This is a genomic window from Mesorhizobium sp. P2_D5 (assembly GCF_056404355.1).
The window spans coordinates 111,416-219,086 of the sequence record NZ_JBFUEE010000004.1 but is presented as its reverse complement, the minus strand read 5'-3'; the positions used below and the strand labels follow the sequence as shown (position 1 = coordinate 219,086).

Sequence of the window (107,671 nt, the reverse complement as noted above, 5' to 3'; positions counted from 1 at the left end):
AAAAAGTAGACATAGCAATAGGCGAGGCTGGATAGGATTCGGTTCTTAGACATGCGGCCGTAGGCGACAGGGAGCGACAGTATGGCACCAAGCACCATCGCTATGGCGACCAGCGACAGGGTGACCCCAAGCCCGCTCAGATAGGCCGGCGCATACTTGGCAAAGAAGGCCGGATTCCAGGCAAGGACGAGATAGGCAACAATGCCCAGGCCGAATGCTATCCACAGGCCGACGAGCGCATAGCCGGCGATGCGGGGACGCGGCCAGCCCCGCGCCCGTGGCGGTGGCCGTTCGACCATGGTGGCTGTAGCGCTCATCGTTGTGCCTCCCGCCGGCCGAGCGAGCGCAGGATGGCGCTGGTGGCGAAGGACGACACGATGGCCAGGCCGAGAAAGACCAGGGCCGCCACGCTGTAAAACAGGAACGAGTGCTTGGTAACGCGAGCCGCCACACCGGCATTGCGCAGCGTCTCGGCGAGACCGACGACCGACACCAGCGAAGTATCCTTGAGCAGACTAAGCCAGCAGTTTTCCAAGCCGGGAAACGCGATACGAAGCAGCTGCGGCAAGATAACCTTGCGCATGGTCAACCAGTTGGAAAGGCCAATGGCATAGCCGCCCTCATACTGGCCCTTCGGTATGGCGCGGAATGCCGACAGGAAAACTTCGCTGGCATAGGACGAGAAGATCAGGGAAAGCACGATCATGCCGGCGACGAAGCCGTTGACGTCGATGGTCGCGTCGGGCCGGAAATACCGGATGAGATGCTGCAGCAGAATTGGCACGCCGAAGAAAAACAGGAAAAGCGTCACCAGTTCCGGCAGGCCGCGGAAGACCGTGGTGTAGATGTTGGCGGCGAGGCGCAGCGAGGGTTCTTCGGACTGTTTGGCGTATGCAATGAAAAAGCCGATTGTCAGCCCGATCGGCAGCGTGGCGAGTGCGAGCGCGACGGTAACCAGGGCGCCATAAGCGATATCATCAAGCCAGCCATCGGGTCCCCAACTGAGAAGTGTCCATAAGCTCTGGGCTGGCATTGACTGGTCTTGTCTCCACGGCGATCACAGAAGACCTAAAGGCGGCGGGGGACCCCCGCCGCCTTTGTCATATTATCAGGATTCGGCGCCGAAGACGTCGAACTTGAAGTACTTGTCGTTGATTTCCTTGTACTTTCCGTTGGCGCGAATGGCTTCGATGGCCGCATTGAACTTGTTGACGAGATCGGTCTCGCCCTTGCGTACGGCAATGCCGGCGCCCGGTCCGAAGATGTCGACCGGTTGCGGCGACGGCTGGCCGAGAATCTTGCAGCATGCGCCATCAGGCGAATCCAGCCACTGCTGAAGCACAACAATATCGTCCTCGATGGCGTCGAGGCGACCATTGGCAAGATCTGCCTGCTCCTCGGGGCTGCTCGGATAGCCCTTGACGGTGCTGTCAGTATAAGTCTTCGAGGCATAGTTGAAATGCGTGGTCGTGGTGGCGACACCAATGGTCTTGCCAGCGAGATCTGCCTTGGTCACGCCTTTCAGGGTGCTGTCTTTAGGCACGGCCAGGGCCGACGGCGTGTTGTAATATTTGTTGGTGAAGTCGACCTTCTCCTTGCGCTCCGGCGTGATCGACATCGAGGCGACGATGGCGTCGAACTTGCCGGCCTGGAGAGCGGGGATGATGCCGTCCCAATCCTGGGCGACGAAGGTGCACTTGACCTTCATCTGGTCACAAAGCGCCTTGGCGATGTCGATGTCGAAACCGACGAGCTGGCCATCGGCGGTGAGGTTGTTGAAGGGTGGGTAGGCGCCTTCGGTGCCGATCCTCAGGGTCTTTTCCTGGGCCTGGGCTACGCCGAGCGTCAGCAGCGCAGCCGATGCGGCAAGCGCGATACGCAGTGCAATACGCATGATAGTCCTCTCTTTATGGTCCCGGCCGTCGTTCCAAACGGCTCTGTGGGGCGGTGCTTTTGACCGCCCGCTGGCGCGATACTCCCACTCTTTCCAAGAAAAAAGCAACTGCAAAACCGCAAAAAGGGGCAAGGCTATTCTGCCGCTGCGTTAGCTCTCAAGCAACGAGCCCAGTGTCCCGCTCGATGAAGTCGGCTATTGATTTCACATCGTCGAGATCGAACACCGGCAAGAGCTCGCCTTCGGCCGCAAAGTCGGCGGCGACAGCGACGATGTTGGGATCCGTTGCCGATAGAGGCGTGCGGTCCTTCGCTTCCAGCCGTCGGGTTTCGATCTTGCGGTGGGCTTCGCGCTTGTAGCCTTCGACCAGCACCAGATCGCACGGTGCGAGCCGTGACAGAATCGCCTCCAATGTCGGCTCACTCTCACCGCGCAGTTCGTGCATCAGCGCCCAGCGGTTTCCTGACACGATCGCGACTTCGGTGGCGCCGGCCTGCCGGTGGCGGAAGCTGTCGGCGCCCGGCTTGTCGATGTCGAAGTCATGATGGGCGTGTTTCACAGTCGACACCTTCCAGCCGCGCCGGACAAGTTCGGTGACCAGCCTTTCGGTCAATGTCGTCTTACCGGAATTCTTCCAGCCGGTGATGCCGAAAACGTGTCTGTTCATGATTTCATGCTCCGCAACAAACGATCGGCCTGAACAAGATCATCGGGCACATTGATGTTGAAGAAAGGGTCGACCAGTTGGCCTGCGGATTGCGGAACCGGGAATTCCACCTCGACAAATCCATGCCGGTCGATGAAGGCCGAAACCCGCCTGATATCCTCATCGACCAGAAAGTGCCGCAAGGCGTCCCGGCAGTCCGTCGGCCACAGCGCGAAGGTCGGATGCCGCTTGCCGGCCGAGCAAGCAACGGCAATCGAACCGGGACGCTGATCGGTTTCTGTCGCCAGTCGTTCGACAAGATCCAGCGGCAGGAAGGGCGTGTCGCCGGCAACGGTGACGACAGTCTTGCAAGCCGTGTTGGCTGCGACCCATTCGAGGCCGGTCAGGATTCCGGCAAGCGGGCCGGCAAAACCGGTCACAGTGTCGGCAAGCACTGGCAGCTCGTAGCGTGAGAAGCGTGTGGCGTCGCCGTTGGCGCTGAGCGCGAGGGGGGCGACCTGCGGGCCAAGGCGGGACACGACCTGGTCAAGCACGCGACCACCGCCAAGCGGCAACAGGCTCTTGTCGCCACCGCCCATTCGTCTTGACTGGCCGCCGGCCAGAATGATCCCCGCAACATCTCGCTTCATGCCACCGAGCCTGTACGCCAGCCGTCGGAAATCACAAGAGCCGGCTAGATTCCATCCGGGACCATGCTTGGCCCGGTGCTCTCGGCAACGATCTTACGCCGGCCGACCACTCGCTCGCGGTAAAGCGCATAGAGGCCGGAGCCGATGATGATCGTTGCGCCGACGATCATCGGCAGGTCAGGAATGTCGGCGAAGACGAACAGGCCAAGCAGGATCGACCAGATCAGGGCCGTGTAGCGGAACGGCGCGATGAAGGAGATGTCGCCCGCCCGCATCGCCATGATGATGAACTGGTAGCCGATGAGCACCAGCACCGCGGCGAGCGCCAACAAGGCGGTGGTGTTTCCCGTCATCGGCGTCCAGCCCCCCATCGGCGAAAGCAACGCGGCTCCCAGGATTGTCATGGCAAACGCGGTGGCGGTCGACACCAGCAGCGTCGGAATGGCCTTGGGAATCCGCTTGGTGGCAAGATCGCGTACCGCACAACAGGCAACGCAGGCCAGCGCCACCAGCGAGTAGACGCTGAACCCCTCGAAACCTGGCCGCACGATGACCAGCACACCGGCAAATCCGATGGCGATGGCCAGCCAGCGCCGCCAACCGACGCCCTCGTTGAAGACCAGTGCCGCGCCCATCGTCACCGCCAGCGGCAACGCCTGGAGGACAGCCGAGACACTGGCGATAGGCAAATGGGCGAGCGCGATCAGGAACGTCACCGTGCCGCCGGCTTCGCCGAGGACGCGCAGCGCCACCATTGGCTCGAGCATCGAGCGTAGCCGAACGAGGGCACCGCGCTGCCAGGCAAGCGAGCCGACGAACAGGGTGGCAAACGCTCCCCTGATCAGCATGACTTGCGCCATGTTCATCGATTGCGACGAGTATTTGGTGATGGCGTCGTTGAGGGTGAAGCCGGCCATCGCCACCACCATGAACAACGCGCCGCGAAGGTTTGGAGAAAGGGGCAAGATGACTACCGGCTCTGCTTTGCTTAAAGCCTGTAGCAGTCGGGCATGAAACAGCAACAGCAAAGGGCTGGGCCACAGGATTGTCCGGTGCCCAGAATATCGGCTGCCATGGCGGCAGACCTTATTTCTTCGGCGTCAGAATTTCGGTGCCGTTGCCTTCCTTGCCGGCGATCGTCCACAGGCCGTGCAGCGACCCGTCATCCTCGACCTTGTAGACGACAAGCCCGATGTCCTTGCCCATCACATAGCCGGCCGAGAAGGCGTCGTCGTTGCGCATGCAGATACCGTCCGAGGACGAGCCGCCCGTCTCCCAATGGATCGCGCAGGTTGTCCCGCTGGTCAGCGTGATGGTGGCTTCGCCACCATAGGCAGAGCCGTCGAAATTGGTGCCGGCGACCGTATACGTGCCGCCGATCGACTGGGCCGCAGCGGGCAAGGTGGCGAGGCCAAGCAATGCGAACGAAAGAAGAAGTTTGCGCATGGTGTATTCCCCCGGAGCGAAAGACCGCTACGAGACGGAGGCTAAGCGGGAAAACGCCACCGGTAAATCAGGCGAACATTCGCGTGCGGAGATTTGTCCACGGTGTGGCCGAAAATGCTCATGGTCCCTTGAGGCTGCCGGCGATGGCGCCGACCAGCGGATCGTATTTCGATTTCAGGGCCGGCGGGTAATCGATCCAGACCGTTCGGATGACGCCATCCCGGCCGAACAGGCGTCGCTCGTAAAAGATCTTTCCATCCTTCAAGCCCGACAGCACCGCCCAGTCCTTGCCGGCCTTGCTGTAGGTGACCTTGTAGCCGGGTTCATCGCTGGCGTTCTCAGCCGCGACGAACCCTTTGGGCGTGTCGTCGTCGACGTTGAGGATGCCCGAGCAGATCAGGCTGGCGCCGTCGGCACTCAGCCATGCCTGTCCGTCGCCATTGTCAGGCTCGGGCTGGCGGTCGGTGAAGATGTCGTCGGGAAAGGTGCAGACGGTGCCGAAGCGCTCATTGGTGTAAGTGAATGGCGCGGCAATGGCGTTTGTCGCTGCAATTGTTGCGATAACCGCCAGAAATGACGAACGACTCAGCATATCCCGCCTCGAAGCCAATGACCCGGAGGCGATCCTGCATGAATTTCGCGCAAAGATCAGCCGCCGGTGACGCTCATGTGCCGCGAAACGGAGGGCCGGCTGGTGCGGCGGTCGATGATGAAGTCATGGCCCTTCGGCTTGCGGCCGATCGCTTCGTCGATGGCCTCGGCAACCAGCTCGTTGCCTTCGGACGCACGCAAGGGCGCGCGCAGGTCGGCGGCATCCTCCTGGCCGAGGCACATATAGAGCGTGCCGGTGCAGGTCAGCCGGACGCGGTTGCAGCTTTCGCAGAAATTATGCGTCATCGGCGTGATGAAGCCGAGCCGTCCGCCGGTCTCGGCGACATGCACGTAGCGGGCCGGGCCGCCGGTCTTGAAGGGAATGTCGGCCAGCGAGAACTGGCGTTCCAGCGACGCACGCAGCAGCGACAGCGGCAGGTACTGGTCGGTGCGGTCGGCATCGATCTCGCCCATCGGCATGGTTTCGATGACCGTCAGGTCCATGCCGCGGCCATGCGCCCAGCGCATCATGTCGGGCAGTTCGGCGTCGTTGAAATCGCGCAGCGCCACCGCGTTGAGCTTGACCTTCAGCCCGGCCGCAAGTGCTGCATCAATGCCTTGCATGACCTTGTCGAGATGGCCCCAGCGGGTGATCTTGTGGAACTTGTCGGCATCGAGCGTGTCGAGCGAGACGTTGATGCGCTTGACGCCGCAATCGGCGAGCTCGGCGGCGAAGCGCGACAGCTGCGAGCCGTTGGTGGTCAGCGTCAATTCTTCCAGCGCGCCGCTTTTGAGATGCCGCGACAGCTGGCGCACGAGGTGCATGATGTTCTTGCGAACCAGCGGCTCGCCGCCGGTGAGGCGCAGTTTCCTGACGCCTTTTTCGATGAAGACGGTGCACAGCCGGTCGAGTTCTTCCAGCGACAGCAGGTCCTTCTTCGGCAGGAAGGCCATGTCCTCGGCCATGCAATAGGTGCAGCGGAAGTCGCAGCGGTCGGTGACCGACACCCTGAGATAGCTGATGGTGCGCCCAAAAGGATCGATCATGTCCATGCTTCAAGCAATTCCCGTGGCCGTGAGCGGCATCGTTATATACCGCTATGTGATACGATCCGGCCTGCCATTCAAGATACCGCTTCTCGATCTTTGGTAACATTCCCTGGCCGACATCGCATGTCGGCTCACCTCAACGGCCTTTTCCCTTCCGGCGAAGCAGCGTAGGGAAGGGTGGATTGCCACGGGATCGAACATCATGACCGCACCCAGGGAACTCCGGGTCTCGAAGGACCGCAAACTGCTGTCGGTCACCTTTCCCGATCATCGGCCGTTCGAACTGCCGGCGGAGCTGTTGCGTGTCGCTTCGCCATCGGCCGAAGTGCAGGGCCATTCGCCGGACCAACGGGTGACGGTCCCCGGCAAGCGCAATGTGGCGATCCTGAAGATCGAGCCGGTCGGCAACTACGCGGTGCGCATCACCTTCGATGATTTCCACGACACCGGCATCTTCACCTGGAATTACCTGCACACGCTCGGCCACGAAAAGGACGAGCGCTGGAATGCCTATCTCGCCGAGCTTGCGGAAAAGGGCTTGAGCCGGGACCGCTAGGCCGTCGCTGTCGTCAAAACGTCATCGATGTGGGGTAGCGCCGGCAAAGGTTTGGAGACGAGGAAGATGTCGGTCATCACCACGGTCGAGCAGCTCGAGGCGCTCTATGGCGTTCCAGGCGAGGCTTCGTTGGTCAAGGAACTCGATCACGTCATTCCGGAATACGCAGCCTTCATCGAGGCCTCACCCTTCGTTGCGCTGGCAACCAGCGGACCGGAGGGCCTGGACTGTTCGCCGCGCGGCGATCTCGCCGGTTTCGTGCGCATCGTTGATCCCAAAACGCTGATGATGCCGGACCGTCGTGGCAACAACCGCGCCGATTCGCTGAAAAACATCATCCGCGACCCGCGCGTCGGTCTTTTGTTTCTCGTGCCGGGCTCCGGCACGACGCTGCGCATCAACGGTCGGGCCCATATCACGACGGATACAGCGCTGTGCGCGTCGTTCACCGTAGACGGCAAGGCGGCGCGCTCGGTCACTGTCGTCGATATCGATACGGTCTACTTCCAATGCGCCCGCGCCATTGTCCGCTCCGAGCTGTGGAACCCGGCGAGGCATGTCGACCCGAAGTCGCTGCCGACGCCCGGACAGATCCTGGAAATCACCAGCCGCAGGAACATCGACGGCGAGACCTACGACAAGGAATGGCCGGAGCGGGCGAAGAAGACGATGTGGTAGGTTTCGGGGCTGAAAGGGCTAGAGCATGATGCCGAAAAGTGTGAAGCGGTTTTCGGACGACATCATGCTCGATCTCTTTGATTTAGAGGCGGATTCAGATTTCAGGTCGATCCGACCTGAAATCATCCGGCTCTAGGCGTCTTTCAGCACATCATAGATCTTGCGCATCTGCTCGCCGATCATGTCGCATTGTTCCGGTGTCGACTGGCTCATCGCCTTCTCGATCAGCGCCATGTGCACTTTCAGCGCCTGCATCAGCAGCGCCTCGCCGGCTTCGGTCAGTGCAAGCCGCAGGATGCGCTTGTCCTTCTCGTCGCCTTCGCGGCGCAGCAGGCCACGCGCCTCCAGCTGCGGCAGGAGCATTGTGATGTTGGAGCGGCCGACGAGCAGCTTGCGGGCAAGGTCGTGCTGCGACATGCCGGGGTGGCGATAGAGGTTCATCAGCACGTCGAGCTGCGCCGGCTTCAGGTCGAGCGGCGCCAGTTTCGTCGCCAGCGTGCGTTCAAGCACATGGCAGGCGCGCGCCACCGCGACCCAGTTGCGAAAACGCGGGTTGTCCCAAGGTAACTCTTGTTTATTGTTCATCTTTGAACTATTATGTTCATGCTTGAACGTATGGATGGATTCTCACTATGGCATCAATCGGGCTGAAGGTCATCCGGCGGGTGTTTGGTGCGGCTGAGCGTATTGCGCCGCGCCTGACCGGACGCGCGGCTTTCGAACTGTTCTGCCGCACGCCGAATGTGAAGGCGCTCAGCGATGGCGAGCGCCGCGCCGTGGACCGTGCGGCTGCGTTCATGACCGAGGCACGCCATCACCGGCTGAAGACCGAGACCGGCTGCGTCATGGTGCACGAATTCCGGCCGGAGCCGGGCAGGGCGGCCGCCGGCACGGTGCTTGTCGTGCATGGCTGGCGTTCTCGCACCGAATATATGCGTGCGCTGATCGAAGGGTATCGCGCGGCCGGCTACAGGGTGGTTTCGCTTGACCTGCCTGGCCACGGCCAGTCGCAGGGCCGACGGCTGAACATGGTCAATGCCGTGGATGCGGTTCGGGTCGCCGGCGAATGGTTCGGCCCATTCGTGGCTGTTGTCGGCCATTCCTTCGGTGGCGCCGTCGCCGCCAATGCCCTCGCCGGTTCGGTCAAGAACATCCCGCCGCTGGTGGCCGGACGCCTGGTGCTGATCGCGGCGCCCAGTTCCTTGCCGGCGATCTTCGCCGACTTCAGCCGCATGCTCAATGTCGGACCTCGCTCGCAGGCCGCCATGGCGGACCGTGTCGAACATCTTTCCGGCCGGCCGCTGCACGAATTCACCGGCGACCGCCAGCTCGCCGATGCGCCGGTGCCGACCCTGGTCATCCACGCACCGGACGACCGTGAAGTTCCGGCCGACCATGCAACACGCTATGCCGGCGCCGGCGGCCATGTGCGGCTCTACTGGGCCGACGGGCTCGGCCACCGCCGCATCCTTGCCGACAAGGGCGTGGTCGGACGCGCGGTCGGTTTCGTCGGCGAGCATCGCGAGCCGTCGCTGCTGCACTGAACGGCCATCGAGGCTATTTCTTCTTCCCGCCGGGCTCGACCGGCAGTCCGGCCGCCTTCCAGGCGGTGTAGCCGCCAAGGATGTGCTTGACCGGCGATAGTCCCATGTCCTGCGCCGTCTTGGTGGCCAGCGCCGAGCGCCAGCCGCCGGCGCAGAAGAAGACGAAGCTCTTCCCCGAAGCGAAGAACGGCTTGTGATAGGGGCTTTCGGGGTCGATCCAGAATTCCAGCATGCCGCGGGTGACATGCTTGGCGCCGGGAATCCTGCCGTCGCGTTCGACCTCGCGCGGATCGCGCAGGTCGACGAAGATGGTGTCTTCATCGTCAAGCAGCCCGGCCGCTTCCTCCGGCGACACCACCTCGATCTCGGCATTCGCCTCATCCAGCAGTTCGCGATACCCTTTTTTCACAGGCTTGTCCTCCCGACCGGCTGGCTGTCTGGATTTGCAGCACAATGGCCGGCGTTTGTCACGCTCTGTCCGTGCCGGCCATCGTCTGCCACGCCGCCATCGCGCCGGCCACGGTTGCCAGAAGCGCCGAATGCGAGGCGCCGTCGCGGGCCTGGATCGACATGCCGTGCTGGACTGTAGCGTAGAAGGTGGCGGCAGCGCTGCAGTCGAAGCTCGCAGGCAGTTCGCCTTCGGCAACGCTGCGTTCGAGACGCGTGCGCAGGGCGGCATGATTTTCGGCGCGCCGACGGCGCAGATCGTCGCAGATGGCGCCGCGGCTGGAGTCCTGATGCAAAGCGCCGAGCGTTATCAGGCAGCCCTGCGGGCGATCGGTCTGCGCGTAGGCTTTCGCCGTGAGGCATAGAAATTGTTCGATCGCCTGACGCGCGGTCGGCGCTTCCTCAAGCGCCAGCCAGATGTCGGCACCCTCGGTGCGCGAATAGAAATCGGTCGCCTCGAGGAACAGCGCCTCCTTGCTGCCGAAGGCGGCGTAGAGGCTGGGCGAGTTGATGCCCATGGCGGCGGTCAGCTCGCTCATCGATGCGCCTTCGTAACCGCGAGCCCAAAAAACCTCCATCGCGCGGTGCAGGGCTGCGGTTCGATCGAAGGTGCGGGGGCGGCCTCGTTCCGACATGACGCTCTTTTCTGTGTTGATCGATACATAATTCAGTTGACGCGGCCGGGCAAGGCTGACAGTTATTTATGTATCGATCATTACAAAAAGGAGAACCAAATGTCATCCAACAGCTTGAACGGCAAGGCCGCGCTCGTCACCGGCGGCAGTCGCGGCATCGGTGCGGCGATTGCGCGACGGCTTGCCGCCGACGGCGCCAGTGTCGCGCTGACCTATGTGCATGGCGAGGAGCAGGCCCGCTCGGTCGTTGCCGAGATAGAGGCCAAGGGCGGCCACGCCATCGCCATCAAGGCCGACAACCGCGACGCAGCGGCCATAGACAAGGCCGTCGAAGACGCCGTGGCCGCGTTCGGCCGGCTCGACATCCTGGTCAACAGCGCCGGCATCTGGCGTGCCGCACCCATCGATACCTTGTCGCTCGCCGATTTCGACGAGACCATGTCGATCAATCTCAGGGCGCCGTTCATCGCCTCGAAGGCGGCGGCAGTGCATATGGGAGAGGGCGGCAGGATCATCTCGATCGGCAGCAATCTTGCCGAGCGGGTGACCGACACAAGTCTTGGCGCCTATTCGGCCAGCAAGGCCGCGCTCGTCGGCCTGACCAAGGCCTTGGCGCGCGACCTCGGCCCGCGCGGCATCACCGCCAATGTCGTCCACCCCGGTTCGACCGACACCGACATGAATCCGGCCGATGGCCCGCACGCCGAACACCAGCGCCAGAAGATGGCAACGCCGCGCTTTGGCAAAGCCGAAGACATTGCCGGCATGGTCGCCTGGCTCGCGGGGCCGGAGGGCCGATTCGTCACCGGCGCCGCGCTGACCATCGACGGCGGCGCCAACGCCTGATCCCCGGAGGATTTCCCCCGGCCGGAGCGGAGACACCCCGCTTCGGCCGTCACGATGTTGTGAAACCGTTCTGCAACAAGCCTTCCAAAATTTATGGAAGCTTAACGAAATCAGTATGAATCAGTATAGTCGCGCCTTACATCCGCCATGCGGTGAGCGAGATCGTCTTAACGGTGCGGAACGGGAACCGGGTACAACCGGGCGGGTGATTCATGAAATTCCTCCGAAACAAAGCAACCGTGATGCCGCTGGTGGCGATCTCGGCAACGCTGGCCTTCGGTGTGCCACAGGCAGGCGCGCAAGGGCTCTTCGACATGCTTTTCGGAGGTGGCGTCAGGCACGAGCCGCAAGGTGAGTTTCCACCCGCGCCGCCCAAGCACAAGCCGAAAGTGCCGGGTGGTGGCGGCGTAAAAATCAGCAGCCCGTCCTACTACACCTACAAGGCCGATCGGCTGGTGCGCATCGACTTTTCGGCGCTGGCCGCGGCGCCAATGCCGGCGGCCCCGCAGGATGCCGCTTTCGTGCCTTCAGCCACGGGGGCTGCGTTCCACGACGCGATTGCCGGCTTGAGCGACTACGAACTCTATGCCGAGCCCGATATCGCCAAGGCGCTGATCGCCTACTACTCGGCCAATCCGGATTTCATCTGGGTCACCGGCACGGGCCTCAACAGCCGCGCGCAGGATGCGGTGCGGGTGCTGGGCGAGGCAGCGAGCTACGGCCTCGAGCCGGCCGACTACACGGTCAACGTGCCTGCCGCCAGCGCCTCGCCGGCCGACGCCAATGCACAGCTGAAAGAGCTCGTCCGCTTCGAGATGGCGCTCTCGGCCCGCGTGCTGCGCTATGCCCATGATGCCCAGAGCGGCCGCGTCGAGCCCAACCGCATGACCGGCTACTATGATTTCCCGGCCAAGCCGCTCGACTTGCAAGGCGTATTGAAAACGCTGGCGCATACACAGGAGGTGCGCACCTACCTCGAATCGCGGCATCCGCAGAATGCGGAATACCAGGCGCTGCGCGTCGAGCTGGAAGCGCTGCAGGCCAGCGCCGAGAACGAGATCGTCGTCGACCCCAAGCTGTTGCTGAAGCCGGGCGAAACCAGTCCCGAACTGCCGAAGCTGCTGACCCTGATCGCCCGCAATCTCGATGACGAGATGGGTGGCGCCTATGGCGAGACCCTGGCGAGGCTGGCCACCAGCGACGTCTATGTCCCGGAACTGGTTCCGGTGATCGAAGCCGTGCAGAAGAAAGCCGGCATGAAGGGCGACGGCGTCATCGGACCGCGCACCGTCGCGACGCTGGCCGGAACGTCGAAGGCCGACAGGCTGCTGAAGGTTGAGGTGGCGCTGGAGGAACTGCGCTGGCTGCCTTCCGATCTCGGCAGCCCGCGTGTCTTCATCAACCAGCCGGCCTTCACCGCGAGCTACATCGACAATGGCGAGGAAAAGCTGAAGACGCGTGTCGTTGTCGGCCGGACCACCAACCAGACCGCCTTCTTCTACAACCAGATCAAGCAGGTCGACTTCCATCCCTATTGGGGCGTGCCGCAGTCGATCATCGTCAACGAGATGCTGCCCCGGCTGCGCAGCGATCCCGGCTATCTCGACCGGGCCGGCTATGAGGTCACCGATTCGCGCGGCAAGCGCATCCCTTCGTCTGCGGTCGACTGGGGCGCGTATGGCGCCAACATTCCCTACAGCGTGCGCCAGCAGCCGAGCGAAGCCAATGCGCTGGGCGAGCTGAAGATCCTGTTCCCCAACAAGCACGCGATCTACATGCACGACACGCCGCAGAAATCGTTCTTCAACCAGGATATGCGTGCGCTCAGCCATGGCTGCGTGCGGCTGCAGGATCCGCGCGGCATGGCCGCCGCCGTGCTCGGCACTTCGGTCGACGACATCGCCGAGAAGCTGAAGCACGGGCATTCGACCGAGGACGTGACGCGCAAGATCCCGGTCTACGTCGCCTATTTCACCGCCTGGCCGGATATGTCCGGCAAGGTCGAATATTTCGGCGACGTCTACGATCGCGACACGCGGCTCAAGCAGGCATTGGATGCCACCGAGGCGGTGCGCTCGCCGTCGAGTTGAGCAACGGCCGTTTTCGGTTTCTAGAGCGTGTCGGCTGAAACAGTTTCAGCCGAGCTCAAACAGCGGGCGGCGGAAACCGGCGTCGCGTCCGGCGATCAGCCAGTACACCAAACCGGCGACAAGGCCGGCCGCGGCGATGATGCCGATGTCGGCCCAGCGCTCGGGGTCCATGTCCTCCGCTGAACTTGGCCAGATCAGGAAGAACCCGCCGGCGGCGGCCGCGGCACCGAAAAACATGTGCAGCAGGAAATTGCGCAACGAGAAGAGTTCGGCGATCAGCGCGAAGATGAGCGTCTGCAGTGCGGTCACGACAATCGTCAGGAAATAGACGAACATGCCGAGCGGCGGAACCACAAGGACGGCGATCGGTGAGACGCCCATGACGTCGAAATAGGCGGGCGCGTTGGGTAGGGAACTGAGCGCGGCATAGATCGCCACGACAGCGATCAAGCCGACCAGCACCGATACGAGGTAGCCGGCCAACATCATCAAAATGCGCTTCAGCACGTGCTTCGCCGTCGCCATGCCCATCCCCCATGCGGCGCCTATGGGCCGCAGTCAGCCATCAAAGCGAGACTGACGCAAGGGGAGGGGCAGGATGGTGCAGGTGGTCGCTCCAGACCAATGACAAGCTCGACTTGCGGTGGAGACCACCAATTGCGGAGGTCGGCGCCGCCCCTCATCGCCCTGCCGGGCGTTCGTCGTTCGAAAAGCCAAGCAATTGGCTTTTCGTCCGCTACGCGGACCACTCCTCAACCCCCCGTGTAGTGACGGGGAGAAGAGGCTGACCGCAACGACGGCGCTCGTCTTGCAACGCTGGTGATGGGCGAAACCGGCGATGAGAACGCCCCTCTGGCTGGTGAGGGGCAGCGCCACGCGGAACAACGAAGCGGCAATTCAGGCGCCGCCGCACATATGCTCCGAGTCCGGCAGCGCCCATGACGCCTTGATGGCGAGATCGATGCCGTAGTAGACGCGGCCGCGCTCATCGTGCTTGGGGCAGTCCCTGGGAATCGAGATCAGACACATGACGGCCGCGTCGCCGACCTTCGAGGCGGCCAGGCCAGGGTCGCGATCGTAGGAGACGGCGCCGCCGTCATTGGTGAATGTCGCGGCGCTGCCGCCATCCGGGTTCGCCGTTTCCAGCGGATCGTCGCCAAGCCGCGTGGTCAGCGTCTTGATATGGGTGGAGGCGCATTGGCCGATTGCCGAGGGCAGCGGCTGATCGGTCTCTTTCGGGTTTCGCGCCGCGGCTTCCAGCGCCTTCTTGCCGATCAGCGCGATGTTGTAGTCCTGCACCCATGGCGGCGCGGCGCCATAGCAGCGCGTTGTTCAGCGCGCTGACGATGCAGGCGGTGTCGCTCTTGCAGGCATTGCGGTCGGCATTCAACCCGCGGGCGATCCTGCGCTTGTCGCCGCCGAATGCCGGCTCGAAATCCTTGAACGCCTTGGCGACCAACAGGTCGATGGCCGACAGCTGCGGATCGGCGCAGATCGCCTTTTCCGCCGGCAGGCTTGCCTTGGCGCAGTCGAAGGATGGCCCATCGGCCCGCGCCGGCGCGGCCCCAAGGATGCCGCCGGCCAGAATGATGGCCAGCACGGCCAGACGACGGGTTAGAACGGAAGATCGCATTATTGCCCCCAAGCCACGATTGCCCAAGGCGCGGCCCACGCCCTGGCATGCATGTCATACCTCAAGAATGGACAATTTTGGGCGAGGCCAGGCAATCGCTTCAGGCCAATGACAGTTCGACTTATGGCGGAGACCACCATCGCCGAAATCGGCGCCGCCCCTCATCGCCCTGCCGGGCACTTCTCCCCGTATAGTGACGGGGAGAAGGGGCTGGCCGCAACCTCAGCGCCATTCTGGCGACGCTGGTGATTGGCGAAATCGGCGATGAGAGCGCCCCTCTCCCCGTCACTATACGGGGAGAGGATGCCGGCAGGCAGGTGAGGGGCGGCGCCAGCGCTAGGAAAGACCAATAGAACTAAATTCAAGGCGCGTGCCGACGCACTCTATTCTGGCTCGGCGGTCACGGGATCGTAGGTGATTTCGACCTTGGCCTTGTCGGATGTGTAGTAGGTGACGACGTAGGCGCCGCTGTCCCAGTCGACTTCCTTGACATAGCGAAAGCCGTCGCGCTTCTCGACCTTGGCGAGGATCTCCGACAGTTTCTTGGCGTTGGGCGGCGGCAACAGGGGCTCGTCCGCGGCAAAGGCCGGCCCGCCGGCGAGAAGGACGGCGACGCTTGTCGCCAGCAGAAATCTGGACATGGCTTTCCCTCAAGGTTTCGTCGGACGGAAACTCGCTGCCATGCCGGTTTGTTCCGCAGCTGAAGTGCGTGGCGCTGGAACCTGAACGCTACACGGTCTATTGCGCCGACGACCGCATCGAGGTTTCGTTCTGGGATCTCGAACAGATGAAGGTGCGGAACGGCTCCGACGTCTGTCAGTTCCAGAGCTATACGAGCTACAGCAGCGCCCTGAATTTCGCCCAGAAGAATTTTGGCGGCGAAGGGGCGGACTGCAGCTGCTAGCTCTGTTGCATTGGATTGCGATGTTGAGGAAAGCAGGCCCGGGTGGCGGCCCTAGCCTTGGTCCTCATAGGCTGCGAGTGCCTTGGCGACGCCGGCAATGAGGTGTTCAGCATCACTCGCATGTTCGAAGGCGATTCCGGTTTGCGCAAACTCAAGTGGCGAGTAATCAGGCGCTATCCGCTTGACCTCTGCCATAATGCGCTGAGCTTCCTTCAGTTCGCCGAGTTGAGCGTGACACCCCGCCAGCCTTGCCAGTCGCCAGGGGGTCCTCGGGGGGACCTTGGACATGCTGACAAGCGCTGCCTTGTAATCTCCCGCCGAGTATTGGGCGATGGCGCGATCATAGTGGTACCAATCAGGATGGATCGGGTTGATCCGTATCGCACTGTCAATCGCCGCGAGTGCTTCAAGCGGCCTGCCTCTCATCGTGAGCAAGTACCCCATTTGCGCAATCGTATCGGCGTCATATGGATTGAGGTCGAACGCGCGTTGAAGGTGATGTTCGGCCGCTTCGAACCGACGGGCAGAGATCAAGGCCTGGGCAAGCACGCGATGGCAGCGTGGCTCTTCCGGCGCCAGGGTCACCGCACACTCCGCGCGGTCGATCAATGAAGCAAGCAACGCCGAGGATGCCTCGGCATAGCCACCGATAATGAGATCGGCGAGCGCGGTGTAGGAATGCGCCAAAGCATAGGTCGGGTCCTTGTCGACCGCAGCCTGAAAGAGATCGCGCGCGGCCTGATTGTCGTCATCGCCATAACCGCGCAGCCGGGCCAGTCCACGCAGGACAAGCTCATATGCGGCCAGGCTATCGGGAGGCTTCGGAGTTGCCTGCTTGATACCCGCGTCGTCAAGCCGAGCGACCAGCCGATTCACCACACGGCTGGCGATTTCTTCCTGCATGTCGAAGATCTGGCCGCCCGAAGCAGAAAACGTATCGCTCCAGAGGACTTCACCCGTCGAAGCGGTCATGAGACTGACGGTGACCCGCATGCCGTCTGCGCGGGTCGTCGCCCTGCCGCGGACCAGATAGGTTGCGCCGAGGCTGTCGCCAACGGCACGCCAATCGGAAGCGGAATCCGAGACAAATGCAAATCCGGAATTGCGCGCCAGCACAACGACCGTTCCGAAGCGAGCCAACGCATTGACAATGTCCTCGGCGAAACCGTCGACCAAAGGGGAGTCGTCCGGCGCACCTTCATTGCTGAAGCGCAGTACCGCAACGCTCGGCTGTCCAGAGCGTTCTTGTCTTGGCGTATCGGGAAGAGAGAGGACGTAGCCGCGTTTGGCAACCGTGCGGATAATGGTTTGGCTTTCGTCCTGCAGCGCCTTTCGCAACTCCCTGACCGCCTGCGTCAGTGAGTCCTCGGTCACGAACACATCGGGCCATACCGCTGACATCAGTTCAGACTTGGTCGCGACACGCCCGACATTCCTGCTGAGGTAAGTTAGCAGATCAAACGCCTTGCAGCGCAGAGCAACGGGTTTCCCATCGCGGACAAGCAGCCCGCGGGCAAGATCAAGCTCGCAACTGCCAAGTGCCAGTATGGGCCCATCGTTTTCTTGCGACATTGAATGCCGATCTGACCAGCTCGACCAAACGCAGCCTGATTGGGGTCTCAATCGGCGCGGACGTCAAGCGATCAGAGGAATTTGATCTGCCTTCACCTTGGCTGGAAGTCATCCGCCTCTCCACGGCGATGATCTCCAGCATTTCGAACATTGTTCCAGGCATGGGCGCACAAGGCGACCCAACCATGACGCTGGACGCAAATTCCAGCAGTTCCTGCCGGGCGGCTTGGCGCATGTTCTCATTCAGCGACATGTTCGACCTCATCCGGTTCGTTCTTCAGAACAATGCAGCCTAGGAACGGCCGCGTACCGGAAGATTTCTGAAATTCTGCTGAATTTCTCCCCTTGTCGCGCTTGCGGTCGCGGGAGGCCGCCCGCCTAACTTACGCGGCGCGTCGTTGAGCGGGGTGGAGACCTGAACGGGTTCGACGAGGGTCGACGGCGGTCACGATGCTGTGGTGGTGATCGCAATAGACGCGATCCGCCGAAGTTGGCCCAGCACAAAAACGGTAACCGCCGGGTACCGACGCGTCTTCGCTCACCGGGAAGCGGCACTGATAGACGCCTAGCTGAATGAGGGGGACGTCTCTCGAAGTTGATCTGATATTTTCAGGCATGATTTTCAGGTTCCTAGTTCATGGCCATCTCCGGCTGACGGCCGCAATGCGCCGCGTCAGGGCGAGCTTCTCTCGTTTTGGAGGGCTGTGGATCACCATATGGTGTTGGTTGCAGCGTCAATGAAGCCCGAGGCCCTGCTTTCGGAAGCCAGTTGTTGCGACTTAAGGCCACACTTACCGCTAGGGTGCGGTTGACAGCGCGAAGGCACCCGGCGGGCGATGTTGTCGCCCCCGGGTTGATCGGCAGGCGGAGTGAGGGGTGGCTTGTGGCCCCCAACGCGCGGCGCTTTCGGTTTTTCAGGGCCCTCAACCGGCCAGCCCCGGGAGGGCGATCTGCGGGAGCGAAAACATTTTGTCAGCAGACAGTATGGTCGCGTCCCAGAGCATCTCTCCGAACCGTTGCGCCGGTGCTATGGTGTGCCCGCATGATCAGACAGCAGGGATATGAGGCATGCCCGAAGTCACCCGCCGTACACTTCTCGCGTTCGCCGCCGTGGCCTCGGTCGTTGAACCGACGCTTGCTGAAGGGGAAGGCGCCTCGCCCGAATTGCGGTCGCTGATCGGAGCCCATGAAGCCACCTATGCCGGGCTTTACAGGGTTGTTCATCAAGCGGGCAGTAGCAGCCACGAATGCAAGAGGGCAGACCGTATTGAACAGGAAGCATTGCTGGCCATCTGCTCCTATCCTGCGATCAGCCGAGGCGACCGACGGGCTAAGGCCGAGTACCTGTTGACCGCTGAGGCTCGGGGCGAACTCGACCTGGAAGAGCACATGCAGGCCATCCTGCACTCGATGAAGCGCTGATCGCGGACTCCCCGGCTATCTCGCCACTTCCATTACTGCGACTACGCATCCGTGGCTAACGTACGAAGCAGTCTGCGACCTGTCGGGCAAATGGCAGGTGGTGCTCGATGAAGTCCCGTCCCGTGCAGAAAGGCAGGACGCTGGAGCCGGAACGCTACACGGTCTATTGCGCCGATGACCGCATCGAGGTTTCGTTCTGGGATCTCGAGCAGATGAAAGTGGCTCACAGGCGGCAGCTGACGTCTTTCACCTCGCCCAATGCCAACTCGCCTTCCCAAAGGCAATCCTTGCGATCCTTCCGCGTCACGACCACGCTAACGGTGCCCTCATTGACGACGTATTCGCTTAGCTCGGTAGAATCCACCGGGTGCCCATCGATGGTAATTTTGTAGTCGCGCGGTGGGATGGGCTTGACTCGGATTTTTATCCTAGGTCTCTTATAAATAATATTCACAACGTTTGAATACTTTGAGACAGCAACGAAAGATTCAAACTCATTTAGACTGCCGACGGCAAACTTACTTGTACCGTTACTCCAAAATCCATATTCGCCCCCAGGTACGACCGCAACGTATCCGGCATCGGCCATCAGCGCAGCTAAAGCCTGTGCCTTGCCGGCATCCAGCCCTGCATCCTTAGCTTGAGATTCAATACCTACAGATATTGCTTTCCAAACGACGTCTCTGGCTTGAGGCGTTACTATGATCCCTGTCGTATTTACCCATTCCGTTATGAAATCGTCGGCTGATACCCGATACTTAAGATCTTCTGCCTTCAGATCTGACGCTGCCATTGAAAGCAAAACAACCAGTATGAGAAATCTACCGAGCATTTTGGCCGTCCGTGAGGTTATTGGTACGTTCAAACGCAACGACAATCACCGTAGCGGCGAATAAAAGTATCCCCAACCCCATCGCCAGAAAATGCGCCTTGTAAGATGCCTGTTGCGGATCAGTAGCAATGCAACTGAGAGCGTCATTGTACCATAGGTTGGCAACTCCCAATCTCCAAATGATCGCATAGAGGACAGATTGAGCCAGCAGCAGAATAGAGATCGACAGGAGCGTGAGGGATACACTTCTCAATTTAACGTCTCCCTGAATACCAAGGAGGAGTGCAGCGGAGAGGCCGATAACTCCCGTGCATATTGTTATGTCGAGATCCAAGATGCTGTTCAGGAGGTCGACGACCTGTTTCAGCGAATCATTAACCTGATTCTGGGCAGGGCAGGGGGCGTCGGGCCACGCCACGACAAACGCCATGATCGAAAAGGAGACTATTGCAACTAATACAATTGCTAAAAGTGGCCACCCCTTCTTTGTCATCGTCCCACATGTCCGAAACGTATATTGCCGATCCATGTGTCTAGATAGCACCTCTCAACATCGCCTAGCAATAAACTGATTTAAGGTCGGCGGGCCTGCAAGCAGGGTATCGCGGACATGGGGTTGGAAACCTTGGGCTGGCAAGATCAACCGGCGAATCTGCGCGCGCATATCGGGCTGATATTCGGACCGTTCAAAAGCCATTTCGCTAAATAAATGCAATCCCCGGTGCGCCAAAGGGGAATCGAACACCAGTTACCCGCCCTGGAAGAGGCAAGGAAAGTAGCTCAGCGCGCGGCGCCAAGCTGAAAACGTTCGTCGATCGGTGACGACATATGGCGGCGACACAAGAAGAACGCCTACCGACAACGCGCTAGTAAAAGGTTGATTGTTCGAGAAAGTTTTTGGGGGGCGATGAAAGGATTGAACCTGCGACCCCACCCGTGTGAAGGGTGAGAAACTCGCATTTCTGCGGTTTACTGCAACATCTGCTATCCGTGCAGCCGCTCAGCGCACCGCACCGCTACTGACCAATATGCGACGCGACCGACATCATCGCCTCGGAGTTCGGGTGGGCGCCCAAGCCGCCATCGAAAACCTCGGAGAACGTCCAGCGAACGACGCCGTTGCGGTCGAGCAGGAACTGACCGGTGAGCTGGCCCACGCCGGTCGCCATCATTTGCTGGTCCGCTTCAGTGATATCGTAATTGTCTTTTTTGTTCAGATATTCGAGCGTGGCAAACGGATCCATCGGCTCAGGCATTTCGCCCGGCACGTTGAGCCGCATCGCCTTCACATCGCTCATCGAGACCTTGTGCGGCAATGCGCTCTCGCCCTCAGTTATTTGCATATTGGGCAATCCAAAGGCGCGGTGTGAAACGCGCTCCGGATCGGATGCAGCAAGCAAACCAACCATCGGATGGTACCGGAGATAAAGGCGCGCCCGCTCGATGGGCGTGTTCACCACCGTGAGGCTTTCGATGCCCTTTGCGTTAAGGGCTGGTGTGAGCAGCGAAACCGTCGCGATATGACGCCTGCAAAACGGACAATGCAGACCTCGATACAGCCCAACCAGCACCGGCTTCTCGCCGCGGAAATCGTCGATAGCTATCTTGCCCTCGCGAGTAATTGCGTCGAGTACGAAATTGGGCGCTCGTTCTCCCAGTTGCAGAGGGCCTACGTCGGCGCGGTCAGACATGCTTGATCCTCCTCGCGGGTCAATCCAGCAACGAAAGCGCGGCGGTACTTCCCGCTCCGGCCCGTGTTCGCCACACTTCCTGTGCGTGTTGAAATTGCACTGTAGCACAGAGATGGGCGGACGTTGAGGCGCCACCGAAGGTACGCCTTACGGAGCCTCACTCCTTGGCGCGCAGAAGCAAACGGCTGGCAATCAAGGAATCGATCATAGGTGTGTAGCCTGCCAACGAGCGGAGCATTTCGGGCCTTCAGGACGAAATACCGCCGTGAAAGAGGCGAAGCCAGCTGCTCAGTTCCCGACGCCGGTGTCGAAAACTATCGTCGAATTGGTGGCGACATAGTGGCGAAATGAAAAAGGCCAAGATCGCCGATCTTGGCCAACATGTTAGCAAGCTGCTGACTTTCCGAGGGAGTTTGGTGGGCGATGCAGGGATTGAACCTGCGACCCCACCCGTGTGAAGGGTGTGCTCTCCCGCTGAGCTAATCGCCCGCTCGTTGCCCGAAGGCCAAGCGAGCCGCGATATAAGGGAGGCGGGTGCGGGAAGTCAAGGCGGTGTCAGGCGTTCCGGCAAGGATCGGATTGTTGTCCTGTGGACCCGTCTCCGACGTAACGCCGGCTGCGGTCAGTTCCCCGCGGCGGCGATCAGCCTTTGCGCCAGATCTAGCGTCAGGGCGTCGAAATGCGAGATCACCGCCGAGGGTTCGAATTCGCGCACATGGCGGTCGGTGTAACCGAAATCGACCGCCACGACAGGAATGCCGGCGGCCTTGGCGGTGTCGATGTCGGTCTGCGAATCGCCGACCATCAGCGCGCGATCCGGGTCGCCGCCAGCCAGTTTGATGGTTTCGATGAGATGGCGCGGGTCGGGCTTGCGGAACGCGAACGTGTCCTGCCCGGCGATTGCGGCGAAATGCTTCGTCAGGCCAAGCGCCTCGATCAGCGCCAGCGAGTTGGCTTCGTACTTGTTGGTGCAGATGGCCAGGAGATAGCCGGCGTTCTCGAAGCGGGCGATGGCCTCGACGACGCCGGGGTAGGGGCGCGATTTGCCGGGGATGTTGAGGGTGTAGTGGTCGAGGAAGAGTTTCAGCAGCCGGTCGTGCTCCTCGACATCAAGGGATCGCTGCTGGGCGGCATGGGCCCGTTCGATCATCACGCGGCCGCCGTGACCGACAAAGCGCCTGAAGCCGGCCTCATCGACCGCCGCGATGTGGCTGGCGGCAAGGCTGTGGTTCAGGCTGTCGAGCAGGTCCGGCGCTGTATCGACCAGCGTACCGTCGAGGTCGAACACGATGATCGGGCGAGTCATGGTCAGTCCTGGGCCAAGTTCATGCAAGTGGCAGGCGATAGCGGCTGCGGCGCGTCAAGGCAAGCGGGATGGGGCAAGCCGGCTGAGTCGTTCGGGCAAGCAAACCCCGCCGGACCGGGTATTTCGTGGCTTGCCGCCAGAAATGAAAAACCCGCCATGGCGGCGGGTCGTTGGCGCAAATCAGCACCATGAATAGATATGTAGCATAGCTGCCTTCACCAGGTCAAGAAAAAATTCCTATCGGATATCCCTGACGCATTGCCTCTGACCGCGCGTTGCGCAGAACAGCCATGCTGCTCGTCACCAGGGCGTACGCCGCTGCCAAAGGCTTTGACCCGACCGGCAAAAATGCTAGGAGCCCAGCAGCGAATTTCCGGGGCAGCAAGCGGCATGGATGCAAGACAGTTGAAGGTCGAAGCCGCGCGGGCAGCGCTCGCTTATGTGAGCGACGGCATGCGGCTCGGCATTGGTACCGGCACCACCGCGGAAGAGTTCGTGCGGCTGCTTGCCGAGAAGGTCGCCACCGGCATGACCGTCATCGGCGTGCCGACTTCGGAGCGCACCGCGTCGCTCTGCCGCGAGCTTGGCGTGCCGTTGTCGACGCTGGAGGAAACGCCGCAGCTCGATCTCACAGTCGATGGCGCCGACGAGGTCGATCCGGCGCTGACCCTGATCAAGGGCGGCGGCGGCGCGCTGCTGCGCGAGAAGATCGTTGCCGCGGCTTCCCAGCGCATGATCGTCATTGCCGACCAGTCGAAGATGGTCGGGACGCTCGGCCGTTTTCCACTGCCGATCGAAGTCAATCGGTTTGGCCTGCGCGCAACCGAAATCGCGATCGGCGCGGCGGCTGAAAAGCTCGGCCTTTCCGGCCCGGTCACATTGAGGATGACGGGCGGCCAGGCTTTTGTTACAGACGGCGGCCATTTTATCCTCGATGCATCTTTTGGCCGCATTCCGGATACAAGAGCGCTTTCGAATGCTCTCCACGCCATTCCGGGCGTGGTCGAGCATGGTCTTTTCATCGGGCTGGCGTCAGCGGCCATCATCGCCGGCGGCGACGGTATCCAAACTGTCCATGCCGCCCGAAAACCAGGGAGTTCTACCGATCATGATGTTGCATAACCGGGTTCGCAGCCTTTGCGCCGTTCTGGCGGCTACGGCCGTTTTCGCCTTCTCTTCGCCGGCGTTTTCGCAAGAAGTCACGGACTCGCACCTGAAGGCCGCCCGCGCGGCGGTCGCGGCGATCCACGCGACCGACCCGTTCGACAACATCCTGCCGCAGGCGGCAGCCGCGCTCGAATCGCAGCTCATCCAGAAGAACCCGGACATGCAGGAGCTGATCGGCAAGACCATCAACGAGAAGGCGCTGGCGCTGGCCTCGCGCCGCGCCGACCTCGAGAAGGAAGCCGCACTCGCCTACGCAAAAGTGTTCTCCGAAAAGGAACTGACGGATATCGCCGCCTTCTACAGTTCCGATTCGGGCAAGAAGCTGCTGGATAGCGGCCCGACCGTGACCCGCGAACTGGTCAAGGCAGCCGACATCTGGCAGAACGGCCTCGCGCGCGATCTCGCCCAGCAGGTTGGCGAGACGCTGGCTGCGGCCGCCAAGGCCAAGGCGCCGGCAGCCCCTGCCGCAGCGCCCGCGGACGCAGCCGCACCAGCCGATGGCGCCGCACCCGCCGACGGTTCGGCTCCCGCAGACGACACGCAGAACTGATCTTGCGTTTCCAAATGGCCTTGCGGCCATCGATGAAGCCCGGCTTGTCCGGGCTTTTCTTTTGCTGCCTGGCGGCCTACCTGTCACTGGATTTCTGAAGCTTGAGGAGCCGCCAGATGGCCGGTTACGACTACGATCTTTTCGTCATCGGCGGCGGCTCGGGCGGGGTGAGGGCGGCGCGCGTCGCCGCCGCACTCGGCAAGCGCGTCGGCATCGCCGAGGAATACCGCTATGGCGGCACCTGCGTCATCAGGGGCTGCGTGCCGAAAAAGCTCTATGTCTATGCCTCGCAATTTCCCGAGCATTTCGCCGACGCCGCCGGCTATGGCTGGACGGTGCCGGAGGCGAGTTTCGACTGGCAGACGTTGGTCGCCAACAAGGATCGCGAGATCAGCCGGCTTGAGGCGATCTACCAGAGGAATGTCGAGGGCGCCGGCGGCGAGGCCTTTCACTCGCGCGCCATGATCGTCGATCCGCATGTCGTGCATCTTCTGGGCGAGGATCGCACCGTCACCGCCGACCAGATCCTGATCGCCACCGGCGGCCGCCCGGCGCCGCATCCGGCGCTGCCCGGCCATGAGCACTGCATCTTCTCCAACGAGGCTTTCGATCTCAAGCAGCTACCCAAGGCGATCATGATCGAAGGCGGCGGCTACATCGCCGTCGAGTTCGCCAACATCTTCCACGGCCTCGGCGTCGACACCACGCTGGTCTACCGCGGCAAGGAGATCCTCAGCCGCTTCGACATGGACCTGCGGCGTATGCTGCATGAGACGATGGAAAAGAAGGGGATAAAGATCCTCTGCCATTCCGTGTCCGAATGGATCCGCAAGCGGCCGGACGGCCGGCTCGACGCACTCGTCACCGGCGGCAAGGTGCTGACGGTCGACCAGGTGATGCTGGCCATCGGCCGCATCCCCAACACCGAGAACATGGGCCTGGAAGGCATCGGCCTGGAGATGACCAAGACCGGTGCGATCGCCGTCGACAAATACTCGCGCACCAACATCGACAACATCTGGGCGATCGGCGACGTCACCAACCGCGTGCAGCTGACGCCGGTGGCGATCCACGAGGCGATGTGTTTCATCGAAACCGCCTTCAAGGGAAATCCGACGGCGCCCGACCACGACACGATTGCGACCGCCGTCTTTTCACAACCCGAAATCGGCACGGTCGGCCTGTCGGAGGATGATGCGGTCAAACGCTTCCCCGACATCGAGATTTACCGCGCCACATTCCGGCCGATGCGGCACACGCTGTCCGGCCGCGACGAGAAGATGCTGACCAAGCTGGTGGTCGACGGCGCGTCGAAGCGGGTGCTCGGCGCGCACATCCTGGGACCGGATGCCGGCGAAATGGCGCAGCTTCTCGGTATTCCGCTGAAAGCCGGGCTGACCAAGGATGATTTCGACCGCACGATGGCGGTGCATCCGACGGCCGCGGAAGAGCTCGTCACCATGTACAAGCCGACCTATCGCGTGAAGGACGGCAAGCGGATGGATTGACCTGGCAAATGCCGGGGTTCAGCTCTCCACCGCGGCAAGGGTCTTGCCACGGCGGAGATCTGGGAATTGCTACAGCAGGGTGCCGCGCAGGATCACCAGCGCCACCGAGAAATAGATCACCAGCCCGGTGACATCGACCAGCGTGGCGACGAACGGGGCCGATGCGCTGGCCGGATCGAAGCCGATGCGTTTCAGGGCGAACGGCAGCATCGACCCCGACAGCGAGCCGAAGGTGACGATGCCGACCAGCGCTGCACCGACCGTCGCGGCGATCAGCGGCCAATGCGGCCCATAGTCGTAGAAGCCCATATATTGCCAGAGCGCGATGCGGCCGATGCCGACCACGCCGAGCATAGCGCCAAGCACGAGGCCGGTGGGCAGCTCGCGCAGCGCCACCCGCCACCAGTCGCGAAGACCGATTTCGCGCAGCGCCAGCGCCCGGATGACCAGCGAGGTCGCCTGCGAGCCGGAATTGCCGCCTGAGCTCATGATCAGCGGGATGAACAGCGTCAGCACGATCGCCTTTTCCAGCTCGCCCTCATAGCTCTGCATGGCGTTGGCCGTCAGCATCTCTGAGATGAACAGCGCGCACAGCCAGCCGCCCCGCTTCTTGATCATGGCGAGGAAGCTCATCTTCATGTACGGCTCGTCGAGCGCCTCCATGCCGCCGAAACGGTGCACGTCCTCGGTCGTCTCCTCGATCATCGCGTCGATGATGTCGTCGATGGTGACGATGCCGAGGATCTTGCCGTGGTCGACGACCGGGACGGCGAGCAGGTCGTATTTCGAGATCGTCTGCGCCAGGGTTTCGCGATCGGTCAGCGGGGTGACCGTCACCGGCGCGCGATCCGGCGCCACCGTCATGATCGAATCCTCCGGCTCCCCGGTGATCAGCCGGCGCAGGCCGGTCGAACGCATCAGGAGATGCGTCTGCGGATCGACGATGTAGATCGCGTAGACGGTTTCGCGCGTCCGCTCGACCTTGCGGATGTAGTCGAGCGTGCGGCCCACGGTCCAGTCCGAAGGCACGCTGACGAACTCCGTCGTCATGATCGATGCGGCGCTGCCTTCGGGATAACCCAGAATGGCAAGCAGCGTGGCGCGCAGGGGCGGCGCAAGCCCGCCGAGCAGCTCAGAACGACCCGGCTCGTCCAGCTCGCGCAGGATGTCGGCGGCGCGGTCTTCCGACATGGCGGTGAGCAGCTTGCCCGCCTTGGCGCGCGGCAGCGCCTCCATGAGTTCGGGCGCGCGGTCGAGTTCAGGCTGGTCGAAGATCTCGACCAGCCGCTCGAACGTCACTTCACAAAGCAGTTCCGTCGCGCTTTCTCGCGGCTCCCTGTTCAGGGCCTCGACAATGTCGGCGACGTGATCGTTGGCTAGGATACGGGCGATCGCGACGGCCTCGTCGCTCGCTACGGGGGTAAATTCGTTCATGGCTCACTCCTTGCCGTCCGGCAGGACATGAACCATTCAGGTCACGTCTAGGCGGACGGCTGTTGCGTTCGACTGTGACTGTCGCCAGGCATGGCGCTGTGACCTTTCCGCTTGCGGGTTCGCGTTTGACTGTCTGCAAGCCGGCGCAAGATAGGTGCGCGCCTTGCCGAGTCAATCGTGGTGAGGATGAAAAACGGTGCCGAATGGCACCACTCGCGAGACTGTGATCGGCGGCCGCCGCACAATGCGGCTGGCCGAGATCAACGGGTCGTCATTTCTGCTTCAGCCGGCGCGAGAAGCGCAGCCACTTGTCCTCGACCGGCCTTGGCTGGACAAGAATCGTGGTGAGTTCGACAGGCAGGGTCGGAACCAGGGGCTTCTTGGTGGCGACGCCGTCGGCGATCGCCACGATGCTATGGTAGAATTCTGCGCCGGCCAGCGATCGCGGCGCCACCGCCTCGTGCATGACGCTGATGACCGTGACATCGGGGCAGTTGTCCTTGATGGCCTGGTGGAAGGCGATCTTGCCCTCGGGGTCGAGCGCGCCCGTCGCCTCGTCGAGGAACAGCAGCCCCGGCTGCTGCAGCACGATGCGCGCCACCACCAGCTTCTGCTTCTGGCCGCCCGACAGAACCTGGTCCCAGCTTTTGCCTTCGCGGCTTGCGTCGGCCAGATGCGAGATGAAGTCGCCAAGGCCGGCCTTGTACAGCGCCGCCGCGACATCCGCATCGCTATGATTGTGCTCGGAGCCCGGCAGGCAGACTAGCTGTTTCAGCGTCACCTGCTGCAGCTTGACCTCCTGGGCGGCATAGAAACTCTTCACGCCCTCGGGGAAGACGATGGTGCCATGGCCATAGGGCCACAGGCCGTTGATCGCCTTGATCAGCGAGGTCTTGCCGCAACCGGATTCGCCTTTCAGGAACGTCCACTCGCCGCGCCGGAAGCGCAAATTGGCGGCGCTGAGGAACGGGGTTGCGTCCTCGCCCTGATGCGCCAGTTCGAGCTTCTGGATGGTCAGGCCGAAAACCGGGTTCTGGCTGGCGTAGTGGAAGTCGGAACGGCCGGTCTGGCTGTAGAATTCCTGCGGATGCTGGACGTTCTCAATCGCATTGGCCAGTTCGGTCACGCGCTGGCTGTTGGCGCGCAGCGTGGCGATGGCCGGCATGACGTGGATGAACCACGAACATTGGCCGATCAGCGAATTGACCAGCTCGGAGCCGGTTATGTAGCCCTTGAGATCGAGACCATTGTGGATGAACGGCACCAGGCCCGGCCCGTAGGCGACAATGCGGGCGCCAATGAAATTGTAGATCAGTTCGAACGACATGTAGACGGTGTTGACGATGTTCAGCCGCGTCCATGTGCCGTCGATGTCGACATAGAGCCGGCCGTGCATGGTCCTCTGCACGCCTTCCCCCTGGGACGCCGCGACATGGAAGCTGCGGCGCAGGAATGTCGTCAGTTCGCCGCGGTAGCTGCCTTCGGCCTGCTGCATCCTGACGTTGAGGCGCTCGAGCAGGCCGCCGAGCTTGACCGCGATCCAGGTGTTCAGCGGCACATAGGTGGCGACGGCCAGGAAAGCGAGGACGGCGCTGCCATAGCTGCCGAGGAACTCCAGTCCCTTCACCTCGACGGAGTTTTCAAGCAGCTTCTGACCGACGAAATAGAGCGAGGTGGCGACGCCCAGCACGCCCATGGCGAGCCCGATGGCGCCGCCGGTCATGTCCTTGATGGATTCCTGGACGCGCTGGTCGATGTTGTCAGGTGCCGTTGCGCCGCTGCCGGTCGACGCATGCTGGGCATGAAAATGCGTATGATTGTTGTCCAGCAGTGCTTCGTTGAAGCGGCTGTCCAGCCAACCACGCCATTTGCGGTGCAAGGTCGCCGAGACAAGATTGCGGATGCCGGTAAAGCCGGCGTCCTTGAGCAGGACCAGCAGCACGAGGATGCCGGCATTGACCAGCAGCGTGCGAAGCGGCGTGGTGTTGGCTGCGTCATGGAAGAAGGCGATCGAGTTGACCAGCTCGCCGGAGGCTTCGGCGAACCAGACACCGGCCTTGCTGGACAGCGCCGTGAGCAGCGCGATCACCAGCGTCAGCGTCCAGGCTTCCTTCCACCGATCCGAGACCCAGTAGGCCCGCATCAGGCCCCAGAAGGTACGCATCGACGATACCGGCGTCAGAAGCGATGGCCGTGCGGCATCGCGAGGTGTTTTTTCCGGTACTGACTCTTGCGTTGGTCTATCGACCCGAATCACGATCCCGCCCAAACCATTTTTGTTTTGTTACGGATGGTAACACCAATTGATCATTTTCTATTAATTTTTAAAGCTGGCCAAAGGGATTACCCCGGACGACCGTTGCCATGAGGCAACAGATTGCCGGGTCGAAGCGCCGTCAAACGGATCGGCAAAAGCGGAATATTGCTATTGATTTCAATTTGTTGAGGGACGCGGGAGGGCCATCGGTGAAGTTTCCCTTAGGGAAGGCTTTCACACGGGTTTGTGAACTCGAAAATCTAATTGACTGGTAAATTTCTTGACTGCGGACTGACCGAATCTTCGAAAATCTTCCGTTCGTGACCTCGCCAGAGGCAGAAAAGTGACCCGAAACGGTCGTTGCGGCAGGCGTGCCGGGCGGCACATCCGAGCCCGTTGGGTGAAGTCAGGAACCGCGTTTGACAATTGCTTCGTTCGGGATTGAACCTTGCCGGGCACTGTCGGCACCCATGCATGTCCGGTTCTCCAACAAGGAAGCTTCCAATGCTTGTACGCGCAGCCGCAACCCTGTTCCTCCTTGCCTGGCACCCCCTGGCGCAGGCCGCCGAGCAGAGCATTCCGGCGGGCGCTGAGGGCCAGATCGAGTTCAACACGCCGTCGGGCAACATTGGCTGCATCTACACCCCGAAGGGCGGCACCAGCACCTATGAGCCGCAGGACGGTGGCCCGGAACTCAGCTGCTCACGCGTCGCGCCGAGCTATGTCACCATCATCCTGGGACCCAAGGGGCCGGCGACTTTGATCAAGAACCCCGGCGAGCAGCCTTGCTGCAGCGATGTCACCAAGCTCGCTTACGGCAAAAGCTGGAGCGCAGGGCCATTCTCGTGCGAATCGTCAACCAAGGGACTGACCTGCACGGCCACGAATGGCCACGGATTTTTCATCAGCAAGGCCAAGGTGACCGTGAAGTGACGCCGGCTCCCGCCGCATAAGGGCAGGGGCAGCCGGTCTCAGCCGGCCTTTTCCAATTCGCCGCGCGCCTTGGCGGCGGCCACCTGACGGATGGCATCGGCCAGGGTATCGGCATCCTGTGCGCCCATGACCGCGTATTTGCCCTCGAGCAGGAAGCACGGCACGCCTGTTATTCCCATGCGCGACGCGGTGGCGATCTCGGTGCGAACCGCCTCGACATCGGCCTCGGTCGGCAAAAGAGTCGCAACCACGGATGCGTCCATGCCGGCCTCGCGCGCCGCTTCGACCAGCACGGCATGGTCGCCGATGTCAGCGCCTTCCTCGAAATTCAGCTGGAACAGGCGGCGCACCAGCCGGTTCTGCACGGCTTCGCCGGCGGCGCCGGCCCAGCGGATCAGGCGGTGCGCATCGAGCGTGTTCGGCGCCACCTTGATGGCGTCGAACGCAAACGAAATGCCTTCGGCTTCGCCCAGCGGCTCGATGCGGGCATGAATTTCGCGGATGCGCTCGTCGCTGCCGAACTTGGCCAGCATATAGTCGCGGCGATCCTTGCCTTGCGGCGGAATGGTCGGATCGAGCTGGAACGGCCGCCAGCGGACATGCACCTCGGTGTCGCCGACAGCTGATATCGCCCTGTCGAGCCGCTTCTGGCCGATGAAGCACCATGGGCAGACGACATCGGACACCACGTCGACGGTGATGGCGTTCAGCTCACTCATCTCGATCTCCTGAAATCCTCAGTTCGGCTTGCGCCACCAGCTTGGCAGTTGATACCCAAATATGGGCGTCTTTTGCGGATGTTCCAGGTAGTTCCAGTAGGCGATCCATTGCTGCGTGTTGTACTGCGTCGGCACCATATAGTTGCCGGAGATCAGCAGCCGGTCGAGAACCCTGACCGCCGCGACATAGTCTTCCTTTGAACGCGCGCGCAGCATCGCGTCGATCGCAGCGTCAACCGCCGGATCGGCGACACCGGCCAGGTTGAACGAGCCTTCGGCCTTGGCCGCTTCGGATCCCCATCGGCCAAGCTGTTCGATGCCGGGCGACAACGAATTGTTGAAGCCGCTCGATCCGATCAGGGCCTCGAAATCGAAGCGCTGCTTGCGCGACTGGATCTGATCGCCGTCGAGGCTGCGAATGGTGACGTCGATGCCGATCTTCTCCAGCGTGCGCTGATAGATGCCGGCAAGCCGCTCCTCATCCTGCGAAGCAACCAGAATCTCGAAGCCAAACGGTTTGCCATCGGGATCGAGCATCGTCCCGTCCTGCACGTGATAACCGATGCTTTTCAAGAGATCGAAGGCCGCTTTCAGCACCTTGCGATCCTGCCCTGAACCATCGGTGACCGGTGGCCGGTACGTGCCATCCATGACATCGACCGGCACGCGGCCGGGGTAAGGCGCCAGCAGCGCCTTTTCCCTGTCGTCAGCCGGATGACCAAGCGCGGAAAGCTCCGAATTCTGCCAGTAACTCATCGCGCGCGCGTATTTGCCGCCGAACAGGTTCTTGTTGGCCCATTCGAAGTCGTAGAGCATGCCGAGTGCACGCCGCACCACCGGGTTGGCGAACTTCTGCAGCCGCATGTTGAACAGGAACCCGGTCACCACGGGCGGAATGCCGGTGTCGAAGGTTTCGGCGACCACGTCGCCCTTGTGGAAGGCCGGAAAATCGAGGTCGCGCTCGCGCTTGACCGGATCGCTGTCGTCGTCGATGGCGCAAAGGCCCTTCTTGAACGCTTCGAGCTTGGCGTTGGCGTTGAGGAAATACTCGATGGTGATCTGGTCGTAATTGTCGAACCCGCGCTTGGCCGGGATGTCCTTGCCCCAATAGTCCGGGTTGCGCTTGAAAACGATGCGTTGGCCAGGCTGCACCTGCGCAACGGTGTAGGGGCCACTGCCGATCAATGGCTTCAGCGTCGTCTTGTCGAACGTCTCCTTGTCGAAGGCATGCTTGGGTATGATCGGCGTCAGCGCGATGATCAGGGGCGTCTCGCGATTGGCCTTGTCGTTGAAGGTGAAGCGCACGCTGTGATCACCGGTCTTTTCGAGCTTGGCGATCAGGCTCATGCGGGCGCTGTAGGGTGGACGGCCCTTGTCGGTATAGACATCGTAGGTGAACAGCACATCCTCCGGCGTCACCGGCTGGCCGTCGGACCATTTGGCTTCCGGGTTGAGATGGAACTCGATGCTCTTGCGCTCGGGATCCATGTCGGCGGTGTCGGCGAGCAAGCCGTACAGGCTGAAGGGCTCATCGTAGTTGCGCTGCATCAGCGGCTCAAAGACGAGATTGCCGTAAGTCTGGTCCATCATGCCGCGCGCCGTCGTGCGCAGGCTCTTGAGGATGAACGGATTGAGATTGTCGAAGCTGCCGACGACGCAATAGGTGATCGAGCCACCCTTCGGCGCGTCCGGATTGACATAGTCGAAATGCGTGTAGTCGGGGGGCAAAGCCGGTTCGCCCTGCATGGCGATGGCGTGCTTCGGCTCCGACGCGGCCGGCTGATGCGAAAGGGCGAGAAGCGATATCGCGGTGATCAGCCAAACAAGAACGCGGCCCATGACCGTCTCCTTACTGGGTCGGCTTGATGATTCGGTGCGCACCCTAGCATGAGGCAACTGCGTGCCGGCCAATGGCGTCATCAAGAATTACAAGTGGCGGGCTGGATTCGACATCGCTTGCAGTGTAACACGCCCCCCGAAGTCATTCTGTTGCCTCATTTTGGCAACAGGTAGCTGGACCACACGGCACGAAGAAGCCGGTCCCGGGATCATTTGAGAGGAAGTGCACGACATGACGAGCCTGAACAGCAACGCGTACCGCCTGTCGGTCATGGCCGCTGGCGTGGTCGGCTTTCTGGGCGCAGGGCTTCCCGCTGCTTCCGCACAGCAGCAACAGCAGATTCCGCAAGGCTGGTTCAAGGCTTGCACCAAGCAGGAAGACGTCGACATCTGCAACGTCCAGAACATCACCACCGCCGGTAACGGCCAGCTGATCACCGGCGTCAGCCTGATCGAGCTGAAGGGCAAGGTGAACCGCAAAGTGTTCCAGGTGACGGTGCCGACCGGCCGTCTGGTGCCTCCCGGCATTGGCCTGCAGATCGATACCGGCAAGGCCGTGAAGCTTGATTACGTCATTTGCTTCCCGGATCGTTGCGTGGCCGAAGTGCCGCTCACCGACCAGCTCGTCGGTGCCTTCAAGAAGGGCCAGGCGATCACGCTGACCTCGGTCAATTTCCAGAACCAGCAGAACCCGATCAAGATCGCCCTGCAGGGTTTCAGCGGCGCCTATGACGGCCCGCCGCTGCAGCAGTCCGATATCGAAGACCGGCAGAAGAAGCTCCAGGACTTCGTCGCCAAGAACAACCAGGATTTCGCCAAGAAGCTCAAGGAAGAGCAGGACAAGGCGAAGACCGCCAACTGATCAGCCGGTTTTTGCCGGCCTAACAAAAAAGCGGGGTCATGCCCCGCTTTTTTTGCGCCTGTCGTCTGGTCGGTTAATGCCTCGATTGCCGTTTCGGCTCGTAGCGCCCGTCCGGCCTTTTGTCGAACATCTCCTTGATCTGCGGATGCCGGACCGGCTCGCCCGACTGATCCTCGAGCAGGTTCTGCTCGGACACATAGGCGATGTATTCGGTTTCCGAATTCTCGGCGAGCAGGTGATAGAAGGGTTGATCCTTGCGCGGCCGCACGTCGGCCGGGATGGCTTCGTACCATTCGTCGGTGTTGGCGAACTGTGGATCGACGTCGAAAATGATGCCCCTGAAGGGAAACAGCCGGTGGCGAACCACCTGTCCGATCGCGAATTTGGCTGTTTTCATCGTACTCACCACTGAATTCCTTGAACTTATTTGGCGCAGACTGGGCATCAATTCAATCCCGACGCGTTTTGGTCGCGCCTTGAAGCTACGCAGGACGCGGCGAAAAGGTTTTGCCGCAGGCCGCCGATGCCGACATTCGCCGAGAGCGCGGATTGACGGAATCTTGGGAAGATCGCTATCAGCGTGCCGGCTTTCGCAGGCCGCCGGCCAGCGCCGCAAAGCCGCTGCCTGGACGAAGCCCCTCGCGCATGAAAAAGGCGCGAAGCGGCGCGAAACCTCCGAGAACGCCGAGCCCGGCAACACGGGCCATCTGCGCCGGCAGCATGTCGGAAAGCAGCGACATGTTGAGCAGATTGACCGCACTGCTGCGCGCCAGAATATCGGGGCGGCGTTTGAAATCGTAGGCCGCAAGGGTCTTGGCAGCGCCGGGGTCGGTACGATTTTCTCCAGCGATACCAACGAGATCGTCGATATCCCTGATACCGAGATTGAGGCCTTGCGCGCCGATCGGCGGAAACACGTGGGCGGCTTCGCCGACAAGCGCCACACGGTCCCGCGCGAAACGCAGCGGCGTCACCGCCGAAAGCGGATAAATCTGCCGGCCCGGCTCGACCGTCACCCGGCCCAGCATCGACTGCATCTGCTGTTCGACCCGCACGGAAAGCGTCGCATCGTCCAACGCGGCGAGTTCCGTTGCTGTCTCGGGCTTCACCACCCAGACCAGGCTCGAGCGATTGCCGGGCAGCGGAACCTGCGTGAACGGACCGGTCTCGGTGTGGAATTCGGTCGAGGTGAAGGCATGATCGCCGCTGTGACGGAAATTGAGGACAAAAGCTGCCTGCGGGTACGAGCGGGCCGAGGTCGAGATGCCGGCCGCCTGGCGTGCCGGTGACAGCCGCCCATCGGCGGCGACCGCCAGGGAAGCATCCACCGTGCTGCCGTCGGTCAGCACGGCACGGGCATGTTCGGCGTCGAGATGCCAACTCGCCACCATCGACCTTCGCCAGTCGATGCCGGTATGATTAGCAACCGTGCGGGCGAGTGCCGGATTGAGAACGCTGTTGGGCAGGTTCAAACCGAACTGGTCCTCGCCGATCTCGCTGGCGCGGAAGGTGACGACGGGGCTACGGATCAGCCGGCGGGTCGCATCGACGATGCGCATCACCTTCAAGGGCGCCGCCTTGGGCTTGATGTCTTCGAGCACACCCAGCCGCGCAAGCACCTGCAGAGCGGGGTTCATCAGCGCCGTCGTGCGGCCATCGGGGGCAGAAGCTTCGGGCCCGACAAGCGTCACCGGGAAACCGGCATTGGCGAAAGCGAGCGCCGCGATCAGCCCTGCCGGCCCCGTGCCAGCAACCAGTATCCGCGCAGTGTCTCGATGCTCCAAGATCGGCTTCCGGCTTACAATGCGAGGCAGCCCACCCGACCTGCCAGTCGATCCAGCATATAGGTCAATTCATGCCGCTTGATCAACGCGGCGATTCGGCTCATTCCGATGTCATGACCGGCCAGCAAGACAACTTCAGCCATCTCGACCGCGCCGGCCGCGCCATGGCGAACATCGCGCGCAGTCCCCGCGTGACGGCAAACGTCGTTGTCGGCGCCTGCATCCTGCTTGCCTGGCTGTTGCTTGCCGCGATGGCAATCCGCAGCGCCGAAGGCCGGATCGCCGGCGTCAGCGCCGCTGGCGACGCGCTTCTGCGCAACCTGCCGCGACTGCCTCTACCGGATTTCCTGGAACGGTTCTTTGCGCTCTGCCTGTCGCCGGCGCCGCTCGACGGAAGCCTCGGGCTCAAGGCCGGCGCACTCGTCTTGATGTGGTTCCTGATGGCGATCGCCACCATGCTGCCTTCGGCCGCACCGATGATCCGCACCTATTGCGAGATCGCCGATACGGCTCGCATCAAGGGCGAGCCGGTCGTCCATCCGCTGGTGCTGGTTGCCGGCTACCTCGGTGTCTGGCTCGCTGCCTCGATGATGTTCGCGGTGCTGACCTTGGCCATCCATGCATCCGGCTCGCCCAGCGGGATGCTCGACCCCGTGGTCGGTATTGCCGGCGCGCTCGCTCTGCTGATTGCGGGTCTCTACCAATTCAGCGGCCTGAAGGACGCCTGTCTGAAGAAATGCAGGAACCCGTTCTCGATCCTGTTCGCGAACTGGAGCGCGAGGCCCATCCACGTCTTCCGGCTTGGCGTCGAGCAAGGCGTGTGGTGCCTCGGCTGCTGCTGGGCGTTGATGCTGGTGATGTTCGCCGTCGGGGTGATGAACGTCTTCTGGATGGCGCTGATCGGACTGTTCACCCTGATCGAAAAACAAACGGCGAGCAGGGTTCCAACCCGGCTGGCCGGTGCGATACTGCTTGTCTGGGCAGCAGCGCTGCTAGTAGTCTCGCGATGAGTGGGGGAAAGTCGATGTCAGACCAGAGCTGGGCGATGAAGGGAGAGCTCGTACTCTCCTGCAATTGCACGGTTTTTTGCCCCTGCGTGCTGTCGCTCGGCAGTCATCCGCCGACCGAAGGCTATTGCCAGACCTGGGCCGGCTTCCGCATCGACGCCGGCCATTTCGGCGAGGTCGACCTGTCGGGGCTCAATCTCGGATTGATCATGGAAATCCCCGGCTATATGAGCCGCGGCAACTGGACCGCCGGCCTGTTCATCGACAAGCGCGCATCGGTCTATGCGGTCAAGGCCCTGACCAAGATTTTCACCGGCAAGGCGGGCGGGACCACCTCGTTGCTTTCCATCCTTGTCGGCAAATTCCTCGGTGTCGAACAAGTGCCGATCACCTATGAGACGCGTGAAAGGACACGCATCTTCCAGATACCGAAGATCATCGATGGGGCGGTAACGCCGATCCCCGGCAAGGACCGCGACAAGGATACGGTGATCAGCAATTCGGAATACTGGATCGCGCCTGAGATCATCGTTGCCAGGTCCGACAAGAGCAAGATGCGGGCTTTCGGCCGAAACTGGAATTTCGCCGGCCGGTCGGCCGAAATCTGCAAGCTGGATTGGCGGGGCCCGTGAGCAAGAACACAACGGCCAAGAAGATCAGGGACCGGATTCCGCGACCGAAGAAGAAAGTCACCTGGCCGCAGGCGAGGGCGTTCTCCGTCCATCTGCTGACCGCCTCGGGCTCGTTCCTGGCCTTCCTGTCGCTGGTGGCCGCGAGCGAAGAGCGCTGGACCGCGATGTTCTGGTGGCTGGGGCTGGCCTTGTTTGTCGACGGCATCGACGGGCCGATCGCCAGAAAGCTCGAGGTCAAGGAGATCCTGCCGACCTGGTCGGGCGAAATGCTCGACAACATCATCGACTACGTGACCTATGTCCTGATCCCGGCCTTCGCGCTTTACCAGCGCGGCTTCATGGGTGAGGGGCTGTCGTTCCTGTCGGCGGCGATCATCGTCGTCTCCAGTGCCATCTACTACGCCGACACCGGCATGAAGACGAAGGAGAATTTCTTCAAGGGATTCCCCGTGGTCTGGAACATGGTGGTGTTCACGCTGTTCGTCATCGAGCCGGGACAATGGGTTTCGTTCGCGGTGGTGGTGGTGGCCGGCATTCTGACTTTCGTGCCGATCAATTTCATCCACCCGGTGCGGGTGGTGCGGCTGCGGCGCATCAACCTCGCGATGACGCTTTTGTGGTGCGCTTTCGGTGCACTGGCGCTGGCGCAGGCGGCACTTGCTGCCTTCTACGATCAGATCGGCGTGCTGGGCGAGCAGGTCAGCACCTTCACCAAGATCGGCATCAGCATTACCGGACTCTACCTTGCCTGCATCGGCGGCGTCATGCAGTTCTTTCCAAATCTCGGTGCCAAAAAAGCCTGATCAGCCCAAGGAAGTTCAGCCCATGTCCAAAGCGATCCGCATCCACGCCAATGGTGGCCCGGAAGTCCTGACCTATGAGGACACCGATCCCGGCCGTCTGGGATCGGGGCAGATCCTGATCCGGCATACGGCGATCGGCCTCAATTTCATCGATGTCTATCACCGCACCGGCCTTTATCCGCCGCCTGGCGGATTTCCACTGGTTCCGGGCAGCGAGGCTGCGGGCGTGGTGCTGGAAGTCGGCCAGGACGTCGACTGGCTGAAGCCGGGCGACCGCATTGCCTATGCGACGAATGTCGGCGGCGCCTACGCCGAGCAACGCGTCATCGCGGCCAGCCAAGTGGTCAAGGTGCCGGACGGCATCAGCGACGAACAGGCGGCGGCGATGATGCTCAAAGGCATGACCGCCGAGTATCTGCTGCGGCGCACCTTCAAGGTGAAGGCAGGCGACACGATCCTGTTTCATGCCGCGGCCGGCGGCGTTGGGCTGATCCTCGGGCAGTGGGCCAGATATCTCGGCGCGACCGTCATCGGCACGGCCAGTTCAGCCGACAAGATCGAGCTCGCCAGGGCGCACGGCTTCGATCACGTCATCAACTACAAGGAGCAGGATTTCGTTGCCGGCGTCGCCGCCATCACCGGTGGCGGGAAATGCGACGTCGTCTACGATTCGGTCGGCAACGACACGTTTCCGGCGTCGCTCGATTGCCTCAAGCCGCTCGGCATGTTCGTCAGCTTCGGCCAGTCCTCGGGATCGATCCCGCCGTTCAGCATGTCATTGCTGGCCCAGAAGGGCTCGCTGTTCGCCACAAGGCCGACTTTGTTCGTCTACAATGCGAAACGCGAGGACCTCGAGGCCTCCGCCGCTGCCCTGTTCGAGGTCGTGCTCAGCGGCGCCGTCGAGATCAAGATCAACCAGCGCTACGCGCTCAAGGACGCCGGCAAGGCGCATTCCGACCTCGAGGGCCGCAGGACAACAGGGACCACCATTCTCATCCCTTAGTCCCTTCTGCCTTGCTATCCCTTGAATTTCCGCTGAAATTCTTGAAGCTCTTTCAAGACGCGTGCCGCTTTCCGATGAGAGCCGGCCGCGCCTACCATGCTTGCGGGAACACAGAACATATCTGGCTAACCAGATGGGAGGCACTGTGAGTGCAAATCAGGACGGCACGAACCTGCTCGAGGTCCGTGGTCTTACCAAGATATTCGGCACCCTGACGGCGTGCGATCATATCGATCTCGACATCGCCAAGGGTGAAATCCACGCCTTGCTCGGCGAGAACGGGGCCGGCAAGTCGACGCTGGTCAAGATGCTGTTCGGTTCGCTGGAGCCCAATTCCGGCGAGATTTTCTGGAACGGCCAGGCGGTCAGGATTTCGAGCCCGGGCGCGGCGAAAAAGCTCGGCATCGGCATGGTGTTCCAGCACTTCTCGCTGTTCGAGGCGCTGACCGCCGCCGAGAACATCGCGCTGTCGCTCGATGACGGTTCGCCGATCAGCAGCATCGCGGCCAAGGCGAGGGCGCTTTCCTACAGCTACGGCCTGCCGCTCGATCCGGAATCGCTGGTCGGCGACCTGTCGGTCGGCGAACGCCAGCGCATCGAGATCATCCGCTGCCTTTTGCAGACGCCGCAGCTCATCATCCTGGACGAGCCGACCTCGGTGTTGACGCCGCAGGAGGCCGACAAGCTGTTCGAGACGCTGGAGCGTCTGCGCTCGGAAGGCAAATCCATCCTCTACATCTCGCACCGGCTTGAAGAGGTCAAACGCATCTGCGACCGCGCCACCGTGTTGCGGCATGGCAAGGTGGTCGGCCACTGCAATCCGCGCGAGGAAACTGCCTCGTCGCTGGCCCGCATGATGGTCGGCAACGAAGTGCAGGCCGTGGTGCGTGCGCCGGTCGAAGGGATCGACAAGGCGCAGCCGCTGCTCGAGATCCGCAACCTCACCCGCAAGCCGGCAACGCCGTTCTCGATACCGCTCAAGGGCATCAGCCTGAATGTCCGCGCCGGCGAGGTGATCGGCATTGCCGGTGTCGCCGGCAACGGCCAGGGCGAATTCTTCGAATCCGTCTCCGGCGAGGTGTTGCAGCAGGACGCCGCTTCCGTGCGCATCCGTGGCAAGGACGCGGGTGGCCTCACCATCACCGGACGTCGGTTGCTGGGCGCTGCCTTCGTGCCGGAAGAGCGCCTCGGCCACGGGGCCGCGCCGCGCATGAAGCTTTCCGAGAACCTGCTGCTGTCGCGCCACGCCACCGACGGCAAGGCGTTTGTCGGCGCCGGCGGAATGGTCAAGAGCGCTGCCATCTACACCGCCGCCCAACGCATCATCGTGGCGATGGACGTGCGCAAGAGCGCGCCGGATCCGGAAGCCGCGGCACTTTCGGGCGGCAATTTGCAGAAATTCATCGTCGGCCGTGAACTCGACCGCCGGCCGAGCGTCATGGTGGTCAACCAGCCGACTTGGGGTGTCGACGCGGGTGCCGCTGCCCACATCCGCCAGGCGTTGATCGAACTGTCGCGCAGCGGGTCGGCGGTGCTGGTGATCAGCCAGGATCTCGATGAGCTGTTCGAGATATCGGATGCGATCGCGGTCATGCACAATGGCGAACTGTCCAAACCGTTGCCGATCGCCGAGGCGACCTTCGAAAAGGTTGGCCTGCTGATGGGCGGCGCGGAGCCCGGCCACGCCGAACATACGCTGGAGACGGCATGATGCGCCTCGAACTCGTCAAACGCCCGCAGCGCTCCGCGCTGTTCTCGGCCCTGTCGCCATTCATCGCCTTTGCGCTGACGATCGTCGCCGGCGCCATCATGTTCGCATTGCTTGGCGTCAACCCGTTGACCGCTTTCCGGATCTATTTCATCGAGCCGGTCAGCCAGGTCTGGCAGCTGCATGAACTGGCGATCAAGGCGGCGCCGCTCATCCTGATCGCTGTCGGCCTGTCGGTCTGCTACAAGGCCAACATCTGGAACATCGGCGCCGAAGGCCAGTTCATCCTGGGCGGCATTGTCGGCTCGATCATTCCGGTGCTGTTTCCGCAGTTCGAAAGCCCGCTGGTGCTGCCGCTGATGCTACTGCTCGGCATGATCGGCGGTGCCGCCTATGCGGCGATCCCGGCTCTGCTCAAGACGCGCTTCGGCACCAACGAGATCCTGACCAGCCTGATGCTGGTCTATGTCGCCCAGCTCTTCCTCGACTGGCTGGTGCGCGGACCGTGGCGCGACCCGCAAGGCCATGGGTTCCCGCAAACCATTCAGTTCAACGACTCCGCCGTGCTGCCGGAGCTGATGCCGGATGCCGGACGGGCAAACTGGGGATTTGTCTTCGCCCTGGTCGCCGCGGTGCTGGTCTGGATCCTGATGAGCCGCATGCTGAAGGGTTTTGAAGTCCGCGTGCTGGGCTCAAGCCCGCGGGCAGGGCGCTTCGCCGGCTTCGGCCTCAACCGCATGGTGTTCTTCGCCTTCCTGCTGTCGGGTGCCCTGGCGGGCCTTGCCGGCATCTCGGAAGTCTCGGGCGCCATCGGCCAGCTGCAGCCTGTGATTTCGCCCGGCTACGGCTTCACCGCCATCATCGTGGCGTTTCTTGGCCGCCTCAATCCACTCGGCATCGTCGCCGCCGGCCTGGTGCTGGCGCTGACCTATCTCGGCGGTGAAGCCGTGCAAAGCGCGCTCGGCATCTCCGACAAGGTGGCGAGGGTGTTTCAGGGCATGCTGCTGTTCTTCGTGCTCGGCTGCGACACGCTCATTCACTACCGCATTCGCCTGATCGGCCTGGCGCTGACCAAACCGGAAAGCGCTGCGAAACTCGAAGCCGCGCCAAAGTTGAAGGAAGCCCGTTGATGGACATCACCATAAACATCCTTCTGACCATCGCCACGGCGGCAACGCCGCTGCTGATCGCCGCGATCGGCGAACTGGTGGTCGAGCGCTCCGGCGTGCTCAATCTCGGCGTCGAGGGCATGATGATCATGGGCGCCGTCGGCGGCTTCGGCGCCAGCTATCTCACCGGATCACCCTGGATCGGCCTCTTGGCGGCAATCGCCATGGGCGCGGTGTTCTCGCTGCTGTTTGCCGTCATGACGCTGTCGCTGGCCACCAACCAGGTGGCGACGGGCCTGTCGCTGACGCTGCTCGGCCTCGGCCTCTCCGGCATGATGGGGACGAGCTTTGTCGGCCAGCCCGGCGAACGGCTGCCCAACCTCGACATCCCCGGGCTGACCTCGATCCCCATCGTCGGCAGATTGCTGTTCGGGCAGGATCCGATCTTCTACATCTCGATCGCGCTGACCGCAGTCGTCATGTGGTTCCTGTTCAAGACCCGTACCGGACTGACGCTGCGCTCGATCGGCGACAGCCACACGTCAGCCCATGCCCTGGGGATTCAGGTCATCCGCTACCGTTATCTTGCGGTGATCTTCGGCGGCGCCTGTGCCGGTCTGGCCGGCGGCCATCTGTCGTTGGTCTATACGCCGCAATGGGTCGAGAACATGACAGCCGGCCGCGGCTGGATCGCGCTGGCGCTGGTGGTGTTCGCGTCGTGGCGGCCATGGCGGGTGCTGGCCGGCGCCTACATCTTCGGCGCGGTGTGGATCGGCCAGCTTCATGCACAGGCTTTTGGCATTCCAGTGCCGTCACAGTTTCTTTCTTCGCTACCCTATCTGGCAACCGTCGTGGTTCTCGTTCTAATCTCGCGCAACAAGCGTCTGACGATGATGAACACGCCGGCTTCCTTGGGGCAGCCATTCGTTCCGGATCGTTGACAATAATAACAAACGGGAAGCTCCAAGGCTTAACACAGAGAGGTAACACAATGAAAAAACTGCTTATTGCCCTGATGACCACGACAGCGGCAGTTTCGCTGGCGGCGTCCGCAGAGGCAGCCGACAAATTGAAGGCTTGCTGGGTCTACACCGGCCCGATCGGTGATTTCGGCTATTCCTACCAGCACGACCAGGGCCGTCTCGAGGTGGAGAAGGCGCTCGGCGACAAGGTCGAAACCGCTTATCTCGAAAACGTCTCCGAAGGCCCCGATGCCGACCGTGCGTTCGAGCGGCTGGCGCGCGAAGGCTGCAAGATCATCTTCGGCACCTCCTTCGGCTTCATGGACCCGGAAGTGAAGGTCGCCAAGAAATTCCCCAAGGTGATGTTCGAGCACGCAACCGGCTACAAGACCGGTGACAATCTCGGCATCTATAATGCGCGCTTCTATGAAGGCCGCTATGTGCTCGGCCAGATCGCCGCCAAGGAATCGAAGGCCGGCGTTGCCGGCTACATCGTTTCCTTCCCGATCCCCGAAGTGGTGATGGGCATCAATTCCTTCATGCTCGGCGCACAGTCGATCAACCCGAACTTCAAAGCCAAGATCGTCTGGGTGAACTCGTGGTTCGATCCGGGCAAGGAAGCCGACGCCGCCAAGGCGCTGTTCGACCAGGGCGCCGACATCGTCGTCCAGCACACCGATTCGACCGCTGCCCTGCAGGTGGCCGAGGAGCGCAAGCTGCACGGCTTCGGCCAGTCCTCCGACATGATCAAGTTCGCGCCGAACGCGCAGTTGACCTCGCTCACCGACGAATGGGGTCCGTACTACATCAGCCGGGTCCAGGCGGCTCTCGACGGCACCTGGAAGCCTGACAATGTCTGGCTCGGCATCAAGGACGGCGCGGTCAAGCTCGCCCCCTTCACCAACATGCCCGACGACGTAAAGGCGATGGCCGAAGCCACCGAGAAGAAAATCGCTGGCGGCTGGAACCCCTTCACCGGACCGATCGCCAAGCAGGACGGCACGCCGTGGCTGAAGGATGGCGAGGTCGCCGACGACGGCACGCTGCTCGGCATGAACTTCTATGTGAAGGGCGTTGACGACAAGCTGCCGCAGTAAGCGGCGCGAGATACCAAAAAGGAAAGGGGCGCCGCAGGGCGCCCTTTTTCATTCGGCTGGTTGCGTCGCGGCCTGGGTGCGACGAAACCTCGCCAAGCCGACATCGACCGCGCGCCACAGCCAAATCCTGAGCAGCCGCTGCGCCGGTCGCTCGCAGGTGCGCCAAATCGCCCAGGAAACAAGGAGCATGAGTGCGGTGCAGCCAAAGGCAGCACACCATTTGCCGACCAGGGGAACTGCGGCGTTGATGGCGAGGTAGCCGATGTTCTGGTGCAGGAGGTAGAGCGGATAGGTCAGCCCACCCAGCGCCAGGGTGAGCGCCGATGACCGCAGACGATGGCGCAACAGGACCGCGCCGATCAAGGCCGCGTGCATGACGATATTGGCAACGACGAGATTGGCCGACGAAACGGCGATGCCATAGTGATCCTGCATCCAGTGCTGGGTCACGGACAGTGTGCCGCATGAGATCAGGAACGATGCTGCAAGCAGCAGCAAGGCCGGCAGGGAACGGCCATGTGCGTGGAGGTGGTGGACCAGCACGCCGGCGGCGAAGAATGGCGCGAACTCTGTGATAAACAACAGCCTGGCCGCGCCGCTGCCGAGGAAGAATTCGTTCAAGGCCGAGATCGCCAGCCAGATGAAGATCAATTCCAGCTTGTGTCTCTGGAACAGCCCGGTGAACAGGGCCAGCGTCACCCAACCGTAGAAAACCAGTTCAAGAACGATCGACCAGTAGACGCCATCCACGAAAGGTTGGCCGAAGGCTGGCGCGAACATCGTCAGATTGGCGCCATACTGGGCGAACGAGACCGGAAGCAGCGGTGTGCCGGCAAGCACGACAATCGCGAAAGTGATGGTCATGCAGAGCAGGAAACCCGGATAGAGGCGAACGAAACGTGCGATCGCGAACTGGTCCCAGCGACGGTTTTCCGCCGACCAGGCAATGACGAAACCGCTGATCAGAAAGAACAGATTGACGCCGAGATAGCCATGGATCGCGAACGGTGCTGCACGTGGATACCCCTCGCCAAGGAAGCCTTCGGCGGCCGCGCCGCGAAAGAAATAGTGGAAGAGCACAACGGCCAGCGCCGCCACCAGCCTGAGCAGGTCCAGCGTCGCGATGTAATCCTGCCTGGCAGGTCTGACGTCCATCCGAATTTCCGCATTTACGGTCTGGAAACCATACTGCGGATCGCGGCTGAACGGGTTAAGCGGGCAGAACTATCGCCAGGTTTAGTAAATACGGCTGCGTCAGACCGCCGAACCGTAGAGGTCATAGGCGTCGGCGCGGTCGATCTTGACGGTGACGATGTCGCCGGCACGCAGCGGACGGCGCGACTGGATATGCACCGAGCCGTCGATCTCGGGCGCGTCGTATTTGGTGCGGCCCTTTGCCGATGTGCCGTGCGCTTCGTCGATCAGCACCGGCAGGCGCTTGCCGACCTTCCTGGCCAGTTGCGTCGCCGAGATCTTCTGCTGACGCTGCATGAAGCGATGCCAGCGCGCTTCCTTGATCTCTTGCGGGACCTGTTCGAGACCGAGGTCGTTAGAGCGGGCGCCCCGGACCGGCTCGTATTTGAAGCAGCCGGCGCGGTCGATCTTGGCCTCGTCGAGCCAGTCGAGCAGCATTTCGAAATCGTCGTCCGTTTCGCCGGGAAAGCCGACGATGAAGGTCGAGCGGATGGCGAGATCCGGGCAGACCTCGCGCCAGCCGCGGATGCGCTCGAGCGTCTTCTCACCATGGGCGGGCCGGCGCATGTTCTTCAGCACCTGCGGCGAAGCATGCTGGAACGGGATGTCGAGATAGGGAAGGATCTTCCCGTCGGCCATCAGCGGGATGACATCGGCGACGTGCGGGTAGGGGTAGACGTAGTGCATGCGCACCCAAATGCCGAGCTTGCCCAGCTCCTCGGAAAGATCGAGGAATTTCGCCCGCACTTCGCGGTCGCCGAACATGCTGGTCTGGTACTTGATGTCGATGCCGTAGGCGCTGGTGTCCTGCGAGATGACGAGGATCTCCTTGACGCCGGCCTTGGCCAGTTTCTCGGCCTCGCGCAGCACGTCAGCCGCGGGCCGCGAGACGAGGTCGCCACGCAGCGCCGGGATGATGCAGAAGGTGCAGCGGTTGTTGCAGCCTTCGGAAATCTTGAGATAGGCGTAGTGGCGCGGGGTCAGCTTAACGCCTTGCGGCGGCAGCAGGTCGATATAGGGATCGTGCGAAGGTGGCGCGGCTTCGTGAACGGCGGCCATCACGCTTTCATAGGCCTGCGGCCCGGTGATCGCCAGCACATTGGGGTGCCTCTCGCGAATGACGTCCGGCTCCGCACCAAGGCAGCCGGTGACGATGACCCTGCCGTTTTCCGAAAGCGCGGAGCCAATGGCGTTCAGCGACTCGTCGCGGGCGGAATCGAGAAAGCCGCAGGTGTTGACCACGACAAGGTCGGCGCCGTCATGCTTGCGTGCGATCTCGTAGCCCTCGGCGCGCAGGCGCGTGATGATGCGTTCCGAATCAACAAGGGCTTTCGGGCATCCAAGACTGACAAAACTCACGCGAGGAGCGGACATATAGGGTTTCCGGGCTTTTCAGGATTGCCGGCGCAGTACCACACTTATTGCGGCATTGGTATGGGCACGCCTTCGATGCGGCAAAACGCACGGCGACTGCGCTTGCGACCATGCTCTTCCGGATCGAAGACGCAACCGGCAGCCGCCTCAGCTGACCACGTTGTTGACATGCGGCCAGACTTCCACCGCACCACGGTAGACCATGTCCACGGCCACATAGAGAATGATCAGCAGGCCGATATAGGCGATCCAGCGGTGGCGATGCAGCAACTTGGCAATGAAAGTCGCGGCGAGCCCCATCAGCGCGATCGACAGCACGAGGCCGATCACCAACACCGGAAAATGATCGCGCGCGGCGCCCGCGACTGCCAGCACGTTGTCGAGCGACATCGACACGTCAGCGACGACGATCTGCAATGCTGCCTGGCCGAGCGTCTTGCGCTTGGTCTTGCCGGCCACCATCTTGTCGCTGTTGAGATCGGAGTTCGACAGCGCCTCGGTCGCTTCCAGCTCATCGGCATGCGATGTGCGCAGCTCGCGGTACATCTTCCAGCAGACCCACAGCAGCAGGATGCCGCCGGCCAGCAGCAGGCCGACGATCGCCAGCAGCTTGATGGTAACCGCGGCAAAGCCGATGCGCAGCACCGTTGCCGCCAGCACGCCGATGAGGATCGCCTTCTTGCGTTGTTCGGCCGGCAGGCCGGCAGCGGCAAGGCCGATGACGATCGCATTGTCGCCAGCAAGCACGAGGTCGATGGCGATGACCTGGAGCAAGGCGGTCAGGCTGGCAGCGCTGAAAATGTCCATCGACCGGAAGCCCTTGCTGATTTGCCGAGTGTTCGTCGATTATTCAGGACGGCCCTAACTTGGTGGTCCCTTGGCGTCAAGGGATCACTCACGGCGACGTGATCAAACCATCTTTGCACTGAAGCCGCGTTGAGGGGGCGGCCGCGCGCGCCCGTAGCCGGGCAGAACCACCGCGGCCAACTGCCAATCAATCGTAGAGATTATACTTTGCCCACTCGGCTTCCGGAATCTCGTCCCCGATCCGATAGCGGAGCTGCAATACTTCCATATGGTCGGGCGCCGTCTGGCATTTGAATTTCAACCGGTACCATTGCCCCTTGCTACGAAATGCAGCACCCGGACTTCTGATTGCATCGGCGCCCATCTCGGGCGTCGCGAAGGCGTAGGCAACGACGCGATCCGCCTTGAACTTGCGATCGTCATGGGTGATCCGGTCGAGCACTTCGGCATCACAACGCTGTTCAAGGCGGGTTTGGGGGTCGAGTTTCAACAGGCCGGCGCGCAAGGCATTGTCCATTGCGTTGGCTGGGAAACCCAGTGTCACGGACGCAAAACCCAGTGTCACGGACGCCAGGGCCATCATGCAGAGCTTCTTCATGGGTGGGACAAGCATCATATTTTACCGGAAAAATCAACCAAGGGGAGGGCCCCGAAGCCTGCAGGACCCTTCAATCAAACGGCCGGTTCGTTCAAAATTGCGTGTCGAGATTCATCATGCGATGGTTGCGGCCAACGGACCAACGAGGCACGGCCGGCATCCGTGAGATCGTAGAGGCCGCGGTCGACGCGCGCGAACCAGCCATAGACATTGTGCCGCAGAATCTTCGGCGCGATCGGCGTCAGCGTCTTCAGATCGCGCGGGCGCTTGGGTCCGTCCGCCATGGCGGCGGCGCAGGCAAGCGCGCTTTGGCGATAGGCGGTCATGATCGGATTGCGCGATCCTCCTCCCGCAACGGGATCGCCGCGACGGCGCTGGTGCTCGTCGACCAGGCGAGAGCGCCGGCGCGCATTCTTGCGCGGCGCCACGGCGATCGGGCTGAGAAGCACCTCGACACGGTCGCTCGCGGTCACGCCAAGCAAGCCGAAGCCAAGCCGGCGGCAGAGATTGCGAAACCGCGCATCGCTTTCGCGTCCCTTGCCCCGGGCCGACATGCGCGCGGCCAGCCATACCTCGTCGCAGGCCGTCGCGCGGTCCACGCCCTGCAGCACGAGTTCAAGATTGAACTGCAGCTTCAGTTCGCAGATGACGACGATGGGCGGCTCTCCGTCGCGCAACGCGACGATGTCGCAGCCACCGATCTCACCCTTCACGACAAAGTCGAGGCTTTCGAGGAACCGCTTCACCGGCACATAAAGTGAGGTCTCGTTCATACACAGGAGACTTAGCCGATTCGGCGCAAAAAGCCTTCCTGCCAGCGCACAGCAGGAGACAGCCTCCTTTGCCGAACAGCTCTCCGTTGAGGACATGGAAGCCAGCGAGCCCGGCATCGCGATGCCTATGATCATGAAAAAGTGGCGCCGCCGTCCGGAAAATTAGAAACGACTAATGCACTTGTGTCGCATCAGTGTCGCAATCGCGCGATAATTAACCAATGCAGCGTGACGCGCGTCCTCCCAAGATGACCCCTCTGGTCCCTGCCGGTGGGGTTTTCTTTTTTCAATGAACCGTACTGGCGCTCGCGAAGGGGAAGCAAACCTGTCGCGACGCCGCCTTACGACGTCAGCCTTCCGCTTTGGTGCTCGGTGCTGCTGGATTCGATCGCCGCCTGCGGGGCTGGATTGGATAGCCGATCTGGCCAAAGTAGGTCGAAGGGACCGGATCATCGACGCCGTACTTCTCCGGCACCTTGTTGCCGGTGGCATTATAGGTACCGAACATCACGTCGAGGAAGGGCAACTGCCCGGCGAAGTTCTTGTCATAGGCTTCCCGCTGATTGGCGTGATGCCAGCGATGGAACTGCGGGCTGGCGATCAGCCACTTCAAAGGGCCTAACGAAATCCGCATGTTCGAATGGACCAACATCGTGTGCCATAAGTAGATGACCGAAAAGATGGCGATCGAGACTTCCGAGAACCCGAGGAAAAAGACCGGCGTCAGCGATATTGCCTTCGTGACTATGATGTCGACCGGGTGAGAGTGGAAAGCACCGAGCCAGTCCAACTCCTTGATGCCGTGATGAATGGCATGGAACTTCCAAAGCGCAGGGATTTTATGAAAGGCGCGATGTGCCCAGTAGACGCCGAGATCGGTGATCAGGATGATTTCCGCAACCTGTAGCCAGACGGGCTGACTGCCAACGGCTTGCGTTATCGATTGCGGGACAAGCATGGCAGCGAGCCCGAGGACACCGGCGGCCATCAAAACGACGGCCGCCTTTACGATGAAGCTGTTGAACAGCAGGTAGATCACATCGACGGCAAAGCCCTCGCGGAGGATCTTTTGCGGCCGCTCGGCAAAAAGATGTTCGAACGGAATGAAGATCAGCGCGCAGATCAACAGCGCCTTGATACCAAAGATATCCATTCACCCGCCTCTATCGCCCTGGCTTCGTGTCACCCGCGGAAAGCCGGTGATTCGCTAGTCTAGCGCGCAAAGCCACGTTTGATGCAATCGACCACCGCCCTTACCGGGGCGGATGCACGCCAGGTCGTGCTGGAGGTTATGGCGTCCTGGCGAGCCTGTGCGTCCCGGCTTGCCTTTCGCGCATGTTCAATCTCCTCGACCAGCCGCGAATTGTCCGAGCGCAGGTGCTCCAGTTCGGCATCGTTTTGCCGCGAGTGCACGCTGGCTATGTGAGACCATAGCTGCCGTTGCCAGCGGTCCAGGGAAGTCTCCCGGTCCAAGGCATGAGGCTGGAGCTGATCCCGGACCGCGGATGCGAGCCTGCCGAGGCCGATGACGGCGACGGTGTCGGGAAGGAACGCCGTCTCATGCTCGATGCCGAGATGATCGAGAAAGCGCTCCGCATTGACAATGGCGTCCGCGATCAGGTTGGCGTCGTGGAAGGAAATGATGCAGTCCGGCTTCATAAGGCCGAGAACGCCGACAAAGTCCGAAAAGCAGGCCGTGTTGGTGTGCTCCGCGTCGATCAGCGCGAGCGTCGCCTTGGTCTCGATCGACTGGGGCGGCACATTGGAGACGTCGCTATCGATGGTGATCAGCTTGGCCATTGCGTCGGGCGGAAGCTTGTCCGACAGCAAGGCAACCATCCGGGCCGCCGTGTTGTCTGGGTAGTGAAAAACCTCGGCACGCTCGTCGGGCTGGGTCGCCGGCCGCAGATCGACCGATATCACCGCCTCGCAGGCCGGATCGATCAAATGCGGCAACAGGCTGCCGCCGATGTCTGAGCCAACCTCGAGATAGACGTATCGGCCGAGTGTCGATCGCGCGAAGTTCTGCACGCGCAGGAAACTTGTGCGGTCACTGAGCGTGCTTCCGGTATCGACCTGGAAAACAGCAATGTCGAGCGTCTCGATCATGCCCATCGCTTGATTGGCGGTTAGCATTCAGGGGCTCCCATTGGACAATTATTCGCCGCTTGCTTGCATGGCGCGACTGGTTGAATCACGCAAATCCTGTTGCACTTCGGCTGGATATCCGCAACAGCGTATTTTCGCATGGAACTGTTGAGCGCCTTGAAAGGTCGACGATGAACCGCCTCTATACTGATCTCCTGATAAAGATCATCGCCAACACGATCTACGGCTCTGGTTCGCAGGTGATCGATCCCTCGAAAATCGGAGAGTCGACCCCCTTCAATCGCGAGGATCGCCTCGTGGGTCGCGATTGGCCGACGGTTGCTCATTCCATGGCGGGCGTCAGGCGCCTGACAAATGTCCGCGACCTCGTCCAGCGGGTGATCGACGAGAACGTGCCCGGGGATTTGATCGAGACCGGCGTCTGGCGCGGTGGCTGCTGTATCCTGATGAAAGGCGTTCTGGCCGCCAACGGGATCACGGACAGGAAGGTGTATGTCGCGGACTCGTTCGACGGTTTGCCGCCGCCGGACCCCGAGAATTTTCCGGCCGACCTGGGTGACAGGCTGCACGAATACCGGCAGCTGGCGATTGATCAGGCACAGGTCGAATCCAACTTTGCCGCCTATGACCTCCTGGACGACCAGGTGGTCTTCGTCAAAGGCCTGTTTGGGGACACCTTGCCTGGCCTGAAAGCCGGTCCATTCGCCCTGATTCGACTGGACGGCGATATGTACGAGTCGACGATGGACAGCCTCGAAGCGATTTATCCAAGGCTCTCGCCCGGCGGGTTCGCGATCATCGATGACATGGCGTTTGGGCCATGCCGGCAAGCGGTCGAGGACTACCGCGCGCGCAACGGCATCAAAGCCGAGATCCACGAGATAGACTGGACGGGCGGTTGGTGGCAGAAGCCATTGGCTGACAACTGAGCCACGGAATCGCGATGAAAACGAACACCCTGTCCGTCGTCGTTGTCGCCTACAACATTCCCCGAGAGCTGCCGCGAACCTTGCTTTCGCTCGCAACGCCCTACCAGCAAGACGTGACGACGGATGATTACGAGGTCATCGTCGTCGACAACGGATCGTCACCGGCCGTTGGTGAGGGCCTGGTTGCGGACTATGGGCCGAACTTTCGCCTGCTACGCATCGATGATGCACTGCCTTCGCCCGCGGCTGCCGTCAATCGCGGGATAAGGGAGGCGAGGGGGGACAACATCGGCGTGATGATCGACGGCGCACGGATCGTGACGCCCGGGTTGGTGCATTTCGCTCGCATCGGCCTGGGCATGGCGCCGACGGCAGTCGTGGCCGCACCCGGCTGGTATCTTGGCAGCGACACCCAGGTGAATGCCCGTAGCAATGGCTATACGAAGGCCATCGAGGATTCGCTTTTGCAATCGATCCGATGGCCGGAAGATGGGTACCGTCTGTTCGAGATCGGGACGATGGATGAGTCGTCGGTCGATCCGTGGTTCACACCGATATCCGAAGCCAATGCCCTATTCATGAGCCGGGAGAGCTGGCAGGTGATCGGTGGCATGGATGAGCGCTTCACCTATCCCGGAGGCGGCCTCGTCAACATCGATACGCTCGAACGTGCGATGGAGATGCCGCAGGCAAAGCTCATCCTCACCCTGGGGGAGGCTACATTTCACCAGTTGCACGGGGGTGTCGCCACCAACGCAAGCGTCGAGCAGCCCAAGCACTGGCTCCTCTGGAAGGCCGAAAGGGATGCGTTGAGGGGGCGGGCGAACTTTAGCTTTCACGCCCCCTCGGCTTTCGTGGGATCGCTGCCTCCAGCGCTTGCGCCGCACCTTGCCCGCGCCCTGATTGTGTCTCCACACGGCGCCGGGCCAGCCACGGCGGCGGGCTTCAGGGCGCAATTGAAGCCGTCCGAAGAACCCACGCTGACCAATCAGGCTGCCGCAGCACTCGTCGAGTTGGCCAAGGTCGAGTTGGAGCGCGGGAATTACAAGGCGGCGGCAGACGTCGCTCGCATGGCAAGCAGCCATGCACCCGCCGAGTTGGCAACGTCACGCGTGCTTTTGTCCGCCGGCCTTCTTTCGCGGTACAATGAGCATCGGGATGCCGCCTATTTCACGGCGATCGGCGATGCGCACCGTGTCATCGGCGAGAACGAAACCGCCGACATTCAATACCGCAACGCCTTGGCGCTTACCGCCGACAGCGTGGGTGCCCATGCCGGCCTGGCCAGCACGCGGATGTCGGGGCCTTCCTATTACGACTGGCTGGAGCGTTTTTACGCAGAGCTGAAGCCCGCCGTGGTGGTGGAGATAGGCGTCTTTGACGGCGTGTCGCTTTCCAAGGTGAAGGCACCAGCCCTTGCAATAGGCATCGATCCCAATCCACGCGCCACGGTGGCGCTCGGCGCGCAAACGCACATTTTTCCGGAGACGAGTGACGCCTTCTTCGATCGCGGTGGAGCGGACGCCCTGCTTGCCGGTCGCCCGGTCGGTGTCGGGTTCATCGACGGTCTGCACACTTTCGACCAGGTTCTGCGCGATTTTGCGAACCTTGAACGCTACTGCGACGCCGGCTCGGTTCTGCTCGTGCACGACACCGCCGCCTTGGACGAGGCGACGCAAAGGGTTCCGCCGACGACGCAATTCCACACCGGCGACGTCTGGAAACTGGTTCCGGCGCTCAGGACGCTGCGCCCCGATCTCGACGTGTTCACCATTGCCACGCCCTGGACCGGGCTCACCGTCATATCCGGCTTCGGCAAGGGCAGATACGATCGTTCCTGGATCGCCGACGCCGGCCAACGCTTTGCAAACATGGAGTTTGCCGAGATCGAGGCAAACCTTGGCGAAGCGCTTGGCTTGGTCGCAAACGAATGGGAGCCGGTGCTTGCGCGGATCAAGGCCAACCTCGTCGGCAAAGCGGTGGCAATTCACGATCAAGGCGGCTGGCGGCGGCAAATTGCCAAGCTGATGAAGAGGCTATGATGGGCGGGTTCCTGCATCAGTACTTTTTGAACAACAGCGGCAAAGAGATTTACAAGTGGCTGCACTATTTCGACGTCTACGAGCGCCACTTCGAACGGTTCAGAAACCGGAGGCCGGTCGTCGTTGAAATCGGCGTCTACAAGGGCGGATCGCTCGACATGTGGCGTGCCTATTTCGGCGAGGGCGCGCGAATCGTTGGAGTAGACATCGATCCTGCGTGCAGGGCGCACGAGTCCGAAGGGGTCGAGGTCTTCATTGGAAGTCAGGACGACCCTCGACTGCTCGATCGGATCGTCGAGAAATATGGCCCCATCGACATTGTCATCGATGATGGCAGCCACATGATGGATCATGTCATCGCGACCTTCGAGCATCTCTACCATCATGTGCAGCCGAACGGCGTCTACTTCGTCGAGGACACGCATACGAGCTATTGGGACGACTATGGCGGAGGGCTGCGCAAGCCGGGATCGTTCATGGAATTCGCCAAGGGAAAGCTCGACGAGATCAACGCGCATCACGCGCGCGGCGCCTTGCCGCCGAACGCCTTCACCCATGCAACAGACTCGATCTGTGTCTACGACAGCATTGTCGTCTTTGAAAAACGGCCGCAGGGCAGACGTCAGTCGCTGCTGACAGGGCAGGGGTAGAATCCGCTCGAAGGTATCGGCGCCTGCGATCTTGAAGGGCAATTATTCCCTGAAGGCCCGGGAGAGCTGATCGGTGATGGGTTTCATCAGATAAGACCAGACAGTGCGGTCGCCGGTCTGGATGTGCAATTCGGCAGGCATGCCCGGAATGAGCCGGGTTGCCGTCTTCAGGCAGACCGCCTCGTCTGTAATGTTGATGCGGGCCTCGTAGTAGGCCGTCCGGTTGGCTGTGTCCTTGACCAGATCGGGGGAGATCCGATCGACCGTCCCGTGACACTCCGGCGTGGTGTTGCGGTCGAAGGCCGAGAAGCGGATGACGACCGGCTGGCCAAGGCTGACATCGTCGATGCGCAAGGGCGGAACCTGGGCGTCGATCACCAGATCGTCCGTCTGCGGCACGATCAGCATCATGGTCTCGCCAGACGCGACAACGCCGCCAACCGTGTGGATCGCAAGCTCCTGCACGACGCCTGATTGCGGGGCCTTTATCGTCATATGGTCCAGCTGGTCCAGGGCCACCTGCTTGCGCTCGACCAGTTCGGCCTCCTTGCCTTCGGCCTCGCGCAGGTCGGCGTTGGCGCTTTTGCGGAAGTCGTTGTCGAGCTGGATACTGGCAAGCGCATTCTCGCTGATGCGCCCTTCCACTTCGGCGATCGCGGCCAGGAGCCTTCCAGCCTCGCCCTTTTGCTGGATGGTCTGCGTTTTCAAAGCAGTCAGGCGATCCAGCGATGCGAACCTCTTGGCGTAGAGATCCTGGATGATGACGAGGTCGTTGGTCGCCAGGTCGAGAGCTTCCAGGGCAGCGGCACGCTGGGCCTTGAGGCCTTCGATCTGTTCCCGATATTGATCGTTGCGGGTTCCAAGCTGCGCCTTCTGGCTTTCCAGAAGCGTCATGTTGCTTCGATGCAGCGCGTTTTCACCCGCGATGAGGATCGCCATTGCGGGATCGCTGGCCCGGGCGGACAGATCGTCCGGGATGATCATCTCGTCGCGGCCAATGGTCTCTGCCTCCAGGCGGGTCATTTGCAGCCGCGCACGGTCGAGCTGTTGGCCAATGATGCCCAGGTTAGCGCGTGCCACCGTTTCGTCGAAGCGAACCAGGACCTGGCCGGCCGTAACCTTGTCACCATTTCGCACGAGGATTTCGTGGACGGTTCCGCCAGTCTGCTCCTGCACCTTCTTCACACTCGATTCCACCACCACCGTTCCGCTGGCGATGACCGCGCCGGCAAGGGAAGTGGTCCCGGCCCAGATGCCGATGCCGCCAACAAGTGCGGCGACAACGACGAGGCCGGATCCAATGGTCCATCGAACTCCGTCACCACGCATCGACGGGCGTTGCAATGCCGGCAGGGCTGGTGCGTGCGAACGCGTCAGGTCGGCCGTTTGCGTGGGCGCGAGGCTCATCATGGCCGCCTGTCATGCAAGGTGACGACGGTTGGTGCGCGTTCGCCGCCCGGGGCCTGTTCCGGCCGCACATTGGCTGGGCGCGTCATCTTTGCCAGCACTTCGTCCCGCGGTCCTATCGCCTGCACCGTTCCGCCGGCCATGACCAGCACGGTATCGATATTCGCCAACGCTGCGGGCCGATGTGCGATGACGACGACGATGCCACCTCGATCGCGTACGCCCTTTATGGCTGCGCCCAGGGCGATGTCGCCTTCGCCGTCCAGATTAGAATTCGGCTCGTCGAGAACGACGAGGAACGGATCGCCGTACAATGCCCGCGCCAAACCGACCATCTGGCGCTGGCCTCCGGAAAGTGCTGAGCCGCCTTCGCCGATGCGCGTCTGGAAACCGTCGCTCAGCCGGAGGATCATCTGTTTGACACCGGCGGCTTCGGCCGCCGCCACGACGCCGTCCGCGCTCGCATTGGCATTGAAGCGGTTGATATTCTCGGCAACCGTACCCTCAAACAACTCGATGTCCTGCGGTAGGTAGCCGATGTCGCGTCCAAGCGCCTCTTCATCGAATTGATCGAGTGCGGCCGCATCAAGACGCACAGTGCCGCGAAGCGGGGTCCACGCACCGACAAGGGCGCGCGCCAGCGTGGACTTGCCTGACGCGCTGGCTCCGATGATGCCCAGCCCGGCTCCCGCCTGCAAGGAGAACGCCACGTTCTGGATGATTGGTTTTTGCTGGCCGGGAGCACCGACCGAGACCGCCTCGACCGACAGCGTCTCCCGAGGCCGTGGCAGCGTAAGAGGCGCTTCTTGTGCATCGGCGTTGCGCAACATCTGCTTGAGCCGGCCATAGCTCTGTCTGGTCGAAACCCAGGGGCGCCAGTTGGCAATGACGAGATCGACGGGCGACAGTGCCCTGGCGAGCATGATCGACGTCGCGATCATGATGCCAGGCGATGCCTCGCCTTCGATCACCAGGTAAGCGCCAAGTCCGAGCATCAGCGATTGCAGGATCATTCGCCACGTCCGCGAGACGGTCCCGGTCGCGCCGACGACATCGGAAATGCGCAACTGATTGGCAAGATACGCTTCGCTCCGATCCTGCCAGAGACCGCTGATGCGACGTCCCATGCCAAGCGCGCGCACCACCTCGGCATTGCGACGCCCGGCATCGGAAAGCTGCTTGCGGGAAATGGACGATTCCATCGCCCGTTTGGCGGGTCCCCGGCTAAGCCCTTCGGCAACCAGTGTCAGCAAGACGCTCACGATCGCGCCGGCCGTCGCGAGCGCTCCAAGCAGCGGGTGGAGGAAAAAGATGCCGACCAGATAGAAGGGCAGCCAGGGCAGATCGAAGAAGGCTGTCGGGCCCGATCCCGAAATGAAGCTGCGTATCTGGTCGAGATCGCCGATCGGCTGAAGGCGTGTGCCTTCTTGACCGGACCTGAGAGGGAGCGAGACCGAGAGAGCGAAGACAGCCGGTTGCAGGCTGGTGTCGAAACGCCTGCCGATCCGCGCCAGCAGCCTGAGCCGCAGGAGATCAAGCAGACCATAGGCGATGTAAAGTCCCGCCATGGCGATCGAGAGCACTGTCAGGGTCGGAATGCTGTGCGAAGGCAGGACACGGTCATAGACCTGAAGCATGTAGAGCGAGCCGGTCAGACCAAGCAGATTGATCATTCCCGAGAAAACGGCAACGCAAACCAGTGCCGCGGCGCACGACCTTAGCGCACGGCTGGGCGCGGATAATCCCGCTGGGGCAGGTCGAGTGCCGCCGCGGTTCTGTATCTGAATTGCCACATGCCCCCGCTTAACGTTCAGGCTACGACGAAATCGGCGTTGGTCAGCGCCAGGTTTGCGGCAAGCGTGGCGAAATGGGTGGAACCACCCGCCGCACTGCCGTTGCTGTCATAGATGAGCCAGCCGGTATCCGTCTCATAGATGATATGATCGTTGCCGTCACCCGCAAGGCCGGTGGTGTTCTTAACGAACTGTTCCGCCGTCAGCGTGCCGTTGCCGCCAAGCGCTGCAAAGATCGCGTTATCGACCTGGATGGTGTCGTCGACCACTGAGAAGTCGGTGATGCGGTCGACATTGGCAGAAGCGTTCAGCGCCGTGGTGAAGACGAAGGTGTCATGACCGGTGCTGCCGGACAGCGTGTCGTTGCCGAGCAGGCCGTTGATGACATTGTTGCCGGAATTGCCGGAGATGATGTTGGCGGTCGAGTTGCCTGTGCCATTGATGGAAGCCGCGCTGCGCAGTGCCAGGTTCTCCAGCTCCTGTCCCGACAGGTTGAACGAGACATAGGCCTGCACATTGTCGGTGCCGCCGCCGTTGGCCTCGATGACATGGTCTCCGGCATTGTCGACATAGTAGGTGTCGTTGCCTTGAGCGCCACTCATGGTGTCGGCGCCGGCAAGGCCGTTGATGACGTTGTTGCCGCTGTTGCCGGTGATGATGTTGGCAGCGGAATTGCCGGTGCCGTTGATCGAGGCCGCGCCGCGCAGCGCCAGGTTCTCCAGTGCCTGTCCCGATAGGTTGAAGCTGACATAGGCCTGGACATTGTCGGTGCCCCCGCCATTGGCCTCGATGACATGGTCGCCGGCATTGTCGACATAATAGGTGTCGTTGCCTTGAGCGCCGCTCATGGTATCGGCACCGGCAAGGCCGTTAATGATGTTGTTGCCTGAATTGCCGGTGATGATGTTGGCAATGGAATTGCCGATGCCGTTGATGGAAGCCGCGCCGCGCAGCGTCAGGTTCTCCAGCTCCTGACCGGAGAGATTGAAGGAAATCGTGCTGTTGACTGTATCGGTGCCCTGGCCATTGGCCTCGAGGACAACGTCGCCGGCATTGTCGACCCAGTAGGTGTCGTTGCCGGTGCCACCGCTCATCGTGTCGGCGCCGGCGCCGCCATTGATGGTGTCGGCGCCGCCGAACCCATAGAGCACGTCGTGCAGCGGCGTTCCGTTCAGCGTGTCATTGCCACTCAGCGCGAGATTGAGCAGACCCATCGTGTCATTGCTGAAGACGAAGCTCGCAACGTCGGTGGCCGCTACGTTCAGGCCCGTGATCTGCAGCACCGTGCTGCCAGCCACCACATACTTGACGGATGTCACGGTCCCACCGGTAGGGACGCCGGCGTTATAAGTGAATCCAGAGCCCTGAAAGAGTGTGTAATTCGACGCGTCGTCAAAAAACCTTGCATAGAGAGGCTGCGGGTCTTCGAAGTCGTAGTCGACCAGTGCTCCCACCTGCAGCGTATCGAAATTCAGTCCAAAAACCGTACCACCGCTGACAACAGCCATGACGTTCTCCCACCCAAGATTAACAACCCCAACCTATATTTACGAGGTTTCCTGAAACAGCACAACTGACCGTTCTTACTTGTAGTTAGCCAGCGAGGGTTCGGGATGGAATTGTTGCGATGGACTTTGGCGGTGGCGGCAAGGTCCGCTTCGGGCCGACCGGCATGACTTTCTTACACCACAACGAAATCGGCGTTGGTGAGTGCCAGGTTGGCGGCCAGCGTTGCGAAATGGGTTGAGCCGCCAGCGGCACTGCCGTTGCTGTCATAATAGAGCCAGCCGGTATCGGTCTCGTAGATGATGTGATCGTTGCCGTCACCGGCAAGGCCAGTTGTGTTCTTGACGAACTGGTCCGCTGTCAGAGTGCCGTTGCCGCCAAGTGCGGCAAAGATCGCATTGTCGACCTGGATGGTGTCGTCGGCGACCGAGAAGTCAGTGATGTGGTCGACATTGGTCGAGGCGTTGAGCGCCGTGGTGAAGAGGAAGCTGTCGTTGCCGGTGCTGCCGCTCAGCGTATCGTTGCCGAGGAGGCCGTTGATGACATTGGCGCCCGAATTGCCAGAGATGATGTTGGCGGTCGAGTTGCCGGTGCCGTTGATGTTGCCGGTGCTTCTCAGCGCCAGATTCTCCAGTTCCTGTCCTGACAGGTTGAACGAGACATAGGCCTGGACATTGTCGATGCCCTGGCCGTTGAGCTCGATCACGTGGTCGCCAGAATTGTCGACATAGTAGGTGTCGTTGCCTTGAGCACCGCTCATGGTGTCGGCACCGGCAAGGCCGTCGATGATGTTGTTGCCGCTGTTGCCAGTGATGGTGTTGGCTATCGAATTGCCGGTGCCGTTGATCGAGGCGCCGCTCCGCAACGCCAGGTTCTCCAGCTCCTGGCCGGAAAGACTGAAGCTGACATAGGCCTGCACATTGTCGGTGCCCTGGCCGTTGAGCTCGATGACATGGTCACCGGCATTGTCGACATAGTAGGTGTCGTTGCCGATGCCGCCCTGCATGGTATCGGCGCCTTCCTTGCCGTCCAGCGTGTCGTTGCCGCCAAGGCCGCTCAGCGTGTTGACGCCTGAATTGCCATTCAGCGCGTTGGCCAGGCTGTTGCCGGTGGCGTTGATCGAGGCTGCGCTGCGCAGTGCGACGTTCTCGATATTGCCCGTGAAGTGGTTGCCGTCACTGAGGTTGATCGAGATGTAGCCATTGACGATATCCGAGCCGTTGGCGCCGGCGGTGTTTTCACTGACGATATCGCCGGCATTGTCGACATAGTATGTGTCGTTGCCGGCCCCGCCATACATGCTGTCGGCACCCGCTTTGCCATCCAGCGTGTCGTTGCCGGCCTTGCCGTCCAAGTGGTCGCCGCCCGAGGAACCATATATGGCTTGGGTGCCGTCGGTGCCGATCAGCGTCAAGGCATTCGTGCCAAGCCCGACGATAGATGAAATGCCGTTCAGCGCCGTCACCGATACCGAGGTCCGGATGGTCGACTGGCCCATCAAATCGATCTTGGCGTTGAATCCGGCAGCGATCGTCGCGGTGAGAACCACCGGCGTCACCTGGTCGCCACCGGCAAACGTGATGGTCTTGAGACCGGCCGTCACCTCTTCGGAATAGCCGCCGGCGCTGCCGCTGGCCGTGTTCGGTCCGCCGCTGACGGAAACCGTTATGTTGCCGCGCCCTTCGCCGATCGAATAGAACTGGTCGGCGGTCACGGTATCGTTGAAGGCGACACCGGTGAGAAACTGGTGATTGCCGCCTGGCCGGCCGAAATCTTCGGTCAGCATCGTCGCGTTGAGACCCTGATAGATGCCCTGGGCCTGGCCGACACCGACCTCCTGATAGTCCGGATTCATCAAATTGACACGGTGACCGCGGCCAGCGTAGTTCGAATCGACAAACAGAAGTTGATGGAGTTGCAGAGACATCGCCGGTGTGAGCGTGCCGGAAGTAGCGCTGTAGGCGATGTTTTCGCCTGCCGTATTCCAGTCATAGCCAGCGGCCGTGATCCGCTCGAATGGATCGTGGCCGCTCAGATCAGTATGCGAAAAGTAGTCGTGGTCGATCATGTCCTGGCTATGCGCCCGCGCCACGCTGAGCAACGTGTCGTTCATCGCCAGCGGCTGCTTCATTGCGGTGGAGATGGTCTCGTTGGCCGGAACCCCCTCATTGAGGCTTATGCCATATCGAGCGGCTTCAGCGGCCGGATCGAGCCGCGCGCGATTGATCAGTTCCAGGATTGCCTGCTCGACAGCACTCTGATTGGCCATGACTTTCCCCATCCAGTATTGTGCGAGTATTATTTTTAGGCAACATGCCGCCAAAACGCCAGCCGGCTGGAAGAAACCAGCTCAAAAGCCGTGCCATTCAAAGCTTGAACGGGCTCCACAGGAGATGTGCCCACGCAATCGCAGGCGCCGTAATCGAGCGCCTGCGATTGCGGGGGGAGCTCTATCTTCGAGCGGATCAGACCACGGCGAAATCGGCGTTGGTGAGCGCCAGATTGGCGGTCAGCGTGGCGAAATGCGTGGAGCCGCCAGCGGCGCTGCCGTCGCTGTCATAGTAGAGCCAGCCGGTGTCGGTCTCGTAGATGATGTGATCGTTGACGTCGCCGGCAAGGCCAGTTGTGTTCTTGACGAACTGGTCCGCCGTCAGAGTGCCGTTGCCGCCGAGCGCGGCAAAGATCGCATTGTCGAGCTGGATGGTGTCGTCGACCACCGAGAAATCGGTGATGCGGTCGACATTGGTCGAGGCGTTCAGCGCTGTGCTAAAGACGAAGGTATCCTGGCCAGTGCTGCCGGACAGCGTGTCGTTGCCGAGGAGGCCGTTGATCGCGTTCGCGCCACTGTTCCCGGTGATGACATTGGCAATGGAGTTGCCGGTGCCGTTGATGTTGCCGGCGCTTCTCAGCGCCAGATTCTCCAGCTCCTGCCCGGAGAGGTTGAAGCTGACGTAGGCCTGGACATTGTCGATGCCCTGACCGTTGAGCTCGACAACGTGGTCGCCGGCATTGTCGACATAATAGGTGTCGTTGCCTTGTGCGCCGCTCATCGTGTCGCCGCCTGCAAGGCCGTCGATGATGTTGTCACCGGTGTTGCCGGTGATGATGTTGGCAGCGGAATTGCCGGTGCCGTTGATGGAAGCCGAGCTGCGCAGCGCCAGGTTCTCCAGCTCCTGCCCGGAGAGGCTGAAGGAGACGTAGGCCTGCACATTGTCGATGCCCTGGCCGTTGAGCTCGATGACGTGGTCGCCGGCATTGTCGACATAATAGGTATCGTTGCCTTGCGCGCCGCTCATCGTGTCGGCGCCGGCAAGGCCGTCGATGATGTTGTTGCCGGTGTTGCCGGTGATGACGTTGGCAGCGGAATTGCCGGTGCCGTTGATCGAAGCCGAGCTGCGCAACGCCAGGTTCTCCAGCTCCTGTCCCGACAGGTTGAAGGAGACGTAGGCCTGGACATTGTCGGTGCCGCCGCCATTCGCCTCGATGACATGGTCGCCGGCATTGTCGACATAGTAGGTGTCGTTGCCGGTGCTGCCGCTCATCGTGTCGGCACCGCCGAGCCCATTGATGACGTTGTTGCCGGAATTGCCGGTGATGATGTTGGCAATGGAATTGCCGATGCCGTTGATCGAGGCCCCACTGCGCAGCGCCAGGTTCTCCAGCTCCTGGCCGGAGAGGCTGAAGGAGACGTAGGCCTGGACGTTGTCGGTGCCGCCGCCATTCGCCTCGATGACATGGTCGCCGGCGTTGTCGACATAGTAGGTATCGTTGCCGGTGCTGCCGCTCATCGTGTCGGCGCCGGCGAGCCCATCGATGACGTTGTTGCCGGAATTGCCTGTGATGATGTTGGCAGCGGAATTGCCGGTGCCATTGATCGAAGCCGCGCTGCGCAGCGCCAGGTTCTCCAGCGCCTGTCCCGACAGATTGAAGCTGACATAGGCCTGTACATTGTCGGTGCCTTGGCCATTGGCCTCGATGACAAGGTCGCCGGCATTGTCGACATAGTAGGTGTCGTTGCCGATGCCGCCTTGCATGATGTCGGCGCCACCGCGGCCGTCGATGACATTGCCAACATTATTCCCGATGACGGTATCGGCATGTGCGCTGCCGATGACGTTCTCGATCGTTGTCGAGAACGCAAGGCCCAGATTTCGCTCCCATTCATAGGCCGGGGTGGTCGGATCAGTCAGGGTGTTTCGAATAAAGTCCCCAAAGCCACCAAATTGCGCGGTGAGGTCATCGATCTGATTCTCGACATTGTAGTAGTCGAGATCCGAATAGGCGCCGGGGCGCAAATCGACGGTCGAACCCCGGGAAAGCGCGGACAGGTCTAGAGTGTCCGTGCCGCCGGCATCGTAGATCGCCTGCCTGCCATTCAAGCCATTGTCGGTAAAGGCATAGACCGTATTGCCGGTGGCAGTGGTCGAATCTGCGCCGTAGTGGGACTGAATCGCCATGATATCGAGCACCATTGGCGTAAAGGACGACGTTCCCTCGACACTGTAAGCGATGCCCCCGCCGCCGCCGTCTGACCAAGTGAAGAAATAGTCTTCCGAGGTGTAGCTCATCACCGTGTAGGTTCTGCTGTCGTATCCCGCCGGCACAGTCGGCGCCTCGAAGGGGTGTTTCAATCCCAGGGCATGCCCGGATTCGTGGATGAGAATCTGGAAATCAGAGGTATCCTGGGCGAAACTGGATGACTTAAAGGTCTCGTCGACCCAGATGTCGCCGTTGACGGCAATTGCCGTGTTGCCGGGCAGGGGCGGGCCATAGGCATAGGCGGCTATGCCTGAGCCCTCGCGCGCTGTGACGTCGGTGAATGCGACGCGGATTTTCCCGGGGATTGCGTCCGATACCTCAGTTATCGAAGGCGCGATCAACGCGTCCCAAAGGGACAAGGCGATCCGAAAGCTCGCCGCCTGGGTGCTGTTGAAAGGTCCGGATTGAGCGTCGAAAGGCTCTTCCGATCCATAATCTTTCTCCCAGAGTGAACCGGCGCCCGGAATTGAGTAAGTGATCGTCGAGCCGGACCACTTCGCACCGTCCACGTCAACAAGCCCATTCCGAGCCTGTGTCACGGTCACATTTGTCAAAGTCATCGCGCACCCCCCGCGGTTGTTGGACGATAATATTCGGCGACACTATGGATCATAGATAACGGTGTCCGCTACGCTCGGAGAAATTCCAGGAAAAGTGTGAAACAGTTTCCTGTCCGGAATTGTGTCAAACAAAGAGAAAGAGCGGTTTTGCGTTCAGTGAAACGATGAACCGCTCCTACCTTCACACCACGACGAAATCGGCGTTTGTCAGCGCGAGGTTGGCGGCCAGCGTGGCGAAATGGGTTGAGCCGCCAGCCGCACTGCCGTCGCTGTCATAGTAGAGCCAGCCGGTGTCCGTCTCGTAGATGATGTGCTGGTTGGCATTGGTGGCGGCGCCCGACGCGTTGGCGGCAAACTGGTCAGCCGTCAGCGTACCGTTGCCGCCAAGCGCTGCGAAGATGGCGTTGTCGACCTGGATGGTGTCGTCGGCGACCGAGAAGTCAGTGATGTGGTCGACATTGGTTGAAGCATTCAGCGCTGTGGTGAAGACGAAACTGTCGTTGCCGGTGCTGCCGCTCAGCGTGTCGTTGCCGAGGAGGCCGTTGATGACATTGGCTCCCGAATTGCCGGTAATGATGTTGTCGGTCGAGTTGCCGGTGCCGTTGATGTTGCCGGTGCTTCTCAGCGCCAGGTTCTCCAGCTCCTGCCCGGAGAGGTTGAACGAGACATAGGCCTGGACATTGTCGATGCCCTGGCCGTTGAGCTCGATCACGTGGTCGCCGGCATTGTCGACATAATAGGTGTCGTTGCCTTGCGCACCGCTCATCGTGTCGGCACCGGCAAGGCCGTCGATGATGTTGTTGCCGCTGTTGCCGGTGATGATGTTGGCGATCGAATTGCCGGTGCCGTTGATATTGCCTGATCCGGTCAGCGTCAGCTTCTCCAGTTCCTGTCCCGACAGGTTGAAGGAGACGGAACTGAAGACGCCGTCGGTGCCCTGGCCGTTCAGCTCGACGACATGATCGCCGGCATTGTCGACGTAGTAGGTGTCGTTGCCGGTGCTGCCACTCATGGTGTCGGCGCCGCCGAGCCCATTGATGACGTTGTTGCCCGAATTGCCGGTGATGATGTTGGCAGCGGAATTGCCGGTGCCGTTGATCGAGGCCGCGCCGCGCAGCGCCAGGTTCTCCAGCTCCTGGCCGGAAAGATTGAAGGAGACGTAGGCCTGCACATTGTCGATGCCCTGGCCGTTAAGCTCGATGACATGATCGCCGGCATTATCGACATAGTAGGTGTCGTTGCCGGTGCTGCCGCTCATCGTGTCGGCGCCGGCGAGCCCATCGATGACGTTGTTGCCGGAATTGCCGGTGATGATGTTGGCAGCGGAATTGCCAGTGCCATTGATCGAAGCCGCGCTGCGCAGCGCCAGGTTCTCCAGCGCCTGTCCCGACAGATTGAAGCTGACATAGGCCTGGACATTGTCGGTGCCCTGGCCATTGGCCTCGAGGACATGGTCGCCGGCATTGTCGACATAGTAGGTGTCGTTGCCGACGCCGCCACGCATCGTGTCGGCGCCGCCCTTGCCGTCCAGCAAATTGTTGCCGGAATTGCCGATCAGCGTGTCAATGCCGGAACCGCCAACGGCGTTCTCGATTGTCGCGCCGAAGGCAATTGAAACATTGCGGTGGCCGCCGCCGATGTCGGAGAAACTGCCTGCCGCCAGATTGATGATTTGGGCTTGGCCGAACCCGGACGCATTCAGCGTATCGACACCACCAGCGTCCCAAATGCAGATTGCCGGCGAGGGGTTCAGGGCGAAGTTGTACACGTTGCCGGCATTGGAACCAAAACCGTAGACGGTATTGCCCGTACGCGTCGTCATATTGGCGCCGTAGAGCTGCTGAACAGCCAGAATGTCATACAACATCAGCGTGTCGGGATAGTCGTTGTAGTCGGATGCGCCGGTGTTGGTCTCGTCGAAATAGCTCATCACGCTGTATTGGTTGCTGTCCTGGATGAACTGGGCATCGTTGCCGTAGGTCGGATTGGTATCGGCATTGTATTCGCCCGGATGTGAAAGGCCGAGCGCGTGGCCTGTTTCGTGCAAAATGGTCTGGTAGTCGTAAGAGCCGATCGGCAGATTTCCCGGGTTAACGGCGTCGGTGTTCAAATGCACGTCTCCGGAAATGTCGCCTGGCGCCGTCGTTCCCGGGTAAATTGCGTAGGCTCCTGCGGGATCCGCCTTCGATGTGTAGTTTCCAAACAGCATCGTCGCGTTGTCGCTGGTGCTCGCGGGGTTGACTTGCGTGAAAGTCAGGCCGCAGACCGACGAATACATGGCAAGCACGGACTTGACGGCAGCGATTTCCGCGGAACTCAACGGGCTGAAGGGGGCAGCAAACCCTTGCGAGTCCGTGCAATTGACGTCCGTCATTCGCACAGCCCATGTCACGTTCACCGGCTGCCCGGGCGCTGTGCTCCAGCTGCTTCCGGGCCTCAGGATCGCGCCGGCCCCCATCAATTCGTCATAGCTGGCCCGGGTTCCGCTGACTACGGAAACACCATATTGGCCCACGTAATCATCGTTATATGCGCCGGCATTGATGAAGTAATCGCCGGTGGTCGAGGCCGTGTAGGTGATCGTCGAATAGCGGTACTGGCCCGGGATGACGTCGTCGTTGGACGCAACCAATGTTCCGGATGCGTTCATGAGAGCCATGAACGTGTCCTCGACATTGTCGCCGACGGTCGGACTGACACGCGCACCTTCACCGACTTCCGCGAATGTGTAAGTCTGGCCCGCCACAAGGTGCACCCGGTACCAATCATGGTCACCGGCCGAAGACAAATGGCCAGTCGCTGTCTGGCCGACTGCCAGGGTGTAGCTCGTGGCGATGGATGACGCCGCATCCGTTGTTTCGGTGACGTTCGGCATTGCTTCCCCCTCTGCGTTTCCTGCGGCCGCGCCGCTTATTATCGATAGTGGAGCACGAGGCTGACAACCCCCATGTCCGGCTGGCCTATTTGCCGTCGTTCACTTTGTCCTTGCCGCATAGCCGTTCTGCCACTTCGAGTGCCCTGCGAAGGACTTCCCGATTTTCCGCTGCCGAAATGATCGGGCTTCCAAGGCGTGCTTCGTGCAGACGCGCCAGCGCCTGCTCGCAGGTTTTGGCATTCATCGGGCGCTGCGGATTTCGAGGATAGGATTGTACTGGCTGAGGTCCGATAGTGGATGCCAGCACGATAGCTCCTACGCATAGGAGGTTCCGAGTCATGAGCCTTTTCCGTGACCGGTCTGTCTTTGACCAGGCGGCCGTCCAATTCTCGGCTTGGTGACAGCCACCCATGCCTGTCGCCATCATGATCGGCCACAACCACCTTCCAAAGATACAATCGCCTTCCGCGGCTTCGCGCCGACAGGTCAATTGCGGAACATTTGTTTCCGAAATCCTATGCCCACGCCCCTAGATTGATACTCTATGTCACGGTCACGACTGTATTCAACGCTGTTCTTGAGGAGCGGCTAAAATTCCTGCTTGAATTCCGTATGTACCGCGTTGCTTTGTTGGCACGGGTGCATCTCTCCTGGCATCGGGCTGGACTGCTATAGGCGCACCCAGGCGACAAGGTACGGATCGCAGGCGCGGAAATATCGGTGTTGCCGCCGGCCAGTGCGAGTTCCGCCGCCCTGGTTTGCATGGTGGTGCTGAGTTCCTTCTGTTTCAGGCGCAGGTCCTCGTCCATGACATTCCTCCGTTAGCTGGATGTCTAACGTATCGACGAAGGGGAAGTTGCCCCCACGCGTCTAATAGGCTGTCTTTCGCCGTTTAGGTCCTTGGTTTTCACAAGGACCTTCCTTGGCTTCCCGAAAAGCGCGTGTAGCTTGTCCGCGACCTCAATAACCGCAGAGAAAGCTGCATAGAAAATCGACATGGTGTCGCCTGCAAGGCCGTTACGAGCAGCGTAGTCCTCCAAGGCTTCCTGCGAAACGGTCAAGGTGAACGTGCCACCGTCTTGGTCCCAGACTAGAACCTCTACACCGCCGGCATTTATGTAGGGTTCATTCTTACGCCGATGATCCAGCAGGGTAGCACCGTATTGCGCCCACAGTCGCTCGCAGTCGTTTGCCCTCAGGCTTGGCGTTCCAGGTTTACCATAGAATACCATCGCCGCCCGGACGTCATATCCAAGCACCTCTGCATTGGCGACGAACTGGATGGCGTCCCCGAGGCGAGTGGTGCCGAGCTTGACCTCCGTCTTGCTCGCGAGGTCGATCACACCAATGATTTCGGTTTCGTTATTCCTGGCAGCCAATACCGCACATACAGTCGCGAGCATGTGAGCCTCCGCTAATAATCTTAACCTCCAGGATCCGGCTTGTTCCCCGCCGCGACTAGCCGACCTGCAAACCAACACGGACAGCCAGCCCAACCGGCCACTGATGCCGTCGAGGAGCGAGAATGCCCGCATTAGTTAAAAAAATAACAAAAACCTAAAAGGCCCTGGTCTAGGTCGGCCCAAGGGAACGCCGAACAAGACCACGCTGCTCAAAGACGCTATTCTGAAGCAGCGGCGGAATACGCCTGACTGCTCGGGGCTTCACAGTCACCAGCCGGGCGCGATGAGGGGAGCTTCGCCGCCCCGGGGCTTGACTGGCGGAGGAAGTGGGATTCGAACCCACGGTGAGCTTGCACCCACGCCGGTTTTCAAGACCGGTGCCTTAAACCGCTCGGCCATTCCTCCAACTAATTGCAATCATTGCGTTTTTGCCTTTCGTCGTTAGGTCCAAAAAACCGCTTTGCAACGCACTTTGCAACTATTTGCCTTTTCGCTCGCTGCTTATAGCCGCCTGAAGCGCAACGTCAACTTGCTCTGCCGCGTCTGCCTGCATCCCTGGCATAACATGCGAATAAAGATCCAAGGTAATGCCGATGTTCGAATGGCCCAGGCGCTCGCTCGCTATCTTTGGGTGAACGCCGGCTGAAAGCATCTGCGTGGCGTGGGTATGACGAAGGTCGTGGAACCGGATGCGGGGCAGGGAGGTCTTGCCGAGAACGCGCACCCACTCATGCGTGAGGGAGCGGGGTTGCAGCGGCTGGCCGTCGACCTGGGCAACTACGAAGCTGTCACCATTGGGACGAAGGCCCAGACGAAGTTGTTCCTCTGCCTGCCGCGCTCGATGTGCCTTCAACTCGGCAACAGTGCTGGCAGACAGCGCCACGGTTCTGGCCCTGCCGCTCTTCGGCTCCTTGTAGCGTACACCGTCGTTCGTCTGCTCGGCGCTCTCTTCGATCGACATCTGCCGGCGATTGTCTCCTAGCTCCAGATGGCGCCAGCGAAGAGCAAGGATCTCGCCGCGCCTCAAGCCGCATGTGACAGCCAAAAGGATCGGGATAAACATCCGCGTCGGCCGGAGGGTCTCAAGCAGTATTGCCGTCTGCCCGACATCGTAGGCGAGCATCTTTTGCCGCTCGACCTTCGGCGGCGTAGTCGCTAGGGCCGGATTGCGAGACAGCCTCTCCCACGTCACTGCCTGGCCGAGCGCCTTGACCAGCACGCGGCGGTAGTGATGCACCGTGCGGGGCGCCAGCGGCGGAAGCGGCTCACGCTGGTCGCTGTCCTTCTTGATGCGATGATCGACACGCGGCGCCGTCAACGCCGTGGTGAAGGCCGCGTCAATTCGATCGGTTTTCAGCTTGGACAGGATCACGTTGCCGATAAGCGGTGCCAGTCCCTTCCGGCAAATCTCGGCGTATCGCTCGTGTGTTTTCGGAGCAACGGACGGTTTGATAAAACCTAACCACTCATCAAGAAACTCGGCGACCGTCTGCTTGGTCGGCTCGACATAAAGGCCTTGGTCCAGGACAGTGATCAGGCGAGAGCACTCTCGCTGCGCCTCACGCTTCGTACCACTGAAGCTATGCCATTTGCGTTTCTTCTTGCCGGTTCTTGGGTCGATCTCGCCGACGTCAAGGACGATTGCCCAATGGCCTGGGCTGCGTTCGCGGATGTGGCCTTTCACTCTTTCGGCTCCATCGTTCGCTTGCCCATCATACGACGAAGCAAGCCACCAAACATTTCGTGGACGCTATTGCGGGAAAGCAACCGCCTCGGGCGCGGCACAAAATCGCGATCGACCTTTTCATAGATATCGGCCGCCAATCGGTACAGCGTCCACAGATGGTCAAAGCCGGCTCTCCCAATCAGATCCGAATAGAAGAATGCGATTTCCAGAGCCTGCTCTCTAGATATGGAGTCTTCCGTGGGAAGTCGCTCTAGGTAGGATTCGATCTCCTGCTCGGCGGTAACCACGTCGTCAATTGCCGCGTTTGCCTTGGTCATGAACGCGTCCAGTCCGCCGAGCGTTGTCAACCCGACTGCCATCAGCCGCCGCACGGCATCGGCACGAGTGGCTACTCTGTTTCGAAACCGCCAGTCGTCAATCGCGTTCAGCTCGGCATCTGACATCATTATCGGTATCCGGTTTTCGCGCGGTACAACCATCATTTTTCCCTTTATCCCCAATAACTAATACAAAATAGGCACAAGCAGCACAAGACGGACTTGCGCGAAACATTTAGGGTACGTAGAATCATATTCGGTGCAGTTCGCGCCGTTCAAATGAGGTTTCGTACCATGACACTTCAGGAAGCTCTGACCAAGGCGACCGTCTCGGTCCCTATCGCGGGGAAGGTCTTTTTCGGCCTTGCTCGGAATGCCTCTTATGATGCGGCCAAGCGTGGCGACATCGCGACAATTCAGATCGGCGGCAAAAAAGTCGTTCCAGTAGCCCCGCTAGCCGAAAAGCTCGGTCTGCGCTCTACCGCAGGGAGCGGGGAAGCTTGAGCGGTCCGTCTGGACAACTAACCGCTCAAGCCGATCTGACCCGATTTGAAAGCAATCAACCCTCGCTGATTACAGAAGGACCAGACATGGACGGCATAGCAGGGGATACCCCCCAAGCGAAATCAAATCCGGTGACATCGCCGAAGAAATTCACAGTCGTGGTTCGGATCGAGCCCGATGGCGGCCCTAAACGCCTTGACGGGCGCGCGGGCTGGATGATTCGGGAATTGATCAAGGCCGGTACACGCGGCGTCACCACAGTCGAACTGCCGGCAGGGATTCGTGTCTCCCATGCCGTCTATCTCCTGCGCCGCGAAGGTTTCGTCATCTCGATGCAGAGAGAAGCCCACGGCGGCGAATTTGCCGGAGTCCATGGCAGATTCAGAATCGAAACGCCTTGCACAATCCTTGATGACTTGGCGGTGGCTGCGTGAGCGCCGCCGTCGGCAAGCCGCAAAATCCGGTCGAACTCGCAGCATCGTGGCTGGCTACGGGGTCGGCCGATCGCACGAAGGCTCTCGTGCCTCAATTACAGGAACGCTTCGGCCTCACTGCTTTGCAGGCCGTGCAGGCGATGCGCGAAAGTCGTCTTGTTCTGGCGAGGGCGCACTAGATGCAAATCGCCGCCGCTGCCAAGGCGCGTCACAGCGCCAACCGGACGGGCAAGATGAAAGTGGGGCGATGCGTCCTGGCTGACAAGCCGCGCATCGTCGCGCCTTTCCAGGTCACCAGCCTGCGGGTCCGCGAGATTGAACGGGTCATCACCAGCCGCTTCGGCGTGGTGCTGCCCGAAACCGACGATGCCGACATCTTCATCGAGGCCGCCGCCTATGGGCTCAACGCGCATTGCCACCGCAATGGGCTCGATCTCGATCCCGTCCTTGCCGGCTGGTGCGGCCGGTGGGCGCCGTGGGCTTTGCAGCGGGCGGGCACGATCCTCCGACCGATTTTGAATAAGCTCGTCGGTCGGAAGTACGACATGAAGGCCGACGATGTGGCGCGCCATCTGCTGATTTCGATGTGGGAGCGAACGGCGCTCGAACTTCGGACCATCGGCGCCCACGATTTGCCGACCAAGATCCGCAAGGGCATCGCCAAAAGCGTCAAGCGCTCCAATGATCGGGTCCGGCAGTCGGCCAAGCGCCGGGCGAGGGGCGTTCAGCCTCGCGAAAGCTGGCTCGCCGCCAATTCTCTCTCAAAAGCTCGCCCCTGGGATGCCGAAAATATTTCGCGGGCTCAATGGTATCGGCGTCAACGTGAGACAGCTCCGTCGCTACTAGGTATTGCTACCAAAGGCGACACACTTGTCTCATCGGTGGGGCTTGGTGCTTCGGTGGTCATCGTGGCGCATCCGTCGATGTCCCTTCCTTCCCTCCAAAGCAGAATCGGCGCCGCAAGCGCCAACGGCGGCGCCGAACAGCGCGACGTTGAAGAAGTACTCTGCCGGATGGGAGCCGCGAGTTAAATGGAACAGAACCGAGACAAAACGACATCGCTCGTTCCCTTTCCGCTACACCGCAATGCGCGGCTGGTGCGAGAAACAATCGGCATACTGCAAAAGCGTCAAGGCGCCGCCGCTGACCGTTTCTGGCGCACGACCGTCAACCGGCAAGTCGGGCAGATGCAGAACTGTGGCCTGCACGACCAAGCCGTCATCAAGGATCAAATCGAAATGTTCGCCATGGTGGTTTTCGACGCGTTGCGCGTCACGGCGGTTCAACAGGATGGTGACGCGGCATGAGCAGATCCTATGAATGGCCGGAAGGCCTGCATCCGCTGCGCGACTGGCTGAAAAGACAAGGCGTTGATGTCGACCATCTGAAGACTGAACGGCAAGCGCTCTACCTCACGCAAAGGCTGATGAGCCAGCGCAAGGTGAAGATGCCTATCGATCGGCGGTCGCCGCTGTTCCCTGAGTTGCAGAAGCTTCAGGGCGTGTTGCGGCTACAGCGCCAGTTGCCGCGCGAGCCGAAGGAAAGCCGCTACCCTGGCAAGAGCCTCGGCTCGTTCGGCGCCGCGTCGGAGGTAAGACACATCAGTCCGGCCGATTACCTCGCATCTCAAGAGGCAGCAGAATGACCATTGCAGAGCGGCAAGCGCGGGAAGCCTATGACCGCGACAATCCATGGCGGCCGATAAACACCGCTGTTCGCGGCGACGGGCTCATATGCGAGCTACTATTCAACGACCTGGTTGGGGAGTACGCGACACCTGCGTTTCAGTTTTTCATGGACACGGATGGTAGCTGGTATCGGATAGACCCGCCGGAAAGACTTCCTTTCTGGCAGCCTATGCCCATCAACTGGCGTCCGGCCTATGTCCGAATGACGCCTGAGCGCCGAGCTGTCATTAAGCGCAGGGCAGAAGGTCACAAATGAAACAACCTCCCGATGAAACGAATGTCATTAAATTCCCACCAAGGGAGTTTGTCCGCATTTGGAAGGGCGAAATGGCGGGGGAGGGGATCGTGTACATCATCGATAGCGTTCTTGGCGAGGAAGAGGATGGCATCGCCTACTTCCACACGATCGAGGAGGTTAAGGCGAACCTTCCTACTCTCGTCCCCGCCGGTGTGCGCCTCGAATGGGATATCGATGACGAGAAAGGTAACAAATGAACCAGCATGTCGAACTGCCTCGCTGGTTCATCGTCAAGACCCGCCCCGGCCAGGATCTGAAGGCAGGCGAAGAAATCCTTGCTCTCGGGCAGGCGGTCTATCTGCCGCAATACCGGAAGGAATACCGTCACAATCGGCAAAACCGCTGGATCACGCGCTATTACCCGCTGCTCAACGGGTACCTGTTCGTCCTCAACTCCGTGCACTGGCACCGCGTCCTGAATTGCGATGCCGTCGAAAAGGTTCTGCGCTCTCAACTGGAAGGCGGTGTCGGCGACCCGATCATGATTGACGACGCGGCCGTCCAGAGCATTCGCCGCGCACAAGATGCCGGCGACTTCGATGAACTGCGTGTCCACGGCCACAACGTCGCGGTCGGTGAAACGGTCAAGGTGACAGAGGGCGCGCTGGTCGGCCTCAAGGGCGCTGTCCACGGCGTTGGCGAGAAAGATATCACCATGATGCTCAATATCTTGGGGCGCGAAGTTAAGACGAAGGCACCCATTGAAATGTTGGGACGAACAGGCTAAATTCAGGTTCGATTTGGGACGGACATCCCGTCTCCAGTTGATTTTGGCGAATACGTTCGTCTGTGCGAGGCCTCTGAGCTATCGCCGGGACGGTGTGAGGATCGCCCCTCGCGCGGCGGGGAAGCCGTACCCTCCAACAAACGTTAGCTGCCGTTTGCAAACGTTGGTCACGTGAGTCACGTGACCCGTCAACGGTCACGTTACCCGTAACGTTACGTGGCGTTACGAGACGTTTCAGGGATCGCCACCCGCATGCCGTCTGAGTGGCATCTAAATCTTGAGTATCCCCGCGACTGATGACACAGCAACAGACAGTGCCGCAGCGGCGGCCAGGTAAGCCGCATAGCCGTTCCACCGGGATTGAGCGCGATAAGTCCCATGTAAGTCAATGATCTGGCCCTTCACATTTCTAACTGTCAGGCCGCCGCCAAAGAGTGCCCCAACGCCATCACCCTCTTGCGCGGGAATCTCTGCTCGGGCTGCCTTTATCCAACAGATGGCCGACGCAACACCCGTGACTGCGGCTGCTCCCGAGAAAATAGATTCGATCATTCGCAGATAGGCTCCTTCGAACCCAAAAATTGCTGGCAAGGGGAGAGCAGGCGAACGTTTATCGGCCGAGGCGGCGAACTTCATCGGCCAGCCGCTTAAGCTTCCGCATCGCGTCATCGAGTTCGCTCAGGGCGTGCGTCTTGCTGTCACTTTTGATCGCACGCTCGCAGTCATCCAGTTCATTGCGCACAACCCGTTCAATCTCTGATGCAATAGACGAAGCGCTAGACACTAGTTCCCTCCCGGTGTTTCAGAACAAAGGCGATCAGACGTGAGACGTCGTGGCAACTGAAGGTACCAAGCGTATTAATTTCTGAGCTGAACAAGACGGTCAATAATGTCGTTGAACGATTCCGCCACCAGAAATCCAACACCTTGTCCGCAGAGGATGTCAGTGCCTTCTCCGCTGTGATGTGGATTAATCGAATTCACCCGGTCAAAGTTGATCGCGATCTGTGTTTTTTGATTTTTGTCGGTGAGTGTAAGCCACATAGTCCCCTCCCAAAGTTGACGGGCCAACAAATCACCATCGCTGCCCCTGAACAAGTGGCACGCTGGCTCAACGGGCCAGAATATTATTACTCACCAACGCGGACAGCCAGCCCATCGGGCCGCTGATGCCGCAGAGGGCAAAACACCATGACAGGGCGGCCGACCAGCTATACCGAAGAACTCGCGGACACGATCTGCGAGAGGATTGCAGACGGGGAAAGCCTTCGCTCGATTTGCGATGGCGACGACATGCCGAACAAGTCGACGGTGTTCCGCTGGCTGGCTGCCGACGAGGCTTTCGCGACCAGGTACGCGCACGCGCGCGATGCCCAGGCCGACACGTTCGTCGACGACATGGTCGACATTGCCGACGACGGCCGAAACGACTGGATCGAGCGGAAGAACGGCGATGGCACCGTGATTGGCTGGCAGGAGAATGGCGAGGCGCTTCGCCGGTCCACACTGCGCGTAGCCACGCGGCAGTGGATCGCCGAGAAGATGAAGCCGAAGAAGTACGGCTCAAAGCTAGCGCTCACCGATCCGGACGGCGGTCGCCTGAAAATCGAGGTCGTGTCGTTCGCTGCCGATGGCAAATGAACAGACGATCCGTATTCCCGCGAACGGCTGGCGTCCGCGTGACTATCAGATGGAAGCGTGGCGGGCGTGGGAGGCCGGCTGTAAGCGTCAACTGCTGATCTGGCATCGCCGGGCCGGTAAAGACGAGATCGATCTACAGAAGCACGCTGTCAGCGCGGTCATGCGGCCGGGAACGTACTGGCACATGCTGCCGGAAGCAGCTCAGGCCCGCAAAGCGATCTGGAACGCGGTCAACCCTCACACAGGCAAGCGCCGGCTATTCGAGGCCTTCCCGCAAGACCTGATCGCCAACATGAACGACAACGAGATGTTCATTCGGTTCAAGACCGATGCGACATTTCAGGTGGTGGGTTCGGACAATTACAACAGCCTCGTTGGCTCCCCGCCTGTCGGCATCACCTTTTCGGAATGGGCGCTCGCGAATCCGTCGGCCTGGGCTTACCTCTCGCCAATCCTAGAAGAAAACGGCGGCTGGGCTTCGTTCATCACCACGCCGCGCGGAAACAACCATGCCAAGGGCATGCTGGACGAGGCGAAGAAAGACCGCTGGGACAAAGCGACCAATCCCGATGGCTGGTTTACGCAAGTCCTGCGAGCCGACCAGACACACGCCATCGGCGCAGAAGGCATTGAGAAGCAGCGGCGCATCTATGCAGCGCTCTTCGGCAAGGCCACGGCTGATCTGCTCATCGAGCAAGAATTCTACTGCAGCTTTGCCGGCGCCATGGTCGGTTCGTATTGGGGAGCCGAGTTAGCCGCGGCCGAAGTCGAAGGCCGCATCGGTCTTGTGCCGATCGACTGGCGCTATCCGGTTCACACGGCGTGGGATCTCGGCAAAGCAGCGAACAACCCGATCTGGTGTTTTCAGGTCATCAGCGGCAAGCCGCGCATTGTCGATTTCTACAAGCCGGACAGCGACGACCTGGCCGACTGGTGCAAGTGGCTCGACGACAAAGGGTATCATGGCCACGACTATGTTCCGCACGACGCCATGCACTTCAATTGGGGCGCCAGCCGAACCCGCTTCGACACGCTGAAGGAACACGGTCGCAAGCCGAAGATGGTGCAGATGGTCAGCGTGGCCGATGGCATCAACGCAGCCCGAGAGACGATCAAGGTTGCCGAGTTCGACGAAGGCCGGTGCGGAGACGTTGGCATTGAGGGCCTGAAGGCTTTCCGGCGCCAGTGGGACGATGACCGCAAATGCTTTCTCGATCTCCCGGTGAAGGACTGGGCGGAGCATATCGCATCAGCCTTCCGCTATCTCGGCCTGGCCTGGAAGGACGCGGCACAGGCACCGCCGCCAAAACCGAAACCGCAGGATTCCACATATGCGGTTGGCGACGACGGCACGATCCGCTCGCAAATGACCGTCCACGAAGCCGTGAAAGCGATGGCCCGCCGCAAGAAGCGGATAGGCCGATAGTCCACCAGAAGGAACCGCAGTCATGAACACTAAGACCGAAACCGACGCCGACCGCACCATTCGCACCATTGCCAGGCAGTGGCGTGGCGGCGAACACGTCATGGCCGGCAAGCGCGCATCGCAATTCATCTATGGCACCGGCACGCCCGACGATGCCCTGCTTGAGCGCGTCAAGGCCGAAATTCCCGGCATCGAGCCGTATATCAGCGCGCCGGTCATCACCGATCCCGATCAGGGCGACGAGCCCGTCAAGCCGCGCGGCAAGGCGCCCAAGGCCAAGTAAAAACAGATGGCAAAGTCGACGAAACTCAAAGCCAAGCTATCGGCGACCAGCGAAGGCGCTTCGTTGCAGGAGACCGGCGGGAAATGGCTGGTCCGCATCGAGGATGCTGAGAAGGTCGAAAAGAACTGGCTCGACGATGCCGCGATGGCGGTGTCCGCCTATACCGGCGAGGGGAACAAGGTCGATACGACGTCGGCAGAAGTCGGGGTCGCTCCCGATTTCAACATCCTCTACGCAAACGTTGAGACCATTGTCCCGGCAACCATCAACTCGGCGCCGGCTCCCGATATTCGCAGGCGATTCGGCAACGAAGATCCGGTCGCGCGCGACTTTGCCCAGATCGTCGAGCGGTCCATTCGCATCCAGGTCGACGACAGCAAGCTTCAGGTTGAAATGGAGGCCATGGCACAGGACGGATTTCTGGCCGGCCGTGGCATCATCCGCTTGCGCTTCAAAAGCGATTTCGAAAAGGGCGGGGAGACCACCGACGAGGAACTGTCGGCCATCGCGAACAAGGACGACGAGGCCGACGGCCAGGGCGAAGATCAGCCATACGACCAGGCCGAAGAGACGGTCACCAACGAACGCATCTGTTTCGAGGCGGTAAGCTGGCGGGATTATCGCCATGGCCCTGCCAAGCGCTGGGAAGACCGCCCGTGGGAGGCTTTTCGGCACGTCATCGGTTGCGATGACTATGACGACTTCGTAGACGCCGCGCTGGTCGCGAGCCAGGCGACCGACAGCACCACCCCGACCGAATCCGACAAAGATCATGAGGCCTGGGAAGTGTGGGACAAGAAAACCCGCACGGTGCTGTTCATCAGCGCCAACGATGGCAAGGTGCTGAAGCGGGTCAAAGACCCTCTTGGCCTGTCGAAGTTCTTCCCGATCGCCACGCCGGTCCAGCCGATCGAGATCAACGGCCGGCTGATGCCGGTCAATCCGTATTCGATCTATCGAAAGCTGGCCGAAGAACTGGACATGACGACCAAGCGGATTCGGATCATCACCGAACAGCTTAAGGTCAAAGGCTGGTATGGCGTCAGCCCGACCGACATTCAGGCGGTGCTGGACGGCGATGACAACGAATTCGTCGCCATCGCGGAGGCAGAGCGCTGGGCCGCAGCCGGCGGCTTGCAGAACGCGATCATCTTCTGGCCGGTCGAAAAGCTGATCATGGTCTTGCGCGAACTCTACACGCTCCGCGACCAGACCAAGCAGGCGATTTACGAAATCACCGGCATTTCGGACATTGTGCGCGGCGCCAGCAAGGCAACGGAAACGCTCGGCGCGCAGCAGTTGAAAAGCCAGTGGGGATCACTGCGCATCCAGAAGATGCAGCGCATGATCGAGCGCGCGGCCCGCGACCTGTTCGTGATGATGTCCGAAATCATCCCGGCGAAATTCTCGCCCGAGACGCTTCAGAAGATGACCGATATTCAGATCGTGCCATCGGAGCAGGATTTGACGCCTATCCCGGTTCCGCCACCGCCGCCGCCTCCCGCGCCAGGCCAGCCGCCTGTGCCGCCCGAACAGATGCAGCAGTTGCAGCAGCAGGCCATGCAGGCCCAGGAGGCGGAGAAGGCGCGTCAGGCCAAGTTGCAGCACCTCATGCAGTTGCGCGCGCTGATGCATGAACAGGTGAGCGCTTATTTCCGGATCGATGTCGAGAGCGACAGCACGATCCAAGCCGACCTTACCAAGCAGAAGGCGGAGGCCACCGGCTTCATGCAGGCGGCGAGCCAATACTTCACCGCCGTCGGGCCGCTGGTCCAGCAGGGCGCATTGCCGATGGAACTGGCGATGGAAATCTTCGGCTCGTTCTCCCGGCTGTTCAAACTCGGCAAGAGCGTTGAGGACGTGGTGGAAGAGCTCGTCCAGATGGCGAAGGCGAAGGGCAAGCAGCAGCAGACAGGCCCGAAGCCCGATCCGAAGGCCGAAGCGGCAGCGGCCGAACAGAAACAGAAAATCGAGGCGGCGCAGATCGATCAGCAAATCAAGATCGAGAGCGCCAAGACCGACCATGGCATCAAGCAGCAAAACGCCGCGCTCGATGCCCAGATCAAGAACACCGAATTGCAGATCAAGCAGGCGCAGCTAGCCATGGTCAATCGCCAGATGGCGGCGCAGCAGTTCGGCATGGCGGGGGCCATGTGATGGGCGAGCGTTTTGTGTGGCGAGACGGTCATTTCCGCAACCGCACGACGGGCGAGCCGATGCCGGTCAAGGCTGGTCCTTTGGCCGTTCCGATGATCACGCCGACCATGCCGGCATATGCCAGCCCGATCAACGGCAAGATGATCACGACCCGCCAAGAGCGGCGCGAAGACCTGAAGCGCAACGGGTGCGTCGAAGCGGGTGACGCCGGCATGTCGCCGACCAAGGGCAAGCTGAAAAACAAGGCCTTCTGCGCCAAGCGGGGCCTAACCGTGAGCGAGGAATTCCGATGAGCGTCGAAGAACTGAACAATGCCGCGATCGATACCAACCAAGCGCCCAATCTCGCCGAGATGGCAGCCAGCGAAGATGCCGAACTGGAAGCGCTGTTCGACCAGGTCCAACGCGACAATGGCGCGGCCCGTGATGACGGCGGCAAGTTCGCTGCTGCTGACGGTGGCGAGGGAGACGACGAAATCTCACTGGAAGGTGAGGGCAAGGGAGAGGCCGGCGACGACGATGCCGCTGGTTCGACGCTCGCGGCTCCTGCCGCCGTGCCTCTCCCGGCAAATTGGAACGGCATGGACGCCGATTGGGCGAAGATCCCGCCGGACGTGCAGGCGAAGATTGCCGCGCGCGATACCGACATTCACAAGCGAATGACGGACCAGGGGCGGCAGATCACGGCATTCCAGCCGATCGCCGCCGTGGTCGACCGGAACAAGGATTTGCTTGCGGGCAAGACGTTGCCGGACGGGAAGCCGTTCACGGCGCCGCTGGCCGTCGAAGCCTTGCTCAATGCACAACGCCGGCTGGAGGCCAATCCGATTGCCGGCCTTATCGATATTGCTGAACGGTTCGGGATCACCAAGCAGCTTTTCGCTGTCCTGACCGGTCAAGCCCCAATTCCTGCCGATCGCCAGCCAGCCAGCCCTACGGCCGCTGATGTTGAGCGCATCGTGAAGGATGCACTAAGCGAGACTGCCCAGGTCACCGCCGTGAATGAGGAACTGAGCCGCTTGTCCAAGGATAAGCCGCTCTATGCCGAAATTGCGGAAGACGACATGGTGCACTCGATCCACAAGGCACGCGCCAGGCTGGGTGAAGCCGCTTCGAAGGAAGCCATCTTCGACCTCGCCTATGACATTGCCATCCATGCTGATCCCGATCTGCGGGCGAAAGCAGCCAACCTGAAAAAGGTCGCTGCGAACAACCCGAAACGGACGGAGGACGCGCGGCGGGCCAATGCGGTCAACGTGACCTCCAATTCATCGGGCAAGACGCGCCAGCTCACCGACGACGAGCTATTGGCGCGGGCCTACGACGTAGCACAAAGCAAGTAAAGGATACCGGACATGGCATCGCCATCCGCCATCTTTACGCAGATGGTTTCGACCACTCTGCGCAACACCGCGACAGAAGTTGCGGACAACGTCTCCAAGCATACCCCGCTGCTCAACCGCCTGAAGGCCAAGGGCAACGTGAAAGTCCTCGACGGCGGCACCGAAATTCAGGTTCCGCTCGAGTACGGCGAAAACCAGACCTATTTGCGCTATGGCGGCTACGACACGTTGAACACGAACGCGTCGGACATCGTCACTTCCGCGAAATACGACTGGGCTCAGATCGCCTTGCATGTCGTGTCGAGCGGCAAGGAGCTTCGCCAGAACGCCGGCAAGTCGGCGATGATCAACCTGGTGAAGATGAAGAAAAAGAACGTCATGAAGACCGCGTCGAACAACTTCTCGATCGACGTGTTTTCGGACGGCTCGCTGCCCAACCAGATCAACGGTCTTGCCAACATCATCCAGTCGAACGGACAAGGCACCGTTGGCGCGATCGATTCGTCGGCAACCGTCAGCGCGTTCTGGCGCAACAAGTTCCGGGAAATCCCCGGCACCAACGCCTACACCAAGGACACCATCCTTGGCGAAATGAACCAGCTCTGGATGGACCTCACTGTCGGCAGCGAAACGCCTGACCTGATCGTGTACTCGTACGACCTGTTCACGATTTTCGAGGCGTCGCAGCAGCAGTGGCAGCGCTACATCGACGAAGAAAAGGCCAAGGCCGGGTTCCTCGGCTACAAGTACAAAACGGCCGATGTCATCTTCGACGCAAACGCCAACTTCGCGACCAACGCGGAGAAGGGATACTTCCTCAACACCGACTATCTGTACCTGTTCCAGCACAAGGACGCGCAGTGGTCGGAGGACGAGGCCAAGAAGCCGGTCAATCAGGACGCCGTGGTTATCCCTTACTATTGGATGGGAAATCTGGCGTGCTCGAACCGGTCTCGCCAGGGCCTTCTCCTGGACGCGGCATAAGGAGATCAGATCATGACCGCTTTTGTAGGCGCCGACCTCGGCGCAACGTACTCTGCTGCCCGCCTCTCTGGCACCGAAAGCTATGGTGCGCCGGGTATTGGGGACATCTATGTCAGCCACGACAACAAGCGCTATCGCTTCGTCCGGTATCGGGCCGGCGCTGGCGTCATTGCTGCTGTGGCCGGCAACGCCGTCGGCTTCTATGCCCCGGGTGGAGCCTCGACTGGCGTGACGAACGAAGTCACGTCGGACGTGTCGGATACCAATGGCGCAGCGGCCGGGGTTCTGGTTTCGGCGCCCAACGCCGATGAATACTGCTGGATCCAGACCGGCGGTGTTGCCATTTCCGCGACGGCTCTTGTCTCGGGCGCGGATGGCAACGCCATGACGCTGTCGAGCACGACAGATGGGGCTTGGAAAGTTATGAGCGCTGTCACCCAGGCAGTGGGCGCCGTCCTTATCGACGACACGACCAAGACCCTCATGCTGACCTGTCCGTAAGCAGGCAAAGGGGCGGGCTTTCGGGTCCGCCCCATTCTTTTGCTCACCTTCCAATTCTAGACGGAGAACAAATCATGGCCGACGAACAGAAACCGGTGATCCGCGTCATCGGGTTTAGCACCACTTACGAGCGATTGGCGAAGCGCGGCACTGATCCGCTGAACGAAGACATCGACCCGAAGGGCTACCTTCTCGACAGGAAGGGTAACCGTATTCTCGAAAACGTCGCGGTCGACTGGGTCACGTGGGCGCCGGTTGGCGGCGTTTTGTCGACCCAGACGACGGATCGGATCAAGAGTATCCGTCCCGACGATTCCATGCTGCGCAATGACAGCAGCGGTACCAAGGGAGCATTCATGCGCGCCCGCTGGGCTCAGATCGAGCCGGCGTTTAATGCATGGAAAGGCGGCCAGGAAATCCCGCTGAACGGCACGCCGCTCGGAGCATGGCCGGCTGTCAATGCGGGTCAGGTCGACGTGCTTCGCCATTACGGCATCCGCACAGTCGAAGAAGTCAGCGGGCTGTCAGAAGCGCAGATCGAGCGCATCACATTGCCTGGGATGCGCGACCTTCAGAGACAGGCCCGCACGTTCCTCGACAATTCCGACCGTGCCGATTCCGCCAAGCGCGAGGCCGACAAGGATAGTCAGCTTGAGGCGATGAAGGAACGTCTTGCCGAGATGGAGGCGCTGCTGGAGACCAAGACCGCACCAAAGGCGGACGAGACGACCGACGACGAAGTGACAGAGCTCCGCGCGCAGCTCGACGCCAAGGGCATCACCTATGACAAGCGCTGGGCTGCTCCCAAGCTTCGCGCCGCGCTGATGGCGGAAGCCGCCTGATATGACGATCCTGACCGTCATTCAGAACGCAAGTCTGGCGATCGGGATCGCTCGCCCGTCGGCGGTGTATTCCAGCACCGACCGCGAGCTTGTCGAAATGCAGTCGGTCGCCAATGAGGCGGCCAACGTCATTGCAGAGGCCTTCGACTGGCAGAAGTTGCGCAAGATAGCGACGACTGCCGGCGATGGCGTCTCGGAAGCCTTCAGCCTGCCAGCCGACTATGGCCGGATGCTGAGCACCGCCTCGCTATGGTCGAGCCGCTTCACCTGGGACATGCAGCATATCGTCAGCAGTGACGAATGGCTGGGCATCACGGTTTGGCCGGTCAATCCGCTCGTCGGGGCGTGGACGATCTATGGCAACCAACTGCACATCCTGCCGATCATGGGCGCCAGCGAGACAGCGAAATTCTTCTACATCCACAACCAGATCGTTTCAGGCGGCCAAACCCAGTTCACGTCCGATGCCGACACGTTCGTTCTGGATGAGCGGTTGCTGAAGCTGGCAATCATCTATCTGTGGAAGCAGGAAAAGGGCCAGGACTTCGCCGCGGAACTTTCCGACTACGAAATCGCCCTGACCCAGGCAATGGACAAGGACGGCGGGTCAAAGCCGACCGTCTCGGGGAATCGCTCGCGGGGCAACTGGCGGCGTTCCAATGTCTGGCCCGGCACGGTCGCGGGATAAACCGTGAAAAGCGCTTACCTCGCCAAGAACGCGAAGCCCGGCCGGCAACGCAACACCCAGATCGTGACGCTACCGGCGCCGCTCGCCGGCTGGAGCACGGCAAGCAGTCTGGCGAATCCGACGCCGGCCACCGCCCAGGTGCTGGAAAACTGGAGGCCGACCACGACAGGCATCAGGGCGCGCGGTGGCAGCCTGACACATGCCACGGTTTCGATTGCGGGCGATCCGGTCGAAAGCCTGATTTCCTTCAATGCGCCTTCAGGCAAGAAGCTTTTCGCCGCGACCGAAACCAGCATTTTCGACGTGACGACGGTTGCCGATCCGGACGTTCCCCCGGCCGCCGTCGTGACCGGCCAGACCAACGGATATTATTCCTATACCGACTTCACCACGTCGGGCACGGAGTTCCTGACCATCGTCAACGGCCATGATCTGCTGCGGGTCTATGATCCGGTCGGCGGCTGGCAAGTCGTGACGGGCGTTTCGGCCCCGGTCGCCATCACGGGCATTGCATCGACCGCGATGCTGTCCTTCGTCTGTGTGTACCGCCAGCGGCAGTTCTTCATTCAGGCGTCGTCGCTGATCATGCGCTATCTGCCGGTCAGTTCGGTCGGCGGCGCTCTTGGTACGTTTGATCTGAACGGCGTTTTCCAGCGCGGCGGCGCGCTCCATTTCATTTCAACGTGGTCGATGGATACCGGCGACGGCCTCGACGACAAGATTGTCTTGGTGACTGATCAGGGCGAGGTGGCCGTTTATCAGGGATCGAACCCGGCCGACGCCAACGATTGGCAACTGGTCGGCCGCTATGATCTGGCGGAGCCGCTTGGTCCGCGCGGTTCGATGCATGCCGGCGGCGATCTGCTGATCTTAACGGCTGACGGAATCGTTCCAATTTCCATTGCAGTCAGCAAGGACCGCGCTGCAATCGACCTTTCGACGATATCGCGCGAGATCGGCCCTGATTGGCGCCGGGAAGCAGTCGCCAGGCGCACGCTGCCTTGGGAAATCGTGAAGTGGCCGGAACGCAGCTACGCGATTGTAAACTGCCCTGTGACCACCGATGACCAGCAGCCGATTTGCTTCGTCGTCAACACCCAGACCGGCGCCTGGTGCAAATACACCAACTGGGACACCCGCTGCCTGACCCTGCACGACGGGCAACTGTATTTCGGGACCAACGACGGGCGCGTGAAACTTGCCGAAGTCGGCGGCAACGATGACGGCGCCGGCATCTATTACACGTGCGTCGCCAACCCAGACAATCTCGGCGTGCCGGGCGCGACAAAGACCGTTCATCAAGCCAGAGCGACCTATATCGGCTCGACGCCGTTCATCGACAAACTGTCGGTCTCGATGAATTACGTGATCGATCTACCATCGCCACCGGATGCAGCGACCGACATTTCGTCAAACGAATGGGACAGCGGACAATGGGACGTTGCCCTTTGGGACGGCCCGGAAAACCCTGTGCAGGTGCTGGCGCGCTGGCGCTCGATTGGCCGCAGCGGGTACGTCATGCAGTGGCAATCCCAGATCACGGGCGGCCTCACGCCCCTTCCTGACACCGAACTGGTCAGCATCGACGTGTCATTCGAAATCGGGGCCACAATCGTATGACCGAATACACGATCAGCCGCGAAAGCTTTACTGCAGCCTGGCGTGAAATCGAGCCCTTGGCGCGCATGCATTTCGAAGAAACTCGCGCACGCTTTGCCGCCGAAGGCATGCCCATGGGGCCTTTCAACCCGCGTCTCGATATCTACGAAAAGGCTGATCAGGGCGGCTATCTCTTCACGTTCGTTGTGCGGCTGGACGGCCGGGCGGTCGGGCATTCGACCGTCTATATCCAGACGGACATGCACAACCGCGAGACCATTGCGCGCGAAGACACGATTTACGTCCACCCCGATCATCGCAACGGCGTCGGGCGACGGCTCACCAAACACATTCTGGAATTTTTGAAATCGCAGGGCGTCGTGCGCGCGACAATCGACGCCCGAACCGATCCCCGTGCGGTCGCACTTTGGCGCCGGCTTGGTTTCAAGCCTGTCGCCGAAGTCATGATGATCACCTTCTAAGGAGCCGAAGCAATGTGCGCACCAAGCATGCCGGAACCGCCAGATCCGAAGGAAACCGCAGCGGCCCAGACTGGCACGAATGTTTCCACCGCTCAGGCGAATGCCGCGCTCGGCAACGTCAACCAGATCACGCCCTACGGCAATCTGACGTATTCGAAGAGTGGCAGCCAGTTCATCACCGACCCTACCGGCGGGCAGACGTATTGGAAGTCTCCCACGGGCGAATACCAGACCGCCGCGCCAACCATGCAGACCGGAGCAGCGACGACCCACCAAGTCCCGATTTACAGCGGCGGTGGTGGCGGGCACAATGGCGACGGCGGCCGGACGATTACCGGCTATCGCACGGAAACCGTGCCTGGCACTTCGTCGGCGCCTGAAGGCTGGACCCAGGTGCAGGGCTACGAAGTCCCAACCTACACCGCGACCCAAAGCCTGAGCCCGTCCCAGCAAGCGATTTTCAACCAATCGCAGACGGCTCAGAAGAACCTTGCAGCCACGGCCGCCGATCGGTCGGCTTTCCTGCAAAGCTACCTCGGCAAGCCAATGGACTATTCAGGGGTTCCGGCGGCTGGCAACGCGTCGAGCCTGACCATGCCGAACTATCAGAAGTTCGGCGACGGCCCGCAGCTTCAGAGCCAGATCGACAATGCCGGCGAAATCACAAGGAACTATGGCCCGGCGGATCAGAGCTATTCGACGAACACCAAGGCGGTGGAAGACGCGATGTATTCGCGCCTCAATCCGCAGATGGACCAGCAGCGCGCAGCGCTGGAAACGCAACTCGCCAATCAGGGCATTCGCGTGGGCTCGGATGCCTATGCCAACTCCATGAAAATCCTGAACCAAGGCCAGAACGACCAGCGGACTTCCGTGCTGCTAGCGTCGGGTCAGGAGCAGTCACGGCTTGCCGATCTGGACGCGCAGCGCGCCGGATTTCAGAACGCGGCTCAGGCGCAGCAGTATAGTCAGAACGCGAACAATGCGACGTTTGGCAACACGCAGCTCCAGCAGATGTTCGCCAACGAGAACCAGGTTACCGGGCAGAACAACCAGCTTCAGGACAGTGCGCTCAATGCCCAGCTTTCCCGGTTCAATGCGCAGAACCAGGCGCACACGCAGGGCCTGAGCGAAGCCTATGCCGCCCGCCAGCAGCCGCTGAACGAGATCACCGGCCTGCTCAATGGCTCGCAGATCCAGCAGCCGAATTTCGTCAATACGAACATGCCGACGATCCCGACCGTCGACTATGCCGGCTTGGTCAACGACAACTACAATCAGCGCCTCGCCATCGCCCAACAGCAAGCCCAGGCGTCACAGGGCATTCTCGGCGGCCTGTTCGGTCTCGGCGGAAAGCTGATTGGTCTGTCCGACGATGACGCCAAGCGCGACAAGTCTCGCGTCATCGATCTCGATGACAACGGAACCGGCCTTTGGACCTACAACTACAAGGACGATCCGAAGGGCACGCCGAAGCGTCTTGGCCTTATGGCCAGCGAAGTCGAGAAGAGCGTACCTGAAGCCGTGTCACGCCGGCCGGACGGATATCGACAGGTCGACTACGGCAAGGCCCTGACCGGCCTCTTCGCCCTTGGAGCACACTGAAATGGTCGGCTACCTCTTCGGCAAGGGTCAGGAATATGCAACGCCGGCAGAACTGGCCAAGGCGCGCGCCATAGCGAACGCGATGCTGGCCAACAGCCGGGCGCCGCGAGATGTTGGCGAGGGTATCAGTGCGCTTGGCGACGGGATCGTAACGGCGGTGCTCAACAGCCGCGCCGATGCCTCCGAAAAGTCGGGCATGGACAAGGCGAACGCAGCCTTCAACCCGATCCTGGCAGCGCTCGGCGGGTCATCTGCTTTCCCGGCCGCACCGTCCAGCAAGGTCGCCAAGGCACTGGCAGGCCCTGCCGACAACAGCGGCGATCAACTCGCATGGACCGACGCCAAGCCCTATCAAAAGGCACTGCTCAATACGATTTCAGGCCCGGAGAGCGGCGGCCGATACGACATCATTTATGGTGGCGGCAAGTTCGATGATTTCTCGCATCACCCGAACCGGGCTGTTCGTATCCAGACTGGGCCAAATGCCGGGCGCACCTCGTCGGCTGCCGGCAAATATCAGTTCCTGGGCTCGACGTGGGACCAGCAGGCGAAGGAACTCGGCCTCCCTGATTTCTCGCCTGCCAATCAGGACAAGGCCGCATGGAACCTTGCCGCTGAGACCTACAAGGCGCAGACAGGGCAAGTCCTCGATGACGTGTTGCAGTCTGGCGACCCGGCAGCAATTGCCAATGTGGGCAAGGTGCTGAGTGGGACGTGGACTAGCCTTCCCGGCGGCATCGAGCAGGGCACGAACACCAACCGATTTGTTGCGACCTATCAGAAAGCGCTTGGCGCTGGCGCTACGCCAGAGCAGGCCCAACAGGCAGCGGCACAGGAACAGGGTCCAGTGCAAGTCGCCAGCCTCGATCCGTCGGCGGGCTTTGGGCGGTCCGACCCTTACGCGAAAATCCCGGCCACCGATGGTATGGGCCAGGATCAGCGCGCCAAATTCCGGCAGTGGAATTCCGACCCGATCGCTAACAACGCCGCCAATATGGGTTCGATCGATCCTGCCATGGCGCGAGTTGTCGCGCGGGCGAAGCAGATCGCCGGCACGGATTTTGTGATCGGCTCGGGCAAGCGTTCTCCCGCCGACCAGCGCAAGGCAATCGAATTTGGCTGGTCCGGTACGGAAAACTCGGATCATTTGACCGGCGGTGCTGCTGATCTGTGGCCGATCGACAAGAGCGGCGCGGTCGTCTTCGATCCGCAGAAACAACAGCAGATCGTCGCGGCGATGAAGCAGGCCGCGAACGAGCTCGGCGTTGATATGGAGGCTGGCGCCGACTGGCGTAAAAAGGACGTGCCGCATTTCGGCATGGTCGGCCAGACGCCTATGCAGGGTCCGATTCCGGAACAGCGTCCCGGCGACGTACAGGTGGCTTCGAATGATCCATCTGCCGGAATGGGCGCGGCTGCCACTGCGCCACAAGGCCCCGGCCAAGCCGGAGAAATCCGTCAAGGTGCAGACGGCCGATCCTACCAGTACGTCCAGACGACAGGCATGGCTGGCGCGACGGGTGATCAAGGCTGGATCCCCGTCAATCCAGATGCGTTGCAGCCCGGCCCCGCTGGCGGCCCTGGTGCAGTCACACCGGCCGGGCAGCGTGTCTTTGCCGCGATGATGAACCCGCAGCCGATGACAGGCGGACCGGCTCCTATGCCTATGCAGGGACCGCAGGGCGGTGCATTCCCGCCCGCACCGCCTCCGCCGCAAGCTCAGGCTGCCAGTCCGGTTGCTCAGGCGCTGTTCGGCAAGCCAGCCGCTCCACAACAGCAGATGACCGCGCAAACTGATCCGTCGATGATCCCGGCCGCCGCTGGAGGCACTGCCGACACGTTCGACGCGTCACAAGGCCCGAGCATGCAGCAGCTTTACAACGCGCTTCAGCAGCCGTTCCTGAGCGACGAGCAGAAGGATATCATCGGAGCGGAAATCCAGCGTAAGCAGCAGGAAGCCGACCCGCTGCGCCAGCTTCAGATCCAGGCGGCCCGGAAGTCGCTGGCGGTCCCGCCGAAGCAGTGGCAGAAGCTTGACGACAACACGCTGTTTGACCCGGCATCAGGTGAAACCAAGCAGATCGGCGCCGCTGGCCCGACGAAGTTCGAAGGAACCGGCCTCGACGCTCAGGCATGGAACATTCTGCAAAGTGCCGATCCTTCGTCACGCGAGTACGCGACGGCATACGCGATCATTTCGCAGCCAAAGACCCAGCTTGTTCAAACTGAAAACGGCTTGGTGCCCGTTCAAGTGCCGCCGACCCTTCCGGCTTGGCTGAAAGCGCCTGGCGGTGGCCCTGCTGCGCCCGTCGGCAACTCACCCTCCGCACCGCCTGCCGCGCCCGCACCGGCTGCACCGGCTCCCGCACGGGTTCCGCCTGCCGCCGCGCCCATGTCTGCTCCGGCTCCAGCGCCAGCCCCTCCGGGGTCGCCGGCTGCGGGCGCAGCCATTCCCGGCACCATGAAAGCGCCGACAGAAGCACAATTGCGCAATCAGCAGCTTTATCAGGTGGCAGCGCCGGAACTGAAGATTGTCGAAGACAACTTCGACGCCCTTTCCAATCTCCGCGATCAGGCTTGGTCGGCGATCCCCGGCAGCGATAATTACGGCGCGAACTACATGCAAACGCCGCAGTATCAGCGCGCCAAGAATTCATTGCAGACGATCATCGCGACGTACCTCTACAGCACGTCCGGCGCCACCGCGAACCCTGGCGAAGTCGCAAACCAAGCCTCTGTTCTCATGCCAAAGCCGGGCGAAGACCCGACCTCGGTCGCCGACAAGCGCGCGCGCATCCGCACCATGGTCGACGCGATCAAGACGGCAGGCGGCGGACAACCAGGCGCTGCCCCTTCCGACGCCAAATCGGCCCTCAAGCAAAAGTACGGTCTCGACTGATGGCTGATCTCGCACGCATCAAAGGCAACATTGGCAAGATGGTCGCTCAGGACGCGCCTGAAGCGGACATCGACGCCTACATTGCGTCTGAAGGCGTCTCGCTGAACGACCTGCGCAATTTCAAGCCGACGGGCCACAATGCCCCGGAATATGTGCCGCCCGGAGTGAAGGGCTACGATCCGAAAACCGGCGAGGTGGCACCGGGCCAAAATACGTCCATGATGAACAAGCTCGGCGCGTTTTCGTCGAGCGCGCTCAACGGCGTGCCGATCGCCGGCCCCTACATCAAAGCGGGTGTGGAACGTCTCGGCGGGATGCTTTCCGACGAGAGTCCTGAACAGCATCGCTACGCGCTTGAACAAGCCACCGATCGTGCGGTGCGCGACAATCCCTACACCGCCACTGCTGGCGGCGTCGCTGGCGCTGTCGCGGGCACGCTGCCGGCCATGGCGGCGGCTCCGGAGGCGTTTGGCATTGGTCTGGCTTCGCCGACTCTTAGGATGGGTGTTAGCGCGCTTAGCGGCGGTGGGATCAATGCAGCAGATAGTGCGGTGCGTTCTGGCGGCGATTTGCGAGAGACCGCAAAAGGCTTCGGCCTGGGGTTTGGTACAGGGGCGGCGGCTCCGGTGCTTGCCCCTTTGGTCGGCAGGGGCGTCAAAGCCATGGCTGACAATGTGCAGATCAGCGCCATCGCCCGCGCGCTCGGGCTCGACAAGCGAGCGGTTTCCGTCTTGTCGAAAGCTGTCAGGGATGACGCCATAGACCCGGCTGCGCTGCCCAATCTCGGCGCTGACGGCATGATAATGGATCTTGGCCCGAACATGCGCCATACGGCCGGCGCTATCGCTGCCACGCCCAGTGAGGGGAAGCAGATCGTTCGTGGCGCAATCGGCGCACGTGACGCGGACGCGAACTGGCGCATCCGGTCAACACTTGACGATACCCTTGGCCCAGCTCCTACACCTTCCGCCGTCGCCGATCGTATCGGTCGAAACCAACAGCGTTTGCAGCCCGAATACCGGGAGGCGTTGCGGGACGCTGGCCCGGTCGACACTCTTCCGATTGCCCGCTACCTCGAACAGGAGGCGCAATCGTTGCGCGGCGAGCCGCAACGCGTCGTGCAGCGCGTCCGCGCCATGCTCGACCATCAGCCGACGCCGGCAGATATCGCCCGCGCCCGCACCAACGGTGAGCCGCCTCCCGGCACGACTCTTGTGTCGGATGCCGGGGAGTTGCTGAACACCCGTCACGCCATCGACGACATGCTGGAAACGACGCTGGGATCGAATGCGGTCAACGCGCTGACGACGGCGCGCCAGGCCGTTGACGACGAGCTTCGCGCATCGGTTCCCGGCCTCAAGGAAGTTGACAGCAAATATGCCGAACTGGCCCGCCAGCGCACCGCTCTTCAGCGCGGCCAGACGGTGCTGTCCGATGGGCGTGAAGCGCCGCGACCGGTCGAACTTGCTGCGGAGGTGCAGAACGGGGCGTTGCCGCAGGGTATGCAGATCGGGCCATCTGCTGTGCCGCTTCGCCTGCGTGAGGGCGCTCGGGCTGAGATAGAGCGCATCGTCGGGACCAGAGCGAACGACCGTGTTGCTCTTCAGCAGATCATCAAGGGCGAAGGAGACTGGAACCGGGCGCGCTTGTCGAGCCTGTGGGGCAAGGAAAAGACAGATCGTGTGATTGATCTGTTGGACCGTGAGAGGCTGTTTGCCGACACGTCAAACATTGTCACCCGCAACTCGGAAAGCGCCGCGCGTATCGCCGCTCAGGATGCCGTCACTGGTGAAGCCGGCAGGGGCTTCGGCGTGCCTGAAGCCTTCATGGCCGGCGGCATTCGCGGCGCGGTTCGCGCGTCAGGCTACAGGACGGCGGAAAACATCATCAACGCGCTTCGCAGTGGCGGTAACGAGAAAGCGATTTCGGATATGGCGCGGTCATTGACGGCGGGCCAGCAAAGCCCTGTTCTGGCTGCACTCATGAAAGCCAGTCAGGGATCTCCGCTGCAACAGTCACATGTCGATCGTGTCGCGCGGGCTCTTCTTATGTCGTCTGCCGAACGTCGTCATTGATCGCTCGTCGTACAGCAGCGAGTTGATCATAAAAGCTAAAGTCACAGCGACAGACCCGACGCAAAGGCCAAGAATAAACTCGGTCGTCATCTGATCCAAAAACCAGTCCAACCCCTGATGCAAAACCGCCAGCACCGCGATGGTGATCACGGCGGCAATGATTTGCAAAACGGTCGTTCGCGACATCACCACACCCGCCATGCGATCACGCACAGGGCAAGAAAACAAAACCAAACACCGAAGCGGAGCTCCCGCTGCATTCGGTCGTGAGCATTAACAGTCGAACGCGCCAAGGTCTCCAAGTGGCCTTGGAAAGCATCCCGCTCCGTATCCATTGCCAGCTTCACGCCTTGATAGACGGCAATCTTGAATTCGGCGGGGCTGTAGTTGTCCATTCTTGATCTTCTAGCCGATTTCCGGGCGCTCGTTAAGAGCCGCCCAAGTGTCTCAACAATCTGACTACGGAGAACGCCGGATGCCCCGCGTCAATAAAGTCATGCAGCTATTGCCGGGCACCTATGGCAGCCCGAACACGACGGTCAAGTCGGCGCCCTACAATGCCCAAGTCGACGACTTTGTTGCTGAAATGAACAGTGCGCGGCCGATCGAGTATGGCGGCACTGCTGCCGGGACCGCTGTCGGTGGCGCGGATAGTCTCTCCACCAACGGCGCCAACATCGCGAGCGCGGCCACAACCGACATTGGCGCGGCGACTGGCGTAAACATCGGCATCACAGGCACGACCACCATCACGTCGTTCGGTACGAAAACGGCGGGCGTCAAGCGGTACATCAGCTTTGGCGGCGCTCTGACGCTCACCCACAACGCAACGTCGCTGATCCTGCCGACTGGTGCGGATATCGTCACCGCAGCCGGCGATAACTGCGTGGCACTCTCGCTTGGCTCGGGCAACTGGAGGGTGATCAACTATCAACAGGCGGGGGCGCAACGGCTTCTGAGCGGCACAACGCTGACCCTGATCGACGCCGGCTCTACCGTTGGCCCTGACCTCAAACTGTTCAGGGACTCCGCATCTCCTGCCAACGTGGATTTGATTGGCCGCGTGCTGTTTCAGGGAAGAGACAGCGCGGGCAATATCCAAGATTATGCGGACATCACAGGAAGAATTACAAATGCCACATCAGCTTCAGAAGGCGGTCGACTGAATTTTAATACGACCGGTGGCGGCGTATCTAAAACCATCGCGACCATAGATGGTTTTGGCGTGACGGTAGATGGAGATATCACCGCTACCAACGGTACATTTTCATCGGTGTTGTCAGCCAATACGCTGAGCGGTGTTAGTGTCACCTCCAGCTTTGACGTCACCGTCGGCAGAGGGGTGCAATTCCCGGCAACGCAGTTGGCGTCTTCAGATGCCAACAACCTCGACGATTACGAGGAAGGCACGTGGACCCCGGCATTTTCGTTTGGAACGGGCGGCACTGCCGGTTTCGTCTATTCAAACCAGGCTGGCACATACACCAAGACAGGGCGGGGAGTTCTCGCGACCTTTGACAACACGGTATCGACGCTGGGCAGCGGCTCCGGAACAGCAACCCTTACCGGCCTGCCGTTCTCTGCGACAGCGCTCTGCTCAGGGCCGGTTGGCCTTTACGCGAGCATGTCGTCCATATCCGGAGCCCTGACTGTGCTCGCCGTCTCCACGGTCTTGCAAATTAAAATCGGCGGCACGACGGGCACTTCCGATCTGAACAAAACGAACATGGCAGCAACCACCCGCATGAGCGGCACAGTTGCTTATCAAACGTCATAAAGAGGAAATCACCATGCGAAACACGATCCTAAACCAGATCACGCTCTGTGCTGATGGCTCGATCGGCATCCAACTCCTGAAGCAAGTCGTCGACAATGCCGAAGTGCTGCTTTCGGAACCTCACCGGACGGTGGTGGATCCCTTCGGGGATGTCGCCGAGCAGGTGGCCGCCGTCAACGCGCACCTCGCTTCGATGGGCTACCCGGCCGTGCCAGATGAAGGCGTTCAGCGCATCGAGGCCTTGCGCGTCGTGCAGAACAAATCGCCGGACGTTCAGGCGAAGATGGACGCAGTGAAGGCGGCACGGGACGAAGCGGCGGCGGTGGCGGAAAGGGTGAAAGCGGAAACGTTGTCGGCTGAAAAACTGCTGTCAACGACTGCCCTGAGCACTCGCGCCTAGTGGCGCCGCTTGCTGGCCATCTGAACGGCCTCATCGATCTGGCTACGAAGGTTGAGCAGATCCTTGTGTTGAAATTCTAAGGGCAAATTCGCCCCGCCCTCCAGCCTTAACAGGAGAGCTACCGTTCCATCCTCCTTCATCGCCAATTGAGTACCTGTTGCTCGGATGCCTTGAAGGGCAGGCTGCTTAGTTGCCGGCAGAACATCAAGTAGTTTCCCGGCTTCTGCGGCAAGCGCTGCAATAGCGAGCGGAATGCATTTGATCGCAAAGTCCAACTGATAAATTTGCTTGTCGACGGACCCAAAAACTACAGACACAGCCTCGGCTGCTTCGTTCATCCCGGATGACAAGACGACCTCTAACATCGGTGCTTTCATAACATTTTCTGGCATGAGGACTTTCCTCTATTAGCCGTCCAAGCCCGGCCCCCGAACACTGTAGTCAATCATCATCTGAAAGGACAATACCATCATGGACCGCAACTTTGCGCGGGCGCTTGCGCTCGTCTTGAAATCTGAAGGTGGGTGGTCGGACAATCCGGCCGACCCTGGCGGCGCCACCATGAAAGGCGTCACGCTCGCCAACTTCCGCCGCTATGTGAAGGCCGATGCGACGAAGGACGACCTTCGCCATATCACCGATGCCCAGATTGCGACGGTCTACCGCCGGTTCTATTGGGACGCCATTGCGGGTGCCGAACTGCCGGACGGAGTCGACTATGCGGTGTTCGATTTCGCGGTCAACAGCGGACCGGATAGGGCAGCCAAATACCTTCAGGCCGCCTGTGGGGCCAATATCAAGCAGGATGGCAAGATCGGTCCTGCGACGCTTTCAGCGGTGCGAGCAAAGCCGGCCGGCGTCATCATCGATACGGTATCTGACGCCCGCCTGGCCTTTCTGAAGCGGCTCCCGACGTGGAAGACATTCGGCAGGGGCTGGCAAAGCCGGGTCTCTTCGGTGCGCGCTGCTGCCATAGCAATGTCCGCGCAGCCGACACCGGAGAAGCCCTCTGTCGTCAAGGTCAACGTGCCGGTCGAAGTGGACAAGCCGACCGTTCCGCACCTGGTCGATACCAAGGTGAAGGAGAAGACCAACCGCTGGAGCTGGATCACCACGGCTTTGGGCAGTGGCGGCATTGGCCTTGGCTGGCTCGGCGGCATGGATTGGCAGGCGATCCTTGCCGGCGGTGTGGTGCTGATCATGGTTCTGCTGATCCTGCTCGTTCTCAAAAGCCAGATCATCAACGCCGTGAAGGACATCCGATCGACGGTGGAGAATTGAGATGGGCGCGCTCATAGCCTTTCTCACCGCCAACTCGACAATCTTGGCGATCGGTGCGGCCATCATCGGCGCGCTCGGCTTCGGCTTGCAGCAACGCGTTGCCGGCGCCAAGGCGGAACGAAACAAGCAGGCGACCGACAATGCCGCCGCCGCGACAGAGGGCCAGAAGATCGATGATGCCGTGGCCGGACGGACGGCTGATGACAATCGGGGGAGGCTTGGCAAATGGTCAAAGTCCTGACGCTGGCGGCGTTGCTCGCCATAGCCGGTTGCCAGACGGCCAGCGGATCGTTCTGCGCCGTTGAACATCCGATCAGGCCGACGAAGGCGGAAGTCGCCACGCTCTCGGATGCGTCGGTGGCGGCTATCCTGGCTCATAACGAGAAGGGCCAGCGTCTTTGCGGGTGGGTTCCCTGATGGCAGCATCGGCGACGAAAAGCCTTGAAATGATGGTTGGCGGCCTCGTCGCCGCTATGGAAGGCGTCCAGCGAGACGTGACCGAAATCCGCCGCGACATCAAGGACAGCGATTCCCGTGCTGCGCTCAGTTATGAGCAGTCAGAACAGCGTGCCGCCGCTAGCCGAGCGAAAATGTATCAAAAGACTGACGAGCTGGTCGAACGGGTCGCGGCAACGGAAACGGCTGTCGGCAAGCTGAATGACGACATGACCAGCGTGAAGGTGGTCACCGCCGAGGTAACAAGGTGGAAGCTTATGGGGCTCGGCGCTTTGGGCGTCACCGGCATGGCGGCGGCGGCACTTGCCTCGCTGGTCACGGCGTACTGGTCCGACATCTGGCGCGTGCTGCGGGGCGGGTGAACGAATTGGAGCTATCTATCGGAATGTGCTATGATTCTCTTCGTGGGCAAGAAGGCAAAGCAGAGCCGTGAGGAGCCAATCGACCGCGAACGGGTGGCCGAAGCTGACTTCTATGCCCGCAGATGCGGTCTTACCCGAGAGGAAGCTTTGAGGCTTCTCAAAGAGGCCAGCCCGCCAACGCCCGCAGCCCAAATGGCAGGCAAGGGCAAGGGCCGCTAGGCCACGGGGAATTGACTCGATAATCGCGCAATAGGGCGTACTCTACCCTTCGTCGGCGCTCGTTGGGGGGCATTGCCGCTTGGGAGACTAGACTGCACTCTCGCCCATTTTGAGGGGATTGCGATGCTGCGTATCCCGCAAAGCCAAATCCTAAACCCGGAGGATTTAGCGACCTGTCAGCGTGTATTTGATCAGATATGCAACGATGCCAGGTTGGGCCGCGCTTTCGTGGATGGCGAGATTCTGGCGTCAACCGTGCTGGCCATTTTTCTGAGCGGCACAACCGAGGATGATGCTGAATTGCTGGCCGCAGTACGTGCCCGCCGCACAGACTTCACGAAGCTGCCAAGCTAACCAAGCTATGGAAAGTAAAAGGCCCCAGCGCGGGGTGAGTGCGCAAGGGCCCTTCGTGGCATGTACGAGCTACCTAGCATGTCCGGTTATCAGCGTGCGCTAATATGCTCAACAAATCGTAAATGGCGCTCACCGGCTGATCAGTCTTTGGTCTGCCGCTGACGACGCGCAACCAACCCTCCGCCGATCGTTGACCCAATGCTGCTTGACCATGACCCTGGCCCGCTGCTGAAAAGGCAGCGGGCTTTTTGTGCCCTTAGGGAAACCTGTTGCAGAGAGTGAAGTTTTGATCCTGCTCGGCGGTCACTCTCCGAGCGCCACCGGTGGCGGGCTCTTTTTATGTTTTAGACGCAACTAATGTTTCCCCAGAAAGTTACTCTCCGCCAGCTAACGTCCCATGCTGGCGTCTTTGGAGCCCGTCACCTTTGACCCAAGGTGGCGGGCTTTTTTGTGCATGCTGGAACGGTTTGTTATCTGGCTCGTTTCGGCTGCGCATCTGTTGACGCGGGTGCACGAAAGTTGTTTCGACAGCTTTCGGGGCCCGTCACGGCTTCCTCCGTGGCGGGCTTTTGTTTTTGATCAGCTTGAAACCAGCGATGGGCCAAGCGGCTTGTGCTTTGGCTGTTCGTGCCAAATGACCTGGCGCAGGTCGCGCATATCAACCTGCTGCCCGCACGTTGGGCATGTATAAAAGTTATCATCCTCATCGACAGGGGCGCCGCCGTGCCGCTTGCCGGGGATCGGTGGTCCAAGGTCGGATTGCTTTTTCAATCCGTCACCTGCACGCGATCAGCGGCGACAATCTCCCTGTCCACCGTGATGATTCCGCCGCCATCCGTCCGCACTGTGATCTTGCCCTCCTCGGCGTCAATGCGCGTCACGAACCCGGTGATCTCGACCCTGTCGCCCGGCTTGGCCTTCTGCGGCGTGTCGATGGCGAAGGGGTAGTTGTAAGAGGGGATGTTGACGCTCAACAGGCCGCCCGGCAGGACTTTCATGATCGTGGCCGTAAGTGTCACTTCGTCGCCCAGCTGAAAGCCTTTGGCCATTGGTTTGCGTCCCGTTTCCCCATAAACATTCAATTCAGCTAAAATGTTCCGGAACGGAATCGAGCGTCACGGCTTGAATCGCGTTCCTGGGCGGGTTCTGTGCATGATTAAGGCCGATCGGCTGTCGTTCATTTCCCCGATGATGCCGACCTTGGTGGAGAAACCTCCCGAGGGCGATGGCTGGATTCATGAGGTCAAGTTCGACGGCTACCGCTCCCAGATCGTTCTGGAAGGCAATATCGTCCGCATCTTCACCCGCCGCGGTCTCGACTGGACGTCGGAGTATCGCGACCTAGCCGCCGCTGCCGCCTTGCTCGAGGTGGAAAGCGCCATCATCGACGGTGAGATCATCGTTTTGAACGACGCCGGCCTGTCCGACTTCGCCGCGCTATGGACGGCGATCACTCGGCGCCAGCAAGACCTGTATTTCGTCGCCTTCGATCTTCTGCACCTGAATGGCCACGACCTACGCAACATGCCTCTTGAAGACCGCCGCGAGATCCTGGCTGAGATGATCCCGGAAGGTGGTCGCATCCAATTCAGTCAGGCGCTGCCGGGCGACGCCAAGGCGATCTTTCATCTGGTCGATCAGGCCGGCCTTGAAGGCATGGTTTCAAAGCGCAAGGACAGCAAATACCGAAGCGGTCCGTCGACCAACTGGCTGAAGGCGAAATGCTACACGATCGATGAATACCAATTGCTTGGCGTCGAGCGTGAGCCCGGCAAGCCAGCCTTCGCACTGATGGCCGACCGTGCGACCGGGAGGTATGTCGGCACTGCCTTTATCAATTCCAGCCGCGCGATCCGCGAGCGCCTATGGAAGCGCGTCCAGGAGCACGCAGGACCGCCTCCCAAGGGCATGACGCGGCCGGCGACGCAATGGGTCAAGCCGGGCATCATTGGCCGAGTGAAGCACCTGCGCGGCGAGGATGATCTGCGCCATGCCTCGCTACAGGATTTTCGGGAGGAAGGAACCTAATACCACTCGCCAGCTTATGCCGAGGTGAGCACACGCGGAATCAACTTCCTGGATCAATGGATTGCCAACAACGTCCCCGAGACGACGAAGGCCGATGTCATCTCGGTTGACGAGCTAACCCACAAGCTGTTTGCCGATGCCAAATGGGTGGGGATCAAGCGGGAAGAGATCGACGAGGAAGTCGACAGCCTTTATCGAACGATCCTCGACGCGATTGTGCACTACGATGCGAGCCTGCCAGAATAGCCTTGCCGGCCAATCAGAGATGAGGAATATAATCCTCCCGTTGCGGCGATCCCCTTTAACGGAGTTCGCCTATGGCCAGATCGAACCCATCCAAGCAGTTATCGCAGGCTGAAATCGAACGCTTTCTTGTGGCGGCGGAAGCGCTGCACTGGAGCATCGTCAAGCCGTTCATATCGCCGCATTGCGAGCACTACCGGCAGACGCGCGTCTTGCATGAAGTGCTGTTGAAGGCCGTGCGGGAAGTCACAGGGAAGGAAGTCGAGTTTATCCCGTGGAACACCACGGGACCGGTGCGGCCTCCTACGGCTGGGTAGCTTGTGGGACTTCAGTCTTAGTCCCGCCAATAGGCTTAGTTGCGCAGTTGCTAATACGCCCATAGCTTAAATCACGAAGTTCCGCGCGGCGACATGAACGCTAGAATGTTGGAGGGCCTACAATGGTCCGTTTCGCGTCGAGGCTACGCAACCTTGAGTTGGACGAGAGCCCGAAGTGGCAAACACTAATACGCCTCGCTGGAGGACTCTCTAGTGACGAGAAGAAGAAGGCCGAACACATAAGGCACAAACTCGCTTTGCACGATGAAGCCAAGGCAAAACTGGAATGCGATCTGAACAATAAGCTCGCGGCGGGTGCCCGCTTAGATACATATCAGCCCCTTAAAGACGATACGCCTCAATGCCCGCGCTGCTGGATATGGCGGGCAAGCCATGAGCCTATGCGTGACCAAGGCAGGGGTGAGAACGCTTTGTTCAAATGTCACGAGTGTGGCTATACCGTGGTTTTCGCGCCTCAAAGCCGCGTTGACCAGTCGGGCGCATCCGCCGTCACAAAAAGATAGATTACGACCAAGACCAGCACCGCCAGCACGGCAAGCCCAATCCATAGCGCGAGTTTCATTCGGTTCATGGCAGGCAGGTAATCAGGCATCGCCTGCGCCGCAATTCAATTGGCCGTGTCCGGCGCTACGGCTTTGTACCGCAGGGAAGGGACTTAAGTCTTAGTTGAGCTATTGCTAATATGCCTATAGCTTAGGCAGCGCGGGAGGGACGTCCAATCACAACCCGCAGTGACCGGTGCGGCCTGTGCATCCCCAAGATCCCCAAGGCCGCACCGGCCATCCGGCGCACAAGGTGAAGTATGCCAGCCGGACCTGAGCTGCCCGCAAGAACCACCTACATTGTCAGAGTGTTCGAGAAACCGCATTGGCGCACGGTGCTAACCACCAAAGACAAGCTGGCGGCCTTCGAGATGGCAAAGGAGATCGGCGACAAGGTCAGGGTGGAAGAGATCACGCCGAAGCCGAAATAAAGCGGAGGCGGGCCCGACACCTTTGGGTTTGGGAACTCCGAGACGCCGGGCCCTTGGACCGGAGAGATGGGTGGATCCCCCCAAGCCCCATCAATAATGTGCTCCTAATATATGCCGGTGGCAATTTCACTTCCGCAGCCTCACCCTAGGCGGGGGCATCGCCAAATCGAAGCGCTAGCGGAACAGTAGGAAGGCCATGCGCTGCGCTTGCGCCGTCATATCAGATAAGCCTAATGTAATTCATGATCTGGCCATTGAGGGGGTGCGGCAGCACATTCGGGTTGGGCGCTACCATCGCCGCGGCCTGCGCCTTCGGAGTTCCTTTGGCATCGGCACATGATGACTGGTACGAAAAACAGTGCTGCCATGACCAGCATTGCGAGCCGATGGCAGACGATGCCGTCCGCGAAACAAGTCAGGGCTTCAAGGTGCCGTCAGGCGAATTGCTGCCTTACGCAGACCGCAGGGTGCGTCAGTCACACGATATGCGTTTTCATTGGTGTCATGCCCAAAAAGTAACGGCAGGCCGGCATCGTGAGATACCATCTGGCAACCCTGACATTACGATCTGCCTGTACGTGCCGCCCAAGTCATTCTGAACTTGGCCGTGAGCCTACGCACTCCCGTCTGTCTCGCTTTCCTCGTCGATCATCTGGACCGGCAGATAGGCATTCGTTTCCAGCCACTCACGCAAAATCCTCGCGATAAGGTCGGGCCTGGACACCTTCATCTCGGCGGCGATGGAGTTGAGCGCATCCTCCGTTGCACGCTCCAGCGGTACGCCAGCGACGTTCCGGAGCATCAGGGCAGCGCGGCGAAGGATAATCTGTAGATCTGCCCGTGACACGTCTGCAATGCGATCTGCGGCGCTCTCAAGCTCTTCGGCGATGGAAAGGCGGCTCATCGGAATTCAAATCACCTTTTGTTGCCGTCACTCAATTCCCGTTGAGTTTTTCCACCCTGTGGAAGTCGGAGAGTGCTTGAAAAAAGCGCTGCGCTTGCCGTCGGGCTGCGTCAGACTTTATCGAAGCGGTGGGTGAATGGAACCGGAGATAACGATGCACGGTAATTTCCCTAGCTTCCGTCGCGCTCGCATTGTGCGCCGGGACGACACCTGGACATTCGTCGAGAGCGAAGTACTCCGCAAGCACTGGCCGGATACTGAATTGTTGCGCAGACATCTTCCGCATCGGAGCGAGAAAGCCATCAGGAGGATGGCGAAAAAGTGCGGGCTAATACCGGACAAGGAACAGCACATTTGGACCATTGCTCAGGATTCCAAATTGCGCCGCTTTGCCGCCGAGGGCAGGGACCGCAAGAGTATGGCCTGCGAGCTGGGCCTGACAGTGGCGCAGGTCGCCAACCGTCTCCTCTATAAGAAAATCAACATTGCCAAGCGCCCACCCGTTCCAACGGGCGACGCCCTGGTGGATGCGATCAAGCGTCGGGCCTTTGATTTGCGAATGACGACGATCGATCTGGATAGATCCCTTGGCAACAAGAAGGTCTTTCGCAATTTCTGCAGAGGTAAAACCGTGCCGCCCGCCCGCATACATCAAGCTGTGGCAGCTCTCGGCGGTCGGATGGTAGTCGAATGGGACGACGAATGAGCGTCTTCTTCCGGCGCCGGGTCGAGGCGACGATTGAACACATGATCGGTCTTTTGGATGAGATGGATGGCGACCCGGACTTGGAGGCTGAGCCGGCGGAAGAACAGCACGACCGCGAGGCCGTCGACTTCAGGTTCGTCATAGCCGAGATGTCTAGACGGAGGCGACTTTCACGCCACTGATATTTGAAACGGACAAAGCCGGCCGAGACCTGAAACCCTCGCGCCGGCTTTTTTGTGCCTTCATGGCGGCGGCCCTCGCTTTGGCGACGCGGGGAGTGTTGGCGGTCAGAGGCGCAAGGCCTCGATGTGTTTCCGCGACCGGTCTATGTAACGGGCAAGTTCGCTGTCCTGCGAAATCATGTCGCCCAGCATCGCCTTCATGTCAGCTTGGTCACTCTGGGCGGCAAGTTCTCGCGGCAGGGCATCAATGACTGCAACGGCATAAGCTAACGCTGATGCGATGATGTGCGCATCCCGGCCACCAAAATCGTGCTTCATGACTTAGTCCTCAGCCTCACGCCTGGGCTTCCATGATTCAGAAACTCGATGCCGGCTTCCTCAAGAACGGTCATCACGGCGCGCACCTTGTCCAGTCCGCTGGTCAGCATCTCGCCGCCCTTCTTCTCCATGGCGCTTACCGTGTTGATGTTGATGCCGGCCCGCTTCGCAAGCGTCCCTTGGTCCATATCAGCCAAGGCGCGCGCGGCGCGAAGCTGGTTTCCGGTTGTGAGCATTCTGTGTCCTTTTCTTATCCAGCTAGTATTTTTTCATAGTTTGCTGTTGACGGCAAGCTAATACTAATTCATGGTCAACTGGTAAATAAAACCAGTTAACAAGGAATTTGCCTCATGCCGAACACCTCTGTTCGGGCTGCCGCCGAAGGTATGCCCAACGTCAACCGCCGCAACCTCTTGCTGGGTGCGGCTGCTATCTCAACCGCTGCCGCTGTCATCATGGTCGCGCCTTATGCTCATGCGGCGGCGGGCTCGACCAGCGTGCAGGACGCTATTGCTGCCTGTCAGTCGGCGGAAAGCACCTACGCCATTTGCAATGCCAAGGAGGTCGCAATCGCCGAAGCGCTCGGCGACAAACTTTTCCCAGAGTGGACACCACCAGGCGGGCTCACGTCCATCTGGTCGCATCGGCCTAAACCGTTCCGCTCGTCGGCGGAATTCGAAGCTGAGATTGCTCGGAAACTGGGTCAGGTCGAGGAGTCGTGGGCATCCAGCTGCATGGATCGCGCCGGCCACAATCGGTGGATGGCGAGCCTCGCCAGTGCGCGGGATGAAGGTTTGACTTCTTTGCGCGAGCAGGAAGCCACTATCGACGCGAGCGAATACCACGAAGCATCCCAGTTGTCAGACGAGGCGCTAGAGCGTTTCGGCGAAGTATGGGGGCGTCTCTTACGCCAGCCGTGCCAGACGATTGACGATGTCCGGGCGAAGGCGGACTGCCTCCTACACTCATACGAGCAAATGGGTTGGGCCGTGGATGCCGAAGAAGTCGTCGCGCTCCTTACGTCGTTCTCGGTTGCGCGGGAGGCATGACCATGGGTGAGGTTATTGCTTTCCGGCCGAAGCCCGCGCCAGTCGTGACAGACGAGCTGGCCGAAATCACAACATGGTTGAAGCCTGCCAAGGACTGGCGGACTGGCCGCATGCAAATCGAGTTGGCGTTTCATTTCCGCATGGTCGCCGACTTTCGCCGGATACTCGCTATCGATACGCACGGCAGGGAAAGTCACGAGGCAATCGAGACCAGGGAGCTTGCCGAAAAGGCGTTTCAGGCGTGGCGGGTCGAAGGCCTGAAGCAGGTGTTCATTCCTGCCGAGCGTGTTTCCCACCTTCGCTGGAAACAGGATTGGCTGCAGCGGAATGGTGGCGGCACTCCCGAAACCGCGCTGGCCATTTCCCGCGATGAGGTGGCATTGGCCGGGCGGCTCGAAGCAGTCGGGCGGAAGCAGGCGGGGCGAAGGGCGAACCGGAAGGCGGTGCTGTCATGAACGTGCAGCTTCGCCTTTTCGACCCGGCCGTCCGCCGCTCGATCGAGGATGAAATTGAGCGGCTGATTTCCCTGCTGGACCTCGTGGAGCCCGACCCGGATCTAGAGCCGTACTTGGCAGGCGGCATTGAGGTGGTCGGCACCGAAGACCGCGAGCAAGACGACTGCGACCTTGAAGAACAGCATGACGCGGAGGGGTATTGCCCGGAAGACTATGGCGAAACCCATAGCTGGTCGAACGATCCCGAGTTGCCGCAGATCGGGCAGGATTGGCACACTGATTCGTGGGCAAGGTTAGTCCCGCGCCGGGCCGCTCGCTGCTGACAAATGAGCCGATCCCTTTTAAAGCCCGCTGCCTCACGGTGGCGGGCTTTAAGGCTCGAAGGGCACTTCGTGCCCGCATTCGCGGCACTTGAATAGATCCTTATTGCCGCCACTCCCTTGGTTGACCAAGGGCTGCTGCTTGGCTTGTAATATCCAACAGCGCGGGCATTGTGGCGTCTCGTCATTGAAAGGCTGATACCTGTGCATACGGGCAGCCGCAGAGGCAGCGCTGTCCAGGTCGAACTTCAATTTTGCCCTAGTTTCATCGAGTAGTGTGAGTTTGCGTCGGAGTTTCCCGGCCTTCCTCTCCTCGATAAAAGCCAACTGGCTGGCATCATACTTGAGGGTCTCCCTGAATAATTCGAACATCAAACCCTCCCGCGCGTCGCCTCGATGTCCCGTGAACCTGCCGATAGTCGCAGGAAACCCTTGGAAAGCAACGGGTGAACAGGCTGCGAACAAACTGCTACGCTTTTTGCAACGCAACGCTACGGTATCGTGCGGGATAGGAAGGCACGTAAGGCGCAACATAGCCCGCCAAGACGTTGACAACAAATGACTTAATGGGATTAAACGGGAGGGGGAGGGATGCGCGTAACCGAATTTCAAGACCGGTGCCTTAAACCGCTCGGCCATTCCTCCGTTGTGATTTTGCAATCACTTAGGTAGTGCGATGCCGGCTGGCTTCGGCCTGTTGGCACCGGATTGGCACCGAGGGCGTTCCCGACTGGTTCGCGCTTCATTCCTGTAGTGCGGCATTGAGGGCCGCGTCAACCACCGCTGCGGCACCTTCCTGCTGTCCTGGGAGCAGGTGCGCATGAATGTTCAGGGTGACTGACGGATCGGCGTGACCGGCGCGGGCCGACACGACCTGCACAGGAACGCCGTTGCGCAACAGGTGCGTGATACAGGTATGAGGGAGACCATGGAAGGTGACTTGCGGATCACCAGCAGTTTCGGCTTCCCGAGTGAACTCTTTTGACAACGGGCGAAGGGTTCGAATACGGCCATCCCACGTCGGAAAAGCCAGATCCTTCTCAACCTTGCCCATGCCAAGCTTCAAGCGATGTTCCTCGCTGGCCGGCGCCATGTGCTGCATTGAAAGAAAACTCGCCGGGCGAAGGAACCCCAATCCCTCAAGCCCGGCGAAAGTTTACTTCCTGATCCCCGATCAGGGCCGGTAGGAGGAGGGTACCGGCAATCTATGCAGTGCAAAACCGGTGCCAGCATTTTTGTCCCGAAATGAGACAGGCCAACGCGAGCCATGCGCGACAGCGAACTTACCGACGCCCTGGCCAGGCTGGACGCGATGGGCCGAGGGCGTAGGCGGATACGAGATTGAGCGGACATGGTGGCAGGGCAAGGTCTTGCACTTCCCCAAGCTCAACGTGTCGGTCTGCTTCGACGGATCTGAAAGGGTTCACGAGCGGCAGGCCGCGCGGGACGCTTCGGCGCTGTAGGACGGCGACCAGGGGAAACGCTTGCTGGCGAGGCCGTTGGCGCTCTGATACGATCGGCCTGTGGATCAAGAGACTTTAGATCATCATGCGCTCGGCTTGCTGAAGCAGTATCGAGATGTCCTGGTCGAGAGCTTTGCGCCCCGTGACGCTGATGGCGTGCCTGAAATCAGGACTCTAGCCCAAAGCACCGACCCTTTAGAAATCGCAGCTTTGAAGGACATTGAATTACTCGATGCGGTGATCGGCGCGATGTCAGGCCAGATCGTTCGCCACTCTATCTGAAACCGTCCGCTGGAACCTGAGCTGCCGAGCTTATGGCTCAATGAGCACGCGCGGAATCGATTTCCTAGATCAATGGATTGCCAACAACGTCCCCGAGACGGCAAAGGCCCGATGTCATCTCGGTTGACGAGCTCACCCACAAACTGATTGCTGACGCGGCGGTGATCGGAATTTGGGGGATCGAGATCGGCGAAGAGGTCGACAGATGCTGGCGTGCCGGAGTGACCATTCGCCGCTTGCCGGCGAGATCACGCGGCTTGACCTTCCATGTACTGGAAGGTGTATGGCCCAAGCGTGACTTGGAGGTAGGCGCATGAACATTGGAGTTGCGGCCTGCCCGCACTGGGGAGCGCACAACTCGGTGAAACGCATCGTCCTTGCGGTGGGGCTTGCACTGGCTTGTGTTTCAACCCTGGCCGCTGCCAAGGTTGGCAGTGAAGCACTCATCGTGGCCCGCCAAGCGTCCATGAAACAAATGGCAGCGGCTGCAAAAACGCTTGCTGGGATGTTAACGGCCAAGTCCCTTACAATGCTGCTGCATTTCGAGACGCTGCTGAAACCCTACGAGATCGAACCGGGAGCCTCGTTGGCGAGTTTCCATCCGGATCGCTCGGTCCACTGTCCGGTGCCAAACCGGAAATCGACCAAGACCGACGAAGTTTTGAGGCGCTGGCTCACCACATCGCCACGCTCACAACTGCACTTGCTAAGGAGGCTGCGAATGCGCCCCCGCAAATCAACGCCGAAATGCGGATGGGGCCTGGAACGATGATGGACGGCGGAAGTCTGCTGGGGAAGCGCACTAACGCGGCTGAACCCGATCCGGCGACGCTGCCCGCAGAACACTTGGTGCACATGATTTTGCAGGATTGCACCAGTTGCCACTCCAGGTTCCGCCAAAAGATTCGCTGACGGTCGTCCACGAATTAATTTCTCTGATGATTTTGTCGACGCGCAACTCCTGCTTAGCGGCATGAGTGAACGGGCGCTGGCGGGGCGCTACTTGCCCTGAAGCC

At 60.9% G+C, this 107,671-nt stretch carries 123 protein-coding genes, 2 tRNA genes and 2 pseudogenes (1 of these 127 only partly in view); 68 read left to right on the top strand and 59 right to left on the bottom strand.

All coding sequences use genetic code 11. The features are described 5' to 3' along the window. From AC1DYW_RS18740 to moaA, 9 genes are all read right to left on the bottom strand, one after another. A protein-coding gene (locus AC1DYW_RS18740; protein WP_477227237.1) for an ABC transporter permease crosses the window boundary here: on the bottom strand, nucleotides 1-317 show its beginning. The gene continues 553 nt to the left of window position 1, outside the view; only the first 317 of its 870 coding nucleotides appear in the window; its start codon is at nucleotides 315-317; its stop codon lies off the left edge, out of view. Then, nucleotides 314-1,033, bottom strand: coding sequence for an ABC transporter permease (locus tag AC1DYW_RS18735; RefSeq protein WP_095091530.1), 720 nt, complete (start codon nucleotides 1,031-1,033; stop codon nucleotides 314-316). Before AC1DYW_RS18735 ends, AC1DYW_RS18740 begins: the two co-directional genes overlap by 4 nt. Before the next feature lie 75 nt (nucleotides 1,034-1,108). Then, nucleotides 1,109-1,894: an ABC transporter substrate-binding protein gene (locus tag AC1DYW_RS18730; RefSeq protein WP_095091531.1), complete on the bottom strand. Its 786-nt coding sequence runs from the start codon at nucleotides 1,892-1,894 to the stop codon at nucleotides 1,109-1,111. A gap of 157 nt (nucleotides 1,895-2,051) precedes the next feature. Then, the gene (gene mobB / locus AC1DYW_RS18725; protein ID WP_477227236.1) at nucleotides 2,052-2,561 is read right to left on the bottom strand and encodes a molybdopterin-guanine dinucleotide biosynthesis protein B; all 510 of its coding nucleotides are present in this window, start codon (nucleotides 2,559-2,561) and stop codon (nucleotides 2,052-2,054) included. Continuing rightward, nucleotides 2,558-3,190, bottom strand: coding sequence for a molybdenum cofactor guanylyltransferase MobA (mobA, locus tag AC1DYW_RS18720; protein ID WP_477227235.1), 633 nt, complete (start codon nucleotides 3,188-3,190; stop codon nucleotides 2,558-2,560). The genes mobB and mobA overlap by 4 nt, the downstream gene beginning before the upstream one ends. A 44-nt stretch (nucleotides 3,191-3,234) precedes the next feature. Beyond that, nucleotides 3,235-4,155: a DMT family transporter gene (locus AC1DYW_RS18715; protein WP_477227234.1), complete on the bottom strand. Its 921-nt coding sequence runs from the start codon at nucleotides 4,153-4,155 to the stop codon at nucleotides 3,235-3,237. Nucleotides 4,156-4,276: 121 nt separating this feature from the next. Beyond that, nucleotides 4,277-4,636 carry a hypothetical protein gene (locus tag AC1DYW_RS18710; protein WP_095091535.1) on the bottom strand — a complete coding sequence of 120 codons (360 nt, stop codon included), beginning with the start codon at nucleotides 4,634-4,636 and terminating at the stop codon, nucleotides 4,277-4,279. A gap of 118 nt (nucleotides 4,637-4,754) precedes the next feature. After that, a complete protein-coding gene (locus tag AC1DYW_RS18705) occupies nucleotides 4,755-5,228 on the bottom strand; it encodes a hypothetical protein (RefSeq protein WP_477227233.1) in 474 nt (157 codons plus the stop codon). Between the two features lie 56 nt (nucleotides 5,229-5,284). Beyond that, nucleotides 5,285-6,280 carry a GTP 3',8-cyclase MoaA gene (gene moaA, locus AC1DYW_RS18700; RefSeq protein WP_477227232.1) on the bottom strand — a complete coding sequence of 332 codons (996 nt, stop codon included), beginning with the start codon at nucleotides 6,278-6,280 and terminating at the stop codon, nucleotides 5,285-5,287. A gap of 199 nt (nucleotides 6,281-6,479) precedes the next feature. Between moaA and AC1DYW_RS18695 the strand changes: the two genes are divergently transcribed. Both AC1DYW_RS18695 and AC1DYW_RS18690 read left to right on the top strand, forming a co-directional pair. Continuing rightward, nucleotides 6,480-6,833, top strand: coding sequence for a gamma-butyrobetaine hydroxylase family protein (locus AC1DYW_RS18695; RefSeq protein ID WP_095091538.1), 354 nt, complete (start codon nucleotides 6,480-6,482; stop codon nucleotides 6,831-6,833). A 66-nt stretch (nucleotides 6,834-6,899) separates the two neighbouring features. After that, entirely contained in the window at nucleotides 6,900-7,511 is a 612-nt protein-coding gene (locus AC1DYW_RS18690; RefSeq protein ID WP_095091539.1) for a pyridoxamine 5'-phosphate oxidase family protein, read from the top strand. 132 nt (nucleotides 7,512-7,643) lie between these two features. Here AC1DYW_RS18690 and AC1DYW_RS18685 read toward each other — a convergent pair whose 3' ends face one another. Then, entirely contained in the window at nucleotides 7,644-8,096 is a 453-nt protein-coding gene (locus tag AC1DYW_RS18685; RefSeq protein WP_378916515.1) for a MarR family winged helix-turn-helix transcriptional regulator, read from the bottom strand. Nucleotides 8,097-8,143: 47 nt separating this feature from the next. On the opposite strand from AC1DYW_RS18685, the gene AC1DYW_RS18680 reads away from it, so the two are divergent. Next, nucleotides 8,144-9,055: an alpha/beta hydrolase gene (locus AC1DYW_RS18680; RefSeq protein ID WP_477227231.1), complete on the top strand. Its 912-nt coding sequence runs from the start codon at nucleotides 8,144-8,146 to the stop codon at nucleotides 9,053-9,055. 13 nt (nucleotides 9,056-9,068) lie between these two features. On the opposite strand, the gene AC1DYW_RS18675 is transcribed toward AC1DYW_RS18680, so the two are convergent. Further along, nucleotides 9,069-9,464, bottom strand: coding sequence for a rhodanese-like domain-containing protein (locus tag AC1DYW_RS18675; protein WP_184874214.1), 396 nt, complete (start codon nucleotides 9,462-9,464; stop codon nucleotides 9,069-9,071). A 58-nt stretch (nucleotides 9,465-9,522) separates the two neighbouring features. Then, on the bottom strand, nucleotides 9,523-10,137 hold the full coding sequence (locus AC1DYW_RS18670) for a TetR/AcrR family transcriptional regulator (RefSeq protein WP_477227230.1): 615 nt from the start codon (nucleotides 10,135-10,137) through the stop codon (nucleotides 9,523-9,525). Between the two features lie 99 nt (nucleotides 10,138-10,236). Here AC1DYW_RS18670 and AC1DYW_RS18665 point away from each other — a divergent pair, with 99 nt between their 5' ends. Then, complete coding sequence (locus tag AC1DYW_RS18665; protein ID WP_477227229.1) at nucleotides 10,237-10,983, top strand: 3-oxoacyl-ACP reductase family protein; 747 nt, start codon at nucleotides 10,237-10,239, stop codon at nucleotides 10,981-10,983. A 212-nt stretch (nucleotides 10,984-11,195) separates the two neighbouring features. Beyond that, nucleotides 11,196-13,073, top strand: coding sequence for a L,D-transpeptidase family protein (locus AC1DYW_RS18660; RefSeq protein WP_477227228.1), 1,878 nt, complete (start codon nucleotides 11,196-11,198; stop codon nucleotides 13,071-13,073). Nucleotides 13,074-13,118: 45 nt separating this feature from the next. Here the strand turns inward: AC1DYW_RS18660 and AC1DYW_RS18655 are convergent, their stop codons facing one another. The 3 genes from AC1DYW_RS18655 to AC1DYW_RS18645 all read right to left on the bottom strand — a co-directional run bounded on the left by AC1DYW_RS18655 (nucleotide 13,119) and on the right by AC1DYW_RS18645 (nucleotide 15,347). Beyond that, on the bottom strand, nucleotides 13,119-13,604 hold the full coding sequence (locus AC1DYW_RS18655; protein ID WP_167392387.1) for a hypothetical protein: 486 nt from the start codon (nucleotides 13,602-13,604) through the stop codon (nucleotides 13,119-13,121). 366 nt (nucleotides 13,605-13,970) lie between these two features. Further along, nucleotides 13,971-14,372 carry a hypothetical protein gene (locus tag AC1DYW_RS18650; RefSeq protein ID WP_477227227.1) on the bottom strand — a complete coding sequence of 134 codons (402 nt, stop codon included), beginning with the start codon at nucleotides 14,370-14,372 and terminating at the stop codon, nucleotides 13,971-13,973. 717 nt (nucleotides 14,373-15,089) lie between these two features. After that, nucleotides 15,090-15,347, bottom strand: coding sequence for a PepSY domain-containing protein (locus tag AC1DYW_RS18645; protein ID WP_477227226.1), 258 nt, complete (start codon nucleotides 15,345-15,347; stop codon nucleotides 15,090-15,092). Nucleotides 15,348-15,415: 68 nt separating this feature from the next. On the opposite strand from AC1DYW_RS18645, the gene AC1DYW_RS18640 reads away from it, so the two are divergent. Further along, nucleotides 15,416-15,610 carry a hypothetical protein gene (locus AC1DYW_RS18640; protein WP_477227225.1) on the top strand — a complete coding sequence of 65 codons (195 nt, stop codon included), beginning with the start codon at nucleotides 15,416-15,418 and terminating at the stop codon, nucleotides 15,608-15,610. Between the two features lie 51 nt (nucleotides 15,611-15,661). Here AC1DYW_RS18640 and AC1DYW_RS18635 read toward each other — a convergent pair whose 3' ends face one another. After that, entirely contained in the window at nucleotides 15,662-17,182 is a 1,521-nt protein-coding gene (locus AC1DYW_RS18635) for a winged helix-turn-helix domain-containing protein (protein ID WP_477227224.1), read from the bottom strand. Between AC1DYW_RS18635 and AC1DYW_RS18630 the strand changes: the two genes are divergently transcribed. Next, the gene (locus tag AC1DYW_RS18630) at nucleotides 17,182-17,478 is read left to right on the top strand and encodes a hypothetical protein (protein ID WP_477227223.1); all 297 of its coding nucleotides are present in this window, start codon (nucleotides 17,182-17,184) and stop codon (nucleotides 17,476-17,478) included. The two genes, AC1DYW_RS18635 and AC1DYW_RS18630, sit on opposite strands and share 1 nt — an antisense overlap. Nucleotides 17,479-17,565: 87 nt before the next feature. Here AC1DYW_RS18630 and AC1DYW_RS18625 read toward each other — a convergent pair whose 3' ends face one another. Next, nucleotides 17,566-17,799, bottom strand: coding sequence for a hypothetical protein (locus AC1DYW_RS18625; protein WP_477227222.1), 234 nt, complete (start codon nucleotides 17,797-17,799; stop codon nucleotides 17,566-17,568). Nucleotides 17,800-18,250: 451 nt separating this feature from the next. Between AC1DYW_RS18625 and AC1DYW_RS18620 the strand changes: the two genes are divergently transcribed. Next, the gene (locus AC1DYW_RS18620) at nucleotides 18,251-18,604 is read left to right on the top strand and encodes a hypothetical protein (protein ID WP_477227221.1); all 354 of its coding nucleotides are present in this window, start codon (nucleotides 18,251-18,253) and stop codon (nucleotides 18,602-18,604) included. 223 nt (nucleotides 18,605-18,827) lie between these two features. Here the strand turns inward: AC1DYW_RS18620 and AC1DYW_RS18615 are convergent, their stop codons facing one another. From AC1DYW_RS18615 to AC1DYW_RS18595, 5 genes are all read right to left on the bottom strand, one after another. Continuing rightward, on the bottom strand, nucleotides 18,828-19,436 hold the full coding sequence (locus AC1DYW_RS18615; RefSeq protein ID WP_477227220.1) for a hypothetical protein: 609 nt from the start codon (nucleotides 19,434-19,436) through the stop codon (nucleotides 18,828-18,830). Further along, on the bottom strand, nucleotides 19,426-19,929 hold the full coding sequence (locus AC1DYW_RS18610) for a hypothetical protein (RefSeq protein ID WP_477227219.1): 504 nt from the start codon (nucleotides 19,927-19,929) through the stop codon (nucleotides 19,426-19,428). The genes AC1DYW_RS18615 and AC1DYW_RS18610 overlap by 11 nt, the downstream gene beginning before the upstream one ends. A 523-nt stretch (nucleotides 19,930-20,452) precedes the next feature. Next, nucleotides 20,453-21,127, bottom strand: a complete 675-nt coding sequence (locus AC1DYW_RS18605; RefSeq protein ID WP_457154210.1) for a peroxiredoxin-like family protein — start codon at nucleotides 21,125-21,127, stop codon at nucleotides 20,453-20,455. 414 nt (nucleotides 21,128-21,541) lie between these two features. Continuing rightward, a tRNA-Val gene (locus AC1DYW_RS18600) sits at nucleotides 21,542-21,616 on the bottom strand. A 133-nt stretch (nucleotides 21,617-21,749) separates the two neighbouring features. Beyond that, the gene (locus AC1DYW_RS18595; RefSeq protein ID WP_477227218.1) at nucleotides 21,750-22,433 is read right to left on the bottom strand and encodes a phosphoglycolate phosphatase; all 684 of its coding nucleotides are present in this window, start codon (nucleotides 22,431-22,433) and stop codon (nucleotides 21,750-21,752) included. A 390-nt stretch (nucleotides 22,434-22,823) separates the two neighbouring features. Between AC1DYW_RS18595 and rpiA the strand changes: the two genes are divergently transcribed. The 3 genes from rpiA (at nucleotide 22,824) to gor (ending at nucleotide 25,658) form a co-directional block, all read left to right on the top strand. Then, nucleotides 22,824-23,555 carry a ribose-5-phosphate isomerase RpiA gene (gene rpiA / locus AC1DYW_RS18590; RefSeq protein ID WP_477227217.1) on the top strand — a complete coding sequence of 244 codons (732 nt, stop codon included), beginning with the start codon at nucleotides 22,824-22,826 and terminating at the stop codon, nucleotides 23,553-23,555. After that, complete coding sequence (locus AC1DYW_RS18585; RefSeq protein ID WP_457154959.1) at nucleotides 23,542-24,150, top strand: DUF2059 domain-containing protein; 609 nt, start codon at nucleotides 23,542-23,544, stop codon at nucleotides 24,148-24,150. The genes rpiA and AC1DYW_RS18585 overlap by 14 nt, the downstream gene beginning before the upstream one ends. A gap of 116 nt (nucleotides 24,151-24,266) precedes the next feature. Then, nucleotides 24,267-25,658, top strand: a complete 1,392-nt coding sequence (gene gor, locus AC1DYW_RS18580; protein ID WP_477227216.1) for a glutathione-disulfide reductase — start codon at nucleotides 24,267-24,269, stop codon at nucleotides 25,656-25,658. A 69-nt stretch (nucleotides 25,659-25,727) separates the two neighbouring features. Here the strand turns inward: gor and mgtE are convergent, their stop codons facing one another. Together mgtE and AC1DYW_RS18570 are read right to left on the bottom strand one after the other, a co-directional pair. Next, nucleotides 25,728-27,092: a magnesium transporter gene (gene mgtE, locus AC1DYW_RS18575; RefSeq protein ID WP_477227215.1), complete on the bottom strand. Its 1,365-nt coding sequence runs from the start codon at nucleotides 27,090-27,092 to the stop codon at nucleotides 25,728-25,730. Between the two features lie 271 nt (nucleotides 27,093-27,363). After that, entirely contained in the window at nucleotides 27,364-29,256 is a 1,893-nt protein-coding gene (locus AC1DYW_RS18570) for an ABC transporter ATP-binding protein/permease (RefSeq protein ID WP_477227214.1), read from the bottom strand. A 597-nt stretch (nucleotides 29,257-29,853) separates the two neighbouring features. On the opposite strand from AC1DYW_RS18570, the gene AC1DYW_RS18565 reads away from it, so the two are divergent. Continuing rightward, nucleotides 29,854-30,282: a hypothetical protein gene (locus AC1DYW_RS18565; protein ID WP_477227213.1), complete on the top strand. Its 429-nt coding sequence runs from the start codon at nucleotides 29,854-29,856 to the stop codon at nucleotides 30,280-30,282. Between the two features lie 38 nt (nucleotides 30,283-30,320). Here the strand turns inward: AC1DYW_RS18565 and AC1DYW_RS18560 are convergent, their stop codons facing one another. Continuing rightward, nucleotides 30,321-31,001, bottom strand: coding sequence for a DsbA family oxidoreductase (locus AC1DYW_RS18560; protein ID WP_477227212.1), 681 nt, complete (start codon nucleotides 30,999-31,001; stop codon nucleotides 30,321-30,323). Nucleotides 31,002-31,019: 18 nt separating this feature from the next. Next, entirely contained in the window at nucleotides 31,020-32,840 is a 1,821-nt protein-coding gene (locus AC1DYW_RS18555; protein ID WP_477227211.1) for an extracellular solute-binding protein, read from the bottom strand. 232 nt (nucleotides 32,841-33,072) lie between these two features. Here AC1DYW_RS18555 and AC1DYW_RS18550 point away from each other — a divergent pair, with 232 nt between their 5' ends. Then, entirely contained in the window at nucleotides 33,073-33,702 is a 630-nt protein-coding gene (locus tag AC1DYW_RS18550; protein WP_095091562.1) for an invasion associated locus B family protein, read from the top strand. Between the two features lie 73 nt (nucleotides 33,703-33,775). Here the strand turns inward: AC1DYW_RS18550 and hspQ are convergent, their stop codons facing one another. Next, nucleotides 33,776-34,099 carry a heat shock protein HspQ gene (hspQ, locus tag AC1DYW_RS18545; protein WP_167392389.1) on the bottom strand — a complete coding sequence of 108 codons (324 nt, stop codon included), beginning with the start codon at nucleotides 34,097-34,099 and terminating at the stop codon, nucleotides 33,776-33,778. Nucleotides 34,100-34,277: 178 nt separating this feature from the next. Next, nucleotides 34,278-35,486: a UbiH/UbiF family hydroxylase gene (locus tag AC1DYW_RS18540; protein ID WP_477227210.1), complete on the bottom strand. Its 1,209-nt coding sequence runs from the start codon at nucleotides 35,484-35,486 to the stop codon at nucleotides 34,278-34,280. A gap of 71 nt (nucleotides 35,487-35,557) precedes the next feature. Between AC1DYW_RS18540 and AC1DYW_RS18535 the strand changes: the two genes are divergently transcribed. The 8 genes from AC1DYW_RS18535 (at nucleotide 35,558) to AC1DYW_RS18500 (ending at nucleotide 43,807) form a co-directional block, all read left to right on the top strand. Then, nucleotides 35,558-36,496 carry a DUF2182 domain-containing protein gene (locus tag AC1DYW_RS18535; RefSeq protein WP_477227209.1) on the top strand — a complete coding sequence of 313 codons (939 nt, stop codon included), beginning with the start codon at nucleotides 35,558-35,560 and terminating at the stop codon, nucleotides 36,494-36,496. 14 nt (nucleotides 36,497-36,510) lie between these two features. Beyond that, nucleotides 36,511-37,125 carry a DUF1326 domain-containing protein gene (locus AC1DYW_RS18530; protein ID WP_477227208.1) on the top strand — a complete coding sequence of 205 codons (615 nt, stop codon included), beginning with the start codon at nucleotides 36,511-36,513 and terminating at the stop codon, nucleotides 37,123-37,125. Then, nucleotides 37,122-37,928, top strand: a complete 807-nt coding sequence (pcsA, locus tag AC1DYW_RS18525) for a phosphatidylcholine synthase (RefSeq protein ID WP_167392391.1) — start codon at nucleotides 37,122-37,124, stop codon at nucleotides 37,926-37,928. Before AC1DYW_RS18530 ends, pcsA begins: the two co-directional genes overlap by 4 nt. A 22-nt stretch (nucleotides 37,929-37,950) precedes the next feature. Beyond that, on the top strand, nucleotides 37,951-38,931 hold the full coding sequence (locus tag AC1DYW_RS18520) for a quinone oxidoreductase family protein (RefSeq protein WP_477227207.1): 981 nt from the start codon (nucleotides 37,951-37,953) through the stop codon (nucleotides 38,929-38,931). A 133-nt stretch (nucleotides 38,932-39,064) separates the two neighbouring features. Continuing rightward, nucleotides 39,065-40,642, top strand: a complete 1,578-nt coding sequence (locus AC1DYW_RS18515; protein ID WP_167392392.1) for an ABC transporter ATP-binding protein — start codon at nucleotides 39,065-39,067, stop codon at nucleotides 40,640-40,642. Further along, the gene (locus tag AC1DYW_RS18510) at nucleotides 40,639-41,769 is read left to right on the top strand and encodes an ABC transporter permease (RefSeq protein WP_477227206.1); all 1,131 of its coding nucleotides are present in this window, start codon (nucleotides 40,639-40,641) and stop codon (nucleotides 41,767-41,769) included. The genes AC1DYW_RS18515 and AC1DYW_RS18510 overlap by 4 nt, the downstream gene beginning before the upstream one ends. Next, nucleotides 41,769-42,689, top strand: coding sequence for an ABC transporter permease (locus AC1DYW_RS18505; protein WP_477227205.1), 921 nt, complete (start codon nucleotides 41,769-41,771; stop codon nucleotides 42,687-42,689). The genes AC1DYW_RS18510 and AC1DYW_RS18505 overlap by 1 nt, the downstream gene beginning before the upstream one ends. Nucleotides 42,690-42,739: 50 nt before the next feature. Then, nucleotides 42,740-43,807 (top strand): BMP family ABC transporter substrate-binding protein, encoded by a 1,068-nt coding sequence (locus AC1DYW_RS18500; protein ID WP_457153392.1) that lies wholly within the window; start codon nucleotides 42,740-42,742, stop codon nucleotides 43,805-43,807. Between the two features lie 48 nt (nucleotides 43,808-43,855). Here the strand turns inward: AC1DYW_RS18500 and AC1DYW_RS18495 are convergent, their stop codons facing one another. The 7 genes from AC1DYW_RS18495 to AC1DYW_RS18465 all read right to left on the bottom strand — a co-directional run bounded on the left by AC1DYW_RS18495 (nucleotide 43,856) and on the right by AC1DYW_RS18465 (nucleotide 50,689). After that, nucleotides 43,856-44,962, bottom strand: coding sequence for an acyltransferase family protein (locus AC1DYW_RS18495; RefSeq protein ID WP_477227204.1), 1,107 nt, complete (start codon nucleotides 44,960-44,962; stop codon nucleotides 43,856-43,858). A 99-nt stretch (nucleotides 44,963-45,061) separates the two neighbouring features. Beyond that, nucleotides 45,062-46,375 (bottom strand): 30S ribosomal protein S12 methylthiotransferase RimO, encoded by a 1,314-nt coding sequence (rimO, locus tag AC1DYW_RS18490; RefSeq protein WP_477227203.1) that lies wholly within the window; start codon nucleotides 46,373-46,375, stop codon nucleotides 45,062-45,064. Nucleotides 46,376-46,522: 147 nt separating this feature from the next. Next, nucleotides 46,523-47,182: a TerC family protein gene (locus AC1DYW_RS18485; protein ID WP_095091573.1), complete on the bottom strand. Its 660-nt coding sequence runs from the start codon at nucleotides 47,180-47,182 to the stop codon at nucleotides 46,523-46,525. A 187-nt stretch (nucleotides 47,183-47,369) separates the two neighbouring features. Continuing rightward, the gene (locus AC1DYW_RS18480) at nucleotides 47,370-47,798 is read right to left on the bottom strand and encodes a DUF930 domain-containing protein (RefSeq protein ID WP_457154815.1); all 429 of its coding nucleotides are present in this window, start codon (nucleotides 47,796-47,798) and stop codon (nucleotides 47,370-47,372) included. 56 nt (nucleotides 47,799-47,854) lie between these two features. Then, nucleotides 47,855-48,553, bottom strand: a complete 699-nt coding sequence (locus tag AC1DYW_RS18475) for a DUF2161 domain-containing phosphodiesterase (protein WP_477227202.1) — start codon at nucleotides 48,551-48,553, stop codon at nucleotides 47,855-47,857. Nucleotides 48,554-48,902: 349 nt separating this feature from the next. Further along, a complete protein-coding gene (locus AC1DYW_RS18470; protein WP_477227201.1) occupies nucleotides 48,903-49,706 on the bottom strand; it encodes a sterol desaturase family protein in 804 nt (267 codons plus the stop codon). 59 nt (nucleotides 49,707-49,765) lie between these two features. Next, nucleotides 49,766-50,689 carry a class I SAM-dependent methyltransferase gene (locus AC1DYW_RS18465; protein WP_477227200.1) on the bottom strand — a complete coding sequence of 308 codons (924 nt, stop codon included), beginning with the start codon at nucleotides 50,687-50,689 and terminating at the stop codon, nucleotides 49,766-49,768. Nucleotides 50,690-50,832: 143 nt separating this feature from the next. Here AC1DYW_RS18465 and AC1DYW_RS18460 point away from each other — a divergent pair, with 143 nt between their 5' ends. Genes AC1DYW_RS18460 through AC1DYW_RS18450 form a run of 3 tightly spaced genes read left to right on the top strand, consistent with a single transcriptional unit; the run spans nucleotide 50,833 to nucleotide 54,283 of the window. Next, complete coding sequence (locus tag AC1DYW_RS18460; protein WP_477227199.1) at nucleotides 50,833-51,591, top strand: TylF/MycF/NovP-related O-methyltransferase; 759 nt, start codon at nucleotides 50,833-50,835, stop codon at nucleotides 51,589-51,591. A gap of 14 nt (nucleotides 51,592-51,605) precedes the next feature. Continuing rightward, nucleotides 51,606-53,633 (top strand): glycosyltransferase, encoded by a 2,028-nt coding sequence (locus AC1DYW_RS18455; protein ID WP_477227198.1) that lies wholly within the window; start codon nucleotides 51,606-51,608, stop codon nucleotides 53,631-53,633. Continuing rightward, on the top strand, nucleotides 53,633-54,283 hold the full coding sequence (locus tag AC1DYW_RS18450; protein WP_477227197.1) for a class I SAM-dependent methyltransferase: 651 nt from the start codon (nucleotides 53,633-53,635) through the stop codon (nucleotides 54,281-54,283). The genes AC1DYW_RS18455 and AC1DYW_RS18450 overlap by 1 nt, the downstream gene beginning before the upstream one ends. 42 nt (nucleotides 54,284-54,325) lie before the next feature. Here the strand turns inward: AC1DYW_RS18450 and AC1DYW_RS18445 are convergent, their stop codons facing one another. The 11 genes from AC1DYW_RS18445 to AC1DYW_RS18395 form a co-directional block, all read right to left on the bottom strand. Continuing rightward, complete coding sequence (locus AC1DYW_RS18445) at nucleotides 54,326-55,690, bottom strand: HlyD family type I secretion periplasmic adaptor subunit (protein WP_477227196.1); 1,365 nt, start codon at nucleotides 55,688-55,690, stop codon at nucleotides 54,326-54,328. Beyond that, entirely contained in the window at nucleotides 55,690-57,471 is a 1,782-nt protein-coding gene (locus AC1DYW_RS18440; protein ID WP_477227542.1) for a type I secretion system permease/ATPase, read from the bottom strand. The genes AC1DYW_RS18445 and AC1DYW_RS18440 overlap by 1 nt, the downstream gene beginning before the upstream one ends. Nucleotides 57,472-57,500: 29 nt before the next feature. After that, nucleotides 57,501-58,991, bottom strand: a complete 1,491-nt coding sequence (locus AC1DYW_RS18435) for a beta strand repeat-containing protein (protein ID WP_477227195.1) — start codon at nucleotides 58,989-58,991, stop codon at nucleotides 57,501-57,503. Between the two features lie 173 nt (nucleotides 58,992-59,164). Beyond that, complete coding sequence (locus tag AC1DYW_RS18430; RefSeq protein WP_477227194.1) at nucleotides 59,165-61,258, bottom strand: CAP domain-containing protein; 2,094 nt, start codon at nucleotides 61,256-61,258, stop codon at nucleotides 59,165-59,167. Nucleotides 61,259-61,454: 196 nt separating this feature from the next. After that, nucleotides 61,455-63,887, bottom strand: coding sequence for a hypothetical protein (locus tag AC1DYW_RS18425; protein ID WP_477227193.1), 2,433 nt, complete (start codon nucleotides 63,885-63,887; stop codon nucleotides 61,455-61,457). A gap of 382 nt (nucleotides 63,888-64,269) precedes the next feature. Beyond that, entirely contained in the window at nucleotides 64,270-66,963 is a 2,694-nt protein-coding gene (locus tag AC1DYW_RS18420) for a M10 family metallopeptidase C-terminal domain-containing protein (protein WP_477227192.1), read from the bottom strand. An 85-nt stretch (nucleotides 66,964-67,048) separates the two neighbouring features. Beyond that, nucleotides 67,049-67,207 (bottom strand): hypothetical protein, encoded by a 159-nt coding sequence (locus AC1DYW_RS18415; RefSeq protein ID WP_167392394.1) that lies wholly within the window; start codon nucleotides 67,205-67,207, stop codon nucleotides 67,049-67,051. 589 nt (nucleotides 67,208-67,796) lie between these two features. Beyond that, the gene (locus AC1DYW_RS18410; RefSeq protein WP_477227191.1) at nucleotides 67,797-68,366 is read right to left on the bottom strand and encodes a hypothetical protein; all 570 of its coding nucleotides are present in this window, start codon (nucleotides 68,364-68,366) and stop codon (nucleotides 67,797-67,799) included. Between the two features lie 315 nt (nucleotides 68,367-68,681). Next, a tRNA-Ser gene (locus AC1DYW_RS18405) sits at nucleotides 68,682-68,771 on the bottom strand. 73 nt (nucleotides 68,772-68,844) lie between these two features. Beyond that, complete coding sequence (locus tag AC1DYW_RS18400) at nucleotides 68,845-70,050, bottom strand: tyrosine-type recombinase/integrase (protein WP_477227190.1); 1,206 nt, start codon at nucleotides 70,048-70,050, stop codon at nucleotides 68,845-68,847. Continuing rightward, the gene (locus tag AC1DYW_RS18395; RefSeq protein WP_477227189.1) at nucleotides 70,047-70,535 is read right to left on the bottom strand and encodes a hypothetical protein; all 489 of its coding nucleotides are present in this window, start codon (nucleotides 70,533-70,535) and stop codon (nucleotides 70,047-70,049) included. Before AC1DYW_RS18395 ends, AC1DYW_RS18400 begins: the two co-directional genes overlap by 4 nt. Nucleotides 70,536-70,664: 129 nt before the next feature. Between AC1DYW_RS18395 and AC1DYW_RS18390 the strand changes: the two genes are divergently transcribed. Genes AC1DYW_RS18390 through nusG form a run of 9 tightly spaced genes read left to right on the top strand, consistent with a single transcriptional unit; the run spans nucleotide 70,665 to nucleotide 74,021 of the window. Then, nucleotides 70,665-70,874, top strand: coding sequence for a hypothetical protein (locus tag AC1DYW_RS18390; RefSeq protein WP_477227188.1), 210 nt, complete (start codon nucleotides 70,665-70,667; stop codon nucleotides 70,872-70,874). Beyond that, nucleotides 70,871-71,308 (top strand): winged helix domain-containing protein, encoded by a 438-nt coding sequence (locus AC1DYW_RS18385; protein WP_477227187.1) that lies wholly within the window; start codon nucleotides 70,871-70,873, stop codon nucleotides 71,306-71,308. Before AC1DYW_RS18390 ends, AC1DYW_RS18385 begins: the two co-directional genes overlap by 4 nt. Continuing rightward, on the top strand, nucleotides 71,305-71,487 hold the full coding sequence (locus tag AC1DYW_RS18380; protein WP_477227186.1) for a hypothetical protein: 183 nt from the start codon (nucleotides 71,305-71,307) through the stop codon (nucleotides 71,485-71,487). Before AC1DYW_RS18385 ends, AC1DYW_RS18380 begins: the two co-directional genes overlap by 4 nt. Next, nucleotides 71,488-72,339 carry a hypothetical protein gene (locus tag AC1DYW_RS18375; RefSeq protein ID WP_477227185.1) on the top strand — a complete coding sequence of 284 codons (852 nt, stop codon included), beginning with the start codon at nucleotides 71,488-71,490 and terminating at the stop codon, nucleotides 72,337-72,339. It begins immediately after the preceding gene. Continuing rightward, on the top strand, nucleotides 72,340-72,615 hold the full coding sequence (locus AC1DYW_RS18370; protein ID WP_477227184.1) for a DUF6074 family protein: 276 nt from the start codon (nucleotides 72,340-72,342) through the stop codon (nucleotides 72,613-72,615). Then, complete coding sequence (locus AC1DYW_RS18365) at nucleotides 72,612-72,953, top strand: hypothetical protein (RefSeq protein ID WP_477227183.1); 342 nt, start codon at nucleotides 72,612-72,614, stop codon at nucleotides 72,951-72,953. Before AC1DYW_RS18370 ends, AC1DYW_RS18365 begins: the two co-directional genes overlap by 4 nt. After that, nucleotides 72,950-73,252, top strand: coding sequence for a hypothetical protein (locus AC1DYW_RS18360; RefSeq protein WP_477227182.1), 303 nt, complete (start codon nucleotides 72,950-72,952; stop codon nucleotides 73,250-73,252). Before AC1DYW_RS18365 ends, AC1DYW_RS18360 begins: the two co-directional genes overlap by 4 nt. Then, nucleotides 73,249-73,491, top strand: coding sequence for a hypothetical protein (locus AC1DYW_RS18355; RefSeq protein ID WP_477227181.1), 243 nt, complete (start codon nucleotides 73,249-73,251; stop codon nucleotides 73,489-73,491). The genes AC1DYW_RS18360 and AC1DYW_RS18355 overlap by 4 nt, the downstream gene beginning before the upstream one ends. Continuing rightward, on the top strand, nucleotides 73,488-74,021 hold the full coding sequence (gene nusG, locus AC1DYW_RS18350; RefSeq protein WP_477227180.1) for a transcription termination/antitermination protein NusG: 534 nt from the start codon (nucleotides 73,488-73,490) through the stop codon (nucleotides 74,019-74,021). The genes AC1DYW_RS18355 and nusG overlap by 4 nt, the downstream gene beginning before the upstream one ends. A 270-nt stretch (nucleotides 74,022-74,291) precedes the next feature. Here the strand turns inward: nusG and AC1DYW_RS18345 are convergent, their stop codons facing one another. Together AC1DYW_RS18345 and AC1DYW_RS18340 are read right to left on the bottom strand one after the other, a co-directional pair. Further along, entirely contained in the window at nucleotides 74,292-74,657 is a 366-nt protein-coding gene (locus tag AC1DYW_RS18345) for a hypothetical protein (RefSeq protein ID WP_477227179.1), read from the bottom strand. 222 nt (nucleotides 74,658-74,879) lie between these two features. Further along, nucleotides 74,880-75,065, bottom strand: a complete 186-nt coding sequence (locus AC1DYW_RS18340; RefSeq protein WP_477227178.1) for a hypothetical protein — start codon at nucleotides 75,063-75,065, stop codon at nucleotides 74,880-74,882. 147 nt (nucleotides 75,066-75,212) lie between these two features. Between AC1DYW_RS18340 and AC1DYW_RS18335 the strand changes: the two genes are divergently transcribed. From AC1DYW_RS18335 to AC1DYW_RS18290, 10 genes are all read left to right on the top strand, one after another. Next, entirely contained in the window at nucleotides 75,213-75,662 is a 450-nt protein-coding gene (locus AC1DYW_RS18335) for a terminase small subunit-like protein (RefSeq protein WP_477227177.1), read from the top strand. Beyond that, nucleotides 75,652-77,088 carry a hypothetical protein gene (locus AC1DYW_RS18330; protein WP_477227176.1) on the top strand — a complete coding sequence of 479 codons (1,437 nt, stop codon included), beginning with the start codon at nucleotides 75,652-75,654 and terminating at the stop codon, nucleotides 77,086-77,088. Before AC1DYW_RS18335 ends, AC1DYW_RS18330 begins: the two co-directional genes overlap by 11 nt. A 22-nt stretch (nucleotides 77,089-77,110) precedes the next feature. Further along, nucleotides 77,111-77,371 carry a hypothetical protein gene (locus AC1DYW_RS18325; protein ID WP_477227175.1) on the top strand — a complete coding sequence of 87 codons (261 nt, stop codon included), beginning with the start codon at nucleotides 77,111-77,113 and terminating at the stop codon, nucleotides 77,369-77,371. Nucleotides 77,372-77,377: 6 nt separating this feature from the next. Further along, the gene (locus tag AC1DYW_RS18320; RefSeq protein ID WP_477227174.1) at nucleotides 77,378-79,528 is read left to right on the top strand and encodes a hypothetical protein; all 2,151 of its coding nucleotides are present in this window, start codon (nucleotides 77,378-77,380) and stop codon (nucleotides 79,526-79,528) included. Next, nucleotides 79,528-79,821, top strand: coding sequence for a hypothetical protein (locus AC1DYW_RS18315; protein WP_477227173.1), 294 nt, complete (start codon nucleotides 79,528-79,530; stop codon nucleotides 79,819-79,821). The genes AC1DYW_RS18320 and AC1DYW_RS18315 overlap by 1 nt, the downstream gene beginning before the upstream one ends. Further along, the gene (locus AC1DYW_RS18310) at nucleotides 79,818-80,870 is read left to right on the top strand and encodes a hypothetical protein (RefSeq protein ID WP_477227172.1); all 1,053 of its coding nucleotides are present in this window, start codon (nucleotides 79,818-79,820) and stop codon (nucleotides 80,868-80,870) included. The genes AC1DYW_RS18315 and AC1DYW_RS18310 overlap by 4 nt, the downstream gene beginning before the upstream one ends. Nucleotides 80,871-80,882: 12 nt before the next feature. Continuing rightward, nucleotides 80,883-81,854 (top strand): phage major capsid protein, encoded by a 972-nt coding sequence (locus AC1DYW_RS18305; RefSeq protein WP_477227171.1) that lies wholly within the window; start codon nucleotides 80,883-80,885, stop codon nucleotides 81,852-81,854. A gap of 12 nt (nucleotides 81,855-81,866) precedes the next feature. Then, nucleotides 81,867-82,355, top strand: a complete 489-nt coding sequence (locus tag AC1DYW_RS18300) for a hypothetical protein (RefSeq protein WP_477227170.1) — start codon at nucleotides 81,867-81,869, stop codon at nucleotides 82,353-82,355. Between the two features lie 74 nt (nucleotides 82,356-82,429). Further along, the gene (locus AC1DYW_RS18295) at nucleotides 82,430-83,197 is read left to right on the top strand and encodes a hypothetical protein (RefSeq protein ID WP_477227169.1); all 768 of its coding nucleotides are present in this window, start codon (nucleotides 82,430-82,432) and stop codon (nucleotides 83,195-83,197) included. 1 nt (nucleotide 83,198) lies between these two features. Next, nucleotides 83,199-83,885 carry a phage adaptor protein gene (locus AC1DYW_RS18290; RefSeq protein WP_477227168.1) on the top strand — a complete coding sequence of 229 codons (687 nt, stop codon included), beginning with the start codon at nucleotides 83,199-83,201 and terminating at the stop codon, nucleotides 83,883-83,885. Between the two features lie 14 nt (nucleotides 83,886-83,899). On the opposite strand, the gene AC1DYW_RS18285 is transcribed toward AC1DYW_RS18290, so the two are convergent. Continuing rightward, nucleotides 83,900-84,247 carry a hypothetical protein gene (locus AC1DYW_RS18285; protein ID WP_477227167.1) on the bottom strand — a complete coding sequence of 116 codons (348 nt, stop codon included), beginning with the start codon at nucleotides 84,245-84,247 and terminating at the stop codon, nucleotides 83,900-83,902. Between AC1DYW_RS18285 and AC1DYW_RS18280 the strand changes: the two genes are divergently transcribed. The 5 genes from AC1DYW_RS18280 to AC1DYW_RS18260 all read left to right on the top strand — a co-directional run bounded on the left by AC1DYW_RS18280 (nucleotide 84,231) and on the right by AC1DYW_RS18260 (nucleotide 92,545). After that, nucleotides 84,231-85,505, top strand: a complete 1,275-nt coding sequence (locus AC1DYW_RS18280; protein ID WP_477227166.1) for a hypothetical protein — start codon at nucleotides 84,231-84,233, stop codon at nucleotides 85,503-85,505. The genes AC1DYW_RS18285 and AC1DYW_RS18280 overlap by 17 nt on opposite strands. Beyond that, nucleotides 85,502-85,966, top strand: coding sequence for a GNAT family N-acetyltransferase (locus AC1DYW_RS18275; RefSeq protein ID WP_477227165.1), 465 nt, complete (start codon nucleotides 85,502-85,504; stop codon nucleotides 85,964-85,966). The genes AC1DYW_RS18280 and AC1DYW_RS18275 overlap by 4 nt, the downstream gene beginning before the upstream one ends. Before the next feature lie 12 nt (nucleotides 85,967-85,978). Then, nucleotides 85,979-87,571, top strand: coding sequence for a tail fiber domain-containing protein (locus tag AC1DYW_RS18270; protein ID WP_477227164.1), 1,593 nt, complete (start codon nucleotides 85,979-85,981; stop codon nucleotides 87,569-87,571). Between the two features lies 1 nt (nucleotide 87,572). After that, nucleotides 87,573-90,470: a hypothetical protein gene (locus tag AC1DYW_RS18265; protein WP_477227163.1), complete on the top strand. Its 2,898-nt coding sequence runs from the start codon at nucleotides 87,573-87,575 to the stop codon at nucleotides 90,468-90,470. 164 nt (nucleotides 90,471-90,634) lie between these two features. Next, nucleotides 90,635-92,545, top strand: coding sequence for a hypothetical protein (locus AC1DYW_RS18260; RefSeq protein WP_477227162.1), 1,911 nt, complete (start codon nucleotides 90,635-90,637; stop codon nucleotides 92,543-92,545). On the opposite strand, the gene AC1DYW_RS18255 is transcribed toward AC1DYW_RS18260, so the two are convergent. Beyond that, nucleotides 92,486-92,746, bottom strand: a complete 261-nt coding sequence (locus AC1DYW_RS18255) for a hypothetical protein (RefSeq protein ID WP_477227161.1) — start codon at nucleotides 92,744-92,746, stop codon at nucleotides 92,486-92,488. The genes AC1DYW_RS18260 and AC1DYW_RS18255 overlap by 60 nt on opposite strands. Further along, nucleotides 92,731-92,940 (bottom strand): hypothetical protein, encoded by a 210-nt coding sequence (locus AC1DYW_RS18250; protein ID WP_477227160.1) that lies wholly within the window; start codon nucleotides 92,938-92,940, stop codon nucleotides 92,731-92,733. Before AC1DYW_RS18250 ends, AC1DYW_RS18255 begins: the two co-directional genes overlap by 16 nt. 80 nt (nucleotides 92,941-93,020) lie before the next feature. On the opposite strand from AC1DYW_RS18250, the gene AC1DYW_RS18245 reads away from it, so the two are divergent. Together AC1DYW_RS18245 and AC1DYW_RS18240 are read left to right on the top strand one after the other, a co-directional pair. Further along, nucleotides 93,021-94,322 carry a hypothetical protein gene (locus tag AC1DYW_RS18245; protein ID WP_477227159.1) on the top strand — a complete coding sequence of 434 codons (1,302 nt, stop codon included), beginning with the start codon at nucleotides 93,021-93,023 and terminating at the stop codon, nucleotides 94,320-94,322. Next, entirely contained in the window at nucleotides 94,303-94,722 is a 420-nt protein-coding gene (locus AC1DYW_RS18240) for a hypothetical protein (protein WP_477227158.1), read from the top strand. Before AC1DYW_RS18245 ends, AC1DYW_RS18240 begins: the two co-directional genes overlap by 20 nt. Here the strand turns inward: AC1DYW_RS18240 and AC1DYW_RS18235 are convergent. Continuing rightward, nucleotides 94,719-95,114 carry a hypothetical protein gene (locus AC1DYW_RS18235; RefSeq protein WP_477227157.1) on the bottom strand — a complete coding sequence of 132 codons (396 nt, stop codon included), beginning with the start codon at nucleotides 95,112-95,114 and terminating at the stop codon, nucleotides 94,719-94,721. The two genes, AC1DYW_RS18240 and AC1DYW_RS18235, sit on opposite strands and share 4 nt — an antisense overlap. Before the next feature lie 79 nt (nucleotides 95,115-95,193). Here AC1DYW_RS18235 and AC1DYW_RS18230 point away from each other — a divergent pair, with 79 nt between their 5' ends. The 6 genes from AC1DYW_RS18230 to AC1DYW_RS18205 all read left to right on the top strand — a co-directional run bounded on the left by AC1DYW_RS18230 (nucleotide 95,194) and on the right by AC1DYW_RS18205 (nucleotide 97,394). Continuing rightward, on the top strand, nucleotides 95,194-96,003 hold the full coding sequence (locus AC1DYW_RS18230; RefSeq protein ID WP_477227156.1) for a glycoside hydrolase family 108 protein: 810 nt from the start codon (nucleotides 95,194-95,196) through the stop codon (nucleotides 96,001-96,003). A gap of 1 nt (nucleotide 96,004) precedes the next feature. Further along, nucleotides 96,005-96,244 (top strand): ABC transporter permease, encoded by a 240-nt coding sequence (locus tag AC1DYW_RS18225; RefSeq protein ID WP_477227155.1) that lies wholly within the window; start codon nucleotides 96,005-96,007, stop codon nucleotides 96,242-96,244. After that, the gene (locus AC1DYW_RS18220) at nucleotides 96,229-96,420 is read left to right on the top strand and encodes a hypothetical protein (protein ID WP_477227154.1); all 192 of its coding nucleotides are present in this window, start codon (nucleotides 96,229-96,231) and stop codon (nucleotides 96,418-96,420) included. The genes AC1DYW_RS18225 and AC1DYW_RS18220 overlap by 16 nt, the downstream gene beginning before the upstream one ends. Beyond that, nucleotides 96,420-96,821 carry a DUF1515 family protein gene (locus tag AC1DYW_RS18215; protein WP_477227153.1) on the top strand — a complete coding sequence of 134 codons (402 nt, stop codon included), beginning with the start codon at nucleotides 96,420-96,422 and terminating at the stop codon, nucleotides 96,819-96,821. Before AC1DYW_RS18220 ends, AC1DYW_RS18215 begins: the two co-directional genes overlap by 1 nt. Nucleotides 96,822-96,851: 30 nt before the next feature. After that, nucleotides 96,852-97,040 (top strand): hypothetical protein, encoded by a 189-nt coding sequence (locus AC1DYW_RS18210; protein ID WP_477227152.1) that lies wholly within the window; start codon nucleotides 96,852-96,854, stop codon nucleotides 97,038-97,040. 123 nt (nucleotides 97,041-97,163) lie between these two features. Further along, on the top strand, nucleotides 97,164-97,394 hold the full coding sequence (locus tag AC1DYW_RS18205) for a hypothetical protein (protein WP_477227151.1): 231 nt from the start codon (nucleotides 97,164-97,166) through the stop codon (nucleotides 97,392-97,394). A gap of 767 nt (nucleotides 97,395-98,161) precedes the next feature. Here AC1DYW_RS18205 and AC1DYW_RS18200 read toward each other — a convergent pair. Continuing rightward, nucleotides 98,162-98,443: a hypothetical protein gene (locus AC1DYW_RS18200; RefSeq protein ID WP_477227150.1), complete on the bottom strand. Its 282-nt coding sequence runs from the start codon at nucleotides 98,441-98,443 to the stop codon at nucleotides 98,162-98,164. 103 nt (nucleotides 98,444-98,546) lie between these two features. Here AC1DYW_RS18200 and AC1DYW_RS18195 point away from each other — a divergent pair, with 103 nt between their 5' ends. From AC1DYW_RS18195 to AC1DYW_RS18185, 3 genes are all read left to right on the top strand, one after another. Beyond that, nucleotides 98,547-99,422 (top strand): ATP-dependent DNA ligase, encoded by an 876-nt coding sequence (locus tag AC1DYW_RS18195; protein WP_477227149.1) that lies wholly within the window; start codon nucleotides 98,547-98,549, stop codon nucleotides 99,420-99,422. A 24-nt stretch (nucleotides 99,423-99,446) separates the two neighbouring features. Further along, nucleotides 99,447-99,668, top strand: coding sequence for a DUF768 domain-containing protein (locus AC1DYW_RS18190; protein ID WP_477227148.1), 222 nt, complete (start codon nucleotides 99,447-99,449; stop codon nucleotides 99,666-99,668). 71 nt (nucleotides 99,669-99,739) lie between these two features. Then, the gene (locus AC1DYW_RS18185; protein WP_477227147.1) at nucleotides 99,740-99,982 is read left to right on the top strand and encodes a hypothetical protein; all 243 of its coding nucleotides are present in this window, start codon (nucleotides 99,740-99,742) and stop codon (nucleotides 99,980-99,982) included. A gap of 475 nt (nucleotides 99,983-100,457) precedes the next feature. Here the strand turns inward: AC1DYW_RS18185 and AC1DYW_RS18180 are convergent, their stop codons facing one another. Beyond that, nucleotides 100,458-100,595 (bottom strand): hypothetical protein, encoded by a 138-nt coding sequence (locus tag AC1DYW_RS18180; protein WP_477227146.1) that lies wholly within the window; start codon nucleotides 100,593-100,595, stop codon nucleotides 100,458-100,460. Between the two features lie 210 nt (nucleotides 100,596-100,805). Here AC1DYW_RS18180 and AC1DYW_RS18175 point away from each other — a divergent pair, with 210 nt between their 5' ends. After that, the gene (locus AC1DYW_RS18175; protein WP_477227145.1) at nucleotides 100,806-100,976 is read left to right on the top strand and encodes a hypothetical protein; all 171 of its coding nucleotides are present in this window, start codon (nucleotides 100,806-100,808) and stop codon (nucleotides 100,974-100,976) included. A gap of 613 nt (nucleotides 100,977-101,589) precedes the next feature. Here the strand turns inward: AC1DYW_RS18175 and AC1DYW_RS18170 are convergent. Next, on the bottom strand, nucleotides 101,590-101,880 hold the full coding sequence (locus tag AC1DYW_RS18170; RefSeq protein ID WP_477227144.1) for a hypothetical protein: 291 nt from the start codon (nucleotides 101,878-101,880) through the stop codon (nucleotides 101,590-101,592). Between the two features lie 154 nt (nucleotides 101,881-102,034). Here AC1DYW_RS18170 and AC1DYW_RS18165 point away from each other — a divergent pair, with 154 nt between their 5' ends. Further along, entirely contained in the window at nucleotides 102,035-102,586 is a 552-nt protein-coding gene (locus AC1DYW_RS18165) for a hypothetical protein (protein ID WP_477227143.1), read from the top strand. Continuing rightward, nucleotides 102,583-102,768 (top strand): hypothetical protein, encoded by a 186-nt coding sequence (locus AC1DYW_RS18160; protein WP_477227142.1) that lies wholly within the window; start codon nucleotides 102,583-102,585, stop codon nucleotides 102,766-102,768. The genes AC1DYW_RS18165 and AC1DYW_RS18160 overlap by 4 nt, the downstream gene beginning before the upstream one ends. A gap of 105 nt (nucleotides 102,769-102,873) precedes the next feature. Here AC1DYW_RS18160 and AC1DYW_RS18155 read toward each other — a convergent pair whose 3' ends face one another. Then, nucleotides 102,874-103,086, bottom strand: coding sequence for a hypothetical protein (locus AC1DYW_RS18155; protein WP_477227141.1), 213 nt, complete (start codon nucleotides 103,084-103,086; stop codon nucleotides 102,874-102,876). Beyond that, entirely contained in the window at nucleotides 103,083-103,322 is a 240-nt protein-coding gene (locus tag AC1DYW_RS18150; protein WP_477227140.1) for a hypothetical protein, read from the bottom strand. The genes AC1DYW_RS18155 and AC1DYW_RS18150 overlap by 4 nt, the downstream gene beginning before the upstream one ends. Before the next feature lie 114 nt (nucleotides 103,323-103,436). On the opposite strand from AC1DYW_RS18150, the gene AC1DYW_RS18145 reads away from it, so the two are divergent. The 3 genes from AC1DYW_RS18145 to AC1DYW_RS18135 are packed head-to-tail and all read left to right on the top strand — an operon-like array spanning nucleotide 103,437 to nucleotide 104,913. Next, nucleotides 103,437-104,135 carry a hypothetical protein gene (locus AC1DYW_RS18145; RefSeq protein WP_477227139.1) on the top strand — a complete coding sequence of 233 codons (699 nt, stop codon included), beginning with the start codon at nucleotides 103,437-103,439 and terminating at the stop codon, nucleotides 104,133-104,135. A gap of 2 nt (nucleotides 104,136-104,137) precedes the next feature. Next, entirely contained in the window at nucleotides 104,138-104,590 is a 453-nt protein-coding gene (locus AC1DYW_RS18140; protein WP_477227138.1) for a hypothetical protein, read from the top strand. Beyond that, entirely contained in the window at nucleotides 104,587-104,913 is a 327-nt protein-coding gene (locus AC1DYW_RS18135) for a hypothetical protein (RefSeq protein WP_477227137.1), read from the top strand. The genes AC1DYW_RS18140 and AC1DYW_RS18135 overlap by 4 nt, the downstream gene beginning before the upstream one ends. 48 nt (nucleotides 104,914-104,961) lie before the next feature. Here AC1DYW_RS18135 and AC1DYW_RS18130 read toward each other — a convergent pair whose 3' ends face one another. Further along, on the bottom strand, nucleotides 104,962-105,282 hold the full coding sequence (locus AC1DYW_RS18130; protein WP_477227136.1) for a hypothetical protein: 321 nt from the start codon (nucleotides 105,280-105,282) through the stop codon (nucleotides 104,962-104,964). 370 nt (nucleotides 105,283-105,652) lie between these two features. Then, nucleotides 105,653-106,012: a tyrosine-type recombinase/integrase gene (locus AC1DYW_RS18125; RefSeq protein WP_477227135.1), complete on the bottom strand. Its 360-nt coding sequence runs from the start codon at nucleotides 106,010-106,012 to the stop codon at nucleotides 105,653-105,655. Nucleotides 106,013-106,433: 421 nt separating this feature from the next. On the opposite strand from AC1DYW_RS18125, the gene AC1DYW_RS18120 reads away from it, so the two are divergent. The 3 genes and pseudogenes from AC1DYW_RS18120 to AC1DYW_RS18110 form a co-directional block, all read left to right on the top strand. Next, a complete protein-coding gene (locus AC1DYW_RS18120; RefSeq protein WP_457154245.1) occupies nucleotides 106,434-106,655 on the top strand; it encodes a hypothetical protein in 222 nt (73 codons plus the stop codon). A gap of 40 nt (nucleotides 106,656-106,695) precedes the next feature. Further along, nucleotides 106,696-106,870: pseudogene (locus AC1DYW_RS18115) on the top strand (DUF768 domain-containing protein); the annotation flags it as partial. 352 nt (nucleotides 106,871-107,222) lie between these two features. After that, nucleotides 107,223-107,567 (top strand): annotated as a pseudogene (locus AC1DYW_RS18110) (cytochrome c); the annotation flags it as partial. Nucleotides 107,568-107,671: the final 104 nt, after the last annotated feature.

Coding starts and splice junctions, on each gene's coding strand:
- AC1DYW_RS18735 (WP_095091530.1), bottom strand. CDS start 1,033: ATGCCAGCCCAGAGCTTATGGACACTTCTCAGTTGGGGACCCGATGGC.
- AC1DYW_RS18730 (WP_095091531.1), bottom strand. CDS start 1,894: ATGCGTATTGCACTGCGTATCGCGCTTGCCGCATCGGCTGCGCTGCTG.
- mobB (WP_477227236.1), bottom strand. CDS start 2,561: ATGAACAGACACGTTTTCGGCATCACCGGCTGGAAGAATTCCGGTAAG.
- mobA (WP_477227235.1), bottom strand. CDS start 3,190: ATGAAGCGAGATGTTGCGGGGATCATTCTGGCCGGCGGCCAGTCAAGA.
- AC1DYW_RS18710 (WP_095091535.1), bottom strand. CDS start 4,636: ATGCGCAAACTTCTTCTTTCGTTCGCATTGCTTGGCCTCGCCACCTTG.
- AC1DYW_RS18705 (WP_477227233.1), bottom strand. CDS start 5,228: ATGCTGAGTCGTTCGTCATTTCTGGCGGTTATCGCAACAATTGCAGCG.
- moaA (WP_477227232.1), bottom strand. CDS start 6,280: ATGGACATGATCGATCCTTTTGGGCGCACCATCAGCTATCTCAGGGTG.
- AC1DYW_RS18695 (WP_095091538.1), top strand. CDS start 6,480: ATGACCGCACCCAGGGAACTCCGGGTCTCGAAGGACCGCAAACTGCTG.
- AC1DYW_RS18690 (WP_095091539.1), top strand. CDS start 6,900: ATGTCGGTCATCACCACGGTCGAGCAGCTCGAGGCGCTCTATGGCGTT.
- AC1DYW_RS18685 (WP_378916515.1), bottom strand. CDS start 8,096: ATGAACAATAAACAAGAGTTACCTTGGGACAACCCGCGTTTTCGCAAC.
- AC1DYW_RS18680 (WP_477227231.1), top strand. CDS start 8,144: ATGGCATCAATCGGGCTGAAGGTCATCCGGCGGGTGTTTGGTGCGGCT.
- AC1DYW_RS18670 (WP_477227230.1), bottom strand. CDS start 10,137: ATGTCGGAACGAGGCCGCCCCCGCACCTTCGATCGAACCGCAGCCCTG.
- AC1DYW_RS18665 (WP_477227229.1), top strand. CDS start 10,237: ATGTCATCCAACAGCTTGAACGGCAAGGCCGCGCTCGTCACCGGCGGC.
- AC1DYW_RS18660 (WP_477227228.1), top strand. CDS start 11,196: ATGAAATTCCTCCGAAACAAAGCAACCGTGATGCCGCTGGTGGCGATC.
- AC1DYW_RS18655 (WP_167392387.1), bottom strand. CDS start 13,604: ATGGGCATGGCGACGGCGAAGCACGTGCTGAAGCGCATTTTGATGATG.
- AC1DYW_RS18645 (WP_477227226.1), bottom strand. CDS start 15,347: ATGTCCAGATTTCTGCTGGCGACAAGCGTCGCCGTCCTTCTCGCCGGC.
- AC1DYW_RS18635 (WP_477227224.1), bottom strand. CDS start 17,182: ATGTCGCAAGAAAACGATGGGCCCATACTGGCACTTGGCAGTTGCGAG.
- AC1DYW_RS18625 (WP_477227222.1), bottom strand. CDS start 17,799: ATGCCTGAAAATATCAGATCAACTTCGAGAGACGTCCCCCTCATTCAG.
- AC1DYW_RS18620 (WP_477227221.1), top strand. CDS start 18,251: ATGCCCGAAGTCACCCGCCGTACACTTCTCGCGTTCGCCGCCGTGGCC.
- AC1DYW_RS18615 (WP_477227220.1), bottom strand. CDS start 19,436: ATGCTCGGTAGATTTCTCATACTGGTTGTTTTGCTTTCAATGGCAGCG.
- AC1DYW_RS18610 (WP_477227219.1), bottom strand. CDS start 19,929: ATGACAAAGAAGGGGTGGCCACTTTTAGCAATTGTATTAGTTGCAATA.
- AC1DYW_RS18605 (WP_457154210.1), bottom strand. CDS start 21,127: ATGTCTGACCGCGCCGACGTAGGCCCTCTGCAACTGGGAGAACGAGCG.
- AC1DYW_RS18595 (WP_477227218.1), bottom strand. CDS start 22,433: ATGACTCGCCCGATCATCGTGTTCGACCTCGACGGTACGCTGGTCGAT.
- rpiA (WP_477227217.1), top strand. CDS start 22,824: ATGGATGCAAGACAGTTGAAGGTCGAAGCCGCGCGGGCAGCGCTCGCT.
- AC1DYW_RS18585 (WP_457154959.1), top strand. CDS start 23,542: ATGATGTTGCATAACCGGGTTCGCAGCCTTTGCGCCGTTCTGGCGGCT.
- gor (WP_477227216.1), top strand. CDS start 24,267: ATGGCCGGTTACGACTACGATCTTTTCGTCATCGGCGGCGGCTCGGGC.
- mgtE (WP_477227215.1), bottom strand. CDS start 27,092: ATGAACGAATTTACCCCCGTAGCGAGCGACGAGGCCGTCGCGATCGCC.
- AC1DYW_RS18570 (WP_477227214.1), bottom strand. CDS start 29,256: ATGCGTACCTTCTGGGGCCTGATGCGGGCCTACTGGGTCTCGGATCGG.
- AC1DYW_RS18565 (WP_477227213.1), top strand. CDS start 29,854: ATGCTTGTACGCGCAGCCGCAACCCTGTTCCTCCTTGCCTGGCACCCC.
- AC1DYW_RS18560 (WP_477227212.1), bottom strand. CDS start 31,001: ATGAGTGAGCTGAACGCCATCACCGTCGACGTGGTGTCCGATGTCGTC.
- AC1DYW_RS18555 (WP_477227211.1), bottom strand. CDS start 32,840: ATGGGCCGCGTTCTTGTTTGGCTGATCACCGCGATATCGCTTCTCGCC.
- AC1DYW_RS18550 (WP_095091562.1), top strand. CDS start 33,073: ATGACGAGCCTGAACAGCAACGCGTACCGCCTGTCGGTCATGGCCGCT.
- hspQ (WP_167392389.1), bottom strand. CDS start 34,099: ATGAAAACAGCCAAATTCGCGATCGGACAGGTGGTTCGCCACCGGCTG.
- AC1DYW_RS18535 (WP_477227209.1), top strand. CDS start 35,558: ATGCCGCTTGATCAACGCGGCGATTCGGCTCATTCCGATGTCATGACC.
- AC1DYW_RS18530 (WP_477227208.1), top strand. CDS start 36,511: ATGTCAGACCAGAGCTGGGCGATGAAGGGAGAGCTCGTACTCTCCTGC.
- AC1DYW_RS18520 (WP_477227207.1), top strand. CDS start 37,951: ATGTCCAAAGCGATCCGCATCCACGCCAATGGTGGCCCGGAAGTCCTG.
- AC1DYW_RS18515 (WP_167392392.1), top strand. CDS start 39,065: ATGGGAGGCACTGTGAGTGCAAATCAGGACGGCACGAACCTGCTCGAG.
- AC1DYW_RS18510 (WP_477227206.1), top strand. CDS start 40,639: ATGATGCGCCTCGAACTCGTCAAACGCCCGCAGCGCTCCGCGCTGTTC.
- AC1DYW_RS18505 (WP_477227205.1), top strand. CDS start 41,769: ATGGACATCACCATAAACATCCTTCTGACCATCGCCACGGCGGCAACG.
- AC1DYW_RS18500 (WP_457153392.1), top strand. CDS start 42,740: ATGAAAAAACTGCTTATTGCCCTGATGACCACGACAGCGGCAGTTTCG.
- AC1DYW_RS18495 (WP_477227204.1), bottom strand. CDS start 44,962: ATGGACGTCAGACCTGCCAGGCAGGATTACATCGCGACGCTGGACCTG.
- rimO (WP_477227203.1), bottom strand. CDS start 46,375: ATGTCCGCTCCTCGCGTGAGTTTTGTCAGTCTTGGATGCCCGAAAGCC.
- AC1DYW_RS18485 (WP_095091573.1), bottom strand. CDS start 47,182: ATGGACATTTTCAGCGCTGCCAGCCTGACCGCCTTGCTCCAGGTCATC.
- AC1DYW_RS18480 (WP_457154815.1), bottom strand. CDS start 47,798: ATGATGCTTGTCCCACCCATGAAGAAGCTCTGCATGATGGCCCTGGCG.
- AC1DYW_RS18475 (WP_477227202.1), bottom strand. CDS start 48,553: ATGAACGAGACCTCACTTTATGTGCCGGTGAAGCGGTTCCTCGAAAGC.
- AC1DYW_RS18470 (WP_477227201.1), bottom strand. CDS start 49,706: ATGGATATCTTTGGTATCAAGGCGCTGTTGATCTGCGCGCTGATCTTC.
- AC1DYW_RS18465 (WP_477227200.1), bottom strand. CDS start 50,689: ATGCTAACCGCCAATCAAGCGATGGGCATGATCGAGACGCTCGACATT.
- AC1DYW_RS18460 (WP_477227199.1), top strand. CDS start 50,833: ATGAACCGCCTCTATACTGATCTCCTGATAAAGATCATCGCCAACACG.
- AC1DYW_RS18455 (WP_477227198.1), top strand. CDS start 51,606: ATGAAAACGAACACCCTGTCCGTCGTCGTTGTCGCCTACAACATTCCC.
- AC1DYW_RS18450 (WP_477227197.1), top strand. CDS start 53,633: ATGGGCGGGTTCCTGCATCAGTACTTTTTGAACAACAGCGGCAAAGAG.
- AC1DYW_RS18445 (WP_477227196.1), bottom strand. CDS start 55,690: ATGAGCCTCGCGCCCACGCAAACGGCCGACCTGACGCGTTCGCACGCA.
- AC1DYW_RS18435 (WP_477227195.1), bottom strand. CDS start 58,991: ATGGCTGTTGTCAGCGGTGGTACGGTTTTTGGACTGAATTTCGATACG.
- AC1DYW_RS18430 (WP_477227194.1), bottom strand. CDS start 61,258: ATGGCCAATCAGAGTGCTGTCGAGCAGGCAATCCTGGAACTGATCAAT.
- AC1DYW_RS18420 (WP_477227192.1), bottom strand. CDS start 66,963: ATGCCGAACGTCACCGAAACAACGGATGCGGCGTCATCCATCGCCACG.
- AC1DYW_RS18415 (WP_167392394.1), bottom strand. CDS start 67,207: ATGAATGCCAAAACCTGCGAGCAGGCGCTGGCGCGTCTGCACGAAGCA.
- AC1DYW_RS18410 (WP_477227191.1), bottom strand. CDS start 68,366: ATGCTCGCGACTGTATGTGCGGTATTGGCTGCCAGGAATAACGAAACC.
- AC1DYW_RS18395 (WP_477227189.1), bottom strand. CDS start 70,535: ATGATGGTTGTACCGCGCGAAAACCGGATACCGATAATGATGTCAGAT.
- AC1DYW_RS18390 (WP_477227188.1), top strand. CDS start 70,665: ATGACACTTCAGGAAGCTCTGACCAAGGCGACCGTCTCGGTCCCTATC.
- AC1DYW_RS18375 (WP_477227185.1), top strand. CDS start 71,488: ATGCAAATCGCCGCCGCTGCCAAGGCGCGTCACAGCGCCAACCGGACG.
- AC1DYW_RS18370 (WP_477227184.1), top strand. CDS start 72,340: ATGGAACAGAACCGAGACAAAACGACATCGCTCGTTCCCTTTCCGCTA.
- AC1DYW_RS18365 (WP_477227183.1), top strand. CDS start 72,612: ATGAGCAGATCCTATGAATGGCCGGAAGGCCTGCATCCGCTGCGCGAC.
- AC1DYW_RS18360 (WP_477227182.1), top strand. CDS start 72,950: ATGACCATTGCAGAGCGGCAAGCGCGGGAAGCCTATGACCGCGACAAT.
- AC1DYW_RS18355 (WP_477227181.1), top strand. CDS start 73,249: ATGAAACAACCTCCCGATGAAACGAATGTCATTAAATTCCCACCAAGG.
- nusG (WP_477227180.1), top strand. CDS start 73,488: ATGAACCAGCATGTCGAACTGCCTCGCTGGTTCATCGTCAAGACCCGC.
- AC1DYW_RS18345 (WP_477227179.1), bottom strand. CDS start 74,657: ATGAAGTTCGCCGCCTCGGCCGATAAACGTTCGCCTGCTCTCCCCTTG.
- AC1DYW_RS18340 (WP_477227178.1), bottom strand. CDS start 75,065: ATGTGGCTTACACTCACCGACAAAAATCAAAAAACACAGATCGCGATC.
- AC1DYW_RS18335 (WP_477227177.1), top strand. CDS start 75,213: ATGACAGGGCGGCCGACCAGCTATACCGAAGAACTCGCGGACACGATC.
- AC1DYW_RS18330 (WP_477227176.1), top strand. CDS start 75,652: ATGGCAAATGAACAGACGATCCGTATTCCCGCGAACGGCTGGCGTCCG.
- AC1DYW_RS18325 (WP_477227175.1), top strand. CDS start 77,111: ATGAACACTAAGACCGAAACCGACGCCGACCGCACCATTCGCACCATT.
- AC1DYW_RS18320 (WP_477227174.1), top strand. CDS start 77,378: ATGGCAAAGTCGACGAAACTCAAAGCCAAGCTATCGGCGACCAGCGAA.
- AC1DYW_RS18315 (WP_477227173.1), top strand. CDS start 79,528: ATGGGCGAGCGTTTTGTGTGGCGAGACGGTCATTTCCGCAACCGCACG.
- AC1DYW_RS18310 (WP_477227172.1), top strand. CDS start 79,818: ATGAGCGTCGAAGAACTGAACAATGCCGCGATCGATACCAACCAAGCG.
- AC1DYW_RS18305 (WP_477227171.1), top strand. CDS start 80,883: ATGGCATCGCCATCCGCCATCTTTACGCAGATGGTTTCGACCACTCTG.
- AC1DYW_RS18300 (WP_477227170.1), top strand. CDS start 81,867: ATGACCGCTTTTGTAGGCGCCGACCTCGGCGCAACGTACTCTGCTGCC.
- AC1DYW_RS18295 (WP_477227169.1), top strand. CDS start 82,430: ATGGCCGACGAACAGAAACCGGTGATCCGCGTCATCGGGTTTAGCACC.
- AC1DYW_RS18290 (WP_477227168.1), top strand. CDS start 83,199: ATGACGATCCTGACCGTCATTCAGAACGCAAGTCTGGCGATCGGGATC.
- AC1DYW_RS18275 (WP_477227165.1), top strand. CDS start 85,502: ATGACCGAATACACGATCAGCCGCGAAAGCTTTACTGCAGCCTGGCGT.
- AC1DYW_RS18270 (WP_477227164.1), top strand. CDS start 85,979: ATGTGCGCACCAAGCATGCCGGAACCGCCAGATCCGAAGGAAACCGCA.
- AC1DYW_RS18265 (WP_477227163.1), top strand. CDS start 87,573: ATGGTCGGCTACCTCTTCGGCAAGGGTCAGGAATATGCAACGCCGGCA.
- AC1DYW_RS18255 (WP_477227161.1), bottom strand. CDS start 92,746: ATGGCGGGTGTGGTGATGTCGCGAACGACCGTTTTGCAAATCATTGCC.
- AC1DYW_RS18250 (WP_477227160.1), bottom strand. CDS start 92,940: ATGGACAACTACAGCCCCGCCGAATTCAAGATTGCCGTCTATCAAGGC.
- AC1DYW_RS18245 (WP_477227159.1), top strand. CDS start 93,021: ATGCCCCGCGTCAATAAAGTCATGCAGCTATTGCCGGGCACCTATGGC.
- AC1DYW_RS18235 (WP_477227157.1), bottom strand. CDS start 95,114: ATGCCAGAAAATGTTATGAAAGCACCGATGTTAGAGGTCGTCTTGTCA.
- AC1DYW_RS18230 (WP_477227156.1), top strand. CDS start 95,194: ATGGACCGCAACTTTGCGCGGGCGCTTGCGCTCGTCTTGAAATCTGAA.
- AC1DYW_RS18225 (WP_477227155.1), top strand. CDS start 96,005: ATGGGCGCGCTCATAGCCTTTCTCACCGCCAACTCGACAATCTTGGCG.
- AC1DYW_RS18220 (WP_477227154.1), top strand. CDS start 96,229: ATGGTCAAAGTCCTGACGCTGGCGGCGTTGCTCGCCATAGCCGGTTGC.
- AC1DYW_RS18215 (WP_477227153.1), top strand. CDS start 96,420: ATGGCAGCATCGGCGACGAAAAGCCTTGAAATGATGGTTGGCGGCCTC.
- AC1DYW_RS18210 (WP_477227152.1), top strand. CDS start 96,852: ATGATTCTCTTCGTGGGCAAGAAGGCAAAGCAGAGCCGTGAGGAGCCA.
- AC1DYW_RS18205 (WP_477227151.1), top strand. CDS start 97,164: ATGCTGCGTATCCCGCAAAGCCAAATCCTAAACCCGGAGGATTTAGCG.
- AC1DYW_RS18200 (WP_477227150.1), bottom strand. CDS start 98,443: ATGGCCAAAGGCTTTCAGCTGGGCGACGAAGTGACACTTACGGCCACG.
- AC1DYW_RS18195 (WP_477227149.1), top strand. CDS start 98,547: ATGATTAAGGCCGATCGGCTGTCGTTCATTTCCCCGATGATGCCGACC.
- AC1DYW_RS18185 (WP_477227147.1), top strand. CDS start 99,740: ATGGCCAGATCGAACCCATCCAAGCAGTTATCGCAGGCTGAAATCGAA.
- AC1DYW_RS18180 (WP_477227146.1), bottom strand. CDS start 100,595: ATGCCTGATTACCTGCCTGCCATGAACCGAATGAAACTCGCGCTATGG.
- AC1DYW_RS18175 (WP_477227145.1), top strand. CDS start 100,806: ATGCCAGCCGGACCTGAGCTGCCCGCAAGAACCACCTACATTGTCAGA.
- AC1DYW_RS18170 (WP_477227144.1), bottom strand. CDS start 101,880: ATGAGCCGCCTTTCCATCGCCGAAGAGCTTGAGAGCGCCGCAGATCGC.
- AC1DYW_RS18165 (WP_477227143.1), top strand. CDS start 102,035: ATGCACGGTAATTTCCCTAGCTTCCGTCGCGCTCGCATTGTGCGCCGG.
- AC1DYW_RS18160 (WP_477227142.1), top strand. CDS start 102,583: ATGAGCGTCTTCTTCCGGCGCCGGGTCGAGGCGACGATTGAACACATG.
- AC1DYW_RS18155 (WP_477227141.1), bottom strand. CDS start 103,086: ATGAAGCACGATTTTGGTGGCCGGGATGCGCACATCATCGCATCAGCG.
- AC1DYW_RS18150 (WP_477227140.1), bottom strand. CDS start 103,322: ATGCTCACAACCGGAAACCAGCTTCGCGCCGCGCGCGCCTTGGCTGAT.
- AC1DYW_RS18145 (WP_477227139.1), top strand. CDS start 103,437: ATGCCGAACACCTCTGTTCGGGCTGCCGCCGAAGGTATGCCCAACGTC.
- AC1DYW_RS18140 (WP_477227138.1), top strand. CDS start 104,138: ATGGGTGAGGTTATTGCTTTCCGGCCGAAGCCCGCGCCAGTCGTGACA.
- AC1DYW_RS18135 (WP_477227137.1), top strand. CDS start 104,587: ATGAACGTGCAGCTTCGCCTTTTCGACCCGGCCGTCCGCCGCTCGATC.
- AC1DYW_RS18130 (WP_477227136.1), bottom strand. CDS start 105,282: ATGTTCGAATTATTCAGGGAGACCCTCAAGTATGATGCCAGCCAGTTG.
- AC1DYW_RS18125 (WP_477227135.1), bottom strand. CDS start 106,012: ATGCAGCACATGGCGCCGGCCAGCGAGGAACATCGCTTGAAGCTTGGC.